The organism is Aquabacterium soli (assembly GCF_003933735.1).
GTDB classification, from domain to species: domain Bacteria; phylum Pseudomonadota; class Gammaproteobacteria; order Burkholderiales; family Burkholderiaceae_C; genus Aquabacterium; species Aquabacterium soli.
The window spans coordinates 1-113933 of the sequence record NZ_RSED01000003.1 but is presented as its reverse complement, the minus strand read 5'-3'; the positions used below and the strand labels follow the sequence as shown (position 1 = coordinate 113933).

101 protein-coding genes, 1 tRNA gene and 1 pseudogene (1 of these 103 running past the window's edge) are annotated in these 113933 nt (G+C 65.5%); 54 read left to right on the top strand and 49 right to left on the bottom strand.

The window, feature by feature from the left end; genetic code table 11:
- Both EIP75_RS04430 and EIP75_RS04425 read left to right on the top strand, forming a co-directional pair.
- A protein-coding gene (locus EIP75_RS04430; RefSeq protein ID WP_125242030.1) for a hybrid sensor histidine kinase/response regulator crosses the window boundary here: on the top strand, window positions 1-667 show its final stretch. The gene continues 1862 nt to the left of window position 1, outside the view; the window shows 667 of its 2529 coding nt (coding positions 1863-2529); its start codon lies beyond the left edge, outside the window; it ends in the stop codon at window positions 665-667.
- Window positions 664-2427 (top strand): GGDEF/EAL domain-containing response regulator, encoded by a 1764-nt coding sequence (locus EIP75_RS04425; protein ID WP_125242029.1) that lies wholly within the window; start codon window positions 664-666, stop codon window positions 2425-2427. Before EIP75_RS04430 ends, EIP75_RS04425 begins: the two co-directional genes overlap by 4 nt.
- Window positions 2428-2480: 53 nt before the next feature.
- Here EIP75_RS04425 and EIP75_RS04420 read toward each other — a convergent pair whose 3' ends face one another.
- On the bottom strand, window positions 2481-4739 hold the full coding sequence (locus tag EIP75_RS04420) for an arginine/lysine/ornithine decarboxylase (RefSeq protein WP_125242028.1): 2259 nt from the start codon (window positions 4737-4739) through the stop codon (window positions 2481-2483).
- 166 nt (window positions 4740-4905) lie between these two features.
- On the opposite strand from EIP75_RS04420, the gene EIP75_RS04415 reads away from it, so the two are divergent.
- The 5 genes from EIP75_RS04415 to EIP75_RS04395 all read left to right on the top strand — a co-directional run bounded on the left by EIP75_RS04415 (window position 4906) and on the right by EIP75_RS04395 (window position 11589).
- The gene (locus tag EIP75_RS04415) at window positions 4906-5331 is read left to right on the top strand and encodes an NfeD family protein (protein WP_125242027.1); all 426 of its coding nucleotides are present in this window, start codon (window positions 4906-4908) and stop codon (window positions 5329-5331) included.
- 1 nt (window position 5332) lies between these two features.
- The gene (locus EIP75_RS04410; protein WP_125242026.1) at window positions 5333-6259 is read left to right on the top strand and encodes an SPFH domain-containing protein; all 927 of its coding nucleotides are present in this window, start codon (window positions 5333-5335) and stop codon (window positions 6257-6259) included.
- Window positions 6260-6286: 27 nt separating this feature from the next.
- Window positions 6287-6694, top strand: a complete 408-nt coding sequence (locus EIP75_RS04405) for a DUF2237 family protein (RefSeq protein WP_125242025.1) — start codon at window positions 6287-6289, stop codon at window positions 6692-6694.
- Window positions 6695-6778: 84 nt separating this feature from the next.
- A complete protein-coding gene (locus EIP75_RS04400) occupies window positions 6779-8908 on the top strand; it encodes a sensor domain-containing diguanylate cyclase (RefSeq protein WP_125242024.1) in 2130 nt (709 codons plus the stop codon).
- Window positions 8908-11589 carry a GGDEF domain-containing protein gene (locus EIP75_RS04395; RefSeq protein WP_125242023.1) on the top strand — a complete coding sequence of 894 codons (2682 nt, stop codon included), beginning with the start codon at window positions 8908-8910 and terminating at the stop codon, window positions 11587-11589. Before EIP75_RS04400 ends, EIP75_RS04395 begins: the two co-directional genes overlap by 1 nt.
- Before the next feature lie 30 nt (window positions 11590-11619).
- Here EIP75_RS04395 and EIP75_RS04390 read toward each other — a convergent pair whose 3' ends face one another.
- The 5 genes from EIP75_RS04390 to smc form a co-directional block, all read right to left on the bottom strand.
- Window positions 11620-14247, bottom strand: coding sequence for a diguanylate cyclase (locus EIP75_RS04390; protein WP_158622738.1), 2628 nt, complete (start codon window positions 14245-14247; stop codon window positions 11620-11622).
- Window positions 14248-14536: 289 nt separating this feature from the next.
- Window positions 14537-15073: a peptide deformylase gene (gene def, locus EIP75_RS04385; RefSeq protein ID WP_125242021.1), complete on the bottom strand. Its 537-nt coding sequence runs from the start codon at window positions 15071-15073 to the stop codon at window positions 14537-14539.
- A gap of 27 nt (window positions 15074-15100) precedes the next feature.
- On the bottom strand, window positions 15101-17224 hold the full coding sequence (ligA, locus tag EIP75_RS04380; protein WP_125242020.1) for an NAD-dependent DNA ligase LigA: 2124 nt from the start codon (window positions 17222-17224) through the stop codon (window positions 15101-15103).
- A 65-nt stretch (window positions 17225-17289) separates the two neighbouring features.
- Complete coding sequence (locus EIP75_RS04375; RefSeq protein WP_125242019.1) at window positions 17290-18348, bottom strand: cell division protein FtsZ; 1059 nt, start codon at window positions 18346-18348, stop codon at window positions 17290-17292.
- 45 nt (window positions 18349-18393) lie between these two features.
- Window positions 18394-21909, bottom strand: a complete 3516-nt coding sequence (smc, locus tag EIP75_RS04370; RefSeq protein ID WP_125242018.1) for a chromosome segregation protein SMC — start codon at window positions 21907-21909, stop codon at window positions 18394-18396.
- 237 nt (window positions 21910-22146) lie between these two features.
- On the opposite strand from smc, the gene queF reads away from it, so the two are divergent.
- From queF to EIP75_RS04310, 12 genes are all read left to right on the top strand, one after another.
- Entirely contained in the window at window positions 22147-22599 is a 453-nt protein-coding gene (queF, locus tag EIP75_RS04365; protein WP_233584695.1) for a preQ(1) synthase, read from the top strand.
- Window positions 22600-22847: 248 nt separating this feature from the next.
- Window positions 22848-23519 (top strand): hypothetical protein, encoded by a 672-nt coding sequence (locus EIP75_RS04360; RefSeq protein WP_125242016.1) that lies wholly within the window; start codon window positions 22848-22850, stop codon window positions 23517-23519.
- A gap of 28 nt (window positions 23520-23547) precedes the next feature.
- Entirely contained in the window at window positions 23548-24795 is a 1248-nt protein-coding gene (gene dapC / locus EIP75_RS04355) for a succinyldiaminopimelate transaminase (RefSeq protein ID WP_125242015.1), read from the top strand.
- A gap of 43 nt (window positions 24796-24838) precedes the next feature.
- The gene (gene dapD, locus EIP75_RS04350; RefSeq protein ID WP_125242014.1) at window positions 24839-25666 is read left to right on the top strand and encodes a 2,3,4,5-tetrahydropyridine-2,6-dicarboxylate N-succinyltransferase; all 828 of its coding nucleotides are present in this window, start codon (window positions 24839-24841) and stop codon (window positions 25664-25666) included.
- 56 nt (window positions 25667-25722) lie between these two features.
- The gene (locus tag EIP75_RS04345) at window positions 25723-26910 is read left to right on the top strand and encodes a PilT/PilU family type 4a pilus ATPase (RefSeq protein ID WP_125242013.1); all 1188 of its coding nucleotides are present in this window, start codon (window positions 25723-25725) and stop codon (window positions 26908-26910) included.
- A gap of 51 nt (window positions 26911-26961) precedes the next feature.
- Window positions 26962-28116 (top strand): succinyl-diaminopimelate desuccinylase, encoded by a 1155-nt coding sequence (gene dapE / locus EIP75_RS04340; protein ID WP_125242012.1) that lies wholly within the window; start codon window positions 26962-26964, stop codon window positions 28114-28116.
- Between the two features lie 2 nt (window positions 28117-28118).
- A complete protein-coding gene (gene prmB, locus EIP75_RS04335; protein WP_125242237.1) occupies window positions 28119-29000 on the top strand; it encodes a 50S ribosomal protein L3 N(5)-glutamine methyltransferase in 882 nt (293 codons plus the stop codon).
- Between the two features lie 7 nt (window positions 29001-29007).
- A complete protein-coding gene (locus EIP75_RS04330) occupies window positions 29008-31005 on the top strand; it encodes an ABC-F family ATP-binding cassette domain-containing protein (RefSeq protein ID WP_125242011.1) in 1998 nt (665 codons plus the stop codon).
- Between the two features lie 96 nt (window positions 31006-31101).
- Complete coding sequence (locus tag EIP75_RS04325) at window positions 31102-31851, top strand: C40 family peptidase (RefSeq protein ID WP_338014900.1); 750 nt, start codon at window positions 31102-31104, stop codon at window positions 31849-31851.
- A gap of 135 nt (window positions 31852-31986) precedes the next feature.
- Window positions 31987-33156, top strand: a complete 1170-nt coding sequence (moaA, locus tag EIP75_RS04320) for a GTP 3',8-cyclase MoaA (RefSeq protein WP_125242010.1) — start codon at window positions 31987-31989, stop codon at window positions 33154-33156.
- Window positions 33157-33163: 7 nt separating this feature from the next.
- Window positions 33164-33766, top strand: coding sequence for a molybdenum cofactor guanylyltransferase MobA (gene mobA / locus EIP75_RS04315; RefSeq protein ID WP_125242009.1), 603 nt, complete (start codon window positions 33164-33166; stop codon window positions 33764-33766).
- Complete coding sequence (locus tag EIP75_RS04310; protein WP_125242008.1) at window positions 33747-34295, top strand: GNAT family N-acetyltransferase; 549 nt, start codon at window positions 33747-33749, stop codon at window positions 34293-34295. The genes mobA and EIP75_RS04310 overlap by 20 nt, the downstream gene beginning before the upstream one ends.
- A gap of 29 nt (window positions 34296-34324) precedes the next feature.
- Here EIP75_RS04310 and rnhA read toward each other — a convergent pair whose 3' ends face one another.
- Together rnhA and EIP75_RS04300 are read right to left on the bottom strand one after the other, a co-directional pair.
- Entirely contained in the window at window positions 34325-34777 is a 453-nt protein-coding gene (gene rnhA / locus EIP75_RS04305) for a ribonuclease HI (RefSeq protein ID WP_125242007.1), read from the bottom strand.
- On the bottom strand, window positions 34777-35658 hold the full coding sequence (locus EIP75_RS04300; protein ID WP_125242006.1) for a class I SAM-dependent methyltransferase: 882 nt from the start codon (window positions 35656-35658) through the stop codon (window positions 34777-34779). Before EIP75_RS04300 ends, rnhA begins: the two co-directional genes overlap by 1 nt.
- Between EIP75_RS04300 and gloB the strand changes: the two genes are divergently transcribed.
- Complete coding sequence (gene gloB, locus EIP75_RS04295) at window positions 35657-36442, top strand: hydroxyacylglutathione hydrolase (protein ID WP_125242005.1); 786 nt, start codon at window positions 35657-35659, stop codon at window positions 36440-36442. The genes EIP75_RS04300 and gloB overlap by 2 nt on opposite strands.
- On the top strand, window positions 36439-38301 hold the full coding sequence (locus tag EIP75_RS04290; RefSeq protein WP_125242004.1) for a transglycosylase SLT domain-containing protein: 1863 nt from the start codon (window positions 36439-36441) through the stop codon (window positions 38299-38301). Before gloB ends, EIP75_RS04290 begins: the two co-directional genes overlap by 4 nt.
- 26 nt (window positions 38302-38327) lie before the next feature.
- Here the strand turns inward: EIP75_RS04290 and recR are convergent, their stop codons facing one another.
- Genes recR through dnaX form a run of 3 tightly spaced genes read right to left on the bottom strand, consistent with a single transcriptional unit; the run spans window position 38328 to window position 41431 of the window.
- Entirely contained in the window at window positions 38328-38915 is a 588-nt protein-coding gene (recR, locus tag EIP75_RS04285) for a recombination mediator RecR (protein WP_125242003.1), read from the bottom strand.
- Window positions 38916-38937: 22 nt separating this feature from the next.
- A complete protein-coding gene (locus tag EIP75_RS04280; protein ID WP_125242002.1) occupies window positions 38938-39264 on the bottom strand; it encodes a YbaB/EbfC family nucleoid-associated protein in 327 nt (108 codons plus the stop codon).
- A gap of 58 nt (window positions 39265-39322) precedes the next feature.
- Complete coding sequence (gene dnaX, locus EIP75_RS04275) at window positions 39323-41431, bottom strand: DNA polymerase III subunit gamma/tau (protein WP_125242001.1); 2109 nt, start codon at window positions 41429-41431, stop codon at window positions 39323-39325.
- A gap of 359 nt (window positions 41432-41790) precedes the next feature.
- On the opposite strand from dnaX, the gene EIP75_RS04270 reads away from it, so the two are divergent.
- On the top strand, window positions 41791-43134 hold the full coding sequence (locus EIP75_RS04270) for a DEAD/DEAH box helicase (RefSeq protein ID WP_125242000.1): 1344 nt from the start codon (window positions 41791-41793) through the stop codon (window positions 43132-43134).
- 79 nt (window positions 43135-43213) lie between these two features.
- Here EIP75_RS04270 and EIP75_RS04265 read toward each other — a convergent pair whose 3' ends face one another.
- The 3 genes from EIP75_RS04265 to yaaA all read right to left on the bottom strand — a co-directional run bounded on the left by EIP75_RS04265 (window position 43214) and on the right by yaaA (window position 45213).
- Window positions 43214-43405: a hypothetical protein gene (locus tag EIP75_RS04265; RefSeq protein ID WP_125241999.1), complete on the bottom strand. Its 192-nt coding sequence runs from the start codon at window positions 43403-43405 to the stop codon at window positions 43214-43216.
- Between the two features lie 156 nt (window positions 43406-43561).
- Entirely contained in the window at window positions 43562-44437 is an 876-nt protein-coding gene (locus tag EIP75_RS04260; protein WP_125241998.1) for a 2OG-Fe(II) oxygenase, read from the bottom strand.
- Complete coding sequence (yaaA, locus tag EIP75_RS04255; RefSeq protein WP_125241997.1) at window positions 44434-45213, bottom strand: peroxide stress protein YaaA; 780 nt, start codon at window positions 45211-45213, stop codon at window positions 44434-44436. Before yaaA ends, EIP75_RS04260 begins: the two co-directional genes overlap by 4 nt.
- Window positions 45214-45345: 132 nt before the next feature.
- On the opposite strand from yaaA, the gene EIP75_RS04250 reads away from it, so the two are divergent.
- Window positions 45346-45870 (top strand): gamma carbonic anhydrase family protein, encoded by a 525-nt coding sequence (locus tag EIP75_RS04250; RefSeq protein WP_125241996.1) that lies wholly within the window; start codon window positions 45346-45348, stop codon window positions 45868-45870.
- Window positions 45871-45874: 4 nt separating this feature from the next.
- The gene (hslO, locus tag EIP75_RS04245) at window positions 45875-46858 is read left to right on the top strand and encodes an Hsp33 family molecular chaperone HslO (protein WP_125241995.1); all 984 of its coding nucleotides are present in this window, start codon (window positions 45875-45877) and stop codon (window positions 46856-46858) included.
- A gap of 28 nt (window positions 46859-46886) precedes the next feature.
- Here hslO and EIP75_RS04240 read toward each other — a convergent pair whose 3' ends face one another.
- The 10 genes from EIP75_RS04240 to pyrG form a co-directional block, all read right to left on the bottom strand.
- Window positions 46887-53198 carry a beta strand repeat-containing protein gene (locus EIP75_RS04240; RefSeq protein ID WP_125241994.1) on the bottom strand — a complete coding sequence of 2104 codons (6312 nt, stop codon included), beginning with the start codon at window positions 53196-53198 and terminating at the stop codon, window positions 46887-46889.
- A gap of 85 nt (window positions 53199-53283) precedes the next feature.
- Entirely contained in the window at window positions 53284-54102 is an 819-nt protein-coding gene (locus EIP75_RS04235) for a pseudouridine synthase (protein WP_233584673.1), read from the bottom strand.
- Window positions 54066-54722, bottom strand: coding sequence for an AAA family ATPase (locus tag EIP75_RS04230; protein WP_199758492.1), 657 nt, complete (start codon window positions 54720-54722; stop codon window positions 54066-54068). The genes EIP75_RS04235 and EIP75_RS04230 overlap by 37 nt, the downstream gene beginning before the upstream one ends.
- 5 nt (window positions 54723-54727) lie before the next feature.
- Window positions 54728-55414, bottom strand: coding sequence for a nicotinamide riboside transporter PnuC (gene pnuC, locus EIP75_RS04225; RefSeq protein ID WP_125241993.1), 687 nt, complete (start codon window positions 55412-55414; stop codon window positions 54728-54730).
- Window positions 55415-55461: 47 nt separating this feature from the next.
- Window positions 55462-55740, bottom strand: a complete 279-nt coding sequence (ftsB, locus tag EIP75_RS04220) for a cell division protein FtsB (protein ID WP_125241992.1) — start codon at window positions 55738-55740, stop codon at window positions 55462-55464.
- A gap of 22 nt (window positions 55741-55762) precedes the next feature.
- Window positions 55763-56719 (bottom strand): hypothetical protein, encoded by a 957-nt coding sequence (locus EIP75_RS04215; RefSeq protein ID WP_125241991.1) that lies wholly within the window; start codon window positions 56717-56719, stop codon window positions 55763-55765.
- A gap of 86 nt (window positions 56720-56805) precedes the next feature.
- Window positions 56806-57477: a hypothetical protein gene (locus tag EIP75_RS04210; RefSeq protein ID WP_199758491.1), complete on the bottom strand. Its 672-nt coding sequence runs from the start codon at window positions 57475-57477 to the stop codon at window positions 56806-56808.
- A gap of 213 nt (window positions 57478-57690) precedes the next feature.
- Entirely contained in the window at window positions 57691-58974 is a 1284-nt protein-coding gene (eno, locus tag EIP75_RS04205) for a phosphopyruvate hydratase (protein WP_125241990.1), read from the bottom strand.
- Between the two features lie 67 nt (window positions 58975-59041).
- The gene (gene kdsA / locus EIP75_RS04200) at window positions 59042-59899 is read right to left on the bottom strand and encodes a 3-deoxy-8-phosphooctulonate synthase (protein WP_125241989.1); all 858 of its coding nucleotides are present in this window, start codon (window positions 59897-59899) and stop codon (window positions 59042-59044) included.
- A 38-nt stretch (window positions 59900-59937) separates the two neighbouring features.
- On the bottom strand, window positions 59938-61596 hold the full coding sequence (pyrG, locus tag EIP75_RS04195; protein ID WP_125241988.1) for a CTP synthase: 1659 nt from the start codon (window positions 61594-61596) through the stop codon (window positions 59938-59940).
- A 188-nt stretch (window positions 61597-61784) separates the two neighbouring features.
- On the opposite strand from pyrG, the gene EIP75_RS04190 reads away from it, so the two are divergent.
- Window positions 61785-62402, top strand: a complete 618-nt coding sequence (locus tag EIP75_RS04190) for a hypothetical protein (protein WP_125241987.1) — start codon at window positions 61785-61787, stop codon at window positions 62400-62402.
- Window positions 62403-62408: 6 nt separating this feature from the next.
- On the opposite strand, the gene EIP75_RS04185 is transcribed toward EIP75_RS04190, so the two are convergent.
- Both EIP75_RS04185 and arsC read right to left on the bottom strand, forming a co-directional pair.
- Window positions 62409-62627, bottom strand: coding sequence for a DUF3606 domain-containing protein (locus EIP75_RS04185; RefSeq protein WP_125241986.1), 219 nt, complete (start codon window positions 62625-62627; stop codon window positions 62409-62411).
- Window positions 62628-62690: 63 nt separating this feature from the next.
- Window positions 62691-63131 carry an arsenate reductase (glutaredoxin) gene (gene arsC / locus EIP75_RS04180; RefSeq protein ID WP_125241985.1) on the bottom strand — a complete coding sequence of 147 codons (441 nt, stop codon included), beginning with the start codon at window positions 63129-63131 and terminating at the stop codon, window positions 62691-62693.
- A gap of 205 nt (window positions 63132-63336) precedes the next feature.
- On the opposite strand from arsC, the gene EIP75_RS04175 reads away from it, so the two are divergent.
- Window positions 63337-65142: a GGDEF domain-containing protein gene (locus EIP75_RS04175; protein ID WP_125241984.1), complete on the top strand. Its 1806-nt coding sequence runs from the start codon at window positions 63337-63339 to the stop codon at window positions 65140-65142.
- 53 nt (window positions 65143-65195) lie between these two features.
- A complete protein-coding gene (locus EIP75_RS04170) occupies window positions 65196-65660 on the top strand; it encodes an OsmC family protein (RefSeq protein ID WP_125241983.1) in 465 nt (154 codons plus the stop codon).
- On the opposite strand, the gene EIP75_RS04165 is transcribed toward EIP75_RS04170, so the two are convergent.
- Window positions 65629-66972, bottom strand: coding sequence for an alkaline phosphatase family protein (locus EIP75_RS04165; protein ID WP_158622737.1), 1344 nt, complete (start codon window positions 66970-66972; stop codon window positions 65629-65631). The genes EIP75_RS04170 and EIP75_RS04165 overlap by 32 nt on opposite strands.
- 173 nt (window positions 66973-67145) lie before the next feature.
- On the opposite strand from EIP75_RS04165, the gene EIP75_RS04160 reads away from it, so the two are divergent.
- Window positions 67146-67703 (top strand): hypothetical protein, encoded by a 558-nt coding sequence (locus EIP75_RS04160; RefSeq protein ID WP_125241981.1) that lies wholly within the window; start codon window positions 67146-67148, stop codon window positions 67701-67703.
- Between the two features lie 13 nt (window positions 67704-67716).
- Here the strand turns inward: EIP75_RS04160 and EIP75_RS04155 are convergent, their stop codons facing one another.
- The 4 genes from EIP75_RS04155 to EIP75_RS04140 all read right to left on the bottom strand — a co-directional run bounded on the left by EIP75_RS04155 (window position 67717) and on the right by EIP75_RS04140 (window position 72106).
- A complete protein-coding gene (locus tag EIP75_RS04155; protein WP_125241980.1) occupies window positions 67717-68937 on the bottom strand; it encodes an acetate/propionate family kinase in 1221 nt (406 codons plus the stop codon).
- Window positions 68934-69896: a phosphate acetyltransferase gene (locus EIP75_RS04150; RefSeq protein ID WP_233584672.1), complete on the bottom strand. Its 963-nt coding sequence runs from the start codon at window positions 69894-69896 to the stop codon at window positions 68934-68936. The genes EIP75_RS04155 and EIP75_RS04150 overlap by 4 nt, the downstream gene beginning before the upstream one ends.
- Before the next feature lie 144 nt (window positions 69897-70040).
- On the bottom strand, window positions 70041-71117 hold the full coding sequence (locus EIP75_RS04145; protein ID WP_125241978.1) for a flavodoxin family protein: 1077 nt from the start codon (window positions 71115-71117) through the stop codon (window positions 70041-70043).
- A gap of 134 nt (window positions 71118-71251) precedes the next feature.
- The gene (locus EIP75_RS04140) at window positions 71252-72106 is read right to left on the bottom strand and encodes a hypothetical protein (protein ID WP_233584671.1); all 855 of its coding nucleotides are present in this window, start codon (window positions 72104-72106) and stop codon (window positions 71252-71254) included.
- A 148-nt stretch (window positions 72107-72254) separates the two neighbouring features.
- On the opposite strand from EIP75_RS04140, the gene EIP75_RS04135 reads away from it, so the two are divergent.
- The gene (locus tag EIP75_RS04135; RefSeq protein WP_125241977.1) at window positions 72255-72533 is read left to right on the top strand and encodes a hypothetical protein; all 279 of its coding nucleotides are present in this window, start codon (window positions 72255-72257) and stop codon (window positions 72531-72533) included.
- Window positions 72534-72565: 32 nt separating this feature from the next.
- Complete coding sequence (locus tag EIP75_RS04130) at window positions 72566-73102, top strand: DUF924 family protein (RefSeq protein ID WP_125241976.1); 537 nt, start codon at window positions 72566-72568, stop codon at window positions 73100-73102.
- A gap of 30 nt (window positions 73103-73132) precedes the next feature.
- Here the strand turns inward: EIP75_RS04130 and EIP75_RS04125 are convergent, their stop codons facing one another.
- Window positions 73133-74368, bottom strand: coding sequence for a DAPG hydrolase family protein (locus EIP75_RS04125; protein WP_125241975.1), 1236 nt, complete (start codon window positions 74366-74368; stop codon window positions 73133-73135).
- A 103-nt stretch (window positions 74369-74471) separates the two neighbouring features.
- Here EIP75_RS04125 and EIP75_RS04120 point away from each other — a divergent pair, with 103 nt between their 5' ends.
- Window positions 74472-75038, top strand: a complete 567-nt coding sequence (locus EIP75_RS04120; RefSeq protein WP_125241974.1) for a TetR/AcrR family transcriptional regulator — start codon at window positions 74472-74474, stop codon at window positions 75036-75038.
- A gap of 51 nt (window positions 75039-75089) precedes the next feature.
- Here EIP75_RS04120 and EIP75_RS04115 read toward each other — a convergent pair whose 3' ends face one another.
- Window positions 75090-75569, bottom strand: coding sequence for a hypothetical protein (locus EIP75_RS04115; protein WP_125241973.1), 480 nt, complete (start codon window positions 75567-75569; stop codon window positions 75090-75092).
- Window positions 75570-75731: 162 nt separating this feature from the next.
- The gene (locus EIP75_RS04110; RefSeq protein WP_125241972.1) at window positions 75732-76160 is read right to left on the bottom strand and encodes a VOC family protein; all 429 of its coding nucleotides are present in this window, start codon (window positions 76158-76160) and stop codon (window positions 75732-75734) included.
- Window positions 76161-76397: 237 nt separating this feature from the next.
- Here EIP75_RS04110 and EIP75_RS04105 point away from each other — a divergent pair, with 237 nt between their 5' ends.
- Entirely contained in the window at window positions 76398-76898 is a 501-nt protein-coding gene (locus tag EIP75_RS04105; RefSeq protein ID WP_125241971.1) for a hypothetical protein, read from the top strand.
- A 30-nt stretch (window positions 76899-76928) separates the two neighbouring features.
- Here the strand turns inward: EIP75_RS04105 and EIP75_RS04100 are convergent, their stop codons facing one another.
- Window positions 76929-77714 (bottom strand): SDR family NAD(P)-dependent oxidoreductase, encoded by a 786-nt coding sequence (locus EIP75_RS04100; protein WP_125241970.1) that lies wholly within the window; start codon window positions 77712-77714, stop codon window positions 76929-76931.
- A gap of 115 nt (window positions 77715-77829) precedes the next feature.
- Here EIP75_RS04100 and EIP75_RS04095 point away from each other — a divergent pair, with 115 nt between their 5' ends.
- The 4 genes from EIP75_RS04095 (at window position 77830) to EIP75_RS04085 (ending at window position 80754) form a co-directional block, all read left to right on the top strand.
- A complete protein-coding gene (locus EIP75_RS04095; protein WP_125241969.1) occupies window positions 77830-78729 on the top strand; it encodes a LysR family transcriptional regulator in 900 nt (299 codons plus the stop codon).
- A 23-nt stretch (window positions 78730-78752) separates the two neighbouring features.
- A complete protein-coding gene (locus EIP75_RS24955; protein WP_338014898.1) occupies window positions 78753-78905 on the top strand; it encodes a hypothetical protein in 153 nt (50 codons plus the stop codon).
- Window positions 78896-79024: a hypothetical protein gene (locus EIP75_RS24950; protein ID WP_338014897.1), complete on the top strand. Its 129-nt coding sequence runs from the start codon at window positions 78896-78898 to the stop codon at window positions 79022-79024. Before EIP75_RS24955 ends, EIP75_RS24950 begins: the two co-directional genes overlap by 10 nt.
- 197 nt (window positions 79025-79221) lie before the next feature.
- On the top strand, window positions 79222-80754 hold the full coding sequence (locus EIP75_RS04085) for a methyl-accepting chemotaxis protein (RefSeq protein WP_125241968.1): 1533 nt from the start codon (window positions 79222-79224) through the stop codon (window positions 80752-80754).
- A 59-nt stretch (window positions 80755-80813) separates the two neighbouring features.
- On the opposite strand, the gene EIP75_RS04080 is transcribed toward EIP75_RS04085, so the two are convergent.
- Together EIP75_RS04080 and EIP75_RS04075 are read right to left on the bottom strand one after the other, a co-directional pair.
- On the bottom strand, window positions 80814-83390 hold the full coding sequence (locus EIP75_RS04080) for a GGDEF domain-containing protein (RefSeq protein WP_158622736.1): 2577 nt from the start codon (window positions 83388-83390) through the stop codon (window positions 80814-80816).
- Between the two features lie 263 nt (window positions 83391-83653).
- The gene (locus tag EIP75_RS04075) at window positions 83654-85216 is read right to left on the bottom strand and encodes an oleate hydratase (protein WP_125241966.1); all 1563 of its coding nucleotides are present in this window, start codon (window positions 85214-85216) and stop codon (window positions 83654-83656) included.
- A gap of 175 nt (window positions 85217-85391) precedes the next feature.
- Here EIP75_RS04075 and EIP75_RS04070 point away from each other — a divergent pair, with 175 nt between their 5' ends.
- Together EIP75_RS04070 and trxC are read left to right on the top strand one after the other, a co-directional pair.
- The gene (locus tag EIP75_RS04070) at window positions 85392-85862 is read left to right on the top strand and encodes a CreA family protein (protein WP_125241965.1); all 471 of its coding nucleotides are present in this window, start codon (window positions 85392-85394) and stop codon (window positions 85860-85862) included.
- Window positions 85863-85893: 31 nt separating this feature from the next.
- Window positions 85894-86316: a thioredoxin TrxC gene (gene trxC / locus EIP75_RS04065; protein ID WP_125241964.1), complete on the top strand. Its 423-nt coding sequence runs from the start codon at window positions 85894-85896 to the stop codon at window positions 86314-86316.
- Between the two features lie 21 nt (window positions 86317-86337).
- Here the strand turns inward: trxC and EIP75_RS04060 are convergent, their stop codons facing one another.
- Together EIP75_RS04060 and EIP75_RS04055 are read right to left on the bottom strand one after the other, a co-directional pair.
- Entirely contained in the window at window positions 86338-87432 is a 1095-nt protein-coding gene (locus EIP75_RS04060) for an MBL fold metallo-hydrolase (protein ID WP_233584670.1), read from the bottom strand.
- Window positions 87433-87456: 24 nt separating this feature from the next.
- A complete protein-coding gene (locus EIP75_RS04055; protein WP_199758490.1) occupies window positions 87457-88254 on the bottom strand; it encodes an SDR family oxidoreductase in 798 nt (265 codons plus the stop codon).
- Between the two features lie 90 nt (window positions 88255-88344).
- Between EIP75_RS04055 and EIP75_RS04050 the strand changes: the two genes are divergently transcribed.
- Window positions 88345-89442, top strand: a complete 1098-nt coding sequence (locus EIP75_RS04050; RefSeq protein WP_158622735.1) for an AraC family transcriptional regulator — start codon at window positions 88345-88347, stop codon at window positions 89440-89442.
- 53 nt (window positions 89443-89495) lie between these two features.
- Here the strand turns inward: EIP75_RS04050 and EIP75_RS04045 are convergent.
- From EIP75_RS04045 to cysS, 6 genes are all read right to left on the bottom strand, one after another.
- Window positions 89496-89588: transfer RNA gene (locus EIP75_RS04045), tRNA-Ser, on the bottom strand.
- 76 nt (window positions 89589-89664) lie between these two features.
- On the bottom strand, window positions 89665-90921 hold the full coding sequence (locus EIP75_RS04040; protein ID WP_125241961.1) for an aspartate kinase: 1257 nt from the start codon (window positions 90919-90921) through the stop codon (window positions 89665-89667).
- A gap of 67 nt (window positions 90922-90988) precedes the next feature.
- Window positions 90989-92488: a tRNA lysidine(34) synthetase TilS gene (gene tilS / locus EIP75_RS04035; protein ID WP_125241960.1), complete on the bottom strand. Its 1500-nt coding sequence runs from the start codon at window positions 92486-92488 to the stop codon at window positions 90989-90991.
- Window positions 92457-93428: an acetyl-CoA carboxylase carboxyltransferase subunit alpha gene (locus EIP75_RS04030; RefSeq protein ID WP_125241959.1), complete on the bottom strand. Its 972-nt coding sequence runs from the start codon at window positions 93426-93428 to the stop codon at window positions 92457-92459. Before EIP75_RS04030 ends, tilS begins: the two co-directional genes overlap by 32 nt.
- Before the next feature lie 19 nt (window positions 93429-93447).
- Window positions 93448-94032, bottom strand: a complete 585-nt coding sequence (locus tag EIP75_RS04025; protein ID WP_420797147.1) for a DNA-3-methyladenine glycosylase family protein — start codon at window positions 94030-94032, stop codon at window positions 93448-93450.
- Window positions 94033-94151: 119 nt separating this feature from the next.
- Window positions 94152-95555: a cysteine--tRNA ligase gene (cysS, locus tag EIP75_RS04020; RefSeq protein WP_125241957.1), complete on the bottom strand. Its 1404-nt coding sequence runs from the start codon at window positions 95553-95555 to the stop codon at window positions 94152-94154.
- Between the two features lie 316 nt (window positions 95556-95871).
- Between cysS and EIP75_RS04015 the strand changes: the two genes are divergently transcribed.
- From EIP75_RS04015 to EIP75_RS03985, 7 genes are read left to right on the top strand one after another with little or no spacing between them, the layout of a single operon-like run.
- Window positions 95872-96921, top strand: coding sequence for a nuclear transport factor 2 family protein (locus EIP75_RS04015; protein ID WP_125241956.1), 1050 nt, complete (start codon window positions 95872-95874; stop codon window positions 96919-96921).
- A gap of 1 nt (window position 96922) precedes the next feature.
- Entirely contained in the window at window positions 96923-98284 is a 1362-nt protein-coding gene (locus EIP75_RS04010; RefSeq protein ID WP_233584669.1) for a L,D-transpeptidase family protein, read from the top strand.
- Complete coding sequence (locus EIP75_RS04005; RefSeq protein ID WP_125241955.1) at window positions 98281-98853, top strand: peptidylprolyl isomerase; 573 nt, start codon at window positions 98281-98283, stop codon at window positions 98851-98853. The genes EIP75_RS04010 and EIP75_RS04005 overlap by 4 nt, the downstream gene beginning before the upstream one ends.
- 3 nt (window positions 98854-98856) lie before the next feature.
- On the top strand, window positions 98857-99357 hold the full coding sequence (locus EIP75_RS04000) for a peptidylprolyl isomerase (RefSeq protein ID WP_125241954.1): 501 nt from the start codon (window positions 98857-98859) through the stop codon (window positions 99355-99357).
- Complete coding sequence (locus tag EIP75_RS03995) at window positions 99357-100205, top strand: UDP-2,3-diacylglucosamine diphosphatase (RefSeq protein WP_233584668.1); 849 nt, start codon at window positions 99357-99359, stop codon at window positions 100203-100205. Before EIP75_RS04000 ends, EIP75_RS03995 begins: the two co-directional genes overlap by 1 nt.
- Window positions 100202-101059 carry a M90 family metallopeptidase gene (locus EIP75_RS03990; RefSeq protein WP_125241953.1) on the top strand — a complete coding sequence of 286 codons (858 nt, stop codon included), beginning with the start codon at window positions 100202-100204 and terminating at the stop codon, window positions 101057-101059. The genes EIP75_RS03995 and EIP75_RS03990 overlap by 4 nt, the downstream gene beginning before the upstream one ends.
- 58 nt (window positions 101060-101117) lie before the next feature.
- Entirely contained in the window at window positions 101118-101690 is a 573-nt protein-coding gene (locus tag EIP75_RS03985; protein ID WP_125241952.1) for a DUF642 domain-containing protein, read from the top strand.
- 74 nt (window positions 101691-101764) lie between these two features.
- Here the strand turns inward: EIP75_RS03985 and clpA are convergent, their stop codons facing one another.
- A complete protein-coding gene (clpA, locus tag EIP75_RS03980) occupies window positions 101765-104086 on the bottom strand; it encodes an ATP-dependent Clp protease ATP-binding subunit ClpA (protein WP_125241951.1) in 2322 nt (773 codons plus the stop codon).
- Window positions 104083-104439 carry an ATP-dependent Clp protease adapter ClpS gene (gene clpS, locus EIP75_RS03975; protein ID WP_125241950.1) on the bottom strand — a complete coding sequence of 119 codons (357 nt, stop codon included), beginning with the start codon at window positions 104437-104439 and terminating at the stop codon, window positions 104083-104085. Before clpS ends, clpA begins: the two co-directional genes overlap by 4 nt.
- A gap of 371 nt (window positions 104440-104810) precedes the next feature.
- On the opposite strand from clpS, the pseudogene EIP75_RS03970 reads away from it, so the two are divergent.
- The 8 genes and pseudogenes from EIP75_RS03970 to EIP75_RS03935 form a co-directional block, all read left to right on the top strand.
- Window positions 104811-105005, top strand: a pseudogene (locus tag EIP75_RS03970) (cold-shock protein); the annotation flags it as partial.
- Between the two features lie 286 nt (window positions 105006-105291).
- Window positions 105292-105711, top strand: a complete 420-nt coding sequence (locus tag EIP75_RS03965; protein WP_125241948.1) for an HIT family protein — start codon at window positions 105292-105294, stop codon at window positions 105709-105711.
- 31 nt (window positions 105712-105742) lie between these two features.
- Complete coding sequence (locus tag EIP75_RS03960; RefSeq protein ID WP_125242227.1) at window positions 105743-108673, top strand: monovalent cation/H+ antiporter subunit A; 2931 nt, start codon at window positions 105743-105745, stop codon at window positions 108671-108673.
- Window positions 108673-109017 carry a Na+/H+ antiporter subunit C gene (locus EIP75_RS03955; protein ID WP_125241947.1) on the top strand — a complete coding sequence of 115 codons (345 nt, stop codon included), beginning with the start codon at window positions 108673-108675 and terminating at the stop codon, window positions 109015-109017. The genes EIP75_RS03960 and EIP75_RS03955 overlap by 1 nt, the downstream gene beginning before the upstream one ends.
- Complete coding sequence (locus tag EIP75_RS03950; protein ID WP_199758489.1) at window positions 109014-110732, top strand: monovalent cation/H+ antiporter subunit D; 1719 nt, start codon at window positions 109014-109016, stop codon at window positions 110730-110732. The genes EIP75_RS03955 and EIP75_RS03950 overlap by 4 nt, the downstream gene beginning before the upstream one ends.
- Window positions 110729-111244, top strand: a complete 516-nt coding sequence (locus tag EIP75_RS03945) for a Na+/H+ antiporter subunit E (protein ID WP_233584667.1) — start codon at window positions 110729-110731, stop codon at window positions 111242-111244. The genes EIP75_RS03950 and EIP75_RS03945 overlap by 4 nt, the downstream gene beginning before the upstream one ends.
- Window positions 111241-111519, top strand: a complete 279-nt coding sequence (locus EIP75_RS03940; RefSeq protein WP_125241946.1) for a K+/H+ antiporter subunit F — start codon at window positions 111241-111243, stop codon at window positions 111517-111519. The genes EIP75_RS03945 and EIP75_RS03940 overlap by 4 nt, the downstream gene beginning before the upstream one ends.
- Complete coding sequence (locus EIP75_RS03935) at window positions 111516-111905, top strand: Na+/H+ antiporter subunit G (RefSeq protein WP_125241945.1); 390 nt, start codon at window positions 111516-111518, stop codon at window positions 111903-111905. Before EIP75_RS03940 ends, EIP75_RS03935 begins: the two co-directional genes overlap by 4 nt.
- A 41-nt stretch (window positions 111906-111946) precedes the next feature.
- On the opposite strand, the gene EIP75_RS03930 is transcribed toward EIP75_RS03935, so the two are convergent.
- Window positions 111947-113200 (bottom strand): spore maturation protein, encoded by a 1254-nt coding sequence (locus tag EIP75_RS03930; protein WP_125241944.1) that lies wholly within the window; start codon window positions 113198-113200, stop codon window positions 111947-111949.
- 77 nt (window positions 113201-113277) lie between these two features.
- The gene (locus EIP75_RS03925) at window positions 113278-113571 is read right to left on the bottom strand and encodes a TFIIB-type zinc ribbon-containing protein (protein ID WP_125241943.1); all 294 of its coding nucleotides are present in this window, start codon (window positions 113569-113571) and stop codon (window positions 113278-113280) included.
- Window positions 113572-113933 lie beyond the last annotated feature (362 nt).

The window sequence follows — 113933 nt, the reverse complement described above, 5'->3', positions numbered from 1 at the left end:
TGCCCTGCAGGCCGAGGCCTATGACCTGGTGCTGATGGACATGCAGATGCCTGTGATGGACGGGGTCACCGCGACGCGCATGATCCGCGAGCGCGGCCTGCAGATCCCCGTGCTGGCCCTGACGGCCAACGCGATGAAGGGGTTCGAAGCGCGCATCAACGAGGCCGGTTTCTCGGGCTTTCACATCAAGCCGCTGAACATCGACGGGCTGCTGCTGGACCTGGCCGACCGCCTGGGCGGCGAGCGTGTGGAAGGCCCGCCGCCCACCATCGCGTCGCCTGCAGCCCCAGCCGGCACGCAGCCCACCGGTCAGGACGCCGGCCCCGTCGTCTCCCGCCTGTCTCAGCACCCCAAGCTGCGCAAGGTGGTCGGCAAGTTCATCGACCAGTTCCCTGCCAAACAGGCCGCCATGGACGCGGCCCTGGCCGTGCAGGATCTGGACGAGTTGGCGCAACTGGCCCACTGGCTCAAGGGCGCCGGCGGCAGCGTCGGCTTTGACGATTACTTCGAACCCTCCCGCGAGCTGGAGACAGCCTGCAAGGACGGCGACCTCGCCCAGGCAGCGCATTGGCTGCTGGCCATCCGCGCCATCGCTGCGCGCATGGTGCTCGATGCACCGCCCGATGCCCATCAACCTTCCGACCATCCCACCGGAATCCACGCGTGAGCCCTCATTTCTCCCCAGACAGCGCCCCATGGGATGAAGCGCTGGTGATGATGGTCGATGACGAAGAACTCCTCACCGATGTCATCCAGACCCACCTCGAAGACGCGGGCTACACGCGCTTCGTGGCCTGCAACGAGCCCACGGCGGCGCTGGCCCTGATCAAGGCGCGACGTCCCGACGTGCTGCTGCTCGACCTGATGATGCCGAGGGTGTCGGGCTTCGAGATCCTGGCCGCCGTGCGGGGCGACCCGGATCTGCAGTACACACCGGTCGTGGTGCTGACCGCCGCAAGCGATCCGGCCACCAAGCTGCGCGCGCTGGAGCTGGGCGCCACCGAGTTCCTGGCCAAGCCGGTGGATGCCAGCGAGCTGGTGCTCCGCATGCGCAACACCCTGGCCTTCAAGCGCTACCAGGACAGGCTGGCCTATGTGGACCACGTCACCGGCCTGGCCAACCGCGACCGATTCACGCGCCGCCTCGAAGGCCTGCTACCGCATACCCTGGCCCGGCGCGATGGCGCCATGGGCCTGCTGCACCTGAGCTGCGACCAGGTCCGCCAGACCCGCGAAACCCTGGGGCCCCGAGCCGCCGACAGCCTGCTGCGCCAAGTGGCCCTGCGCCTGGCCGGGCTGCTCGCCTCTTTGCCTGGCATGGCGCGTTTGTCGACGGAGGCACTCGACCTGGCCCGTGTGGGCGACCACGATTTCGCCCTGCTGATCCCCGATCTGGCCCATGCCGAGAATGCCGCTGACCTGGCCAAGCAGTGCCTGCAGGCCCTGGCCGAACCGATCGAGGTCGATGGACACCCGATCTTCCTGAGCGCCAGCATCGGCATCGCGCTGGCCCCCGCTGATGGCCGCCATGCGGACAGCCTGCTCAAGAGCGCCGACATGGCCTGCTCCAAGGCCCTCGCCTCGAACGGCAAGACCCGCTACGAGTTCTTCTCTGAAGAGATGACCGCCCGCTCGCTGGAGCGCCTGACGCTGACACACCAGTTGCGCCGCGCCCTGGAGCGCGATGAGCTGCGGCTGCACTACCAGCCCAAGGTCTGCCTGCAGACCGGCACCATCAAGGGCGCGGAGGCCCTGGTGCGCTGGCAGCACCCCGAGCATGGGCTGCTGCTGCCTGGGCGCTTCATCACCGTTGCTGAAGAGTCAGGCCTGATCGGCGACATCGGCGCCTGGGTGCTCGACGAAGCCTGCCGCCAGGCCCGGGTGTGGCGCGAAGAAGGCCTGGAGCACCTCAAGATCGCGGTAAACGTGGCCCGCCCGCAATTTGAGGATGGCCAGCTCTGTACGCGCCTTCAGCACCTGCTCAAGAGCACGGGGCTGCCGCCCTCCTGGCTGATGATGGAGCTGACCGAGAGCATGCTGGTGCAAGACGCCGCCAAGGCCCTGCAGCAGATGCACGACCTGCGCGCCCTGGGCGTGGGTCTGTCCATCGACGACTTCGGCACCGGCTACTCGTCGCTGAGCTACCTCAAGCGCTTTCCGGCCAGCGAACTCAAGATCGACCGGTCCTTCATCATCGACCTGCCCAAGCACGACAAGGACCGCGCCATCGTGCAGACCGTGGTCACCCTGGGCCACAGCCTGGGCATGGATGTGGTGGCCGAAGGCATCGAGACCCCCGAGCAGCACCGCATCCTGCAGCACATCGGCTGCGACGTCTTCCAGGGCTTCCTGTTCAGCAAGGCCGTGCCGCCGGAGCAATTCGACGCCCTGGTGCGGCTCAACCGCGAACAGCCTCAGCCCGTGTAGAGCCGATGGGCAGCCGGGCGCACCGGACTGCCCCCGAAGGATCACTCGGCCGGCTAGGCCACGCAATCCACGTAGTAGCGCGTCACGCCACCCGGCAGCTCTTCGCCCACCAGGCCGTGGACGTCGGTCGCGAACCCCGGGAAGGCCCCGTTGAACTCGCGCACGAACTTCAGGAAGTCGCAGATCTTCTTGTTGAAGCGCTCGCCCGGCACCAGCAGCGGGATGCCCGGCGGGTACGGCGTCAGCAGCGACGTGGTGATGCGGCCTTCGAGCTGGTCGATGCTCACACGCTCGGTCTGGCGCCGAGCGATGTGCGCATAGGCGTCGCTCGGGGTCATCGCCGGGTGCAGGTCCGACAGGTACATCTCGGTGGTCAGCCGCGCGATGTCACCCTTGGCGTACATCTCATGGATGCTCTGGCACAGGTCGCGCAGTCCCATGCGCTCGTACTTTGGGTGCTTCTTGCAGAAGTCGGGCAGCACGCGCCACATCGGCGCGTTCTTGTCGTAGTCGTCCTTGAACTGCTGCAGCGCGGTCAGCATGGTGTTCCAGCGGCCCTTGGTGATGCCGATGGTGAACATGATGAAGAAGCTGTACAGGCCGGTCTTCTCGACCACCACGCCGTGCTCGGCCAGGTACTTGGTGACGATGGCCGCCGGGATGCCCGTCTTGGCGAACTTGCCGGACACGTCCAGGCCCGGGTTGATGATGGTGGACTTGATCGGGTCCAGCATGTTGAAGCCTTCGGCCAGGTTGCCGAAGCCATGCCACTTCTCGTTGGCTTCGAGCACCCAGTCTTCGGGCTTGATGTCCTCGTTGGCCAGCTTGTCCGGGCCCCAGACCTTGAACCACCAGTCCTTGCCGTACTCCTTGGTCACCTTGCGCATGGCACGGCGGAAGTCCAGCGCCTCCTTGATGCTCTCTTCGACCAGCGCGGTGCCCCCGGGGGGCTCCATCATGGCCGCCGCCACGTCGCACGACGCGATGATCGCGTATTGCGGGCTGGTGGAGGTGTGCATCAGGTAGGCCTCGTTGAAGAGGTTGCGGTCCAGCTTGCGCGTCTGCGAATCCTGCACCAGCACCTGCGAGGCCTGGCTGATGCCGGCCAGCAGCTTGTGGGTGGACTGCGTGGCGTAGACCAGTGCTTCCTTCGGGCGCACACGGCCCTTGCCCATGGCATGGTAGGTGCCATAGAACTTGTGGAAGGCAGCGTGCGGCAGCCAGGCTTCGTCGAAATGCAGCGTGTCGATCCAGCCGTCCAGCGTGTCCTTGATGGTCTCGGTGTTGTAGAGCACGCCGTCGTAGGTGCTCTGCGTGATGGTCAGGATGCGCGGCTTGACCTTTTTCGGATCCACACCCTTGAGCAGCGGGTTCTTGGCGATCTTCTTGCGGATGGTGGCCGGATCGAACTCGCTGCGCGGGATCGGGCCGATGATGCCGTAGTGGTTGCGCGTGGGCGTGAGGAACACCGGCACCGCACCCGTCATGATGATCGAGTGCAGGATGGACTTGTGGCAGTTGCGGTCCACCACCACCACGTCGCCCGGCGCCACGGTGTGGTGCCACACCATCTTGTTGGACGTGGACGTGCCGTTGGTGACGAAGAAACAGTGGTCGGCGTTGAAGATGCGCGCGGCGTTCTTCTCGCTCTCATAGACCGGACCGGTGTGGTCCAGCAGTTGGCCCAGCTCTTCCACCGCGTTGCACACATCGGCGCGCAGCATGTTCTCGCCAAAGAACTGGTGGAACATCTGGCCGACCGGGCTCTTCAGGAAGGCCACGCCGCCGGAGTGCCCCGGGCAGTGCCACGAGTAGGAGCCATCCTGGGCGTAGTCCATCAGCGCCTTGAAGAACGGCGGCGCCAGTGAATCCACGTACGAGCGAGCCTCGCGGATGATGTGGCGGGCCACGAACTCCGGGGTGTCCTCGAACATGTGGATGAAACCGTGCAGCTCGCGCAGGATCTCGTTCGGGATGTGCTCGGAGGTGCGTGTCTCGCCGTACAGGTAGATGGGGATCTCGGCGTTCTTGAAGCGGATCTCGCCCACGAAGGCGCGCAGTGCCTTGAGCGCCGAATCCACCTCGGCCTTGGAGCCGCTGCCGAATTCCTCGTCGTCGATGGACAGGATGAAGGCGCTGGCGCGGCTTTGCTGCTGGGCGAACTGCGACAGATCGCCGTAGCTGGTCACGCCCAGCACCTCGAAGCCCTCTTTCTGGATGGCATCGGCCAGGGCACGGATGCCCAGGCCCGAGGTGTTCTCGGAGCGGAAGTCCTCGTCGATGATGACGATGGGGAAGTGGAATCTCAGCATGGGCCCCCCTGCGGCAAGGCGGAAAAAAACACGAAGCGCGAAGTGTAGGGCTCTTGCATGACATTCGCAGCCACAAATTGAGCCCCCCTGCTGCGTGCGCGCATCGATGTGCGTACACTAGGATGTCGAAAAGCTCCTTCCGCCGTCGGGGCGGGCGCAAAAAACCATGGAAGATTCGACCCTGTGGTGGCTGGTGGCGGGCCTGCTCGTGGCGGCTGAACTGGTCACCGGTACCTTCTACCTGCTGATGCTGGCGCTCGGCGCAGCAGCCGGGGCCGTGGGGGCCCACTTGGGCCTGGCGCTGGCGCCGCAGATCGCATTGGCCGGTGTCGTGGGTGGCGGCGCTTCTGCGCTGTGGCACCTGTTCAGGCGCAAGCGCCAGGGCCACGCGACCGGCACCGACACCCTGCTCGATGTGGGCCAGACTGTGCAGGTCGCGGCCTGGCAACCCGATGGTTCCACCCAGGTGCATTACCGCGGCGCCCAATGGAGCGCCCGCCTGGCCGCCCACGCCATCGTCCCCCTGCCCCAACCTGGCACACACCGCATCACGGGCGTGCAAGGCACCCAACTGCTCCTGGAGAAGCTCTAGCATGCTCGAAACCGCGCTGATCATCCTTGTCATCGCCATTGTGTTCACGGTGCAGGCCGTCAAGGTGGTGCCGCAGCAAAGTGCCTGGGTGCTCGAGCGCCTGGGCAAGTACCACGGTACCCTGACGGCCGGCCTGAACATCGTGCTGCCCTTCATCGACAAGGTGGCCTACAAGCACTCCCTCAAGGAGGTGCCGCTGGACGTGCCCAGTCAGGTTTGCATCACCAAGGACAACACCCAGTTGCAGGTCGACGGCATCCTGTACTTCCAGGTGACCGACGCCATGCGCGCCAGTTACGGCACGTCCAACTACATCCAGGCCATCAGCCAGCTGGCCCAGACCACACTTCGCTCGGTGGTCGGCAAGATGGAGCTGGACAAGACCTTCGAAGAGCGGGACATGATCAACACCGCTGTCGTCGCTGCACTGGACGAGGCCGCGCCCAACTGGGGCGTCAAGGTGCTGCGCTACGAGATCAAGGACCTGACCCCGCCCGCCGAGATCCTGCGCGCCATGCAGCAGCAGATCACCGCCGAGCGTGACAAGCGCGCGCGCATCGCCGAATCCGAAGGCCGCAAGCAGGAGCAGATCAACCTGGCCACCGGTGAGCGCGAGGCCTACATCGCCAAGTCGGAGGGTGAGCGGCAGGCCCAGATCAACCAGGCCGAGGGCGAGGCCATCGCGATCACCTCGGTGGCGGACGCCACCGCCGATGCCATCCGCAAGATCGCGCAGGCCATCCAGTCCCCTGGCGGGCAGGATGCCGTCAACCTGAAGGTGGCCGAGCGGGCGGTCGATGCCTTCGCGCAGTTGGCCCAGAAGAACAACACGATGATTGTGCCGAGCAACATGAGCGAGGTGTCCTCCCTGATCGCCACCTCCATGGCCCTGATCAAGAACGCTCAGCCACAGCGCCCCGGCGGCTGAGGCCCTGTCACTGTCTGCACCGCGGCCATGTCCTCCATCGAGCTGACCAGCGCACGCAATGTACTCGGGGGGCCTCTGAGGGCCTGCTCGTACGCGCCACTGACGGGCTTCTTCCGCGATGGTTGCTGCCGCACTCGCAAGGACGACCCTGGCCTGCATGTGATCTGCGCCCGGATGACAGCCGATTTCCTGGCTTTTTCGGCCGCGCGGGGCAACGACCTGGCCACCCCCCAGCCCGAATGGCGTTTTGCCGGTCTGGTCCCCGGCGACCGCTGGTGCCTGTGCGCCCAACGTTGGCTGGACGCTTGCGAAGCGGGCGTCGCGCCGCCTGTGGTCCTGGAATCCACGCATGAGCAGGCGCTGGACCTCATCCCGCTCGACCTGCTCATGCAACATGCGCTGAGACCCGCCCCCGATCCCTCCCCGGACGGGTAAGACCCCGCCTGCGTTTGTCCCTTTGTCTCAAGTTGTCCATACCGGCATCCGATAAATAGACAATCGTTCCACGCGGAACACACGATGAACCCAGGCAGCAACCCCTTCGCAGGCATCACACGGCAGTCCATCAGCCTCGGCTTGTTCATGGTCGGCCTGGTGCTGGTGATCGCGGCCGTCAGCCACGATCAGCACCTTCAGCTGATGTGGTACGCCCTGCCGGCGGTGGCCTTGGCACTCGGGGCCACCGTGCTGTGGCACGAATGGCGCGCTTTTCGGGTCTGGCACGCAGGCCTGAACACCACGTTCCGCCAGCGCCGCCAGGAGCGCGAGGAAGCCCTGACCAAAGAAGCGCACGAACGCGCGTTGGCGATCATCGAGGGCAAGGGGCAAGGCCTGGATTACCGCGCCCGCGCCATCCGGGCCACACAGATCAGCATCTGGGTGGCAGACGTGCCCAGCCAGCAGATCATCTTCGAAGGCATCCACCACGGTGTGCGCGACTTCCTGCCTGACACGCGGATCTACCACGGCCGGGAATGGTATCAACGCCTCCATCCGCAGGAAACCGAGATGGTGGAGTACCGCTTCAAGGAGTTCCTCAAGCAACGTATCCCAGAGTTCGAGATGGAATACCGCGTGCCGGATGACCGTGGCAGCTGGCGATGGATCCTCTCGCGCGGGCTCGTCATCCAGCAGGATGAACACGGGCACACGGTCGTCGCGGCAGGCACCCACACCGACATCCACCAGCGCAAGCTGGCGCAGATCGCTCATGCGCAGGAGCGGGCCCTGTTCAACTCCGGCCCCATCGTGATCTTCCGCTTCGGGCTTGGCGGCGACCGCATCATCGACTTCATCAGCCAGAATGCCGGCCGCTTGTGGCGCTATGCGGATCCGGACTGGACCGCCGTGGGCAAGTCCACTTCGGAACTGGTCCACCCGGACGACCTCATGCAGGTTCGGGGCGCAATCAATGCTGCCTACTCCGAGGGGAAGCCCAACGTCGATGCGCAATTGCGCCTGCGGCGCGGCGATGGCACATACCACTGGCACAGCATGCGCCTTCTGTTCGAGATGGAAGACGGCAGGCCCCATGCGCGGGGCTACCTGATGGACGTGCAAGAGCGCAAGGCGCTGGAAGAACTCGCCAGCGAGCACAACCAGGCCCTGGAAGCCTTGGTGCAGCAATTGCACATGGCCCAGGCGGACAGCGTGGTGCTGCAGGAAACCTCAGACCTGCTCAATTCGGCCGAGGACGTCGACGAAGCGTTCGAGATCGTGCGGCGTGCCGCCGATGCCGTGTTCCCGGGCTGGAGCGGCTCACTGTCGGCCATCATGACCCACGGGGGCCTGAGCCTGGTCGGGCAATGGGGGGCCCCGCCGTGGCAGGACGCGGAGTTTCAGCTCAAGGATTGCTGGGGGCTGCGCCGAGGCAAACCCCATGGCTACGTCGACGAAGACCGCCAGCTGCGCTGCAACCACATCCACCCCGATGCCGACGGCCTGCTGATGCCCTATGTGTGCGTGCCCATGTCGGCCAACGGCGAGACCGTGGGCGCCCTGCACCTGTTCTCCAATGACAAGGCCACGCCCGAGCAGGTCAGCGACATCGAAGTGCGGGCAGAACGGTTTGCCGAAACGCTCAAGCTGGCCATGTCGAACCTGCGCCTGCGGGCATGGCTGCGGGACCAGGCCACACGGGACGGGCTGACAGGCCTGTACAACCGCCGCCTGCTCGATGAGCGCCTGCCCATCGAGATCAAGCGCAGCCACCGCGACAGACTGCCCGTGTCGCTGGCCATGGTGGATGTGGATCACTTCAAGCGCTTCAACGACGACTACGGCCACGATGCCGGCGATCTGGTGCTCAAGTCCATCAGCGAGCTGCTCATGGACCGTGTGCGTGTGTACGACCTGGCCTGCCGCTACGGTGGCGAAGAGCTGGTGCTCCTGATGCCCGGCTGCCAGATGGAGGACGCCATCGTCAAACTGGAGGCCATACGCATCGATGTGGCCGCCATGCAGATCAGCTACCAGGGCTTCATGCTGCCTCCGGTGACCATCTCCATCGGCTTGGCCGAAACCCACGGCGGCAGTGCCGAAGCCCTGCTCCGCCAAGCCGACGAAGCTCTCTACCGTGCCAAACGACAAGGGCGCAACCGCATGGTGGTCCAGGATGACGCCATGCCCCCCGTGGAGGAAATGCACTGATGGGCGGGCTCATCCCCATGGACGTTGGCCTGCTGCTGGCCGCCGGTGTGCTGTCCTTGCTGTGGGGGGTCACGCTGCGGGCCTGCTGGCAACACACGTACCAGCGCCTGCAGCGTGGGGAGGTGGTGTCCTGGGGCTGGCTGCTGGCGTGCGCCCTGGTGCTGGGTTTCGGGCTGTGGAGCGCGATGCTGGCCTGTCTGGGCGCCCTCCAGCTGGACAACATCCCCCTCGTGCTGCCGCCGGGCAGCCTCATCAAGAGCCTGCTGATCGTGGCCGGCCTTCACGCATTGGTGTTTGGCGTAGCGCCCTTCATGCCACCTGAGTCGAAACGCCGCTCCGCCATCGCGGTATTGCTGGCCATGGTCTCCACCATCGGTGCGGCCCTCAGCATGCAGTACATGATCGGCAGCCTGCACCTGGCCCCGCCAGGCCACCTGGGGTGGCCTGGCCGGATCGGCCTGCTCATCCTGTGCCTGTCGGCATCCGCCTTGAACTACCGCCAGATCGGCAACCGTTGGCGCGGCGGCCTTGTCTCCGGCGCGTTCTACGGCCTGGTGCTGGTGCTGTGCCTGCAGCTGACCTCATGGGCCAGGCCGATCTACTACATCGGTGGCCGCGATGCGCTGACCATCAGTTGGCTGGCCATCCCATTGGCCATGGCAGGCCTGATCTCCATGAGCACACTCCTGGGATCAACCTGGCTGCAACGACTCAAGATGCGCCTGTCATCGCGCCCCCTGCCCGTGGTGACCCCGGATACAGGCGAGGTCGAAGCCCTGGCAGAAGCCACGGCTCGGGAGATGGTCGAAGACCGAAAACGCCGCGATGCGCTCTATGACCGGGTCCTCCGCCATTCGGCTGTGCGGTTCTGGGGCTTCGACGTCCTGGGCCGGCAGTTCCAGTTCCGCGGCGACCTGTCGCTCAATGAACCGCTGTCGGCCACGGACGTGGTGATCAACACCGAAGAGTGGTTCGAAGCCCATCTGCACCCGGAAGAGGCCGAGCCTTTGCAGAAGCAGGTGTTGGCCCAGTTGGCCGCCAAAGGCAGCTTTGACTGCATGCACCGGCTGCGAGCCCGCGCGCAGGAAGACGTCTGGCGCTGGGTGATCGCCCGCGCGACCGTCGTCCGCCGCGACGCGATGGGCCAGCCCACCTATGTGGTCGGCACCCACATCGACGTCACTGAGCATGGCGAGCTGCAGGCGGCGCTTGACCGGGACAGCCGCCTGTTCTCCGATGGGCCGATCGTGATGATCCGCTGGCGTTTCGACATCGAGACGGTCAGGGCCACGGACCTGGGCTTCATTTCACCCAACATCGAAAAGCTCTGGGGCTACAACCTGGACGAGATGCACCAGTTCAGCAACTGGGAAAACATCATCGATGCCAGCGACATGCAGGGCATCGGCAAGAAGGTTCAGGACGCGCTGAGCAGCGGCTTGTCGGAGATCTCTCACGAGTTCCGGGTGCGCCTCAAGGATGGCCGGCTGCTGTGGCATTCCCTGTTTGCCCGCATCGAGGCCGATGACGATGGCGGCGCCATCAGCGGCTTCATCGTCGACATCGACTCGTTCAAACGGGTGGAGCAGCGCTCACAGGAGCAGGCCCGCCAACTCGAGGAACTCATCGAAGAGCTGCAACGCGCCAAGGAAGAAACCGTCATCCTTCGCGAAAGCAGCGAGTTCCTCAATTCAGCAGAGACGCTGGACGAAGCCTTCAACATCATCAGCCGGGCGGCCTACGCCATTTTTCCGAGCTGGAGCGGCGCGCTGGCGAGTTCGCAGGACAACGACCGCCTCAAGCTGGTCGGGCGCTGGGGCGAGGCCCAGGAGTTCAACACCGAGTTCTCGTCCGGTGACTGCTGGGCCCTGCGGCGTGGCCGGGCCCATCATTTCGTTGACGAACGGATCAGCCTGCGCTGCCGGCACGTGCACGCCGCCACCGGCGAACAGCCGCGCCCCTACTTGTGCATTCCCATGTCGGCCAATGGTGAAAACGTGGGGTCCTTGCATCTGATGGCTTCCCGCAGCCTGAACAAGGACCAGATGCTGCCGCTGGCACAACGCGCCAACCGGCTGGGCGAAACACTCAAGCTGGCCTTGTCGAACCTGCGCCTGCGGGCGGGTTTGCGCGAGCAGGCCACGCACGACGCGCTCACCGGCCTGTACAACCGCCGCTTCATGAACGATCGCCTGCCGGTCGAGATCAAGCGGTGCGCACGAGACGGTGAGCAACTGGCACTGGCCATGATCGACGTGGACAACTTCAAGCATTTCAATGACCAGCATGGTCACGACGCGGGCGATGCGGTCTTGCGCGCCCTGGGTGAGTTGCTGCGCCAACGTGTGCGGGTCTACGATCTGGCCTGCCGTTATGGCGGCGAAGAGCTTGCCCTGATCATGCCCGGCTGCGGCATGGAGCATGCCGAGATCAAGCTGGAGGCGATTCGCAGCGAGGTGGCGGCCATGACGCTGATGTTCAATGGCATGCCCCTGCCCCCGGTCACGATTTCCGTCGGGCTGGCCGAGACCCAGGGGGGTGAAGCCGAGGCGCTGCTGAAGACGGCTGATGAACGCCTGTACCACGCGAAGCGCACGGGGCGAAACCGCATTGTCACCCGCTTGGAGCACCGCCCGCCTGAGCCGGGGCCAAGCACCGAGGCAGGTGCGCTGAACGCCTGAGGCCTTGGCCCTAAACACCCCTTCAGGACATCATGACAGCACGCGCTCGCCGCCCATGGTGCTGCCTTCCTGCACGGCGGCCAGCGCAGACGCCTGCGAGACCACCACACGGTTGCGGCCGCCTCGCTTGGCCTCGTAAAGCGCCTCGTCGGCACGACGGATCAAGGTGGCGGCGCTGCCGCCCAGGGCGTGCGACACGCCCACCGAGATCGTGACCGTGGGCAGTTCCACGTGGCCATTCTGGACCCGCATGCGCTCGACGGCCATCCGCACCTGCTGCACACGCACCTCGGCATCGGTCACGTCGCAACCCGGCAGGATCAGGGCGAGTTCTTCGCCACCATAGCGGCACGCGATGTCATAGCCCCGGATGTTTTCCATCAGCACGCCGCCGATCGCCTTGAGGACGGCGTCACCCGCATCGTGCCCATACTGGTCATTGAAGCGCTTGAAGTGGTCCACATCGATCATGGCCAGCGACACGGGCCTCTGGTCACGCCGGGCGCGTTGCAGTTCATGCGCCAGGGCCTCATCCATGTAGCGCCGGTTGTACAGGCCAGTCAGGCCATCGCTCATGGCCTGGTCCTGCAGGGAGGTGCGCAGCTTCAGGTTGCTCAAGGCCAGTTTGAGGGTTTCGGCAAAACGGCTTGCGCGTGACTGCACATCCATCATCTGCTGCTGCGTGGGCACGTAGCCCTCGCAGAACAAGTGCAGCGCCCCGACCGTTTCACCATGGGCGGCCATGGGAACGCAGATGTAGGGACGCAGCTCGGCTGCCGGCACGCTGCGCATGTGCGGACAGCAAACGCTGCTGTGGATATCGAAGAAGGCGTGAGGTTTGCCGCGGCGCATGCCCCAGCAGTCGCGGCCATTGAACTGCATCTCCATCGAGGTGCTGATGGTGCCCCACTCGGCGCCCACGGTCAGGTCGTTGCTGCCATCCTTGGACGCCGCGATCCAGCCCGACCAGCCTGGGAACAGGCGCAAGGCTGCGAGCTTGATGATGTTGAAGGCCTCGGCCAGGTCTTCGGTGGCGTGGAGCATGTCGCCCGTGTCCTGCAGCACCCCGCCCTCGCCTTGCGCGGCTTCGAGCTGAAGCACGGTTTCCTGCAGGCGCTGGCGCTGCGTGGAAGCCTCCAGCTCGGCCTGCTTGCGCGCATCGATGTCGATGAAGTAGCCCTTGCGCTCACCCATCTGCCGATCGATCATGGAGTTGTAGCGGAACCAGCGGTAGGCGCCATCGGCCATGCGCAGGCGCACCTCGACCTCCAGCGAGCTTTCGCCCTTGCTTTCCATGGCTTTGATGAAATCGTTGCGCATGCGCTCGGCGTCTTCCGGGTGCACCAGGGACATCGACGAGGGCATGTTGATCAGCGTGCTCGGGTCATAGCCCCACAGCTTGATCACATTGGCCGACACATACACGAAGCGGGAATTGCCCTTCACCCACTTGACGCGCACCATCACCACCGGCCCGGTGGTCAGCATCTGGCGCTCTTCATCGAGGGCAATCTGGTTGAGCTTGTTCTGATGCACATCGATCAGGGTGCCATACAGCCGCACGGGGCGGCGGTTGGAAGTCCACTCCACCACGCGGGCGCGGGCCATCACCCAGCGCCAATCGTCCGCACCGACGGCGATGCGGTAATGCGCCTCGTAGCTGTTGGTCACGCCGGCGATGTAATCGTCCATCCCATGCTGGGCTTCGGCCACATCATCAGGGTGCAGGTGCCGCTTCCAGTCCATCCGGTCGAAGCTCTGCGAACTGAGGGGCAGGCGCCGCCCACCACCCAGGTACAGGAACTTGTCGACGAAGCTGATGGTGTTCGCGCGCACATCGACTTCGAAGAAGTTGACCTCGGCCGTTTCCATCATGGCGTCGCGGCGGGCCTCGGCCCTGCGCTGCTCGGCAACCATGGTGTCCGCCAGGGTGCGGGCGCGGCCTTCGAGTTCCGTGTTCGATTTTTCGAGATCCTGGATGCGCAGCATGTTCTGCTGCGCCATCCGGTGCTCGAACATGAAGGCCACGAAAGCCATCATCAGCAGCAACAGCGTGCCCCCCGCGACGGCCTGGGCCAGCAACACGGTGTTGATGGCGGCGCCACCGGTGATGCAGACGGTGTTGGGCGCGAAATGCGCGGCGGCCATGGCCACGTAGTGCATCGCGGCCACCGCCGTGCCCAGGGCCAGCGTGGCCAAGGTGGACTGCGTGGAACTGCGCGTCGGCCGGGTGGCCACCCACAAGGCGGACGTCGACAGCGCGAAAGCGCACAGCAGCGACAGCGACAGCGCCCCCAGGTGGTAGCTGATGCCGGGTTGGACCTGCATGGCGGCCATGCCACTGAAATGCATGGCGCCAATGCCCCCGGCCTGCATCGCACCGGCCGCCATCAGCCGCCAGCCTTTGACCTGTGGACCACCCGTCTGGTGCTTCTCCAGCATCCACAGCACACCGAAAGAGGCCAGCACGGCCGGCAGGATAGAGGCCAGGGTGATGCCCAGGTGGTAGGTGATCGCCACCGGCAACTGGAAAGCCAGCATGCCGATGAAATGCATCGCCCAGATGCCCATGCCCATGAGCACGCCGCCACCGACACGCCAACGGCGCCGCTGAACGGGCGAGAAATCGGGCATGGCCCGTGCGATATGCAGGAACACGGCCGCAGCCAGGGTTCCCACTGCCCAGGACAGGACAACCAACGACGGTTGAAACTCTCCGTTCACAAGGCCTCCGGACAGGTTTCTGAGTGAGGGCCACCCAGCCATCCTCAAAACCCCAGGACCTGTGCGGCGTGTACGGTAGTTTCCTTCAATCAAATGAAAAATGGAAATACCGACACGGCGATTGTGATCCGCAAAGTGTTTTTGTTCAAAAAACAATCGCGGGGCAAACAAGGGTTTTATGTGGCTTTACCCCGCCACCGTGACAGCCGTCACGAAAAAAAGCTCAGTCGTCGGATTTCGGATCCAGCCCGGGGAACAGCACGGAGGTGAAACCAAATTTTTCAAAATTCCGGATCCGCATCGGATACAGCTTCCCAAACAAATGATCACATTCGTGCTGCACCACCCGGGCATGAAACCCTTCGGCTTCACGGTCGATTTTCTGGCCCTGCTGGTCAAACCCGGTATATCGGATGCGTGAAAACCGCGGCACCATGCCTCTGAGGCCGGGCACCGAGAGGCAACCCTCCCAGCCCTCTTCTTCATCGGCCGACAAAGGTGTGATGACAGGATTGATCAGCACCGTGCGCGGCACCGCAGGCGCATCGGGGTAACGCTCGTTGCGATCGAAACCGAATATCACCACCGCCAGGTCCACGCCAATCTGTGGGGCGGCCAGGCCGGCCCCATTGGCTGCCGCCATGGTGTCGGACAGGTCCTTGATCAGGGCCTCGAGTTCGGGCGTGCCGAACTGCTGGACCTGCTGGGCGACCTTCAACAGGCGCGGATCGCCCATTTTCAGGATGTCTCGAACGGCCATGGGAGCTCCTTGCGGTGATCGAAATGTTCAGCCTGCCGCGGTAGCGCTGTCCGCCCGCGCACCGGGCTGGGCCGGCGGCCCTTCACGCAGCAGGGTCTGCAGCCCGTCTTCGTCCAGCACCGGCACACCAAGGCTCTGCGCCTTCTCCAGCTTGCTTCCAGCCTCGGCACCTGCCACCACGTAGTGCGTCTTCTTGGACACGGAGCCTGCCACCTTGCCGCCTGCGGCCTCGATCAAGGCCTTGGCATCTTCGCGGCCCAGCGTGGGCAGGGTGCCCGTGAGCACCAGGGTCAAACCCGCCAGCGGCAAGGCCTGCACGTTGGCCTCGTCTGGCTCATGCTCGGGCCAGTGCACACCGGCCGCGCGCAGTTGCTCTACCACCTCGCGGTTGTGCGGCTGGTCGAAGAAGGTGCGGATGCTCTGGGCCACGATGGGGCCAACATCGTTGACACGCAGCAGGTGATCCACGCTGGCGTCCATCAGGTGGTCCAGCATGCCGAAATGGCGCGCCAGGTCCTTGGCCGTGGCCTCGCCCACGTGGCGGATGCCCAGGCCGAACAAGAAGCGCGGCAAGGTCGTCTGCTTGCTCTTGTCCAGCGCGGCCACGATGTTCTGGGCGCTCTTGTCGGCCATCCGATCAAGCTCGGCCAACCTGGCGATGCCCAGCTTGTACAGGTCTGGCAAGGTGCGGACGATGTCGCCCTCCACCAGTTGGTCCACCAGTTTCTCACCCAGGCCTTCGATGTCCAGTGCGCGGCGCTGCGCGAAGTGCAGCAGTGCCTGCTTGCGCTGGGCCGCGCAGAACAGCCCGCCCGAGCAACGGTGGTTCATCTCGCCGGGTTCACGCACCACAGCGCTGCCACACACCGGGCATTGCAGGGGCATGCGGAAGTTGGGCACATAGTGGGCCCGCACCGCCGCGATGATGCCGACCACCTCGGGGATGACATCTCCAGCCCGGCGCACGATCACCTGGTCGCCCACGCGCACATGCTTGCGACGCAGCTCGAACAGGTTGTGCAAGGTGGCGTTGGTGACGGTGACGCCCCCCACGAACACGGGCTTGAGCCGCGCCACGGGCGTGAGCTTGCCGGTGCGGCCAACCTGGATGTCGATGCCCTCGATCAGCGTGGCCTGCTCCTGTGCAGGGTACTTGTGCGCCACGGCCCAGCGCGGCTCGCGCGAGACAAAGCCCAGACGCGCCTGCAACGCCCGGTCGTTCACCTTGTAGACCACGCCATCGATGTCGAAGGGCAACTGGTCGCGCTGTGCACCGATGGCCTGGTGGTAGGCGATCAGGCCGTCGGCACCCTGGGCCACCGTGCGCTGGTCAGACACGGGCAGGCCGGCCGCGGCCAGCGCATCGAGCATGCCGCTGTGGGTGGGAGGGATCTCCCAGCCCTGCACATCGCCAAGGCCATACGCGAAGAAGCTCAGAGGGCGCTTGGCGGAAATGCCCGGGTCCAGCTGGCGCACGGCCCCCGCGGCGGCGTTGCGCGGGTTCACGAAGGTCTTGTCGCCTTGCTCGCGCTGCTGCTCGTTGAGCTTTTCGAAATCATCGCGCCGCATGTAGACCTCGCCGCGCACCTCCAGCACCGCAGGCTTGAGGCCTTTCAGGCGCAGAGGGATCTGGCGGATGTTGCGGATGTTCTGCGTGACGTCCTCGCCCATTTCACCATCGCCACGCGTCGCCGCCTGCACCAGCGCGCCGTTCTCATAGCGCAGATTGATGGCCAGGCCGTCGAACTTCAGCTCGGCGCCATATTCCACCGGTGGGTCGGGTTCCACCAGGCCCAGCTCACGGCGCACCCGGGCATCGAAGGCCCGGGCGCCGGTGGCCTCTGTGTCCGTCTCGGTGCGGATGGACAGCATGGGCACGGCATGCCGCACGGGCGTGAAGCCCTCCAGCACCTGTCCCAGCACGCGCTGCGTGGGGGAATCGGGCGAGCGCAGTTCAGGGTGCGCCTCTTCCAGGGCCTGCAGGGCCTTGAACAGGCGGTCGTACTCGGCGTCGGGGATCTGAGGGTCGTCCAGCACGTAGTACTGGTGCGCATGGTGGTGCAGCACCTCGCGCAACTGGGCAACTTGCTGCGCGGGCGTGGCGTCGTCGACGGCGGTGGGCGCCTCGGCGCCGAACAGGGGATCTTGCATGCGCTGGTGGCCCGGGAACGACCGCGGTGGCCGCCCGCCAGACGGGAAACGGGGTCTCGAAACGATCAGCTGAACAGGCGGCGAGCAGCAGGCGAGCCCGCCGCCAGATCACGCTGGGCCAGGGCTTCGTACAGGCGCTGCAGTTCACCCTCGATGGCGGCGAACGCGGCCGGCGAGAAAGCATGGCCCTGATCATCGGCCATCACGGCGTCCAGTGCCAGCGACAGGGCTTCACCGGCAGCGCACCAGCTCTTGAAGGGCTCCAGCTCGGCGGCGGTCTGCGGCACGTCGAAGGCCAGTTGCAGCTCGCGCAGGCTGGCCTGGTCCGGGTCATCGGCGAAAGCGGCCTGGGCATCGAAATGCAGAGTCAGCACGGGCGGGGCACCCTCTTCCTGGGCAGGCATCACCAGGCGGCCTGGCAACGAGCCAGGCACGAAGCCGTGTCGGCCGGCCTGCTGCTGCAGGTAGCCCACCGACCAGGCACTGCCCCGCGCGTGCAGACGCATGGCCAGTTGCGCATCGTGCTCGCTGGCGAAGGTGTCCAGCTCCCTGGCGCGGGCGACGATGTCCAGCATGTCGGGAAATTCGACAGAAGCCCCCAGCGAATCGGTGAAGGCCTGCACCTTCTGCACGAACTCGGAGTACTCGATCTCGTTGAGGCCGCCCAGGCGATTGGCCAGCAGCACCCCAGCCTGCAGTTCGCTGTAGGTCACGCCGCTCTGCGGGGCTTCCCATTCACCGCAATCCACGCGCAGGCCTTCGATCATGAAGGGCTTGCTACCGGCACGGCGGGTGGACGGCAGGTGGGCCAGCACCTGGTCGCCTGTGAGCGGGTTGTCCACACTGACCACGGCGATGGCGTCGATCAGGGCGTCCAGGCGTGTGGGGCCCTTGCGCCATGCAGGTTGTGCTCCAGCACTGGTCAGGGCTGGCGGCTCGCTGTCGGCGCCGGGAATGCCACTGCCATCGGGCAGGTCGGCCAGGGTCGACAACGGATCGTGGGGCTCGGCACGGCGGGGGGCTCGGGCCGCGCTCTTGCGGGCGGTCCAGGCGCCATGGGCGACCACGGCGGCCAACACGAGGCCGCCGAGCAGCGCCAGTCCCAGGGTCAGTGAATTGCTCATGTGTGTCGGGTGTCCAAAACTTCTTGGTGTCTTTTTGGGTTTGCGTCAGGCGGCGTGCGCCATGCCGATGGCCGCTTCCATGTCCACGGCCACGATGCGCGAAACGCCCTGCTCCTGCATGGTCACGCCCACCAGCTGTTCGGCCATCTCCATCGCGATCTTGTTGTGCGAGATGAAGAGGAACTGCGTGCCGGCCGACATGGTTTTGACCAGGCGGGCATAGCGTTCGGTGTTGGCGTCGTCCAGCGGCGCATCGACCTCGTCGAGCAGACAAAAGGGCGCGGGATTGAGCTGGAAAATGGCGAACACCAGCGCAATGGCCGTGAGCGCCTTCTCGCCACCCGACAGCAGGTGGATGGTGCTGTTCTTCTTGCCCGGCGGGTGGGCCATCACCTGCACACCGGCGTCCAGGATCTCGTCGCCCGTCATCACCAGCTTGGCGCTGCCGCCGCCGAACAGGCTCGGGAACATGCGCCCGAAATGCTCGTTGACGGTGTTGAAGGTGGCCCCCAGCAGATCGCGGGTTTCCAGGTCGATCTTGTGGATCGCGTCTTCGAGCGTGGTGATGGCGTCCAGCAGATCGGCCGTCTGCGAATCGAGGAAGCCCTTGCGCTCGCGCGCGGCGGTCAGTTCATCGAGCGCGGCCAGGTTCACGGCGCCCAGGGCGTTGATGTCGCGCTGGATGCGGTCGATCTCGGTCTGCAGGCCGTGAAGCTTGACGCCGTCCTGCTCGATGCGGGCGGCCAGCGACTCCAGATCGACACCGGCTGCCGTCAACTGTTCCATGAACTGCGCGCCCCCCAGGCTGGCGGCCTGCTCTTCAAGCTGCAGCTTGGTGATCTGATCACGCAGGGGCTGCAGGCTGCGCTCGAAGGACAGGCGCTGCTCGTCGGCGCGGCGCAGTTGCGCGGACAGGTCCTCGTAGCGGTTGCGGGTCTCGGCGAGCAAACCTTCCTTCTGAAGGCGCACGGCCAGCGCGTCGTCCAGGCCGGTCTGCGCGGTGGCATCGCTCAGGCGCGCGTGCTCTTCGTGCAACTGCACGGCCGAGGCCTCGTTGGTCTGAATCTGCTGTTGGGCGGTTTCGATGCCGCGCTGCAGCTCGCCGCGGCGGGCGGCCAGCGAGCGGGCGCTGAACTGCGCCTCCTGCGCCTGGCGCTCCAGCGTGCGTGATTGCTCGCGGGATTGGGCCAGCTTGCGTTCGGCCTCGATCACGGCTTCCTCCAGCTGGGCGTGCTTCTCTTGCGCATCGGCCAGGCTCAGGTCCAGCTCTTCGAAACGCGCCTCGCCCGTGGCTCGGCGCTCCTGCAGATCGTCCAGTTGCGCATCGACCTCGGCCAGCTCGCCGGCGATCTGTTCGCGGCGGGTGTTGGCCTGTTCGGCCTGCTGGCTCAGGCGCAGCACCTCCACCTGCAAATTGTGTGTGCGCTGCTGGGATTCGCTGGCGTCGCGGCGCAGCACGGCCAGGCGCTGGGATGCGTCGGTGTAGGCCGCTTCGGCACGGATCAGCGCGGCGCGTGAATCGTCGGCCATCAGGGCCTGTGCACGCACCTGCTTTTCCAGGTTCTCGATCTCCTGCGCGCGGGCCAGCATGCCGGCCTGTTCCGAGTCGGGCGCATAGAAGCTCACGGCGAACTGACTGACCGTGTGGCCGGCCCGGGTCATGATGACCTCGCCATGCGTGAGCTTGCCGCGGCTCGCCAGGGCCTCGTCCAGGCTGGCGGCTGTGTAGACCCCCTCCAGCCAATCGTTCATCAAGGCCTTGAGGCCCGCATCGTTCAGGCGCAGCAGTTCGGAAAGGCGCGGCAGCGTCTGGTGCGTGTTCTGGATGGCGCCTGGCGGCAGGCTGTAGAAGGCCAGCTTGGCCGGCGGGGCGTCGTTCTCGAAGGCGCGCACGGTGTCGACCCGGCCCACTTCCAGCGCCGACAGGCGTTCACGCAGGGCCGATTCGAGCGCGTTCTCCCAGCCGGTCTCGATGTGCACGCGGCTCCACAGGCCTTGCAGGCCCTCCAGGCCGTGCTTGGCCAGCCAGGGCTTGAGCTTGCCTTCGGTCTGCACCTTCTCCTGCAGCGCACGCAGGGCGTCCAGGCGCGCAGCCAGCTCGGACTGGCGGCCCGATTGCCCGTTGGCCTCCTGCTGACGCGCCTTGCGGGCATCGTCCAGGGCCGGCACGGATTCGTTCAGCTCACCCAGTTGTGCTTCGAAGAGGGCCTGCTCTTCCTGGCCCACGGCGAGCTGCTGCTTCAGGTCGGCCAGGCGGGCTTCGTCCGGCGACGCCAGGCCCTGCTTTTCCAAGGCCAGGCGCTCACGGCGCAAGTTGAACTGGCGCGATTGCTCGTCGATGTTGCGCGATTCAGCGGCCAGCAGCTGGATCTGCTGCTGCACCTGGCCCGCCACGCCGCGCTGCTCGTTGGCGCGCTGGGCGGCCGCCCGCACGGTGTCTTCCAGTGCCGGCACGTGGGCGGCCAGCTCTTCCGCCTGGGCGGCCAGGATCTCGGCCTGCTCTTCGGCAGCGGCCATCTTGGCGGCCAGTTCTTCCAGTTCGGACTCGGCGGCCTCGCGGCGTTCGGTCCACTGGTCGTTCTGGCCTTTGAGTTCGGCCAGGCGCTGCTCAACCCGCTGGCGGCCTTCGACCACGTAGCGGATGCGTTCCTCCAGGCGGCTCACTTCCAGGCTGGCTTCGGCCAGGGCGCCCTGCGCAGTGTGCAACTCGTCACTGGCGGTGTAGTGGGCCTGGCGCACGTGCTCCAGTTCGGCCTCCACCTGGCGCAGCTCGGCCATGCGGGCCTCCAGCGCGTTGGTCGCCTCCAGGAAGGCCTGCTTGACGCGGGCCCCTTCGGTGGACGCATCGCGGTGCTTGAGGAACCACAGCTGGTGCAGCTTGAGCGTGCCCTGCTCCTGCAGGCCGCGGTACTGCGTGGCCACCTCGGCCTGGCGTTCCAGCTTCTCGAGGTTGCTGTTCAGCTCGCGCAGGATGTCGTCCACGCGGGTCAGGTTCTCTCGCGTGTCCTTCAGGCGGTTCTCGGTCTCGCGGCGACGCTCTTTGTACTTGGAGACACCCGCGGCCTCTTCCAGGAACAGGCGCAGTTCTTCCGGCTTGGATTCAATGATCCGGCTGATCGTGCCCTGGCCGATGATGGCGTAGGCACGTGGCCCCAAGCCGGTGCCCAGGAACACATCCTGCACATCGCGGCGGCGCACCGGCTGGTTGTTGATGAAATAGCTGGAGGTGCCATCGCGCGTGAGCACGCGCTTGACGGCGATCTCGGCGAACTGGTTCCACTGGCCACCGGCGCGCGCATCTTCGTTGCTGAAGACCAGCTCGACGCTGGATCGGCTGGCCGGCTTGCGGTTGCCCGAGCCGTTGAAGATCACATCCTGCATGGATTCGCCACGCAGCTCGGACGCCTTCGATTCGCCCAGCACCCAGCGCACCGCGTCCATGATGTTGGACTTGCCGCAGCCATTGGGGCCCACCACCCCCACGAGCTGCCCAGGCAGCTGGAAATGCGTGGGCTCGGCAAACGATTTGAAGCCGGACAGCTTGATCGAATTCAGGCGCATGCGGTGTGGGCTCGGCGGGCCGCCTTAAGTCGTTGATTTAATTGAAAAAACCCGCAAAAATGCCAGGCGGGTGGGTGCGGGGATGATAGCATCGCGCCTTCGGGCATCTGCTGCCCTTCCCTCTGTCAACCGCAAGTCGCACCCATGGCCAAGAAAGCCCCTGCCGGCGCCGCCGCCAGCCCCAAGAAGAACGTCCCCGCCCAGCCTGCCACCAAGGCCGTCAAGGCTGCCAAGGCCATTGAAGTGGGCAGCCGCGCCAAGCCTGTCAACCCGCCGTCGGTCCCGTCCAAGCACCTGGACGTGTTCCCCAACCCGGCGCCTGAGCGTGATTTCGTCATCCAGTTCCAGATCCCCGAGTTCACCTGCTTTTGCCCGCTCACCGGCCAGCCTGACTTCGCACACTTCACGATCGACTGCATCGCTGACAAGCAGTGCATCGAGCTCAAGAGCTTGAAGATGTACATGTGGAGCTACCGCAATGAAGGCGCCTTCCACGAGAAGGTCACCAACGACATCCTCACGGACATGGTCAAGGCCATCAACCCGCGTTTCCTGCGCATCACAGCCAAGTGGTACGTGCGCGGCGGCATCTACACCAATGTGGTGGTCGAGCATCGCAAGAAGGGCTGGAAGCCAGCCCCCAAGGTGGAGCTGCCCACCCACTCGCCAGAGACCGGTCTGCTGGGCTGACGCGCCCTGCGTTGACTTGATGCAAGGCCGCCTTCGGGCGGCCTTTTCATTTCCGAACCTGTCTGCCACTGTTTTAGTCGTCCCCCGGGGAGGGCCCCCCGATCCGGGGAAATCCCGTCCCTGAAATGGAGGAGGAATGCAGCGAACGAGTCACGTTCGGTTACAGATGCCTGGAAATCGACACACAATGCGTCAAAGGCTGTGCCGCCCGGCCAGCATACCCACGTCCCTATCGACAGCCCTGCCGCATGCTCCGTTTTGCTGACCGCCTTGCCGCACCGGCCCTGATATGGCTGGCCGCCGTGGCCTGCGCCGCCAGCGCCCACGCCCAGGCCTGCCAGGTCAGGCCTGCCTCGCCACAGGAGCTCAAGCTGCCGGTGGAGGGCCAGGTGGCGCAGTCGCTGGCCTGCAGGGATGCCGAGGGCGAGCACCTGTTCATCGAAAGCCGTGCGCAACCCGAGGCCGTGCGGGGCAAGCCGCAACCCCTCGTGCTGTCGTTCTACAAGTTCACCCTGGGCAGCGGTACGCCCCAGCGCCGCTGGCTGGCCCGGGATTTCATCCCCGTCGATGACAGCCGGGCCTCCACGGCCAGCAGCACCATCAAGGCCGAGCGCCTGGTCGTGCGAGACATCGACGGCGACGGCGTGCTCGAAGCTTTCATCTCCTACGCGCTGCCCGGCCGGGATGGCGCCGTCAGCGAAGGCAAGCTGCTGGTGTTCTACAAGGACCGCAAGTACGCCATCCGGGGCGCCGTGGCCCAGCGGCCCGACGATTTCGCCTCGCGCACGCTCGATCCGGCCTTCCCGTCCCTGCCCGTGTCGGTGCAGAGCTATGCCCTGTCGCTGTGGGACCAGGTGGCCATGCCGCGCGGGCCCGCTGGCCCCAGTGGCGTGGCTGTCACACAGGCATCGCTGCGCTGAGCCTGCGGGGCTGGGATAATCCGCCCCCATGAACCCGCTGCTGTCCTCCCTCCAGCCCTACCCCTTCGAGCGCCTGCGTGGCCTGACCAAGGGTGTCCAAGCCAATCCGGCCCTGCCTGCCATCAGCCTGGGCATTGGCGAACCCAAGCACCCCACGCCCGATTTCATCAAGCAGGCTCTGACCGATTCGCTGGATGGTCTGGCCAGCTATCCCGCCACCGCTGGCGAGCCCGCCTTGCGCGAGGCCTGCGCCGCCTGGATGCAACGCCGCTACGGTTTGGCGTTGGACCCGGCCACGCAGATCCTGCCCGTCAACGGCTCGCGCGAGGCGCTGTTCGCCCTGGCGCAGGTGGTAATTGACCCCACCCAGCACCGCGAAAGCGGCGGGCCCACGGTGGTCAGCCCCAATCCGTTCTATCAGATCTACGAAGGCGCGGCGCTGCTGTCCGGCGCCCGCGTGGTCTACGCCAACTCCGATCCGGCCCGCAACTTCGCGGCCGACTGGGGCGCCATCCCTGAATCCACCTGGGCCACCACGCAACTGCTGTTCGTGTGCTCGCCGGGCAACCCCACCGGCGCCGTGATGCCGCTGGAGGAGTGGCGCAAGCTGTTCGAGCTGAGCGACCGGCATGGCTTCGTGATCGCCTCGGACGAGTGCTACTCCGAGATCTACTTCCGCGAAGGCGATGGCGCCGCCCCCCTGGGCGGCCTGCAGGCCGCAGCGCAGCTGGGCCGCAGCGATTTCCGCAAGCTGATCATGCTGACCAGCCTGTCCAAGCGCTCCAACGTGCCGGGCATGCGTTCCGGCTTCGTGGCGGGCGATGCGGCATTGATCAAGGCTTTCCTGCTCTACCGCACTTACCACGGCAGCGCCATGGGCCCGGCCATCCAACGTGCCAGCGTGGCGGCCTGGAACGACGAGGCCCACGTGGTGGCCAACCGCGCCCTCTACCGCGAAAAGTTCGAACGCGTGACGCCCCTGCTGGCCGAGGTGATGGACGTGGCCCTGCCCGACGCCGGCTTCTACCTCTGGGCAGCGGTTCCTGAACGATTTGCCCCCCAGGCCGCGGCCGCCGGCCTGAGTCTGGACGAATGGTTCACCTGCGAGCTCCTGGCTCAATACAATGTCGCTGTTCTGCCCGGCAGCTACCTGGCGCGCGAAGCCCAGGGCGTCAACCCGGGCACCGGCCGCGTGCGCATGGCCCTGGTGGCGGGCGTCGACGAATGCGTCGAGGCCGCCCAGCGCATCCGCAGCTTCATCCAGGCCGCTGCCTGATCTCCCATCCTGACCCCCGCTCCTCTTTTAGGACGACAAGAACATGACCCAAGCCAACGCCCAAAGCATCATCGACAACGCCTGGGAACAGCGCGCCTCGCTGTCGCCCACCAGCGCGCCCACTGAAGTGCGCAATGCCGTCAACTGCATCATCAGCGATCTGGACACCGGCAAGCTGCGTGTGGCCGAGAAGATCGACGGCCAGTGGATCACCCACCAATGGATCAAGAAGGCTGTGCTGCTGAGCTTCCGCCTGAACGACAACGTCGAGATCCGCTCGGGCGAACTGGGCTTTTTCGACAAGGTGCCCACCAAGTACGGCACCATGACCGAAGCCGAGATCCGTGCCACGGGCGTGCGCGTGGTGCCCCCCGCCGTCGCGCGCAAGGGCAGCTACCAAGCCAAAAACGTGATCCTGATGCCCTCCTACGTGAACATCGGTGCCTACGTCGATGAAGGCACGATGGTCGACACCTGGGCCACCGTCGGCTCCTGCGCCCAGATCGGCAAGAACGTGCACCTGTCCGGCGGCGTCGGCATCGGCGGCGTGCTCGAGCCCCTGCAGGCCAACCCCACCATCATCGAAGACAACTGCTTCATCGGCGCCCGCTCCGAGGTGGTCGAAGGCGTGATCGTCGAAGAGAACTCGGTGATCTCCATGGGCGTGTACATCGGCCAGAGCACCAAGATCTATGACCGCGCCACCGGCGAAGTGACTTATGGCCGCATCCCGGCCGGTTCGGTGGTCGTAAGCGGGAATCTGCCCAGTGCCGATGGCAAGTATTCGCTGTACTGTGCCGTGATCGTCAAGCGCGTGGACGCCCAGACGCGCTCCAAGACGAGCATCAACGACCTGCTGCGCGGCGCCTGATCCGCGCACAGGCATCGTCCGAGCCACCGATAGACATCAGCTGAAGGGAGCACTTGATGAGCGATGGGAACCTGGAACGCGTGTTGCGCATCATGGCCGAGAAGAAGGCCTCCGACGTCTTTCTGTCGGCCAACACGCCCATCCTCATCAAGATCCACGGCCAGATCCTGCAGCTGACGGACCAGATCCTGACGCCATCGCAGCCGCGCCAACTGCTGTCCGAGATGCTCAGCCCGGCCCAGATGGAAGAGCTCGACGACACCGGCGAGCTGAACGTGGGCCTCACGCTGCGAGGCGTGGCCATTTTCCGCCTGAGCGCCTTCAAGCAGCGCGGCTCGGTGGCCGCGGTGTTCCGCTACATCCCGTCCGACATCCCGGCGCTCGATTCGCTGAACGTGCCCGAGGTGCTGTCGCAACTGGTGCTCGAAAAGCGCGGCCTGATCATCCTGGCCGGCGCCACCGGCACCGGCAAGAGCACCACGCTGGCCGCCATGCTGGAGCACCGCAACCAGCGCATGACGGGCCACATCCTCACCATCGAGGATCCGATGGAGTTCTTGTTCTCGAACAAGAAATCCATCGTCAACCAGCGCGAGATCGGCCGCGACACCCAGTCGCTTCAGATCGGCCTGCGCAACGCGCTGCGCCAGGCGCCTGATTGCATCCTGATCGGCGAAATCCGCGACCGCGAGACCATGACAGCCGCGATCTCGTACGCCCTGTCGGGCCACCTGGTGCTGTCCACCCTGCATGCCAACAACAGCTACCACGCGCTGGGCCGGATCCTGTCCTTCTACACCCCAGAGGCACGCCCCGCCCTGTTGAGCGACCTGGCCTCGGGCCTGAAGTCCATCGTCTCGCAACGCCTGCTGCGCAACACCTCCGGCGGGCGTGTGCCAGCCGTGGAAGTTCTGCTCAACACCCAGCACATCGGCGAGATGATCGAGCGCAGTGATTTCACGGGCATCAAGGAGGCCATGGAAAAATCCATGGCGCCGGGCTCGCAAACATTCGAGCAGGACATTGCCCGACTGATCAATGAAGGCCTGGTCACGCGCGACGAAGGCATGACCTACTCCGATTCGCCCACCAACCTGATGTGGCGCCTGCAGAACGACATGGGCAACCAGTCCAAGCTGGTGGCCAAGCAGGAAGAGGCCGACGACGGCCCCTCCTTCACCGAGATCACGCTGGACGTGCACGAAGAGCGAGAGCGTCGTGCTGGTGGCGGCGGTCTGTTCTGATGCTTCACACGGCGCTCGTCACCGAGCGCCGCGACCACGGTTTCTTTTGACATGTCCGATACCTTGCGCCTCGTCGAGGCGCTGATTGCACGGGATTCCGTCACCCCCCACGACGGCGGCTGCCAGGACCTGATGGCCGAGCGCCTCAAGGCCGCTGGCTTCGAATGCACCACCCTCAGCTACGGGCCGGCCGATGCGCCCGTCACCAACCTGTGGGCCATCAAGCGCGGCCATGGACACGCCACGGGCAGCCCCACCCTGGTCTTTGCCGGCCACACCGATGTCGTGCCCACCGGCCCGCTGGAACAATGGAGCAGCCCGCCCTTTGTGCCCACGCACCGGGAGGGCATGCTCTATGGCCGTGGCGCCGCCGACATGAAGACCTCGCTGGCGGCCATGGTGGTGGCCAGCGAAACCTTCGTGGCAGCCCACCCGAAACACGCTGGCAGCGTGGCCTTCCTGATCACCAGCGATGAAGAAGGCCCCTCGGTCGATGGCACCGTCAAGGTCTGCGAATGGCTGCAACAGCAGGGCGAGCGCATCGATTGCTGCATCGTCGGCGAGCCCACCTCGGTCAAGTCCCTGGGCGACATGATCAAGAATGGCCGCCGCGGCTCGCTCTCTGGCAAGCTGCGCATCCAGGGCGTACAGGGCCACATCGCCTACCCGCATCTGGCGCGCAACCCCATCCACCAGTCCGCGCCCGCGCTGGCCGAGCTGGTCACCATCGAGTGGGACCAGGGCAACGACCACTTCCCGCCCACCAGCTGGCAGATGTCCAACATCCACGCGGGCACCGGCGCCAACAACGTGATCCCGGGCGAACTGGTCATCGATTTCAATTTCCGCTTCTCGACTGAATCAACGCCCGATGCCCTGAAGGCCCGCGTGCACGAACTGCTCGGCCGCCACGGACTTGAGTACACGATCGACTGGGTGTTGGGCGGCCGCCCCTTCCTGACGCGCCCGGGCAGCCTGATCGAGGCGCTCTCTGGCGCCATTCAGCAGACCACGGGCCTCACCACCGAGCTGTCCACCACGGGCGGCACATCCGATGGCCGATTCATCGCGCAGATCTGCCCGCAGGTGGTTGAGTTTGGCCCCGTCAACGCCACCATCCACAAGATCGATGAGCACGTGGCCGTGGACGCCATCGAACCGCTCAAGGACATCTACCTGCGAACCCTTGAAAGACTGCTGACGTGACCATGCCCCACACGGTTCTTGAACTGATCGAATCCAGCGCCGCCCGCCTCACCGAGGCGGGTGTTGCTTTCGGGCATGGCACAGCCACCGCCTTTGACGAGGCCGCCTGGCTGGTGTTGTGGTCGCTCAGCCTGCCCCTGGACGATCTGGACAGCGCCGCACCACAGCCCCTCACGCCGGAGCAGTCCGACAAGGCCCGCGCCCTGATCGAACAGCGCATCGCCACCCGCCAGCCCGCCGCCTACCTCACCAAGGAAGCCTGGCTGCAGGGCGTGCCCTTCTATGTCGATGAGCGCGCCATCGTACCGCGCTCCTTCATCGCCGAGGTGCTGGCCGACGGCAGCATCGACGGGTGGCTCAGCGACCGCACCCACCGCGTGCTGGACCTGTGCACCGGCAACGGCAGCCTGGCCGTTCTGGCCGCGTTGGCCTTCCCCGAGGTGGTGGTCGATGCGATCGACCTGAGTGCCGATGCCCTGGCCGTGGCTCGCATCAATGTGGACAAGCACCAGCTTGCTGACCGCATCACCCTGATTGAAGGCGACGGCCTGCAACCCGCCCGCGGCCCCTACGACCTGATCCTGTGCAACCCGCCCTACGTCAATGCCCGCTCCATGGCGACACTGCCGGCCGAGTACCAGGCCGAGCCGGCCATGGCCCTCGGATCAGGCGACGACGGCATGGACTTTTGCCGCGCCCTGATCGCTGCCCTGCGTGCCGACCCGTCCCGCTACCTGAATGAAGACGGCGTGCTCGTGCTGGAAATCGGCAATGAGCGCGAGCACTTCGAAAACGCCTTTGCCGACCTGCCCGTGGTCTGGCTCGATACCTCGTCCGGCACCGATCAGCTGCTGCTGATCACCCGCGAAGCCCTGGAAGTTTGAAGACCTCATGATCACCCTGCGCAACATCACGCTCCGTCGCGGCACCAAGGTCGTGCTCGACGGCGCCAGCGCCACCCTGCACCCCGGAGAGAAGGTCGGCCTGATCGGCCGCAACGGTGCCGGCAAGTCCTCGCTGTTCTCGCTCATTGCCGGCCGCCTGCAACTCGATGCCGGCGACATGGAGATCCCTGCCGCGTGGATGGCGCCCGGCGGCTGGGCCGAAGTGGCCCAGGACATGCCCGAGACCGAAGAGTCCGCCACCGACTTCGTGCTGCAAGGCGACGCACGCCTGATGCTGGCACGCGCCGCCCTGGTCAAGGCCGAAGCAGACGATGATGGACACGCCATCGGCGATGCCTATGCCATGCTGGCCGATGCCGGCGATTTCGATGCCCCCGCACGCGCGCAAGCCCTGTTGATGGGCCTGGGTTTCAAGGGCGACCAGATCACCGCGCCGGTCAACAGCTTCTCCGGCGGCTGGCGCATGCGCCTGCAACTGGCGCGCGCGCTGATGTGTCCTTCGCAGCTGCTGCTGCTCGACGAACCCACCAACCACCTGGACCTGGACGCCCTGGTCTGGCTGGAGGCCTGGCTGCAGCGCTACGAAGGCACGATGATCGTCATCAGCCACGACCGCGAATTCCTCGACGCCATCACCAAGGTCACCCTGCACCTGGACGAGGCCAAGCTCACGCGCTACACCGGCGGCTACACGGCCTTCGAGTTCATGCGTGCCGAGCGGATGAGCCAGGCGGCAGCAGCCTATTCCAAACAGCAGGACCGCATCGCCCACCTGAACAAGTTCATCGCCCGCTTCAAGGCCAAGGCTTCCAAGGCCAAGCAGGCGCAAAGCCGCGTGAAGGCCCTGGAACGCATGGAAAAGCTCGGCCCCGTGCTCACGGCCAGCGATTTCCAGTTCGAGTTCAAGGAGCCCCTGAGCCTGCCCAATCCGATGATGGCGCTCAAGGATCTGCAGTGCGGCTACAAGAACCCAGAAGGCGATGTCGTCATCGTCCAGAACATCAACCGCTCGGTGATGCCCGGCCAGCGCATCGGCATCCTGGGTGCCAACGGCCAGGGCAAGTCCACGCTGGTCAAGACCCTGGCCCACATGCAGCCACTGATCTCCGGTGAGGTCACCGAAGGCAAGGGCCTGAGCATCGGCTACTTCGCCCAGCAGGAGCTGGACGTGCTGCAGCTGGACGACGGCCCCCTGATGCACATGGTGCGACTGGCGCGCGACGTGGGCCCGGCCGGGCGCGAGCAGGAGCTGCGCGACTTCCTGGGCAGCTTCCGCTTTGTGGGCGACATGGTCAACCAGCCCGTGGGCCTGATGAGCGGCGGAGAGAAAGCCCGCCTGGTGCTGGCCCTGCTGGTGTGGCAACGCCCCAACCTGCTGCTGCTCGATGAACCCACGAACCACCTGGACCTGACCACCCGCGAGGCCCTGAGCATGGCGCTCAACGGCTTCGAGGGCACACTGATGCTGGTCAGCCATGACCGCGCCTTGCTGCGCGAGGTCTGCGACGAATTCTGGCTGGTCACCAAGGGTGGGGTCAGCGAATTCGACGGTGACCTGGACGACTACCAGAAATGGCTGTTGGAGCAATCACGGCTGCAGGCGGCCGCCGCCAAGGCAGCATCGAAGCAATCTGCCTCGGCGCCCGCTCTCTTGCCGCAGATGGTGCAGGCCCCGACACCAGCTGCAGCGCCTTCACCAGCGAGCAACCGCAAGGACGAACGCAAGGCCCAGGCCGGTGCGGCCCGCGAACTCGCCGCCCAGGCCAAGCCCATCAAGGCCGAATTGACCCGCGTGGAGCAGCGCATGGAGGCCGCCACCGCCGAAAAAGACCAGATCAGCACCGATCTGGCCAGCCCCAAGCTGAGCGCCGCCGACCGCAGCGAACTGGGACGCAAAATGAAGCAGTTGGGCGAAGAAATCGACGAGTTGGAGGCCAAATGGCTGAACTTAAGCGAATCTCTGCAACTACTGCAACAAGGGTGATGGATCACCGAAATCTCAAGAAACGGGGTTAACCCCTTGATTTCGGCCACTTTTGCGGGTTGACGCCTTGTAGGATCTCCCCTACTCTTGCGCCCCATGCGTTTCATGTTCTGGAGTACGGGACGACGCCCCGGCCAAGAGGTGGCCTCTCGCGTCAAGTCCCTTTCGTTGGCAACCCTGCTGGCCGTTCTCGGTCTGGCAGCTGGTGCGCGCGACGTCCAGGCGCAGGCCAACCCCGCCCAGATCCTTGAAGCAGGTGCCGCCGCCACGACACCCAGCGGCACACCAGCCGCTCGCGAAGAGGCCGGCGACCCAGTGTCCCGCTTCCTGGCCGACAAGGGCCTGCTGAACACCCGCCCTGTTTCCGAGCTGGCCCAGCAGGTGCGCGACAAGGCCACGGACCTGGCCTCCGACCTCGTCATCTCCGCCATGGACTTCCTGGGCGTGCCCTACCGGCGCGGCGGAGACTCCAAGAGCGAAGGTTTCGACTGCAGCGGCTTCACCCGCCATGTGTTCGAACGCAGCATCGGCATGATCCTGCCGCGCCGCGCCGCCGAACAAGCGGCCATGCCCGGACTGGAGCAGGTCCGGCAGGCCGAACTCAAGCCAGGCGATCTGGTGTTCTTCAACACCCTGCGCCACACCTTCTCGCACGTCGGCATCTACATCGGCGACAACAAGTTCATCCATTCGCCCCGCGCGGGTGGTGCCGTGCGCATCGAAGACATGCGCATCGCCTACTGGCAGCAGCGTTTCGACGGCGCCCGCCGTGTACCCACACTGACGGCCAGCCAGGTGTCCGCCAGCACCCTGCTGCAACGCGCCAACGCAGACGCCGCGCCTTGACGGTGTCCGGGCTGCTTCAGCCCCCCGAACGCTTCTCGTACGCACGGCGCCCTTGACTGCCAACTGTTCACGCCAGTGCACAGGCAAAAACCTCCTGTGGATGCCCGCATGCCAAGTTGGGCGACAATTCCGCCCATGCGTGAGGCCCGTTTCATTCCTCTGAAACAAGAAAGCCCCCCGGCCCCTGCGTCCGGGGCGGTGCTGCCGCTGCCTTTGGCCATCGCCAGCCCCCTGCCTTCAGGCGTCCAGGCGCCACTCGATCTACTCCATCGTCCGCTGCGCGACCTGCGCATCTCTGTCACGGACCGATGCAACTTCCGCTGCGGCTACTGCATGCCGCGCTCCGTATACGGCCCCGGCCACCGCTTCCTGCCGCATCAGGCCCTGCTGAGCTTCGAAGAGATCGAGCGCGCCAGCCGCCTGATGGTGTCACTGGGCGTGCGCAAGCTTCGGCTCACCGGCGGCGAGCCGCTGATGCGCAAGCAACTCGACCAGTTGGTGGCTTCGCTTGCCCCGCTGCAGACACCCGAAGGCACCCCGGTCGAACTCACGCTCACCACCAACGCCTCGCTGCTGGCCGACAAGGCTGCCGCACTCAAGGCCGCCGGCCTGCACCGCGTCACCATCAGCCTGGACGCACTGGACGACACGATCTTCCAGCGCATGAACGATGCCGGCGTGTCGGTTCGCCAGGTGCTGCACGGCATCGAGGCGGCGCAGAAGGCCGGGCTGGGCCCCATCAAGGTCAACATGGTGGTGCAGCGCGGCGTCAACGAAGACCAGATCGTGCCCATGGCGCGCCACTTTCGGCACAGCAGCATCGAGCTGCGCTTCATCGAATACATGGATGTGGGCGCCAGCAACGGCTGGCAGATGGACCAGGTGCTGCCCTCCGAGCAGGTCCGTGAGCGCATTGCCGAGCATTTCCCGCTCCAGGCGCTGCCGGCCGCGCAGACTGGCGAAACGGCTAGGCGCGAGGCTTACTCGGACGGGGCGGGCACCATCGGCTTCATCTCCAGCGTCACGCAGGCCTTCTGCGGCGATTGCAACCGCCTGCGCCTGTCCACCGACGGGCGCCTGTACACCTGCCTGTTCGCCCACCAGGGCCACGATCTGCGCGCCGCCTTGCGGGCCGGCGATGACGACGACACCCTGCGCGCCCGGCTGCACGCCCTGTGGCAGCAGCGCCAAGACCGCTATTCGGCCCTGCGCGGCACCACCGCCTCGGCAGGCACCATGCACTCGCACGCCGAGCCACCAGCTGACGCTGCCCGACGCATCGAGATGAGCTACATCGGTGGCTGAAGGCGGCATGGATCTCCCGGTCGACGGCTGGCTCTTGTGCGGCGGTGAAGGCCGGCGCATGGGGGGCCAGGACAAGGGGCTGCTGGCCTGGCAGGCCCAGCCCCTGGCCCTGCATGCCGCGCGTGCCCTGGCACCCCAGGTTCGCCGCCTCACCCTCAATGCCAACCGGCACCTCGACCAGTACGCCGCATGGGGCTGGCCCGTGATGCCGGACGACGCCGATCTACCGTCCAAAGCCGGCCCGCTCTCGGGCATGCTGACCGGACTGCGCCACACCACCGCCGACTGGCTCCAGTTCAGCCCCTGTGACAGCCCGGCGCTGCCGGCCACCCTGGTGGCGCGTCTCTGGCAGGCGGCCCAGGCGGCCCAGGCGCTCATCGCTGTGCCTTGCAGCACCGATGCGGTCACCGGGGAGCCCCGCCATCACTGGACCACCGTGCTGGCCCACCGCGACACGCAACCCATCTTGCAGGACATGCTCCACCAAGGTGAGCGTCGCGTGGGTGAATGGGTACGCGCCTGCGCATGGATCGGCGTATGCTTCGAGCGCCCGGCAGATTTCATCAACATCAATACCCCGGAGACACTGCATGGAACGCCATGGCAATGAGGGGCTCCGCGTGGCGCGTGTCACGCCCGCAGAACTGAGTTCGTTCAAATCACTGCGCGATGAAGGCCTGCGCCTGCATCCCGAGGCCTTCGATGCCGACATCGAAGGCGAACAGGCCCGCCCGCCCGAAAGCTACATCGGCCGACTGGGCCTGTACGAGCCGCTTGGCGGCACCTTCCTGATCGGTGCCTGGCTGGGCCAGGAAATGGTCGGCATGATCGGCCTGGAGCGCCACAGCCTTCCCAAGCTGCGCCACAGCGCCGAGCTCAACAGCATGCTGGTCAAGCCGCGCCACTGCGGCAAGGGCATCGGCATGAGCTTGGTCAAGGAATGCCTGGCTCACGCCCGAAAGGCCGTGGGCCTGGAATTGATCACGCTGCGCGTGAGCACCGGCACCCCGGACGCCATCCGCCTCTACGAACGCGCGGGCTTCAAGGCCTGCGGCACCGTGCCGCACGCTGTGCGCCTGGTCGATGGCGCAGGCCAGGTCCGCTACAGCGACCGGCTCACGATGGCCCTGATCCTGTAAGGATCAAGCGCGGCCGGCTTCGATCCTCGTCAGGCCGACGCGTCGTGCACGCCGCGGTTGGCCAGCGCATCGGCCCGCTCGTTGCCCGGGTCTCCCGCATGGCCCTTCACCCAGCGCCAATCCACCTTGTGGCGTGACGCGGCTGCCTCCAGTTGCTGCCACAGCTCGGCGTTCTTTACGGGCTTGTTGTCGGCCGTCTTCCAGCCACGGCGCTTCCAGCCGTTGATCCATTCCGTGATGCCCTTGCGCACGTACTCGCTGTCCGTGTAGACGATGACATCGCACGGCTTCTTGAGCACACTCAGCGCCTGGATCACGGCTGTGAGTTCCATGCGGTTGTTGGTGGTGCCGTCTTCGCCGCCCCACATTTCCTTTTCGTGGGTGCCGCTCACCATCCACACGCCCCATCCACCCGGCCCCGGGTTGCCCTTGCAGGCCCCGTCCGTGTAGACCACCACCTTGGGCGATACCGCATCACTCATCACTTCGAATCCACTTGAGTGGCGGGTGCCTGCGCACCCACCGATTGAACATGGCGGTTGGCCACCACGGCCGGCGCCGCCTGCGGAGCCACCTTGGCCCGCTTGAGCTTGCCCACCAGGCGCATGCCACGCACGCGCTTGACCGCCACCACGAAATACACGGCACCCAGAACCGGCCACCAGCGCTCGCCGGCAGACTCCATCCACTGGAAGCGCGACCACCAGGTCTCGTTTCGCAGCATGGGCCGGTAGCAACCGAAGCTGCCGCCCTCCACCTCCAGGTCCAGCAGGCGCAACCAGTCGCGCAAGCGCCAGTAGGCGATGAACTCGCCCTGCGGCAGCACCATCGTGCGGCCCATGCCCCAATGCCCCATGCGCTGGCGCAGGCCCCACAGGCTGGCCGGATTGAATCCGGCGATCACCACACGGCCATCGGGCACCAGCACCCGCTCGACCTCGCGAAGCGTGTCGTGCGGGTCTCGAGCCAGCTCCAGTGCATGCGGCAGAACGACCAAATCCAGGCTGTTGCTCGGGAAAGGCAGCGATTCGAAATCGCAGCGCAGATGCACCCCGCTCATCGGCGGCAGCTCAGTGGGGTCTGGCACGATGATGTCCTGAGCGCGCTCCAGCACCAGCCCCGGGTCGGGCGCTTCAAGAGGAGGCGTCCAGCCCTGGTAGGCCGTGTCCAAGGCCAGCCAGCGATGCTGCATGCGGTTGGCACGCAGCGTCTCCATCTCCGGCAGCCCGAGCTGCAGGGCATGAAAGCCGAACACATCGGCCACCAATCGATCCATCTGAGCCTGCTCCCATTCGAGCAGGGCTCTGCCGGCCGGCAAAGCCAACCAGGGGTGCAACTCTATAATCGGATCGACTTTCGTCATGAAACTGCTTGCCCTGCCCGCCTTCACCGACAACTACATCTGGATGATCAGCGACGGCCGCCAGGCCCTCGTGGTCGACCCAGGTGACGCCACGCCTGTGCTGCAGGCCCTGCAAGACCATCAGCTGTCGCTGGCCGCCATTCTAGTGACCCATCGCCACCTCGATCACACGGGCGGCCTTGCTGCCTTGCGTCCGGTGTTGCAAGGCCCCGTCTACGGACCCCGGCACGAAGCGATCGACGGCCTCGACATCCCTGTCGGCGAGGGCGACCGCTTCGAAGCCCTGGACCTGCAGTTCGAGACATGGGACACGCCGGGCCACACCGCGGGCCATGTCAGTTACCTCGCGCTACCAGCCCAGGGTATGCCGTGGCCCCAGACACTGGTATTCTGTGGGGATACCTTGTTTTCTGCCGGATGCGGGCGCCTTTTCGATGGCACCGCAGCGCAGTTGCTGCACTCCCTGGATCGGCTGGCTGCTCTGCCAGCAGATACGTGGCTGTGCCCAACCCACGAATACACCGTGTCGAACCTGCGATTTGCCAGCGCTGCCGATCCCGGCAACCCGGATGTGGCCGAAGCTTTGAATCAAAGCCTGGCCCTGCGCGCGCGCGGCGAGTTCACGCTGCCCACCCAGGTGGGCCGTGAACGGCAGATCAACCCTTTCCTGCGCTACCGCCAGCCGACGGTGGTGGCGCAAGCCCTGAAGCAAGGCGCGCCCGACGCCTCCGCCCTGTCGGTCTTCACCACCTTGCGTCAGTGGAAGAACCATTACCCAGCATGAGCATCCTGCACACCCTCCCATCCCTGGGCCGAACGGCCTGCAACCTGCTCACTTTCTCCTCCTTCCTTCTCCTGACTGCCTGCAGTTCGATCGACCTGCCCTTCGCCCGGAACGATGCCGCCAGCACCCTGTCCGATGCACCGACCGCCAGCGGCAACGCCGAGCGCGCCTCCCGGCTGGCACTGGCCGGTACGGGCACGGACACCCCTCCAAGGGCCGTGGACGGCGCGCGCGCACCCAATGCCCCGTCTGTGATCACGCGCAGCCTGTCGCTTGATGCGATCAAGGGCAGCACCGCCGCGCAGGCCATCACTGATGAAGATGAGGCCAAAAACGCTGTTGGCCAGCCCACCGACGCGCTGCGCCCCGAGACCACCCTCAACCTCGACGACCGTGAGGCCGCCAAGGACCTGTGGGGCCGCGTGCGCCAGGGCTTCACCCTGCCCCCGCTCGAATCCGAACTGGTCGCCGACCATGAGCGCTGGTATGCCAGCCGCCCCGACTACGTCCAGCGCATGACCGACCGAGCCAACCGCTATCTCTTCCACGTGGTCGAAGAGGTCGAACGCCGGGGCATGCCCACCGAACTGGCCCTGCTGCCCTTCATCGAAAGTGCCTTCAACCCGCAGGCCCTGTCGTCTGCCCGCGCTTCGGGCATCTGGCAGTTCATGCCCGCAACAGGCAAGGATTTCGAACTCAAGCAGAACCTGTTCCGCGACGACCGTCGCGACGTGCTCGCGTCCACCCGCGCGGCGATGGACTACCTGCAGCGCCTGCACCGCATGTTCGGCGACTGGCACCTGGCCCTGGCCGCCTACAACTGGGGTGAAGGCAATGTGCAGCGCGCCATCGCGCGCAACACCAAGGCCGGCCTGCCCACGGATTACCTCAGCCTGAACATGCCGCCCGAAACGCGCAACTACGTGCCCAAGCTGCACGCGGTGCGCAACATCGTGGCCAACCCCGAAAGCCATGGCCTGGCGCTGAGCCCCATCGAGAACCACCCCTACTTCGTGAGTGTGCCCATCCAGCGCGACATGGACGTGACGCTGGCCGCCCGCCTGGCCCAGTTGACCCAGGCCGATTTCCAGGCCCTCAACCCCTCGATGAACAAGCCGGTGATCCTGGCGGCCGGCACGCCCCAGATCCTGCTGCCCTACGACAACGCCAGCAGTTTCATGCACAACCTGTCGCGCCACAAGGGAGCCCTGGCCACCTGGACGGCCTGGGTCGTGCCCAAGACCATGCGCCCTGGCGATGCCGCCAAGCGGCTGGGCATGAGCGAGAACGATCTGCGCGACATCAACCGCATCCCGCCGCGCATGCTGGTCAAGGCCGGCTCGACTTTGCTGGTGCCCCGCTCGCAGCACCGCGAGCAGGACGTCTCCGAAAGCGTGGCCGACAACGCCATGATGGCCCTGGCCCCTGATCTGCCCCCGATGCGCCGCATGACCGTCAAGGCCCGCAAGCGCGACACGGTGGCCAGCATCGCCCGCCGCTACAAGGTGAGCGAGGTCCAGGTGGCGCAGTGGAACAAGGTGCGTGTGGGTGCGAGCTTCAAGCGTGCTGAAGCCGTGGTCGTCTACGTGCCGGTCAAGGCCAAGGCGACACGTGCCACGGCAGCGCGTGACAGCGACGATGACCAGCCCAAGGGCAAGGCACGCGTGACCCTGGCATCCAAGGCTGGCGCCAAGGGCGTGCGTACACACAAGGGCACCAAGGTGGCATCGACCAAGTTGGCAGACAAGGGCAAGATCCGCCAGGTCGCCTCACGCAACAACCAGGGCAAGGCCCGTGTCGTGCCTGCGAGCCGCCAGCAACCCCGTGCGCGGGTGGTGGCTGCGAACCTCAACCCCTGAACCACGCGGGGCGCAGGCGGACCGCCTCAGCGGCGGTCCATCAATGCGTGGGCGATGGTGCCCAGATCCACGTATTCCAGCTCACTGCCCACCGGCACGCCACGCGCCAGGCGCGTCACGCGCACACCGCGCTGCCGGAGCTGCTCTGACAGCACATGGGCGGTCACCTCGCCTTCGGCTGTGAAGTTGGTGGCCAGTACCACCTCATCGACCACGCCATCGTTGGCACGCTCCAGCAAGCGCGTCACACCGATGTCGTGCATGCCCACGCCGTCCAGCGGACTCAAGGCCCCGGCCAACACGAAGTACAGGCCGCGGTAGCTACCGGTGCGCTCCAGCGCGGCCTGGTCGGCAGGCGTCTCGACCACGCACAGCATCCGCGCATCCCGGGTCGGGTCCAGGCAGGTGGCGCAAATGCGGTCGCGACTGAAGGTGTGGCAGCGCTCGCAATGCCCGATCTCATCGACAGCCTGCAGCAGCGACTGCGCCAGGCGCACGGCGCCATTGCGGTCATGCTGCAGCAGATGGAAAGCCATGCGCTGCGCCGATTTCTGGCCGATGCCAGGCAGCACGCGCAAGGCTTCGATCAACCGGTTGACGACGGGATCGGTCACAGCAATGCGGTTGTGGGCGCGATCAGAACGGGAACTTCATGCCGGGAGGCATGGGCATGCCTGCCGTCAGCTTTCCCATCTTCTCGGTCGACGTGGCTTCCGCCTTGCGAACGGCATCGTTGAAAGCCGCGGCCACCAGGTCTTCGAGCATGTCCTTGTCATCGGCCAGCAGGCTGGGGTCGATGGTCACGCGCTTAACATCGTTCTTGCAGGTCATCACGACCTTGACCAGGCCGGCACCGGATTGGCCTTCGACCTCGATCAGGGCCAGTTCATCCTGGGCCTTCTTGAGGTTGTCCTGCATTTGCTGGGCTTGTTTCATCAAGCCTGCCAATTGTCCTTTGAGCATGAAACGTCCTTTCGTTCTTCAGATGGCGTCATTGTCCGCCATGGCGGCGGCGGAGATGTCAGAGAGGGGCGATCGAACCGCTCACGATCCGGGCGCCGGGGTACTGGGCGAGCAGGGTGTTGACCAGCGGATCCTGCTGGATCAGGTGTTCTGCGGCGGCCTGCCGGCCTGCCCGGGCGGCCTGCTCGCGCAGCGCTGGCGTGTCCTTGGCCACACCAGCCTCCAGCTCAATGTTGGCCTCGTCGCCCAGCACCTTTCGCACGGCGGCGGTCAGGCGCTCACGCTGGGTGTCTCCGCGCAGGGTCTCGCGCTCGACGCGCAGGCGCCAGACCGACGCGCCGCCGCTTTCCTGCACGTCCACACACTCAGCCTGCATGGCGAGCTCGCGCACCAGGGCGGCCAGCAAGCCATCTTGCTGCATGCGCGCCACCAGGTCGGCCCAACGATCGCCCAGCGGCGTGGTCGGCACCACGGGCACCACCGTGCGTTGTCCTGCCTGCGGCGCGGCCGCCATGGCGGGTTCCGGTACTTCCGGAGCCAGCACAGGTTGGCGGGCGGGGGGCGCCTGCCTGGCGGCTGCAGCGATTGGTCGCGACTCTGCGGGGTGCTCAAAAGGCACTTCCCGCATGTAGGAGGGCTCGTCGTCAACCACAGGGATGTCGTCATCCCAGGGGGGCACCTGCTCCTGGCGCGGCGCCTGGGCCGCCGCCGGGGCGGGTGCGGGTGCGGGTGGCGACGATGGGGGAGGCGTGGCGGCGCGAGGCACCGTGGCCCTGTCGGGCGAGGTGACACCATCGGGAGTGGGCGCTCGAGGCGCTGCAGCCGGTGCCGGCGCCGATGTGGGCGCCTGGGCAGGCCTGGGCGCAGGCGCGACAGCCGCCTGGACAGGCGGCTGCTGCGGCGAGCTCCGCACGGCGGGCACCGTCGGCGCAACGGTGGCCACCGCTGCCTGGGCGCTCACGGCAACACCAGGCGCTTCACGCACCGCCACGGGCTGCACCGGGACTGAGGGCCCGGCCAGCTTTGCAGCCACCGGGCCTTCAGCTTTTGGGTGGTCGCGCTCCCTGTCACCGGCGGGCTTGAATGCCAGCCAGCGCAGCAACACCATCAACAGCCCGGCATGATCATCCGGCGCCAGGGCCAACTCAGCGCGGCCATGCAGGGCCAGGCTGTAGAACAGCTGGCATTCATCAGGTGCCAGCCGGCGTGACAGAGGCAGCCAGGGGGCCTTGTCAGGATCACTGTCGGCCAGCCCGGGCACGGTCTGCAGCACCGCGATGTTTTGCAGCGCTGCGGCCAGGTCGTCCAGCGTGCCCTGCGCCGACAGCCCCAGTCGCCTAAGGTTGTCTGCCGCGTCAATCAGCGCGGGGCCATCGCCATCGACCACGGCGTCCAGGATGGTGAACAGGTGCTGGCGATCCACGGACCCCAGCATCTGCCGCACCACGGCTTCGTCCAGACGACCGGCACCGTAGGCGATGGCCTGGTCGGTCAGCGACAGGCCATCGCGCATCGAGCCCCGCGCGGCACGCGCCAGCAGGTGCAGCGCGCCGGGCTCGAAAGGCACGGCCTCTTGCGTCAGCACCTGCTCGAGGTGCTCCTGCACGGTCTGCATCGCCATCGGGCGCAGGTTGAATTGCAGGCAGCGCGACAGGACGGTAACCGGCACCTTCTGAGGGTCGGTCGTGGCCAGCACGAACTTCAGGTAATCCGGCGGTTCTTCCAGCGTCTTGAGCATCGCGTTGAACGCAGTGTTCGAGAGCATGTGCACTTCGTCGATCATGTAGACCTTGAAGCGCCCCACCACCGGTTTGTAGACTGCCTGATCGAGCAGCTGCGAGATCTCTTCGACCCCGCGGTTGGACGCGGCGTCCATCTCGACATAGTCGACGAAGCGCCCGGAATCGATGTCGCGGCACGGCTGGCACTGCCCACAAGGCGTGGCGGTGATGCCGCCCTGCCCGTCCGGGCCCGTGCAATTGAGTGATTTGGCCAGGATGCGCGACACAGTCGTCTTGCCCACCCCACGTGTGCCGGTGAAGAGATAGGCGTGGTGCAGCCTTTGCTGGGTGAGTGCATTGGCCAGGGCCTGGACCACATGGCCCTGGCCCACCATGGCCTCGAAACTGAGAGGGCGGTACTTGCGCGCCAGAACCGTCGATGTCATGGGCGGATTGTAGAGGGGCTCAAGGGCTCTGAACCCTTCCCCATATTCATGGGACCGACCCACGACACTGACGGGTTTCAACCACGGAAATCACAAATTGCGATACAATTGGATACATTTGACCCTCAATCCAAGGACGAAGCATCGAAACCCGGTCTATGAATTGCCTCTGTGCGGACCTACAATCCGCCTGCGTCAAACACACGTTTAACATAAGTCAAACGCGCACCGAGACATGCTCTGAGGTGTGGTGGGCCAACAGCCAGACGCGCGAAGACCAGAATATTGTTCACACCCGAACCTATTCGTTAGCGTCGCCTTATTTTGCCCACCTTTGCTTTTAAAAAAGGCCAGCAGTCATGTCGTTCGATAGTTTGGGATTGGCCGAGCCAATTCTGAAAGCCATTTCGGAAGCGGGTTACGAAACCCCCACGCCCATTCAGTTGCAAGCCATTCCCCTCGTGCTCACCGGCACGGATTTGCTGGCCGGCGCACAAACCGGCACAGGCAAAACCGCGGGTTTTACCTTGCCTTTGCTGCACCTGATGTCCGGGACCGGCAAACCCCGCCCTCAAGAGCCACGTCGTGTGCGTGCCCTGATTCTGACCCCCACACGTGAACTGGCCGCCCAGGTTGAAGAAAGCGTGCGCACGTATTCCAAATACCTGCCGCTGCGATCCATGGTGATTTTCGGCGGCGTCGGCATGAATCCCCAGATCGACGCCTTGCGCCGTGGTGTGGATATTCTCGTGGCCACGCCAGGCCGCCTGCTCGACCACCATCAGCAAGGCACCCTGGATCTCAGCCATGTGGAATATTTCATCCTGGACGAAGCCGACCGCATGCTGGACATGGGCTTCATCCACGACATCCGCCGCGTGCTGGCCGTGTTGCCCCCCAAGAAGCAGAGCCTGCTGTTTTCGGCCACCTTCTCCGACGAGATCAAGGCCCTCGCCGAGCGGCTGCTCAACCAGCCCAAGACCATCGAGGTGGCCCGCCGCAACGCCACGGCCGACACGGTCGAACAAAGCGTGCACCCGGTTGACCGCGATCGCAAGAAGGAGCTCCTGGCCCACCTGATCACCTCGAACAGGTGGTCACAAGTGCTGGTGTTCACGCGCATGAAGCACGGCGCCAACCGCCTGGTCGAGTTCCTGCAGAAGCAGGACATCACCGCCATGGCCATCCACGGCAACAAGAGCCAGAGCGCACGCACGCGCGCCCTGTCCGAGTTCAAGACGGGTGAGCTTCAGGTGCTGGTGGCCACGGACATCGCCGCGCGCGGCATCGACATCGACCAACTGCCGCATGTCGTCAATTTCGAACTGCCCAATGTGCCCGAGGACTACGTGCACCGCATCGGCCGCACCGGCCGCGCCGGCTCCGAAGGCCGCGCCATCTCGCTGGTGTGCGTTGACGAAGAAGGCTTCCTGTCCGACATCGAGCGCCTGATCAAACGCCCCATTCCGCGCGAGATCGTGAAGGGCTTCGAGCCTGATCCCAACGCCAAGCCAGAACCCATCCAACTGGGCCGACGCGTGCTGCACGGCGGCTCGGGCAAGCCCGGTGGTGACCGGGCGGGTGCCTCTGGCGGTCAAGGGCAACCCCGCCAAGGCGGCCGGCCGGGCGGCAGCCGTGCACCGCAAGGCAGCGGTGGCGCACGCCGTGGCTCTGGCAACGGCGATCGGGGCCGTTTCCGCTGACAGAAGTAAACAAAACAAAACCCGGCCTAGGCCGGGTTTTTTACTGCAGGCGGACGCTCGATCCGCCAAGCCGCATCGATCAGTTCGAAGCTGCGGCGGATGCAGCTGATGCCGCCTTCTTGGCCTTCTTGGCAGCCTTCTTGGCCTTCTTGGCGTGAGCCGAAGCGGCTTCGGAAGCGGCTGGGGCGGCCGAAGGAGCGGTCGTGGCTTCAGCGGCGAAAGCGCCAACAGCGAACATGGAAGCAATCAGAGCGGCGGTCAGCTTTTTCATGGACAAGACTCCAGGGTGTTGAAGTGAAGGGTTGCTTGGTCAGGCTCGCTTATGCAGGCCTGTGCAATGACAACGCGGGCTGTTTTGCCATGGTTGACACACCGTCGGCACCTATTTTCAATATGACTGGAACCTGAATAGCGACCGCCCCGCGATTCAATCAAAACGGCCTTGCCGCATCCATTTGGTGGCCACCCACTTCTCACCCTGAACCACCGGCGCACCGCCATGCAGGGTCTTGGTGGCCGCCATGGGCTGGCTGTAGCTGAAGAACACGGCATGCCCCTCGATCGGATGCACCGTGAGGCCTGCGTCCGGGAACACGGTGGCACCGCCCTGCTCGGGTGTGTTGAGGTACATCACAACGGTACCCACACGCTGGCCGCCGCGCCGAAGCACCGCCGCCGTGCCAGGCTGGGCCGGATCGAAATAATCGAAATGGGGTTTGTACTCGGCCCCCGGGCCGTAGCGCAGCACCTGGAGCCCTTCACCGTTCTCGATCGGCCAGTTGAGCAAAGCCGCCAACCGGGCTTCGATGCGGGCCACCAGTTCGTTCTCGCCTCGGGTGAAAAACATGCCCTCGCTGGTGCGCGCGGCGTTGACTTCGCTGCCCCCCGTGGCATGCACCACGGTCTCGGATCGGGCCAGGCGATCACCGGCCAGGGCCCTCAGCTCAGCGCACTCCTGCGCCGACAGCAGATCGGCAAACACCACCAGCCCAGGGTGTTCCTGGCTGAGCACCACCCTGACGGTGCGGTCGACCGCCCAGATTTCGTGCCCTGCACCCGGCGCCAGCGCCGGCAAGGGGGTAATGCTCAGGTGAGCAGCCGCCTGGGCGGCTGCCTGCACGTCGGTGCCCGAAGGCTGCACACGGCCGCTCATCACCTCTTCCAGGGCGGCCAGCGCAATGCCCTCCTGCCAGCCACTGGCCTTCATGGCCTGCAGCACGGCATCAGCGCCATGGCCAGCATGGACCTGCGCTGCGATCCACTGGCGCAAGTCGTCGGTGATGACCTGGGCCGCCTCGCTCATGCGCCCTCCAGCTTGCGCCGGAACACCATGCGGTCTGGCTCGGAGGCCTCTGCCACGTGGGCATAGCCCTCGGATTTGAAGCTGCTCAGCGCCTTGAGTGTTGCCGCGCGCTTGAGGATGGCGTGGCGGGCCATGAGGCCCCTGGCACGCTTGGCGTGGAAACTGATCACCTTCCACTGGCCGTTCTTCCAATCCTCGAAAACGCAGTCGACCACCCGGGCGTTCAAGGCCTTGCGCTTGACAGCCTTGAAGTACTCCTGCGAAGCGAGGTTGACCACCAGATCATCCTTCTGCGCGGCCAGCACCTGGTTGAGGTGCTCGGCCAGCGTGTCCCCCCACCAGGCGTACAGATCCTTGCCTCTTGAATTTGGCAGCCTGGTGCCCATCTCCAGACGGTAAGGCTGCATGAGGTCCAGCGGACGCAGGATGCCGTACAGGCCGCTCAGGATGGCCACATGGTCCTGCGCCCAATCCAGGTCGGCCTGCTTGAGCGTGGCGGCCTGCAGGCCTTCGTAGACATCGCCATTGAAGGCCAGCACGGCCTGCTTGCTGTTGGCCCCGGTGAACTTGCGCGACCAGGCCCCATAACGCGCCACGTTGAGTTGCGACAGGGCCTCGCTGAGGTCCATCAACGAAGCGATCTGGGCTGGGGTGTAGGGCTTGAGCACCTCGATCAGCGCGGCCGATTGGTCCACGAACTGCGGAAGGGTGTGTCGATCGGTGACCGGCGGGGTTTCGTAGTCCAGGCTCTTGGCCGGGGAAAGCAGGATCAGCATGGGCCTTGGGGCGTCCCGCCACGCGGTGCGCCAGAAAAACGGAGAATCTTGGAAACCCCAAGCGTACCAGGGGTGCCCGGCCCTTCGGGCGCAAGCCTACAATCCGCACTCGCTTTCCTGGAGTATCCCCACATGGCTCTGTACCGCATCAAAGACAAGGCGCCCGAGGTGCACGCCAGCGCCTACGTGGCAGACTCCGCCGACGTGATCGGCCACGTGATATTGGAGGAAGGTGCCAGCGTGTGGTCGCACGTGGCCATCCGCGGCGACAACGAGACCATCCGCGTCGGCACGCGCTCGAACGTACAGGAAGGCTCGGTGCTGCACACCGATATCGGCTTTCCCCTGACGATCGGCCAGGACGTGACGATCGGCCATCAGGTGATGCTGCACGGGTGCACCATCGGCGATGGTGCCCTGGTCGGCATCCAGGCCGTGGTCCTCAACGGCGCCGTGATCGGCAAGGGCTGCCTGGTGGCGGCCGGCGCGCTGGTCACCGAGGGCAAGGTGTTCGAAGACGGCATGCTGATCATGGGCTCGCCTGCCAAGGCCGTGCGCCCTTTGACGGACGCTGACCGCATGCGCATGCAGATCGGCACGGCCCTTTACGTGCAGAAGGCCGCAGAGTACAAAACGGACATGGTCCGCGTGGATTGAGAACATGAGCGACGAACTGCATAAATTCCTGTTCGAAGGCCTGCCCGTGCGCGGCATGCTGGTGCGCCTGACCGACAGCTGGCGCGAAGTGCTTCGCCGCCGCGAAGGCGGCGAGCCCTTTGCGCCACCGGTGCGCCAGTTGCTGGGCGAGATGGCAGCGGCCGGCGTGCTGATGCAGGCCAACATCAAGTTCAATGGCGCGGTGATCCTGCAGATCATGGGCGATGGCCCCGTGAAGCTGGCGGTGGCCGAAGTGCAACCCAACCTGGGCTTTCGCACCACGGCCAAGGTGGTGGGCGAAGTACCGGCCACCGACAACGGCCACCTGCCCCTGGAGGTGCTGGTGAACGTGGGCGGCAAGGGCCGCTGCGCGATCACGCTGGACCCACTCGATCGCCAGCCCGGCCAGCAGCCCTACCAGGGCGTGGTGCCCCTGCACGGTGACCAGCGAGAGCCTCTGCAGGCACTCAGCCAGGTGCTGGAGCACTACATGCTGCAATCGGAACAGCTCGACACCAAGCTGATCCTGGCCGCAGATGATGACATCGCGGCCGGCCTGCTGATCCAGCGCTTGCCTATCCAGGGCGAAGGCAATCTGGGCGGCAGCCGCAACGAGGACGAGATCGGCCTGAGCGAGCACTACAACCGCATCGCGCACCTGGCCTCCACCCTCACCCGCGAAGAGCTGCTGAACCTGGATGTCGACACCATCCTGCGCCGACTGTTCTGGGAAGAAGACATCCGCCGCTTCGAGCCCCTGATCGGGCAGACGGGGCCGCATTTCTCCTGCACCTGCTCACGCGAGCGCGTCGCGGGCATGCTGCGCAACCTGGGCCGCGAAGAGATCGACTCCATCGTCGCCGAACAGGGCCAGGTGGACATCGGCTGCGAATTCTGCGGCCTGCATTACCACTTCGACCCGGTGGATGTGGGCGAGTTGTTCACCGACGACGCGGACCACGCCCCCGGCTCTACCCGGCTTCAGTAGGGCCTGACCCGTTCGCTCATTCGCCTGATCAGATCAGCGGGCCACCCAGGTTCTGCTGCTCGTCCAGCAGGCGAGTCGTGCTGGCATGCAGCACCGGGGCATCGTCCGTCGATGGCGTGGCGCCCTGGCCGCCAGGCCCTTCCCCATGCGCCTTGGAGCTTGCGGCAGCACCGGCCAGCGTGGCCTGCGCCGCATCTGGCGATGCGGCGAACAGATCGGTCGACGGGCCGGCCAGCACATCGGCCGTGTCCACCCGGTGCTTGCTGAACCACACGTCGGTCATCTCGTGCTGCTGGCCGTTGCTGGTCTCGTAGCTCGAGACCAGGCCCAGCAGGTTGCCGTTGTCCATCTCTGTACCACGCACGGCATCGAGGTTCAGCGCGGTGATGCCCAGTTCGTCCAGCGACTTGAGCTCTCCCGAGTCGGCGATGCCGTTCTGGTTCGCATCCACCCATACCTGCAGATCTTTCCAGTGCGCATCGGCCTGCGAGATCCGGCCATCGTGGTTCGCATCCAGCTCCGCCAGGGCATTGAAGCCATCACCGGCCCGTGCGCCCGAGGCCAGACGCGTGGCCGCCCCGAACAGCTCCGAGCCATCGTTGATCAGGCCGTCATGGTTGCGGTCCATCACCAGCAGGCCGTCCTGCGCCGAGGCCCAGCCCACCTGGCTGTTTCGCCCCGTGGCCGTGATGTCGAAGTGCACTCCATGGCTGGCCGCCACGGTCTGTACGCCGTCGAAGTTCAGGTCCAGCACGATGGGCGAGGTCGATTGCATCGCGTAGAACTGGTCGTTGCTCATGGCGTTGAGCTGGTCCATCGTGAACGCGCTGGACTGCGCCATGGACATGGCCGCCAGATCCGCCGTCTCGAAGGCCACGATCTGGGCCGTGGTGAAAGCCATGATCTGGTCGACAGTGAAGGCCTTGGCCTGCACCGCGGTCATGGCCACGATGTCTTCGGTGCTGATGGCGGCGATCTGATCCACCGTCAGGCCTTGCAGCGTGAAGTACTTCAACGACGAGAACTGGGCCGTGGACAGCGCCGCGATCACGTCGGTCGACAGCACTGCCACGCCTGCGGCGGAGAAGGCCGCGATGTCCCCCGTGTTCATGGCCGACACGTGATCGACCGTGAGCACCGCCATCTGCTCGGTGGTGAAGGCCGCCACCTGCGCCGTGCCCAGCGCCGCGATCTCGTGGCTGCCGAAGCCGCCGATCACGTCGGCGCTCAAACCCTTGATGCCCGAGGCCGACAGCGCGGTGAGCTGCGCGGTGTTCCACGCCGCCACCTGTTCCACGCCCAGGACATGCACCTGGCTGGAAGACAGCGCCTGCACATCGCGCGTCTCCATCGCAGCCAGTTGCTCAGCATTGAGCGTGGCCACCTGCGAGGTGCTGAGCCAGGCAAATTGTGCCGTGCTCAAGGCGATCACCTGGGCTGTGCCCAGCGAGGCGATGTCATCGAGCTCCAGCGCCGCGACCTGCCCTGAAGACAGCGCTGCGATCTGCGCCGTCCCGAAGGATGCGATCTGGTCAGCCCGCAGACCCGTGACCTGATCGGCTCCCAAAGCAGCGATCTGGGCCGTGCCCAGAACGCTGATCTGCTCGGCCGTCAGGCCCTCCAACTGGCTGACCGACAGCACCGCGATGGCCTGCGTACCGAGGACCGACAACTGACCTGAGCCCAGGTGAGCGATCTGGTCTTGAGTGAACGCGGCCACCTGCGCGGTGCCCAGCGCATGGATCTGGGCCGTGGTGAGGGCCTGTGTCTGCTCTACCCCCAGCACTGCGATCGCCGAGGTGCTCAAGGCGGCCAGCGCCGTGGTGTTGAGCGCGGCAAGGTCTTCCGTCTCGATCACCGTGATCTGCTCATTGGTGAACGCCTGCAACTGCGTACTGGAGAGCGACGCGAAATGCGTGGTGGTCAGCGCGATCACATCCTCGTACGACAGGGAGGCCACCTGCAGCGTGCTCAGGCCATTGATCTGTGCCGCGCTGAGCGACGCGATCTGTTCGGCATAGAGCGCATCGATCTGTTCAGTGCCCATGGCCCGCAGCATGCCCGTGCCCAGCACCGCCAGGTCTTCGGTCTGCAAGGCCATGATCTGATCAGGCGTGAGCGCGCGCACCTGATCGGAACTCAGTGCTGCGATCTGATCCGTGCTCAAGGCGATGATCTGATCGTGCGTGAGCGCGGCCACCTGGTCGGTGCCCAGGGCCCTCAGCGTGCTGGTGGTCAGCGCGGCCACATCCTGCGTCTCCATGACGGTGATCTGCTCGGTCGTCAATGCACGCGCCTGTGTGCTGCCCATGGCCGCGAACTGCGTGGTGTTCAAGGCCATCACGCTGTTGAACGACAGCGAGGCGATCTGGGCCGTGCTCAGGCCATTGACCTGCTCCGTGCCCAACGCCGCGATCTGGGCCGTGGTGAAGGCATCGAGCTGCTCAGCACTGAGCGTGCGCAACGTGGCCGTGCTCAAGGCGATCAGGTCGTCTGTTTCGATCGCGGCGATCTGCTCTGCCCGCAGGGCATGCACCTGGGTCGACCCCAGGGCGCCGATCTGCGCCGAGCCCAAGGCCACGATCTGCGCCTCGCTGAGCGCTGCGATCTGGTCACTGCCCAGCACGCGGATGGCCGCCGTGCTCAGTTGGGCCAGATCCTGGGTCTCAATGACGGCGACCTGTTCGGCCGTCAGGGCCTGGGCCTGGGTGCTGGACAGCGCCGCGAACTGCGCGGTGGTCATCGCCGCGATGCCATCGGCCGAGAGCACGGCCACCTGGGCACTGCCCAGGCCGTTCACCTGCACGGTGCTCAGCGCGGCGATCTGCGCCGTGCTCAGCGACACGATCTGCTCCAGGCTCATCTGCCGCAAGGTCGATGTGCTGAGCGCCCCCAGGTCCGCCGTCTCGATGGCGGCGACCTGCTCCAGCGTCAGCGACTTGACCTGGGTGGAAGTGAGCGCGCCAACCTGCGTCGAGGTCAGCGCGGCGATCTGTTCCAAGCTCATGCTGGAAAGCTGGCTCGTGCCCATCACGCGCAAGGCGGCCGTGGCCATGGCGGCCAGGTCTTCCGTTTCGATGGCCACCACCTGGTCTTCGCTCAGAGCGGCCACCTGGGTGGACGACAGACCAGCGAACTGCGCGGTGGTCAGTGCAGCAATGTCATCGGCGGCCAGCGCGGCCAGTTGCGCTGAGGTGAACGCATTGATCTGAGCCGTGGTCAGCGATGACAACTGGGCCGAACTGAGCGCATCGATCTGCTCCACGCTGAGTGCGCGCACGGTACCGGTGCTCAATACACGCAGGTCTTCGGTTTCGATGGCCGCGATCTGGGCCGAGCTGAGCGCCCCTACCTGGGTGCTGGACAGCGCAGAGAACTGGGTGGTGCTCAAGGCCACCACCTGGTCGGTGGTGAGCGACTGGACCTGGCTGGTGCTGAGTGAGCCGATCTGGCGGGTGGTCAGGGCATTGAACTGATCCGGTGTGAGGGCCGCGATCTGGGCCACGCTCAGCGCACGAACCGCGGCCGTCGACAGGGCCTGCAGATCCACGGTCTCCAGTGCCGTGAGTTGCGCCGTGCCGAGGGCCATCACCTGGTTGCTGGTGAGCGATGCGGCCTGCGCCGTGGTCAATGCCACCAACTGGGCATCATTCAACGCCTGGATGGCCTCGGTTCTCAGGGCCCGCACGACAGTGGTACCCAGCGCGGCCAGGTCCGTTGTCTCGATGGCCGAGATCTGGGTGGTGCTCAGGCCATTGAGCTGCGTGCTAGACAAGGCGGCCACCTGGGCGGTGCTGAGCGCGACGATGTCCGCTGTGCTCAGCGCGGCCAGTTGGGTGCTGCCCAGCGCCTTCAACTGGGTGGTGGTCAGGGCTGCCACCTGTTCGGTGCTCAGCGCCACGATCTGGGTGGTGCTCAGGCCCTTCAGGCTGCCCGTGGACCAGGCTGCCAGATCCGCCGTTTCCAGGTTGGCGATCTGCAGCATGCTCAGTGCCGCGATCTGGCTGCTGCCCAAAGCCGCCGCTTGCACGGTGCTCAAGGCATTGAGATCGGCCGTGGACCAGCCACCCACCTGGGTCGAGGTCAGTCCCACGATCTGACGCGTGCTCAGCGCGGCGATCTGCTCGCTGCTCAAGGCGTCGAGCTGCGCCACGCTCAGGCCACGGAGGGCAGCGCTGGACAGGGCCTGTACATCGCGTGTCTCGAAGGCGGCGATCTGGGCCGTGCTCAGGGCGGCCAACTGGTCGCTGCCCAGGGCGGCGGCCTGGGCCGTGCTCAAGGCCACGATCTGGTCCGTGCTCAGGGCCGCCATGGCCACCGTGCCCAGGCTGCGCAGCACCGCCGTGCCCATGGCATTGAAATCAGCCGCGTCCAGCACGGCGATCTGAGCCGAGGTCAAGGCATTGACCTGCACGCTCGACAGCGCAGCGAACTGCGCCGTCGTCATCGCCATCACGTCATCCGTGGCGATGGCCGCGATCTGGGCCGTGCCCATGGCCTTGATGTGCGCGGTGCTCAAGGCGGCCACCTGGCTGGTGGTCAAGGCCTCGATCTGGGCCGCTGTCAGGCCACGGAAGGCCGCGGTGTTGAGGGCACGCAGATCGACCGTTTCCAACTGCGCCACCTGCGCCGTGGTCAAGGCGCTCAGCTGTGTGCTGTCCAGCGAAGCGGCCTGCAAGGTGCTCAACGCGACGATGTCTTCGGTACTCAGGGCCGCCACCTGGACCGTGGTCAAAGCCTTGATCTGCACCGTGCCCATGGCCGCCACCTGCGACGAGGTCAACGCCTCGATCTGGGCCGTGCTCAGGCCGCGCAGTGTCGCAGTGCTGAGCGCGCGCACATCGGCCGTTTCCATCGCCGCGATCTGCGTTGTGCTCAGGCCCGAGGCCTGAGCGCTGGTCAGCGAGGCCACCTGCACGGTACTCAACGCCGCCACTTCGGCCGTGGTCAGCGCACGCAAGGCGTCACTGCCCCAACCCCGCAACGCGGCCGTCTGCAAGGCGGCCACATCCGCCGTCTCGAAGGCGGCGATCTGAGCCGTGCTGAAGGCGGCCAGTTGCGTGCTGGACAGCGCGACCACCTGCGAGGTCGTCAGTGCCGCGATGTCCTGCGTCTGCAGGGCTCGGATCTGCTCCGTGCTCAACGCCCGGATGTGGGCCGTGTTGAGCGCAGCCACCTGGGCTGTGCTCAAGGCCTCGATCTGGCTGGTGCTGAAGGCCTTCAGGGCGGTGGTGCCCAGCGAACGGATGTTGAGTGTCTCCAGTGCGGCCACCTGCTGGGTGACCAGGGCCGAGGCCTGGTTGCTGTTGAGTGTGGCCACCTGCTGCGAGGTCAGCGCGGCCACTTCCTGCGTGCCCAGCGCCGCCACCTGCTCCGTGGCCAGGCCCTTGACCTGCCCCGTCGTGAGTGCCGCCACCTGGCTGCTGCCCAGGGCGGCCACCTGCTGGGTGCCCAAGGCGCCCAAGGCCGTGCTGCTGACGCTGCGCAGATCGGCCGTTTCCAGCGCAGCGGCCTGTGTCGAACTCAGGCCCGACACCTGTGTGCTGCTCAAAGAGGCCGCCTGCGCGGTGGTCAAGGCCACGACGGCGCTGGTGCTCAAAGCCTGCACGCCCTCGGTGCCCAGCCCGCGCAAGGCGGATGTCTGCAGCGCGGCGACACTGTCCGTGCTCAAGGCGCTGACCTGAGAACTGGCCAGCGCCGCCACCTGCGTGCTGGTGAGTGCCGCCGCCTGGGTGGTGACCAGCGAGGCCACCTGCTCGGTCTTGAGCGCCTGCACCTGCACGGTCTCCAGGGCCTTGACCTGGGCGCTGCTCAGCGCCTGGATCTGCGTGGTGGCAAGCGCCTCGATCTGGGCCGTGCTCAGGCTCTTGAGAGAGGTGGTGTTGATCGCCCGTACATCGGCCGTTTCCATCTGCCCGATCTGCGCGGTGCTCAGCGCACCGACCTGGCTGGTGCTCAGCACCGCCACCTGGGTGGTGTTGAGCGCCCGCAGCTCTTCGCTCTCCAGCGAGGCGATCTGCGTGGATGTCAGCGCGCGGACCTGCGTGCTCGTGAGCACGTTGACCTGGCTGGTGGTCAGCGCCGCCAGTTGCGTTGCGCCCAGCGCCTGGATCTGCACGCTGTTGAACAGGCGGATGTCGGCGGTCTCGAAGGCCGCGAACTGGGCTGGTGTGAGCGACAGCAGCGCGGTGGTGCCGATCGATGTGATCTGGCTGGTCGACAAGGCGGCGATCTGCGCCGTGGAAAACACGGCCCAGTCGTCCGTCCCCAAAATGGAGATCGACTTCGCGGACAGCGAAGCGATCTGTGCGGTGGACAAACTGGTGATCAGCGACGCCATGGTTCTCGAAACCCTCAGGTGCCGTCAGACCAGTCGACGGCTTACCGTTCAGTATCGGCGGCGACTTGATGGGCTGAAACGAGGATTAGCAGGCCTTTGGCACGCTTATCGGTGATTCGATGCATGGGGTGTGAGATCCGCCCACCCCGGCCACCTCGTGTGCGTGCAAGGTATGCAGCAGGTGCTGCCAATGGGCATCGACCTGCCAGGGTGACTCGACCCGCAGGGTACCCCCATTGAAGGGATGCGTGAAGGCCAGTTCGAAAGCATGCAGCCACAGGCGCTGAAAGCCCAGCCGCTCGGCCCACCAGCGGTTGAGCGGCCCCTTGCCGTGCGTGGCATCGCCGATGATTGGGTGCGACAGGTGCTTGAGGTGGCGGCGGATCTGGTGACGCCTGCCGGTGAGCGGCCGCGCCTCCACCAGCGACACCCGCGTGGTCGCATGCCGTGGGTCCACCGCCTCAGGCAGCTCCAGCCTCATCAGGCAACGGAAGTCCGTCACGGCGGGCTGGGCCGGTGCATCGGCCGGTGCGTCATCGGGCTTGAGCGGGTGATCGACGCGCACCGCGTCAGGCACCCAGCCCCGCACCAAGGCAACGTAGCCCTTGTCCATCTGGCGCGCCTCGAAGGCCTGCGCCACCAGGCGTGCGGCCTCCGGATCCAGGGCCATCAGCAGCACCCCTGAGGTGCCCTTGTCCAGGCGATGCACCGGGTGCACACGCTGGCCCAGCTGATCACGCAGTGTCTGCACCACGAAGCGTGTTTCGTGGGCATCCAGGCCGGTGCGGTGTACGAGCCAGCCCGGTGGCTTGTGCACAGCGACTAGGCGATCGTCGCGCCACAGCACCGGCAGTTGCTCAGGCCCACTCACGGCGCGGCCCGTGGCAACCAGTGCTGTTCGCACTCACCGTCGTCGCAGTTTTCGCAAAACCACCGCCAGCGTGTACCCTGCCCCGCTTTGGCCTGCCTGGCCGGCGCGTCCAGCAGATGCTCCACCGCCTCCAGCGCCCGCTGCACCCGGGACACGCCCACGCCGGCCACCACGGCATAGGGCACACCCATGCGCTGCAAGGATTGGCGCACCAGGTTGTCGACGGGCAGCCGCACCTGTGGGCCATCGCGGATCAGGCCATCCTGCACCCAGGGCAGGTCCAGGGCCGTCAGCAAGGTCATGGCCGCCTGCGTGTGATCACGTTCGGCCTGGGCATACAGGCTGGTGTCCTGGAAGATCAGCTCACTGTAGACCGCGATCATCAAGGCCGTGGTGTCGGCCAACACCAGGCGATGGGACTGGGCGGCCTCGGCAATGCGCCTGGTCTGCTCCGCTGCGATGGCCGCCTGCTCATCGGCACGCGGCGTGCGGCCATGCAGGTCGCAGAAGTCCCGCAGTGCCTCGGTCACCACCGTGACCGACAGACCACGGGCTGACAGCACACGCATCAGTTCACGCACCAGCGTCGACTTGCCTGTGCTCTCGGCGCCCACGATGGCCACGATCTGGCCAGGGGATGACAAGCCTGCCATGCGCCTCACAGCCCCTGGGGCAAGGGGCCGCTGATGCCCTCTCCGTGGGCCTTGCGGTGCCACTGCCGCCAGCCCCAGAGCGCCAGCACGGCGAACACGCCATACAGGCCCACGGTGAGCCACAGCTCCTTGTGCGCGAACAGCATCATGCTGGCCAGGTTGACGGCCACCCAGCAGGGCCAGTTCTCCACCCACTTGCGCCCAAGCAGCCACTGACCTACCAGGCTGCCTGCGGTGGGCAGAGCATCCCAGTAAGGCACGTCCGAATCCGTGACATGGTCGAGCAGCAGGCCGATCAGGGGCCACAGCAGCAGGAACAGCAGCACCGCACGCCAGCGCCCCAGTGCTGGCAGGATGCGCACCCGCAGCCGGTGATCCTGCTCATCGGTGCCACGCACCCATTGCCACCAGCCCCAGGCTGCCAACGCCACGAAGACGAGTTGCAGCGAGGCTTCGCCATACAGCTTGCTGCGGGCGAAGAGCAGCCCATAGAGCACGGAGCTGATGATGGCCAGCGGCCAGCCCAGCGGGTTGACGCGCAGGTTGAAACCCACCATGGCCAGCGACAGCACGCAAGCCACGCCTTCAAGCCGACTCACGGGCACGCCCCAGGCAGTGAACCAGGTGGCAAGCCAAGGGTCCACCCAGGCCAAGGCATCGGCGATGGGCAAATCGGTGAACGGGATGCTCATGAAGCAGCAGCCATCAGGCTCAGGCAGTTGATCGGAGAAGACCCGGCTCAGCGGGCAGACGCGGTGATCTGCACGTAGATCTCGTCAGGCTTGACCATGCCCAGCTCGGTGCGGGCGATCTCTTCGGCCATGTCCAGGCCCTCCTGCAGATCGCGCACCTCGGCCGCCACCTGCTCGTTGCGGGCCTCGGCGGCCGCATTGCGCTCGTTCTGCTCCTGCAGGTGCGTGCGCAGGGACATGGCGCGCGGCACCCCGCCCTTGCCGAACCACAGTTCGGCATGGACCACGGCCAGAAGGGCCAGCAGAATCATGGTGACAGCGCGCATCCAGAAAGCTTAGCAGAGAACCTCAGGGCTGCACCGGCGCCTGCGCGGCCACCAGGCAGCTGTCCGCGGGCTCCAGCAAGGGAACGGACATCAGGTCACCGCGCAGGTTACGGATGAGAAGGCGTTCGCACGTCTGTGACAGCACCTCTGCGCGCTCCATCTTGCGCACACCGCCTTCAGGATAACGAACGGTTTTGTGCACCACGGCCTGGCCCACGGCCCCCGCCGCTTCCTGACGGGCCAGAGCCAGTGCGATATCCACAGACTCTGCCAACAGGCCCGCGCTTTCCCCCTTCAAGCGGGCCCCTTCAGCCTCGCCCCACCAGGCCGTGGGTGCGTCTGTCTTTGCCGGCAGGGAAACCACCTTGATGACGGCCTTGAAAGGCTCGGGGCGCCCGGGCGTCGCCACGGTCACTGCGTTCTCGAGCACAACGGCCCTGTGGTCTTGCGTCAACAGAAACTGGGGCGCACATTGGATCCACCGCCCGTGCCGGATCTCTGTCGGCATGGTTGCCAGCTTCTTGGGCCCGGGGGTACGGGCCTTGTTCAGGGCCTGCTGCATCAGGTCATGCTGCCTGAATCCGCCCAGGACGGACTCATAAGGCTGCAAGACACGGTTGGCGGCCTCCTGCAGTTGTGTCTTCTGGCTGTTCTTGGCGGATTCAACAAGGACACCGTGCGTCACGACCGCTGCGATGAGCCCGCCGATACCCCCCACGGCGGGATACAGCATGGCACCTGCGCCCAGCCCTGTCGTGTCGTGGTTGACGGCGCCTCGAAACGGAACAAGCGCGTTCTCTTCGGGCAGCACGAAACCCCACGACAGAGCTGCACTGGCCTGGGAGGCTTCGCTGGCAGCGGGCTCTGGCGCCAGTGCGGCCGGCGCCGCAGGCACCACGTCCTGCGCCCGGACTTGCCCGGACATCGCCAAACACACCCATGCCGCGCCAATGCCGGCCAGCAGCGAGTTCTTGTCCATGAGTTCCCCTGGATATGAATGGGGCACCCCACATGCCAGCGGGATGCCCGAAAACCGCCAGTGCTGCGGCGGCTTTGTTCCGTGCCTTACTTGAAAGGCGTCAGGAATGTTTCCTTGCCTTGTTCAAGCGCCTGGAAATAGGCATTGGTCACGCCAGGAAACTTGGGGGGCTCATCCCAATTGCCTTCTGCGCCTTTGATGACTGCCACAGGCAGGTACCACTCGTAGGTGTTGCTGCTGAGGTCCAGCAGATAGCCGGTGCCACGCAGCGCACCCTTGGGGTCGGTCGTCGGCACATAGGCCGAATACGCGCGTTCGACCCCCACATAGCTCACATTGATCACCAGCAGTTTGTCGATCTGGTATTTCTGCTTGAACGAAGAGTGATCCCTGGGAGCGGTGTTGGGCGCACTGCCAGAGGAGCGAGGAAGATCATCGACATTGATCTGCTCGGCGATCACCACGGCTGTGGCACCCTTCTTGGTGATGGCCTGGGCGATCTCCTGCTTCAGGGTGTCCAAGCCTTCTGGCGGCAATGTCCTGATGTGATCCGTCAACGAATTGTTCATCATGGACGCTGCGGCAAGGCACAGCAGGCATCCAGCGCCAGGAAAGCTCGTATCGACTTTGGGTACGGCTGTCATGGCCACCCCGATGCGCGTGCTGTTGCCGGAAAGGGTGGCGGGCTTGATGTCCACCGGCCCTTGTGGAACAGATGCACAACCCACAACCACAACTGTCGCCACCATCGTGGCCATTGCAAACACGAATCTCAAACCGACCTCCCAGCAGATTTCATTGAAACAGGACCACATTTTGGCTTACAAACTTAACAAAATGAAATGCTCATCCCCCTCACCTTCAGGATGTGGTGTCGACATGACGGATGCAGAGGGCCATGAAAAAGGCCCCGTCAAGGGGCCCTCATGCATTGCCAGCGCGCTGCTGCCGCAGCCCGCGACCAACGGAGATCAGCGCAGGTTGTAGAACGCGCTGCGGCCGGGGTACACGGCCACGTTGCCCAGATCTTCTTCGATGCGCAGTAGCTGGTTGTACTTGCTGATGCGGTCCGAGCGGCTCATGGAGCCGGTCTTGATCTGGCCGGCGTTGGTGCCCACGGCGATGTCGGCGATGGTGTTGTCTTCCGTCTCGCCCGAGCGGTGGCTGATCACGGCGGTGTAGCCCGCGCGCTTGGCCATTTCGATGGCGGCGAAGGTTTCCGACAGGGTGCCGATCTGGTTGATCTTGATCAGGATCGAGTTGGCGATACCCTTGTCGATGCCTTCCTTCAGGATCTTGGTGTTGGTGACGAACAGGTCGTCGCCCACCAACTGAACCTTCTTGCCCAGGCGCTCGGTCAGGTGCGCCCAGCCGGCCCAGTCGCCTTCGTGCATGCCGTCTTCGATGCTGATGATGGGGTACTTGTCGACCCAGGTGGCCAGCATGTCGGTCCACTGCTCACCGGTCAGGCTCAGGCCTTCGCCTTCGAGGTGGTACTTGCCGTCCTTGTAGAACTCGCTGGCGGCGCAGTCCAGGCCCAGGGCGATCTGCTCACCGGCGGTGAAGCCGGCCTTGTCGATGGCTTCCAGGATCAGCTGGATGGCCGCTTCATGGCTGGCCACGCTGGGGGCGAAACCACCCTCGTCGCCCACGGCGGTGCTCAGGCCCTTGTCGTGGATGATCTTCTTGAGGGCGTGGAACACCTCGGCGCCGTAGCGGATGGCCTCGCGGAAGGTGGGCGCGCCCACCGGCAGGATCATCAGCTCTTGCAGGTCGAGGTTGTTGTTGGCGTGCGCACCCCCGTTGATGACGTTCATCATCGGCACCGGCAGCTGCACGGCGCCCATGCCGCCGAAGTAGCGGTACAGGGGCAGGCCGGCTTCTTCAGCAGCAGCGCGGGCCACGGCCATGGACACGGCCAGCGTGGCGTTGGCGCCCAGGCGGCTCTTGTTCTCCGTGCCGTCCAGGTCGATCATCGTCTTGTCCAGGAAGGACTGCTCGGAAGCGTCCAGGCCCAGCACGGCTTCGGAGATCTCGGTGTTGATGTGCTCGACGGCCTTGAGCACGCCCTTGCCCAGGTAGCGGGACTTGTCGCCATCGCGCAGTTCGATCGCTTCGCGCGAGCCGGTGGAAGCGCCCGAGGGCACGGCAGCACGGCCCATGTGGCCGCTTTCCAGCAGCACGTCGCACTCGACGGTCGGGTTTCCGCGGCTGTCGATGATCTCGCGGCCGATGATGTCAACGATGGCGCTCATCTGTCTGAATCCTCAAGAAATGTTGAAAGTTATGGAGATGTGTGGAACTGCGGGAATCGTCAGGGCGTCAGGCCGAGAAGTTCGCTTCCAGGAAGCCGTTCTTCTTGGTGATGCGGTCCAGCTCGACCAGCGTTTCGAGCAGGGCCTTCATGTGCTTGAGCGGCACGGCATTGGGGCCGTCGCTCATGGCTTTGGAAGGATCAGGGTGCGTTTCCATGAACAGGCCCGAGATGCCCACGGCCACGGCCGCACGCGACAGCACGGGCACGAACTCGCGCTGCCCGCCCGAGCTGGTGCCCTGCCCGCCCGGCAGCTGCACCGAGTGCGTGGCGTCGAACACCACCGGGCCGGCCGTCTCGCGCATGATCGCCAGCGAGCGCATGTCCGATACCAGGTTGTTATAGCCGAAGCTGGCACCACGTTCGCAGGCCATGAACACGTCATCGGGCAGGCCCTTTTCGCGCGCGGCGGCACGGGCCTTGTCGATCACGTTCTTCATGTCGCCCGGGGCCAGGAATTGGCCCTTCTTGATGTTGGCGGGCTTGCCGGACTGGGCCACCGCACGGATGAAATCCGTCTGGCGGCACAGGAAGGCCGGCGTCTGCAGCACGTCAACCACCGAGGCCACCGTGGGGATCTCGGCCTCGGTGTGCACATCGGTCAGGATGGGCACGTTCAGCTCGCGCTTGACCTTGGCCAGGATCTCCAGCCCCTTGTCCATGCCGGGGCCACGGAACGAGGTGCCCGACGAGCGGTTGGCCTTGTCGTAGCTCGACTTGAAGATGAAGGGGATGCCCAGCGCGGAGGTGATCTCCTTGAGCGTGCCGGCCGTGTCCATCTGCAACTGCTCGGACTCGACCACGCAGGGGCCGGCGATCAGGAAGAAGGGCCGGTCCAGGCCGATGTCGAATCCGCAGAGTTTCATGGTGTGCTCCGGTCTCTGTGTGTCGGTCGTGCCGGGGCTCAGGCCTCGGCCTGGCCGGCGGCCTGGTGGTCCAGCGCGGCCTTGATGTAACCGATGAACAGCGGGTGGCCGTCCCAGGGGGTGGACTTGAACTCGGGGTGGAACTGAACGCCCACGTACCACGGATGCACCGTGCGCGGCAGCTCGACCATCTCGGTGAGCTTCTCGCGCTGGGTGATGGCCGAGATCACCAGGCCGGCCTGCTGCAGGCGGTCGAGGTAGTGCTCATTGGCCTCGTAGCGGTGGCGGTGGCGCTCGGTCACGACCGGGCCGTAGATCTCGTGGGCCAGCGTGCCGGCCTTGACGTCCGAGCTTTGCGCGCCCAGGCGCATGGTGCCACCCAGGTCGGAGCCTGCATCGCGCTTCTGCACGGTGCCGTCTGCATCGAGCCATTCGTCGATCAGGGCGATCACGGGGTGCGGCGTGGTGGCATCGAACTCAGTGCTGTTGGCACCGGCCAAGCCGGCCTTGTGGCGGGCGTACTCGATGGTGGCCACCTGCATGCCCAGGCAGATGCCCAGGTAGGGAATGCCGTGCTCGCGGGCGTACTGAGCCGCCACGATCTTGCCTTCCACGCCACGCTTGCCGAAGCCGCCGGGCACCAGGATGGCGTCGTACTGGCCGAGTTGCTCGGCCGTTTCGGGCGTGAGCGTTTCGGAGTCGACATACTCGATGTTGACGCGGGCATGGTTGTGGATGCCGGCGTGGCGCAGCGCCTCGTTGAGCGACTTGTACGAATCGGACAGGTCCGTGTACTTGCCGCACATGGCGATGGTGACGTCGCGCTTGGGGTTGGCCACCTCGTGCACCAGCGTGTCCCAGCGGCTCAGATCAGCCGGCTTGGTCTGCAGTTGCAGCTTGGTGCAGATCAGGTCATCGAGGTGTTGCTCGTGCAGCATGCGGGGCACCTTGTAGATGGTGTCCGCATCCCACACCGAGATCACGCCGGATTCGGCCACGTTGGTGAACAGCGAGATCTTCTCGCGTTCATCAGCGGGGATGGCACGGTCGGCCCGGCACAGCAGCGCGTCGGGCTGGATCCCGATCTCGCGCATCTTCTGCACCGTGTGCTGCGTGGGCTTGGTCTTGAGCTCGCCAGCGGCCGCGATGAAGGGCACGTAGGTCAGGTGCACGAAGGCCGTGCTGGCCGGCCCCGACTTCAGGCTCATCTGGCGCGCCGCTTCCAGGAAAGGCAGCGATTCGATGTCACCCACGGTACCGCCGATTTCGACGATGGCCACGTCGACGGCATCGGCCGTGCCGACACCGGCGCCACGACGCACGAAATCCTGGATCTCGTTGGTGATGTGGGGGATGACCTGAACGGTCTTGCCCAGGTAGTCGCCACGACGTTCCTTCTCAAGGACGCTCTTGTAGATCTGGCCGGTGGTGAAGTTGTTGGCCTTCTTCATCCGCGTGGTGATGAAGCGCTCGTAGTGGCCCAGGTCGAGGTCGGTTTCGGCGCCGTCGTCGGTGACGAACACCTCTCCGTGCTGGAACGGCGACATCGTGCCCGGATCCACGTTGATGTAGGGATCGAGCTTGATGAGGGTGACTTTGAGGCCACGCGATTCGAGAATAGCGGCCAGTGACGCGGCGGCGATGCCCTTGCCAAGCGAGGACACCACACCGCCCGTGACGAAGACAAACTTGGTCATTGCGCAAAAGCGCCCGCCGGAAATGCGGGCGCTGCGGTGGTAAAGCGGCATTATAGGCCTTCGGCACCCACCGGGTTGGCCGCGGCGGGCATGGAACGCGCGGGAAAACACGCTCCGCAGAAGTCTCTAGTGGTGGCGCCACTGCGGCTGATTAGACTTCTTTCATTATCCGACAACCGTTGTCGCCCATGAAAAAGCCACTGTCCCTGCGTGCCCTGCCCAAGATCGTTCCGTCTGCCGTGGTGGCGGGTTGGCTGCTGGCAGGCCTGGCATTGCCCAAGGGGGCCTGGGCGGTCACGCCCTCCAAAGTATCGCTGGATCAGTCAGTTCCGTCAGCCCAGGAGGCGCCAAGCACACGCGCAGACATGATGCGCACGTTCAAGGCACGATGCCCAGGTCGAGTAGAGCGCCTGCTCAGTGTGGCGCTGCCCAGCGAACGGCCGAATTTCAAAGCCATCGGCGACATCTGCACGTGTGCGGCCACGGCCATGGAGACATTGCCAGAAAGCGCAACTGCGGACTACACGGCGCAAGCCACCCAGGCCGCATTGGCTTGCAGCAAGCCCACCATCACCGCCCGCAATGAGCAACTTGCCCGCAAAGCGCTCGGCCCCTACCTGACAGCCCAGGGCCTTGACGCCAGCCAGGTCGGCCATTTCAGCCAATGCGCCGCCGACACGCATTGGCAACACACACTGGACAAGTCCCGGGAAGAGCAACGGCCCCCGGCACAGGCATGGTGGGCCACTTGCACCGAGCAAGTAGGCCGCAAGGGCCTGCCCCCGCCCGACAACCTGCGGGACTGAGCAGGCTCAGCCGCCCTGCTGGTGACCAGCCATCCCGGCGGTGAGGTAATCCTTGATCTTGTCAACGCGTGGGCCCACCTTGAGCACGGCGCTTTCCAGCGCTTCGGTGGTCAGGCCCAGGGCCGCGGCCCACTGCTTCAGCGAGGCCTTGTCATGGATGTCGACGGATTCCCTGGATTGGGCATCTTCGGCGGCATCCTGTATGGTTTGCGTGTCTGTGGACATGGCGGCACTCCTGTCAATGCGATAGCCACTGCACGGCAAGCAGCGTGCCCACAGGGCCAGGGCTCATCCCGCCCGCCGTTGCCCTGTCTCGTCGATCACCACCTCCCCATCTTCCTTGGTGAACGGACCTTGCTGGGCCGCAGGGAGGATGTCGAGCACCAGTTCTGAAGGACGGCACAGCCGGGTGCCCATCGGTGTCACCACCACGGGCCGGTTCATCAGGACGGGGTGCGCGGCCATGGCCTCGATCAGCACGGCATCCTGCACTGCAGGATCGTCCAGGCCAAGTTCAGCACAGAGAGGCTCCTTGGCTCGCAGCAGCTCACGGACCGAGGTGCCCATGGACGCCACCAAGGCACGCAAGGTCTCCTGGCTCGGCGGCGTCTGCAGGTACTCGATGACCTGGGGCTCGATCCCTGCATTGCGGATCATCGCCAAGGTGTTGCGCGACGTGCCGCAGCGGGGGTTGTGATAGATCGTGATGGTGGGGTCGAAAGTGGCCATGGTGGAACAGTTGAAGCGGCGATCAGTGCATCCAAAATCAAGGAGCGCGTGCCCATTCTTGCAGATGGCCTTTTGCCCCATCAAGCGTGACAACTTGATGTCAGAACAATGACCACCGCCATTTTTTTGCGAGTGGCTGTTGCAGCCCTCAAGCCGTCATCAAGGAGGCCGATGATGCCGGCGTCCCATCACAAGCAGTACCTCCATGTCCTTGCAAGCGCCCAAGGTCCACAGCACGCCCGACGTGGGCGACAGCGTGGCCAGCCTCCTGGCTCATCGATCGCTCCGCATGCATTTCCAGCCCATCGTGCGCCTGAGCGATGGCGCCCTGTTCGGCCATGAGGCCCTCGTGCGGGGCCCCGAGAACACACCCTTGCAATGGCCCGATGCGCTCTTTGCACAGGCTTACACGCAAGGCTTGAGCCTGCAACTCGAGGAAGCCTGTCTGCGCATCGCCGTTCGCAGCTGGACACCCACCCAATCACCGGGCAAGCTGTTCATCAACCTCAGTGCCGAGGCGTTGATGCACGTGCTGCGCTGCGAGTCGCTGCAGCGGCGCATCGCGGCACTGAGACGCTTCGGGCTGTCGCCCGCGGCCATCGCCATCGAGTTGACAGAGCATGAGCGCGTGGGGGATCTTCCCGCGCTGATCGAAGCGCTCAAGCCCCTGCGCGCGCACGGCGTACAGATCGCATTGGACGACTTCGGCGACGGCCGCTCCAGCCTGCGCCTGTGGTCCGAGCTGCAACCCGATTACGTCAAGATCGACAAGTACTTCGCGCGTGACGTGGCCCACCAGGCGGACAAAGTGCAGACCATGCGCGCCCTCACCCGCATCGCCGAAACCCTGGGCACCACCATGGTGGCCGAAGGGCTGGAAACGGCCGACGACGTCAAGGCCGTGCGGGATCTGGGCATCCAGCTGGGCCAGGGCTACTTCCTCGGACGGCCACAGGCGCTTCCCGCGCCCCAGGTGCTGGAGCAGGCCGGCGCCGTGTTCAGCCAGGGCGACATCGCCGTGCTGCCCCACCCTGCCCGCTCGACGCGCAGCGCCTTCACAGTCGAGCGCATCACGCTGCTGCAGGCCAGCCTGAGCGTCCACACGACGCATGATGAAGCCGAGCGCTGTTTCCGTGCCGACGAGAGTCTGCACAGCGTGGCCCTGCTGCAGGAGCAGCGGCCGGTCGGGCTGCTCAACCGCGACAAGTTCATGGACCGCTATGCCAAGCCTTTCTTCAAGGAGGTCTATGGGCGCCAGCCCTGTCTGCTGTTCGCCAACACCACACCCCTGGTGCTGGACAAGCACACCGGCATCGATGAGCTCACGGGGGTGCTCACCTCCGAAGACCAGCGCTACCTGACCGACGGATTCATCGTCACCGAGGCGGGGCACTACCTGGGCATTGGCACCGGCGAGAGCCTGGTCCGCTCGGTCACGGAGGTGCGCATCGAGGCCGCGCGCCACGCCAACCCGCTCACCTTCCTGCCGGGCAACATTCCCATCAGCGAGCACATTGCCCGCCTGTTGGCCAGCGGGCGTGATTTCGTGGCCTGCTACGGTGACCTGAACCACTTCAAGCCCTTCAACGACCACTACGGCTATTGGCGCGGCGACGAGGTCATCCGGCTGGCGGCGCGCACCTTCATTGGTTGCTGCGACGCACGCCGTGACTTCATCGGGCATGTAGGCGGCGACGACTTCGTCGTGCTGTTCCAGAGCGAAGACTGGTTCACGCGCTGCGAACGCACGGTGTGTGAGTTCAACGAGCGCGTGCGCGCCTTCTACGACCAGGTCGCCCTGGCGCGCGAAGGCATCGACAGCGAAGACCGCGAAGGCGTGCAGCGCTTCTTCCCGCTGACCACGCTGTCCATCGGCGCGCTGTGCGTGGCGCCGGGGCAGTTCAGCGAGCCTGACCAGGTGGCATCGGCCGCCGCGCAGGCCAAGCTGCGCGCCAAGCAAAAAGGGTGGGACGTGTACGTGCAAGGTGCCGCCCTGGTGGCGCCTGACTGAGCCTCGGCCGATAATGCCGCAAAGGGCTTTCAAGCCCACACGTCAGGAGCCCCATGCCACACCATCACACCGCCGAAGTGCTCTGGGAACGCGGCGACCAGCCCTTCACCGACAAGCGCTACAGCCGTGCCCATGTGCTGCGCTTCGATGGAGGCGTGGAGGTCGCTGGTTCGTCCTCGCCTCACGTGGTGGCACCGCCCATGTCCACCGAGGCCGCCGTGGACCCGGAAGAAATGTTCATCGCGGCCCTGTCGAGCTGCCACATGCTGTGGTTCCTCGCCATCGCCGCCAACCGCGGCTACCGGGTGGACCGCTACCACGACGCACCCACCGGCCTGCTGCGCGAGAACACCGAGGGCAAGATGGTGATGGCCACCGTCACGCTGCGCCCGGAGATCGCCTTCTCGGGCGAGCTTCAACCCGATGCCGATGCCTTGCATGATCTGCACCGGCTCGCGCATGAAGAATGCTTCCTGGCCAATTCGGTCAAGACCCTGGTGCTGGTCGAACCGCGCTGAACACTTCGGTCACAGGCTGCAGGTTCAACCACTCGCTCTCGGCCTCGGAGCCCGAGCCTTCGATCACGCCATGAAAGCGCCGGAAATCCGCCTTGAAGCGGTCCAGCGCCCCGTTGAGCCACAGCACGGTGGCCAGTACATTGAGGTGGTCCACCCGCTGCGCCACATCGCCCGGCTTCACGCCTGCGCCGTAGAACAAGGTGGGAATGCGGTGGGCCCCTGTCAGGTAGGGATCGCCCTGGCGGCGGTCGGTGCTGCCGTCTTCGTCGAACGTGACGATCAGCAGGCTGTTGTTTGCCCGGGCCCAGGCTGCATAGGGGCCGATGTGCTCGCGCAGCCAGTCATCAGCCACCTGCGCGGTGTTGCTGTGCGCATCGTGCTGCTCGTTGGGCACCACGATGGACACGTGGGGCAGGCTGTCGAACGCCAGAGGCTTGCCACCTGCATCCTGCGCAAAACCCCGGAAGGCCCGCTTGAGCACCGGATCGCGCGTCGGCGCGAAACCCAGGTTCACGCTCACCGGCATCACGTGATTCGCCAGATCGCCGTGGCGCCCGCGTGGGCTGGTGGGGGCGCGCTGGTCCGTCCAGTTGACGGCCGGGTTGTGCTTGCGGCGGTACAGGTCTGTGGCGGCATGGCTGTCGGCACAGGCGGCCACACGGTCGTCGGTGCCACAGTTCCAGCTGGGGTATGGCAGCGATTCGCTGAAGCTGGCAAAGCTGCGGCCGGACTGCATCAGCGCCGCGCCCAGATTGGGCGAGCACAGAGGCAGCCAATCCTCGGGCAGATTGGCATTGCCCACGCCGATCCGTGTCTGACGTGGGACCGGCAACCGCCCGCCATCGCGGTTGAACAGCGCCTGCCCGGTGTAGGGTGACCGGGCGTCTTCGAACCATGCCGGCAGCACACCCTGGTGATGGCCGGAAAACAGATACAGGTAATTGGGTTGGCTGGGCCGTGTGGGCCATTCGGAGCCGTAAGGCGTGCGTGTGAAATGCGCATTGGTGAACCGGGCCCCATCCTGGGCCAGTTGGTTCAGGAAACGCCAGTTGGCGATACCCGAGTACACCGGCGCATCACCACGCTTGAGCTGGGCCTCGGTGGCATCGAACGCCGACAGATTCTCAAGAATGACGATGACGATGTGGTCAGGGCGCCAGGAGGGCTGCCCCACGGGCGGATTCACCTTGGGTTTGCGCCGCGCGGCCAGGGCCGCCAGAGGCCCTGCGCCGAACAAGGTGGCGACCAGACGGGCGAGCAGCGAGCGCCGCGTCTGGCTGGCCGGTGTTGATCGGGGGGCGGGCTTGGGCATGGCGTCGCCAGCGTAGCAGGGCTTTCGCTTCCGGGGCTGAACCGAACGGTTCATGACGCCCCATGACCGCCTTATGGCAGCCAAGCCTGCAACAATTCCAAACCTTGCTTTCATTCAAAGCTCGCAGAATCAAGCCCTGAGGCGGCTGTATCAGCGCCCGCAGGAGACAAGCCTTGACGTGTATCAGCTGGCATTTCAGACGCCATCCCCCACTGGCCATCCTGGCCCTGTGTGCCCTGCTAGGCGCTTGCAGCACACCACCTGCCAGCAAACGCAGCGCCGAGTCCGAACAGTGCTATCGCCAGGGCGTGATGCGGACCTGCACCACCGCGCCGCCGTCTACCGCGGGCCAGATCGCCGCAGTGCACCGCCTGAGCCCCCCGCCGATGGACCGGGCACGCCTGCTCATCGTGCGCAACGACTGGACCGACGCCTCAGGCCATGCCACGCTTCGCCTGGACGGCAAGCTGTTGCAGGAGACCATCCCGTGCTCGGTGCTGGGGGTGGATGTCCGGCCCGGCCAACACCGCTTGCAGATAGACCCGGCCGGATCAAGCACGCCTGCATCGATTCAGATCGGCGCGGGCGAGCTCCAGGTGTGGCGTGCTCAGCGCACTCGAGAGGGAGAGCGCCGGCGCGGCTTCCTGCTCACGCCACTCGATGCAGGCGATGCACGCAGCCTGGTGCAGGAATGCCGCGTCCTGGGCCTGATCGATCGGTCAGTTCCTTGACGGCCGCGTTCCGTCACGCGGTGCGGGCCAACACGTCCAGCGCATGGCGCGCCAGCATGCCTTCTTCGTCCGTGGGCACCACCCATGCCGACGGTGTCTCCGCAGGATCACCCCGCGTGATGCAGGCGGCGCTGGCCGCGTTGCGTTCGGCATCGAGCTCCAAGCCCAGCCAGCGGCAGCCTTGCAGCACCTCGGCACGCGTGTCCACCCCATGCTCGCCGATGCCGGCCGTGAAGATGAGCGCATCGAGCCCACCGAGCACGGCGGCCATCGATCCGATCTCGCGCACGATGCGGTGCACGTAGATGTCGAGGGCCTGGCGCACCTGGGGCTCGGTGGCCCGGGCGCGCAGGGCACGCATGTCGTTCGAGACGCCCGACATGCCCAGCAGGCCGCTGTCGTGGTAGAGCATGTGCTCGACCTGCTCTGGCGACAGCCTCATCTCGCGCAGCAGGTGGAACACCACGCCCGGATCCAGCGCGCCACAGCGGGTGCCCATGGCCAGGCCATCCAGCGCCGAGAAGCCCATGGTCGAGGCCAGGCTGCGCCCGCCCTGCATGGCACACAGGCTGGCGCCATTGCCCAGGTGCGCCACGATCACCCGTGCGTTGGCGAGGCGCGGATGCACCTGCGGCAACACCGACGCGATGTACTCATAGGACAGGCCGTGAAAGCCGTAGCGGCGCACGCCGGCTTCGGTGATGGCCCGTGGCAGCGCAAACTGCTGCACCACCTCGCTCTGCCCCCGGTGGAAGGCCGTGTCGAAACAGGCGATCTGGGGCAGGTTCGGCAGCCGTGCGCGCATCGCTCGGATGGGTGCCAGGTTGTGGGGCTGGTGCAGTGGGGCCAGCGGACACAGCGCCTCCAGCTCGGTCAGGACAGCGTCATCGATCAACACAGGCGCTGCGTGTTTCAGCCCCCCGTGCACCACACGGTGGCTGCATGCCAGGAAGGCACGCCCCTGCAGGTGGGCATTCAACCAATCGTCGATCTGGTGCAAGGCCTGCTCGTGGTCTACGGTGACGCCTTCAGGCCATGCATGTTCGCCCACCGGTTCGCCATCGGATGACTTGACGGTGAAGCGCGCCGCACCGCCGATGCCTTCGACCTGCCCGCCGAAGCGCTCTTGCGGCGCCCCACCCGGCTCGACCTCGAACACCGAGAACTTGATGCTCGACGAGCCTGCATTGAGCACCAGCAGCAGGCCCTGCCGCGCATGGATCGAACCGCTCATCCGACCGCCTTGATCAGCTTGTCGCGCCCAGCCTGGGCCAGCATCGATGCCACCGCGCACGATGCCAGGCGAGCCGCCTCTGAATCTGCGCGGCTGGTCAGGATCACCGGCACCTTGGCCCCCAGCACGATGCCCGCCGAGTAGGCCCCTGCCAGGAAGGTCAGGCTCTTGGCCAGCATGTTGCCGGCATCCAGGTCAGGCACGATGAGCACATTGGCCTGCCCGGCGACCGTGGAGACGATGCCTTTGATGCGGGCGGCCTCCGGGTCGATGGCATTGTCCATGGCCAGCGGACCGTCAAGCTGCCCACCTGTGATCTGGCCCCGCTCAGCCATCTTGCACAGGGCTGCCGCGTCGATGGTGGAAGGCACCTTCGGGTTCACGATCTCCATCGACGACAGGATGGCCACGCGCACGGCGGGCAGGTGCAACGCGTGGGCCAGGTCGATCGCGTTCTGCACGATGTCGGCCTTTTCCTCCAGCGTGGGGGCGATGTTGATGGCCGCGTCCGAAATGATGAGCGGTTGGTCATGCCCCGGCACGTCCATCACGAAGCAGTGGCTGATGCGCCGCGAGGTGCGCAGGCCGCCTTCACGGCGAACCACGGCGCCCATCAGCTCATCGGTGTGCAGGCTGCCCTTCATCAGTGCATCGACCTCGCCCTTGAGCACCATGGCCACGGCGGCATCGGCGGCGGCATGGCTGTGAGGCGCGTCGATGATCAAGGTGCCCGCCAGGCTGCGACCGAGTTGTTCAGCAGCAGCTTCGATCTTCTGCCGGGGGCCGATCATCACCGGCGTGATCAGTCCCAGTTCGGCCGATTCAAGGGCAGCACCCAGGGAGACGTCGTTGCAGGGATGGACCACGGCCACACGCAGAGGCGGCAAGGTGCGGGCCCTGGCGATCAGGGCGTCGTAGTGCGGGTGCAGGGCGGGCACCGAGGGGGGTTGCTGCGTCAATATGGGCTCCAGGTTTGCGGACGCCGCGCGGCCTCGGCCGAGGCTCTGCGGTGCACGTCCCGTGAGGGGCAAATCATGCATGCCTCATCGCGGTGGATCAAGTATCTCGCATCGCGCCTTCAGGCATTCAAGACACCACCGGTCTCACTTCGGTCTCGGCTCCTTCAAGGCCTCGTCAGGCCTGACAAGTTGCCCCGCTCTCAACGCGAGCACCGCCCGGGCCACCGCCCTGGCGGCGTTGCGCACTTCTTCCTGAACATCAAGGTCGGCATCCAGCGTGTCATGGCTGGTGGCATACGGTTCGTAGTAGCCGATGAACCGGTCCAGGCGGCTGCGGTGTCCGGCATTCACCAGCCCCATCCACTCCAGCCAGTCCGACAATGAACGGCGCACACCTTCGATGCCCGCCACATCACCATGCACCACCACGCCGTAGGCACGGCCTGCCAGGTGCTTGGGGTAAGACCAGCCATCGAGCTCCATCGCCTTGGCCTCAAGGGCCTTCTTGCCATGGGTGCTGGTGGGGTCCGGATTGCCGCCATCGGCGCACACCAAACGATCGATCATGAGCTTGAGCGGGCTGGTGGCCTGGTACCAGTACACCGGTGTCAGCAACAGCACGCCGTGCGCTGACACCCACCGCTCATAGATCTCGTTCATCCAGTCGCCGGTCTGCCCCAGGCTGTGGTTGGGATAGCAGCTGCAGGGCCAATGGCACAAGGGCATCGCAGTCGATGCACAGCCTTTGCAGGGGTGGATGTGGCGGTCGTAATCGGAGGTCAGCAGGCTCAGGTCCAGCAGGTCGGTTTCGATGCCCGCCTGGTCCATCGCCTCCCGTGCGATCTTGGCAAGGCGGTAGGTCTTGGCGATCTCGCCGGGGCATGAACCATCGTTGCGGGCAGAGCAGGACACCAGCAGCACACGGGGCGGCGTATCGGGCCGTGCCCACCGCGCCTGCGCCGCCAACAGGCGCTGCCGTGCCTCGACCCACTCCACCGACAATTCGTAATCAGGGTCTGCGAACCCCTCCCCCGCCCGCTGCGTGATGGGGGCTTTGCGCCCCTCTTCGTAGGCTTGCCAGGCGATGGCTTCCAGCCGGTCCAGCGACGCCCGCTCGGCCTGAAAGGCCGGGTCGGTGAAACGCTGCATGAAGCGCTGGCGGAACACATCCCGGGAATGGTGGCCCGGTGCCTGGCCTTTGCGGGCGGTGGAGGGTGGCATGCGTTGATCAGAGGATCAGCGCGAGGATGATGATGATGGGCAGGGGTACACCCAGCAACCAGAGCAGCAGAGCAGGCATGGCGGTCTCCTTGGAAAATCAATGAATGAATGGATCGGTTGGCTCGACGAGGCGATCACAGATCGCGCCGGCGCCCACCGTAGGTCGCGAACCAGCTGGCCACGAAGGCGCCTGCCAGCAGCGAGATGAACATCCACAGCGAAGCGTGGGCCGTGGCCTGGGCGGCCTTGTCAGCGGCTTGCTTGGTGCGCTCGAAGGTATCGGTCACACGGCGCTCGGCCACCGGCTGGGTCAGGCCCGTGCGCTGCGCCACCACCTGGCCCAGGTAACGGACGTCCTCGTCCAGCAGCGCGCCTTCGCGCAAGCCTTTGGCGAAGATGCGGGCCGCTTCGGCATCAGGCGCCGGGGTGGCCACGATGACGGCGCCACGCGCAGGATCCGGGCGGAACAGGGTGTCGATGAAGTAGCCATCGGCCGCACGGCCTTGCGTGACCACAGGACGGTCTGCCGCCACCTGGGCGCCCTGGCCCAGGATCGCGCCGATGGTGCCCGTCAGCACGGCCGCGGTGGCCAGAGAAGCCACCGACCAGGCCAGGAAGCCATGGGCCGTGTCACGGAAGTAGGTTTCATCGGTGTGCAGCCCTGTCCACTTGGTGCGCAGCCGGCCGGCGAGATAGCCACCCAGGCCTGAGGCTGCCAATTGGGTCAGCGTCACCCACAGGATGGCCGTGACACCGAAGGTGGTGGCGGACACACCCGCCCCCGTCCACGGCGAAAACGCCGCCAGCCCAAGGCCGGTGCCCAGGATCAATAGGATCAGCGACAACGCTGCGGCGCCGGCGGCGCCGGCAAACACGGCGCCCCAGGACACGGCGCTCAGGGTAGCCAGGGACGTGGCCGGTGCCGTGGCATCGGTGGGCAGGACATGCGTGCTGTACGCTGGGTGGACGGGTGACGTCACGGTGCTCATGGGGCACTCCCGGTAAGTGGATGATTACGAGATGGTCAGCCAGCGCGCTCACCCCGTCTGTCAGCCAAGGCTGAGGGCCCTGTAGGGCAGTGCCTGTAGGTCTGCCCGCACTACACTGACGCATCTCGAGCCGCCACCTCCCCACCCCATGAGCATCGTCGTCTACTGGATGTCCCAAGGCCGCCCCTTCGTCGAGGCCTTCACCGATGAGCAGTTGTTGCCCGCCCTGGCCTTTGCCGAGGCGCGCCGCAAGGACAAGGACGCCAGTGGCCAAGCCCTGAACCACCATGTGGTGCTCAACTCAGAATTGGGTGACAACGTCGGCAAGCCCGGTGTGAGCGACGAGTTGCCCGTTGATTACAGCTGGACCAAGTCACACCGCGGCGGGCCGCCCGAATCGGGCAACCCGCCCAAGACGCTGGCTTGATCGTCGACAAGACTGTCCAGAAGGAAACACCCATGGCAGACCAGGCATCCGATGTCGTGCAGTTCTGGCGTGAGGCAGAACCTCACTGGTTCAGCCACGACGCGGGCTTCGACCGCCGGTTCAGTGAACGCTTCATGGCCTTGCACCAACGCGCCGCACAGGGCGAACTGGCCGACTGGGCCAGCACTGCAGAAGGGGCGCTCGCCTTGTTGATCCTGCTGGACCAGTTTCCGCGCAATGCCTTCCGGGGCAGTTCACGCATGTACGAGACCGATGCCAAGGCACGCGAGGTGGCGCGTGCCGCGCTGGCGGCCGGCCACCCCGACCGCATCGCGGCAGGCCTGCGCACCTTCTTCCACCTGCCCTTCTCACATTCGGAAGACCTGGCTGACCAGGATTTGGCCGTGAGCCTGCAAGCCCCGCTGGGCGGCGACGCGGCCCGGTTCGCACGCGGGCACCGCGACATCATCCAGCGCTTCGGCCGCTTCCCGCACCGCAACGCCCTGCTGGGCCGCACCACCACGCCAGACGAACAGGCCTTCCTGGATCAGGGCGGCTTCAGCGGTTGACCGCGGGCCGGCCATGCCCGGCCCGCCCGCTCACTCCCCCAGCTGCTCGCGCCGGTACAGGCGCGGCAGGAAGTACGGCAGCATCTGGAACTCGCGCAGCGCATGCGAGCCCAGGTCATTGAAGAAGTTGGTGTTGAGCACCAGCGCCAGGGCGGTGTTCACGAAGGTGCTGGTCAGCACCACCCCGTCGCCGCTGGGATTGGGCTTCCACTGGTGCACCAGCGAATTGCTCGGCAGCACGCTCTGCAGCAGCGAGAGGTTGGTGCGGGCGTAGAAGAAGCCCGGATCGGTGATGGCCACGGGCGGCAACGGCGCTGCATGCGGGTCTGCCCCCGCGATGGTGAGCGTCCAGGCGGACTTGCCCACGTACTCCTTGACCTTCTGCACCGCGCCGACGTCGTAGAGCATGTCCGGGCTGTTGGGCGGCACGGTCCACTCGAAATGCACGTGGTCCATCGGCTGCCACAGGCGGTACCGCTCGGTGTTGCCGATGTGGTCCCACCACCAGGACAGCATCTCGGGCGTGATGCCGCGGATCTCCTGCACGATGGTCAAAGTCACGTTGAGGTTCTTGTCCACCTTGCCGTAGCTGTAGTAGCCACGCGTCTTGAGCACACCGTTGAAGTAGCGCTCATTGAGTGCGTTCATCAGGTCGGGCTTCAAGCCACGCAGCGTGCGGCCCAGGTGGTTCACATAGGCCTGTGCCAGGGCTGGGTCGGCGGCGGCAGTGACATCGATGCGGAACTGGCTGTCGCCGTAGCCTTCGCCCACTGCGTTGTACTGCACCAGCACCGTGAAGGGCGGCTTGCCATCGATGGACACCTCCGCCGCCAGGAAGCTGTAGGGCTTGCTGCCCAGGAAGTTGTCGGAGGCCACGCGTCCCTGCTGCGTGGCCGGATCCAGGTAGCTGACAACCACCTTGTGCAGCGCACCGCCGAAGAAGGACGCGGCCTCATAACGGGCGCCTGCGGAGTAGCCCAGGTGCTGGGGTGTGGCTGGTGCCTGCAGCCAACGAAAACTGCGGTTCTCCAGATTGGCGCCCTTGAACAGCCGTTCGTCCGCGTTGTCCCAGAACCAGCTGTAGCCCTCGGGACGCACGTCCTTGACAGCGAAACTGCTTGAGGCAACCACCGACTGGGCCAGCGCAACGCCTGGCACGGCCACCCATGCAACCGCAAGCGGCAGCAGCCGGATCACCGTTGAAGCCAGAAGCTGGCACAGCCCGGTACGAGGCCGGGTGAGAGGATGATTGAACAGGAACGCCATGGCCGAGCCTTTCGCATGTTTATGATCTACGCCTGTAGAGTGGCGTGACTCTACATTTGTAGAGAATGCAAAAATACCTCGAAAACCCTTACCTGCGCCCTTCATGGAACAAGAACGCAAGACCCTCATCGCCGACGCGGCCATCTCCCTGCTGGGCAGCGTGGGCGCGCGCGGACTGACCCACCGGGCCGTGGATGCGCAGGCACGTATCCCCACAGGGTCGACATCGTTCTATTGCCGCTCGCGCCTGGACCTGCTTCGCCTGGCCCTGCAACGCCACGCTGAGCTGGATCTGGCGGATCTGGCACTCGATGCAGAGCGGATGCAAGATGCACAGTGGTCAACCCACCATCTGCTGGACCTGCTGGAGCACCGGATCGACGACTGGTTGTCAGCCCCCAAGCGCGGGCGGCTCGTGGCGCGTTTCGAGCTGTTCCTGCTGGCCTCACGAGAGCCGGAACTGGCCGCCATCCTCGACGCGCACAGGGCGCACTTCCTGCAGGTGGCGCTGGCTGCTTTACAGCGCGCCGGTGTGGCCCACGCAGAGGCGGTGGCGCCCCTGTTGGTGATGGCGATCGACGGGTTGCTGCTGGACCGGGTACGGGAGCACGGCCACGCGCGGCCGGCAACCCGACACCGAGACCTGCTTCAAAGGGTCATTGAGGGCTGAGCGAGGCGGGACGAAAGGCAAAGCCGCCGCGCTGTGGCGGGCTTCGCACACTCACTGATCCTGCATCGGCGCCGCCACGTCTGACCGTGGCTGGCGTGGCGTGCGGTAAAAGCGCGCGCCAATGTCCTCGCACAGGGCATCCAGCCCTGGGCCCCATCCCAGCACCTTGAGCAAGGCATAGCCCTCCAGCGAGGCATTCATCACCTCGCTGCCCACGGCCATCTCGGAATCCTCGGCCCGGCCCAGCAGACGGCGCAAGCGCGCCGTGCGCACGCGCAGTGCACCCAACTGCTCCAGACCGCGCTGGGCTTGCGCCACATCGAGCCCGGGCGGGACGATCTGCGGGTTTTGTGAGAGGACCGTCAAGGTGCGTCGACAGAAGTCTTCCGACTTCTCGGCCATCTTGGGCAGGGCACGGCGTTCCTGCAAGGACAGATGCGTCAACACGGCCAGTGAACTCTCCAACGCATCGAGGGCGGCGTCGACCTCTGCGTAGTCTTCATTGGAAAGTGAAATGCGGTTCTGTCCCATGGTGGCGCCCCTGAGCCTCAATCTGGTATTGCTGCGGGGTACCGTGATCACCGGCCCCCAAGGGCCACACCTTAACGGCGAATCCGCGCTCAGGCGCCCCCTCTGAAGGGGGAGAATCGTTTCGATTTGCTACCGTCGCTGGAGACGGAAGCGTCCGGGGCGTCAGAAAGTGATCTTCACAGAAGCGGCGCTCCGGTTTGCGGCCCCGTGGAACACGGCTTCGACGTTGTTGCCGTCCGGATCGAGCACGAAAGCGGCGTAATAGCCCGGGTGGTAGGGCCGCGGACCGGGGGCGCCGTTGTCCCGGCCGCCGTGGGCCAGCGCGGCCCGGTGGAACGCCTGCACCGTGGCTTCGTCACCAGCCTGGAATGCCAGATGGTGCCGCCCGGTCAGGTGACCTTGCGCCGCCACGCTGTCGGCAGTCGATACGAACAGCTCATCGGCCCAGAAGTAGCCATCGCCCGAACCACCGATCGGCACCCCAAGCACATCGAGGACAGCCCCGTAGAAGGCACGGCTGGCGTCAAGGTCACGCACCACCAGTTGAAGGTGGTCGATGAGGCGGCCTCGGTGCAGTTCCTGCGTTTCCATGCGGTGCTCCATTGGATGTCGATGTGAACATCGTAGGAAGCACAGGCAGACCATGGCAAGGCGATGGATAACCGGACAAAACCGCGGGGGACAGTCCAATTGGACCGTACCGATCCGCAGGCTGCGGCATCGTCAATACGCGCCTGCTTGGTGCAAGAATTTGTTCATCCGAGTGCCTGCCGTGAAGCCCGCGGCGGGCGCCCTCCCTCACTGCCCCAGCTGTCAAGGATGACTGCGATGAACCCCAAGGATGAAGACAGGATCAAGAGCGCGCTGTCAGGCGTCGACAACCTGCAGGACCAGCTCGGCAACATCGCCAAGCGGGGCCCCAACGCCGTCAAGGCCTGGGTGACACAGATCGCCGGTTCGACCGACAAGGATTTCAACAAGCGGCTCAAGGACGGCGTGGCCACGCCCCTGACCAAGCTGCTCAAGGATGTCAAATCCGTCACCAAGGACCTGGAGACGCTCTACAAGGAAGGCTCCGACGCAAAGAAGCTGTCCGCCTATGCCGATGCCAAGGCGTTTCGCACCAAGGCACTCGCCAAGCACCTGGCCTCCAGCAAGCAGTTCGAGCTGGACAGCCTGAAGATCACCATGAACCTGATGAATGTCATCCCCAAAGCCGGCGGCATGTACCCCGGCATGGGCGACACCAACGTGAAGGCCCTGGTGGGCTACATGGAGAACTTCTCGAAGTACTACAACGCCTTCAAGGTGGAACTGGGCAAGCTCTGAGGCAGCAACACCGCCCCCGCGTTGCCCGACTCAAAGCATCATCCCGCCCGACACTTCCACCCGCTGGCCGGTCATCCAGCCGTTGCCCTCGGACAGCAGCGCCGCCACGGCGCCCCCGATGTCGTCGGGCAGGCCCACCCGCCCCATGGCGGTGAGACCGGCGATCTGCGTGTTGAGCTGCTGGTTGTCACGCACCGCGCCGCCGCCGAAATCCGTTTCGATGGCGCCCGGGGCGATGGTGTTGACAGCGATGCGGCGCGCGCCCAGCTCCTTGGCCATGTAGCGCGTGAGCACCTCGATGCCACCCTTCATCGCAGCGTAGGCCGCATAGCCTGGCAGGCTGAAGCGCGCCAAACCACTGGAGGTGTTGACGATGCGGCCCCCATCGGCGATCAGGGGCAACAGCTTTTGCGTCAGGAAGAAAGTGCCCTTGAGGTGCACGTTGACGAGCTCGTCGAACTGCGCCTCGGTGGTGTCGGCAAAGGCCGCATGCACGCCCGTTCCGGCGTTGTTGACAAGGTAGTCGAAGTGCTCGCGTTGCCACTGGCTGGACAGCACGGCCTTGACGCGTTCGGCGAAGCCCTTGAAGCCAGCGCTGTCGCCCATGTCGAGCTGCAGGGCCACGCCCTGGCGGCCCAGCGCTTCGATCTCGCGCACGACAGCCAGGGCATCAGCCTCATGGCCCTTGTAGGTGAGGACCACGTCGGTGCCCTGTCGGGCCAGGTGCAGGGCCGTGTTGCGGCCGAGTCCGCGACTGCCGCCTGTGATCAAGGCGATGCGGGCAGGCGTGGTGACGGTGGCGTTGGAAGCGGTCATGGGGTTCTCCTGAAGGCTGAAGCCGTTGCGATGAAGAGACTGTAGGCAGCCATTGCCTTCGGATAAAGTGGCCTGAAACGGCCAGACTGTTCCTTTTCAAGGAACAATCAACCTCATGGACCTCGACACCCTGCGCATCTTCGTTCGCGTGGCAGAGCTGAGCAGCTTCACCCGCGCTGCCGAGCAACTGGGCATGGCCAAGGGCCGGGTGTCGGATGCGGTGACGCGGCTGGAGGCTGGCCTGGGCACGCGCCTGCTGCAGCGCACCACCCGCAGCGTGCGCCTGAGCCCTGACGGCGAACAGTTCATGGCGCGGGCCGCCGAGCTGCTGCGCGAAGCCGACGAGCTGCAGACGCTGTTCCAGCCTGCAGGCAGCGGCCTGAGGGGTCGCTTGCGCATCGACCTGCCCAACGGGCTGGCGCGCGATCTCGTCATTCCTCGTCTGCCTGAGTTCCTGGCCGCGCATCCTCAACTCGAGATCGGCATCAGCACGACAGATCGCCGCGTGGACCTGGTACGGGAGGGATTCGACTGCGTGCTGCGTATCGGCGCCCTGGTCGATTCGGACCTGGTGGTGCGCCGCCTGGGCGAACTGCCGCAAGTCAATGTGGCCAGCCCCGACTACCTGAAGCGGCACGGCACACCACGCTCCCTGGCCGATCTGGCCGCACACCGTGTGGTGCACTATGCTGACAAACTCGGCCTGCAGGGCGCGGCCTGGGACTACCTGGACAAGGGCGTGGCCAAACGCCTGCCGATGCGTTGCAACGTGGTCGTCAATGGCACCGATGCTTACCACGCCGCCTGCCTGGCCGGCCTGGGCATGATCCAGGCGCCCATGCTGGGCATGCAGCGGCACATCGATGCCGGTACGCTGCTGCAGGTGCTGCCCAAGCTGGCGGCGCCCCCGCTGCCAGTGTCATTGCTGTATGCCCATCGGCGCCATGTTCCCCTGCGCGTGCGGGCCATGCTGGACTGGGTCACCCAGGTGGTGTCGCCCCATGTGGCGCGCTGAACCCTTCTCCGAGGAGCAAAACCATGCACCCGACTTACGAGATGTTCGAGCAGGCCGCGCGGGCCGAAGGCTTCAGCGAGGTGGTCGAGCGGACATGGGCCCCTGGCCAGATCGTGGATTCGCATGGCCACCCCTTCGAAGCCCACGCGCTGGTCGTGAAGGCGAGATGTGGCTGACGGTCAACGGCGAGACACGCCATCTGGTGCCGGGCGACCGCTTCGTGCTGGCCGCCAACGAGCAGCACGAAGAACGGTATGGCCCGCAGGGCGCTGTCTACTGGGTCGCGCGCCGATGAGCAACCAGCCGCGCCGGGCGGTGAAGCGGGGTGCCTGAATGGGCAATCTACCGAGACCTACAACGAGGTGCAAGTTCTTTCAAGTTTTCCGGTTCTGAGCCGAAAAAACGTTGTGCTCCGCCGTCTCGGGCCATCGGACGGCAGGCAGGCCTGCGCGCCAAACACCCGGTGGCCCCAACCCCGGTGCTTGCACGCTCATGAAACTCCGCCTCAAACTCCCGCTCGCCTTTGCGGGCATGCTGCTGCTGGTCCTGGCCGCCGCGCTGTTCGGCATCCACCAGCTCAACCAATCGCTCCATTTGTACGGCACCGATGTTCAGACCCATGTCGCCCACGAGCGGGCCATGGCGAAGATCGAGAACCAGTTCAAGACCCAGGTGCAGGAGTGGAAAAACACCCTGATCCGTGGGCAGGACCCCGAACAGCTGAGCCGCTACTGGAAGGCCTTCCAGGACAGCGAGCGTGATGTGGCACAAAAGGCCACCACGCTCAACGGCCAATTGCCGCCCGGGCGCAGCAAGACCCTGATGGGCCAGTTCATCGAGGCGCACGCCAAGATGGGCCAATCCTACCGGGGGGCTTTCGAGCAGTTCAAGGCCAGCGGCTACCAGGCGTCGGTGGGCGACCAGGCCGTCAAGGGCATGGACCGTGAACCGAGCAAGTTCCTGGCGGAAGCAAGCCAGCGCATCGCGGCCGACAGCGCCGACATCGCAGAGCAAGCCACACGCGACGCCAGCCGTGCCACCGTGCTCAGCCTGGTGGTCATGCTGGTGGTGAGCGTGGTGGGCGTGGTCTTTGGCGTGGTGGTCAGCCGTGCCATCGTCAAGCCCATCGACCATGCGGTGGGCCTGTCTCGCGCCGTTGCTGAAGGCGACCTGACGCGCTCCATCCACGTGCAGGGGCGGGACGAGGTGGCAGAACTGCTGGGCGCTCTGCGCGAGATGCAGGGCAAGCTGTCCAGCATCGTGCGGGGCGTGCGCCAGAACGCCGAAAGCGTGGCCACGGCGAGTGTGGAGATCTCGCTGGGCAACAACGACCTGGCCAACCGCACCGAACAGCAGGCCAGCGCCCTGCAGGAAACGGCCGCCTCCATGGAAGAGATCAGCGCCACGGTCAAGCACAACGCCGAGAACGCCCGCGAAGCCGACACGCTGGCCAAAGGCGCCAGCGCCGTCGCGCTGAAGGGGGGTGAGGTGGTTGGCGAAGTGGTCGAAACCATGCGCGGCATCAATGACAGCTCGCGCCGCATCGTCGACATCATCAGCGTGATCGACGGCATCGCCTTTCAGACCAACATCCTGGCACTGAACGCCGCCGTGGAAGCTGCACGTGCAGGTGACCAGGGCCGCGGGTTTGCGGTGGTGGCCGGCGAGGTGCGCATCCTGGCGCAACGCAGTGCCACCGCAGCCCGTGAGATCAAGGCCCTGATCGGCACCAGCGTAGAGCGCGTGGAAGCCGGCAGCGCGCTGGTGGACCGTGCAGGGGCGACCATGAGCGAAGTGGTGACGGCCATCGAGCGCGTCACGCAGATCATGGGCGAGATCAGCAGCGCCAACACCGAACAAAGCACCGGCATGGCGCAGATCGGTGAGGCCGTGTCCCAGATGGACCGCACCACGCAGCAAAACGCCGCGCTGGTGGAAGAAGGGGCCGCGGCCGCAGAACAGCTCAAGAACCAGGCCCGCCAGTTGGTGGAGGCCGTGGCCGTGTTCAAGGTGGCCGCCGCCTGAGGCGGGCGACAGGCGCAGCGAGAACCAAGCGGTAGAAGCCTGAGGCCCGTTGCAGGCGCTCAGGCGCTGGCGGCAGAAGCCGCAGGCCCGCCCGTCAGGTCCCTGCTCGATACTGCCTGCCCCCGCTCCTCATCCACCACGGACACCCTGTCACGTCCGGCTGTCTTGGCCTTGTACAAGGCCTTGTCCGCCACCTTGAGCAGTTGATGGCGATCGGCAATCCGCCGAGGCCACAGGCTGGCGGCACCGATGCTCACGGTCACGTGCCTGGCCACGCGGGAATGCCGGTGCTCGACAGCGGCCTCGCGGACACGTTGGCACACGGCCTGCCCCAGGGCCTGCGCCTCTGCTGCCGTGCCTCCGGGCAGCAACAAGGCGAACTCCTCACCGCCCAGGCGGGCGACCAGGCAGGCGTGCCTTTTGGCCACCTCGCGCAGCACGCCGCCCAGACGCTGCAGGCAGCGGTCACCTTCGGGGTGGCCATAACCATCGTTGTAGAGCTTGAAAAAGTCCACGTCGACGATGAGCAACCCGACAGGGTGATGATCCTGGGCACCTTCGCGCCACAGTCGCAACAGATCGGTTTCGAACTGGCGGCGGTTGGGCAGACCGGTCAACGGGTCCTGCACCGACAGGCAACGCAGGCGCTCGGTGGTTTGGTGCAAGGCTTCGCTCTGCAGCCGGTCGATCTGCCCGAGCAGCCAGGTCCGCCTCGCGCCAAGCTCCAGCGAGTATGACAGGATCAGCGTGAACACCGTGATGTTGAAGATCTGCAGGACGCTTCGCGAATACACCATCTCCTGCATGGGCCCGACCGGCTTGAAGAACAGCACCACGGCCACCACCGTGATGACAGCTGGCACGCAGGTGTAGCGGAACGGCTGACGTGCGCCGACGCCCGAGAACATGGGCACCAGCACCAGGCAGATGATGTAGGCCAGGGTGGTCGTTTCCCGGCTTTGCGACAGGACGCAGGCAAACACGATGGCAACCAGCGACGTACCGCCACAGAACACCCCTTCGTACAACATCGGGGCCAGGCGCTTGCGTGAGTAGACGGGCCATGCCACCGCCACCAGGAAGGCGCTCAAACCGATCTGCGTCTGAAGCACCGTCGCGCTGATGTCGGGAAACATGTCCTGGCTGATGAACAGGTACAGGTTGTAGAGCACCATGCCGACCATGACCGTCAGGCCGAGCAGCTTGCGGCGATCATCGAGATCGTGCTTGCGGTAGCGGCGCTCCAGGTCACCATCGAAGCGCAGCCCCCACAAGCCTTTGTCGATGGCACGCAGGTAGGGGCTCTCGGCGGGCTCAGCAGGAGCACCTGCATCGACACCCACAGCGTCATCCGCGGGCTGCTCCAGCCGGGGCCGAGCTTCTGCGTCCACCGGCATCAGGACGATGCGGTCACGTCCTTCGTCCTTGGCCTGGTACAGGGCACGGTCTGCGGTGCCGAGCAAGGCCTGCGGCTGTGCGCCACCTGCCCCCGTGGCCAGCGCCACCCCGACACTGACCGTCACGTGGGGACCTGTGGCCGAGGCACCGTGCTCGATCGCCTCGGCTCGCACGGCTTCGCACAAGGCCTGCGCGACGGCACGGGCCCCGGGACCATGGCGGCCATGCAGCACCAGTGCGAACTCTTCCCCACCCAGCCTGGCTGCGGTGCCGCCATGGGCCTCCGCCACGCGGGCCAGCACATGGGCCACACGCACCAGGCAGGCATCACCCGCCGGGTGGCCGTAGGCATCGTTGTACCGCTTGAAGTGGTCTACATCCAGCATCAGCAGCGCCAGGGGCTCACCAGAGGCCGCGGCAGCCTGGCAGGCGGCCATCAGGTCGCCATCGAACTGCCGACGGTTGTACAGGCCGGTCAGTGGGTCGCGCACCGAAAGGTGGCGCAGACGCTCGGAGGCCGCCTGGAGGGCCCCCCGGTGCTGCTCCTGGAGCTTGCGCAGCACCCAGTTGCGACGCTCACGGTACTCCAGCGTGTAGCTGGCCACCACGGCATAGGCGTAGCTCAGCACCTGCAGCTTGATGATGCTGTCGATCACGGTTTGCTGCGCAGGTGTGTGGCCGCGCATGGCCAGCATGTAGCCCAGCAAGGTCACCAGCGCACACACCAGCGACCACGCGAAGCGAAGGCGGGCCGCGATGCACACGAACATCACCGGCCCGATCACCATGGCGCTTTGCGTGTAGGCGCCATCTGCCCGGCTGTTGCTGGCAGCCCAGATCATGATCAGGTTCAAACCCGTGGCGCACAGAAACACCACGCTTTCGAAATGCCAGACCCGGCGCCAGGCACGTGGCGTGATCATCACGGCAGCAACGCAAGCGACGAGCACACCCAGATAGGTGTCGACCAGGTGGAGCGAGCGCGAGGTGATGTCCGGCATGGCCAGGCGAGCCTGCGTCGTCCCGAACCAGATGCCCAGCATCCCCAACAGGCAGCAGATCAGCAGGAAACGCCGGCGCACCGCCAGGGTTTCCTCGTTGAACTGGGCCTCCAGGGCACGAGGAAACCACAGCCAGGGGTGGCCACGCACCGCAAGGTCTTCCAGTGAGCCTCGCACGGGCGGATGCGCCGCACCCTTGCGGGTCGGCAAAGGCGCATCGATCGAAGGCGGCAGCACAGAGCTGCCGCCTTCGCGGCGGGAGGGGGCATCCCGGTGGCGGCGATGGCCGGGATGGTCGACGGGTGCCGTCGAAAGCCTGGTTTGGTTCACAAAACGGTTTTCAGGACAAGGAACCGTGGTGCCGCTGACGCACATGCGTCACAGCTGCTGGATCGCCGCAGGTTCCAACAGGGTTATCGGCCAACGGTTGCAAATCAATAGGCCCCCGACGCTCATGCGCCGAGGGCCTGCAGATCTGGAACGAGGATGCCGTCAGTTCATCAGGCGAACGACTTGAGCACCGAATCGAGGATCACCTTGAGAGCGTGGTCGTGCCGTGTGATCGCGGGGATCGGCCGGTCCACCTTCAGCAACTGGTAAACGGCTGTTTGAGCCGCCCGCACCGAGTACTCGACGGTGAACACCACATCGCCGGGGATCTCGACGAACTGGCTGATGAAGGCCAGGTTTTTGGAGCTGGCAGGCACCGGCAAAGGGCGATCGCTTTCAGCGCGGGGCATGAACATGCTGGTGATGTAAGGCATGCGACAGGGGATGCACACGGCTCCGTCGAACACCTGGCGGTCGAAGTTCAGGTGGCCGCACAGCTCTTGCAGGATCTCGCCCCCGTCGCAGTCCGAGAGCGACTTGGCCACGAAGTCACCGATGCGGTCGGGTCGCAGGCCGTAACCCCAGAACACGAACTCACCTGGCGCCTGGCCGATGAAGTGCGGCTGGTGGTACAGCACCACCGACATCAGCCAGTTCGAATCCTTGAAGGTGACCAAGCCGCCGGTGCCCGCCTTGTTGCCAGAGAACGCTTCCATCGCATCGAAGAAGTCGGGCGTGTGGCAGGTGACGGTGAAGGAGGCCCAATAGCTTTCAGGGATGCTGGTGTTGAAGGCCGCCGGATTGCCGAAATCCGGGCGCAACCGGGCCAGCTTTTCCCAGAGCGCCCAGCCGCCGCTGTCTGCCTTGGTGTGGTGTGCCGGCGGCGTACTCATCGAGCCCGTGGTGGACGCATCGGTCATCGAGCCGTTCTGCAGAAAAACCAGGTCATCCTCGGCGATGGCCACCGTGCGGAGCGCCCCACCCTGCCGGAGATGCAGCGCCGTGACGCAGAGTTTCCCGCCAGCGTCGTCGCGTGTGTCGACATCGGTGACCTGGGTGCCATGCACGAAGTTCACGCCATGGCCTTCCAGCCAGCGCACCAGGGGCCGAACGATAGAGTCGTACTGGTTGTAGACCGTGCGCTTGACCCCGGCCAGGGTCTCGATGCGAGGGTACTCGTTCATGAAACGGTGCAGGTAACGCTTGAGCTCCACCGCGCTGTGCCAGGGCTGGAAGGCGAACGTGGTCTGCCACATGAACCAGAAGTTGCTCTGGAAGAACGGCGGCGACAACCAGTCGGTGATGCGGCTGGTGCCCAGCGTCTCTTCGCTGGCTTCGGACAGCTTGAGCAGCTCCAGGCGGTCGGCCATGCTGAAGCCCATGGTGCTCACATCCAGCTTGAACCGGTTGTGATCGACCAGGCGTGCACGTGAGTGGGCCACGTTCTTTTCGTTGAACTGCACGGTCTCGTCGTACACCGTCTGGCCCGCGTGCTCGATGGACGGTATGGTCTTGAGCAGATCCCACAGGCACTCATAGTGGTCGGTGGTGAGCATGCGGCCACCGCGCAGCGAATACCCACCGTCGGTCTTGGCCACCGCGTCCAGGCTGCCGCCCAGCAAGGGCAACTGCTCGTAGATGGTGATGTCACTGCCGGGCACACCGGCATCACGCACCATGAAGGCTGCGCCGGCCAGTGATCCGATACCGCCGCCCACGAAATACGCTTTCATTGTTCGCTCCTTGAGTGGGCCCGGTCAGGCCCTGACCGAGCATCTTCTGCCCGCGGGCCGGCTTGTCAACGCCCTGCGCATCCATGAAGGATTAGCCGGGACCTATTTCAAGACAGGCGTGCAGTGGCTTTTTCCCTGGGACACAATGGCTTCGACACCCCCAACGGAGCCCTGGATGAAGAAACTGCTGCCTTCGATTTGTTTGATCTGCGTCATGTCGATGAGCGCGCATGCACAGAAGGTCGGTGAGGTCGACACGGTGTTCAAGCTGCTGGGCCCGGACCACAAGATCGTGGTCGAGGCCTACGACGACCCCAAGGTCAAGGGCGTGTCCTGCTATGTGGCGCGCGCCCGCACGGGCGGCATCAAGGGCGCCATCGGCCTGGCCGAAGACAAGGCCGATGCCTCCATCGCCTGCAGGCAGGTGGGACCGATCAGCTTCAACGGCCCCATGAAGCAGCAGGAAGAGGTGTTCACCGAGCGCCTGTCCATCCTGTTCAAGCGACTGCGGGTGGTGCGCATGGTGGACCCGGCGCGCAATGTGCTGATCTACCTCAGCTACTCGGACAAGCTGATCGAAGGCTCGCCCAAGAACAGCGTGACCGTGGTGCCGGTTGACAAAGCCACGGCCATCCCCATCAAGTGAATCAGGACCACCTGAACTGAAGGGCATCACCATGAACCTCGTCTGTCCCGCCTGCCAGGCAACCAACCGAGTGCCGGACGAACGTCTGGGCGACGGGCCCGTGTGTGGGCGCTGCGGAGCGGACCTGACCCCATCCCATCCGGTGACCCTGACCGATGACAGCTTCCAGGCCTACATCAGCAAGACGGAGCAGCCCGTTCTGGTGGATTTCTGGGCCGAGTGGTGCGGCCCGTGCAAGATGATGGCGCCACACTTTGAACAGGCCGCCGGGCAGGAGCCGGGTGTGCGCTTCGCCAAGCTGGACACCGAGTCGGCGCCCCGAACGGCCGGCGCGCATGGCATCCGCAGCATCCCTACCCTGATCCTGTTCAAGGGGGGGCGTGAGGTGGCGCGCCAGAGTGGCGCCATGGGTGCGGCCGATCTTCGGCGCTGGCTGCAGACCGCCAACCGCTGAGCAAACGCCCCCGTGGTCGCATCAACCGCTGATGCGCGGCCTCACCTGGCCAAAATGCGCCTCGCCGAACAGGTGGCTGGCCACATCGCCTGGGAAGGCCCAGAACGGCGTGCGCTCGCTCGATGTGGCGCAGTTGGGGTAATCAGCATTGGCCGATGGCCCGGCCAGCGTCTTTTCGAGCACCATCGAGATGTACTGCTCGTTGCTGCCCTCCAGCGTGTTGCCATTGAGGATCACCTCGACACCCGTGGCATGTGCATACCGGCGCACGGCATTGATGCGTGAACTGAGCGGCGCGTACGAATCCACGCCCACGCCGTTCTCGCTGGTGACCCGGATTCCATCGGGCACACGCGCGGCCATCGAGTGGTTGCCCTCGGTGTGGCCCGGGGTGTGGATCAAGGCCAGGCCCGGGCCGAGGCTCAGGCTGCCATCAAAACACAGCACGCGGTCAGAAGCGATGCCGGCGATGCCTTGAGGGCAGTACCAGTCGGCCTGCACGGGCAGCAGGGCCTGGGTGGAGGCCCACTCTTGCCGGTGCACCAGCAGGCGGGCGTTCGGGAAGAAACCACGGCCGCCCTGCCCGCCCAGCCAGCGCCGCACGTCCTGCGTGTGGAGGTGGTCGTAGCTGATGTAATCGACCTGCTCCGGAGCGATGCCGCACTGGGCCAAGGCGCCCTCCACCGTGTTGTACTGCGGCGCCACGACACGGTTGAGGGCCGGCGGGATGCCACGCGCCAGTCGCTTGAAGAACGGCGTCTCGCGGTTGGCATCGTGGTCGGTGGGGGAGAGCATCAGCGTGCGCAACTCACCATCGTGATCCAGGTACTGCACCACGAACAGCCGGTTGAGCAGGTGCACCAGCGGGAACTTGAACACATGCTGTGCGAACACGCCCGTGAACGCGTAGTACGTGGGATACGGCGCGCGGATCAGGTCGAAGCTCCGGTAGAACAGCACCTCGGGCTCGGCCAGCATGCGCTCACGCAGGGCCTGGGCGCGGAGGCGCACCTCGCGCAGACGGTCTTGCGGACTGGCGGCATCGCGCGCACGATCAAAATCCGGCAGGGGACGCATGCCTGCCGGCAGCAGAGTCTGGGTGGTCGTGTGCATCATGTTCATCGTTCTTGTCGAGATCTTTCAGAAACCGGCCATGCGGGCCGTGACAAAGCGGTTGACGGCATCGGGCGACCACTTGCCCATCTGGTAGAACAGGCGTGTCTGCCAGCCCACAGGCGAATGCACGGGCATGCGCTGCGGGGCCCGGCAGGCCAAGCGCCACACGGTCCGGGCCACATCGTCCGCGCTCAGGCGCACGCCCAGGGTCTGCACCGTCTTCATCTTGCTGACCTCATCGGCCACCATCGCCGTGTTGACGAACAGGGGCAGCACATCGACCACGCGGATGCCATGGCGCTGCCATTCGATGTCCAGCGCCTCGGTGAAGCTGCGCACGGCCGCCTTGGTGGCCGAGTAGCTTGACAGCAAGGGCTGGCCATACAGGGCCGAGGCCGAACACATGTTGATCACCCGCGCACCCGGCGTGCGGCGCAGCCAGGGCAAGGCGGCATGGCAGCCGTTGAGCACGCCCTTGAGGTTGATGTCGATCAGGCGATGATGGCGCGTCAACTCCGCCTCCTCGAAAGGCGAGGTGACCGCCACGCCCGCGTTGTTGAAGAGCACATCCAGCCGCTCGCCCGCCGCATGCCAGAAGGCTTCGAGCGGCTTCGCCCAGTCTTCGCTGCGCGACACGTCCAGGCGTCCTGCCTGGCAGCGGGTTGGGCCCAGGTCCTGCGCCAAGGCCTGCACGGCGGCTTCATCCACGTCATACAGGCCAACGAACCAGCCGGCCATTGCAAAGCGATGAGCCACCGCACGCCCGATGCCGGCGGCTGCGCCCGTGATGAAGATGCTGCGCGTCAGAGGGCTGGGCGGCATGCCGGATCCTGTGGTGATGAGGACCGAAGCGTAAGCCGGCAGGGTCATCCCGTCTTGACCCGAGCATCCGAGGATTTGACAATTTCGTCCATGCCCGGCCTGCCCTCGTATTCGTCCACTGCATCACTGCCCCAACACGTGACCGAGCGCCTCCAAGCGCGCGACACGGTGCACGGCATGGTGCCGCTGACCCTGGTGCACGTGCTGGCCTTGCACCTGGAATCGCGTGGCGTGGCACCGGTTGAGGTGCTGGGCGCACCGCTGGCCAAACGCCTGGTCAGCCGCGATGAGCAACACTTCAGCCGCCTGCCGGCCGAGGACTACTGCCGCCTGTTGTTGCAGGCCGCAGAACGCCTGCAGGATCCCCTGCTCGGTCTGCACCTGGGGCAGGCCATCCAGCCGGCCCACCTGGGTGCCCTGGGCTATGTGCTGCTGGCCTGCGAGAACCTGGGCGCCGCACTGGCCCGCATCCATCGTTACCACCGGCTGGTCAATGACATCAACCCGATCGAGCCTCGTGTGATCGGCGAGCAACTGGAGCTGCGCTGGGGCGCGGCACACGGCCGCACTGGTGCGCTGTACGACGAATCCGGCATCACCGGCATCGTGCAGATCGGGCGTGACCTGTGCGGCCAGCGCCTGCAGGTCAGCGCACTTGACTTCATCAACCCGCCACCGCGGGATGCGCGGCCTTACGAGCGCTACTTCGGCTGCAAGGTGCGCTTCGGCCAGCCCGTCACGCGCCTGGTGCTGCCGCTGCACAGCCTGGCTGCGCCGCTGCGGCAGGCCGACCCCACCCTGCTGCGGCTGATGGAGCAGCAGGTGGACACTGCCATGGCCCAACTGCCCCAGGCCGGAGACCTGGGTGAGATGACGCGGCGTGTGATCGCTCACCTGGCCCCTCAAGGCCTGCCTGAGCTGGATCGCGTGGCGCAAGAGCTGCGCCTGTCACCCCGCGTGTTCTACCGGCGGCTGGCGGCACAGGGCCTGAACTTTCGGGATCTGCGGGAAGCCGCACTGAGGCAGGTGGCCGAGATGCACCTGCGTGATGAGCGCCTGACGCTGGCAGAGGTGGGTACGCTGCTGGGTTATTCGGAGCAGAGCGCGTTCTCGCGCGCGTTCCGGCGTTGGGCGGGCATGTCGCCGCTGGCGTGGCGTCAGCAGCAATCGCCATCGCCGCACGCCTGAAAAAGCCATCCCGGAAAGCAGAAACGGACCCCGAAGGGTCCGTTTTGCATATTTGGCGGAGTCGGAGGGATTCGAACCCTCGATGCAGGTTTTGCCCACATACTCCCTTAGCAGGGGAGCACCTTCGGCCTCTCGGTCACGACTCCAGCAACAGCTCAGGATTCTAGCCGAGAAATGATCTCTGGCCGTTGAGCTGTGCTCAAAACAACGCCTGAAAAGCGATCAGGCCTTCTGCTCGTCCAGGCCGAAGGCCTTGTGCAGTGCACGCACAGCCAGCTCCATGTACTTCTCGTCGATCACGACCGAGGTCTTGATCTCGCTGGTGGTGATCATCTGGATGTTGATGCCTTCATCAGACAGGGTCTTGAACATCGTGCTGGCGATGCCAGCGTGGCTGCGCATGCCGATGCCCACGATGCTGACCTTGCAGATCTTGGGGTCGCCCACGATCTCCTTGGCGCCCAGCGTAGGCTGCACATCCTTTTGCAGCAGATCCATCGTGCGCTGGAAATCATTGCGATGCACGGTGAACGAGAAGTCCGTCTTGCCATCGTGCGAGACGTTCTGGATGATCACGTCCACGTCGATGTTGGCATCGGCGACCTTGCCCACGATCTGGTAGGCAATGCCAGGGGTGTCGGGCACGCCGACCACGGTGATCTTGGCTTCGTCGCGGTTGAACGCGATGCCGGAAACAACGGCTTGTTCCATGTTTTCGTCTTCCTCAAAACTGATCAGGGTGCCCGACTTGGCTTCTTCGTCGAGATCGATGTCCCAGGGGGTGAAGCTCGACAGCACGCGCAGGGGCACGCGGTACTTGCCGGCGAACTCGACCGAGCGGATCTGCAGCACCTTCGAACCCAGGCTGGCCATCTCCAGCATCTCTTCGAAGCTGACGGTGTTCAGGCGGCGGGCTTCGGGCACCACGCGCGGGTCGGTGGTGTAGACACCATCGACGTCGGTGTAGATCAGGCACTCGTCGGCCTTCATGGCGGCTGCCACGGCCACGGCCGAGGTGTCGGAACCGCCACGGCCCAGCGTGGTGATGTGGCCTTCAGGGCTCACGCCCTGGAAGCCCGTGATCACCACCACCTTGCCGGCGGCCAGGTCGGCGCGCACGCGGACATCGTCGATGCTCTCAATGCGGGCCTTGGTGAAGGACGAATCCGTCTTGATGGGCACCTGCCAGCCGGCGTAGCTCACCGACTCCAGGCCTTCGGCCTGCAGGGCGATGGCCAGCAGGCCGGACGACACCTGCTCGCCGGTGGCGGCAATCATGTCGAGTTCGCGTGCGCTGGGGGTGCCGGAAAGCTCCTTGGCCAAGCCCAGCAGGCGGTTGGTCTCGCCGCTCATGGCCGAGGGAACGACCACGAGTTGATGACCCGCCCGCACCCACTTGGCCACGCGCTTGGCCACGTTGCGGATGCGCTCGGTAGAGCCCATCGACGTGCCGCCGTATTTGTGAACAATCAGTGCCATGTCAGAGACGTTGCTATGTTGGAAATGCTGCCGGCCGCGCAGTGCCTGCATGGCCAAACCTTAGATTTTAACCGGCAACCGCCCTGCCGACAGGCGGGATACCCGCGTGTTCAGATGGGTCGGGGATGATCGCGGGGCGCCAGGTCAACCGAACCTGGGTTTCACCCGGGCGCCCCCAGGCTCGCGCATCCATGCCCAGGCCGGGCACAAAGATCAATTGGCCCTGCGCCCAGAGCAGCGGCCCCTCTCGTGCCCAGGCAGGCACGGCCAGCATCTGGAACTGTTTCTTGAGCGATCGGGCAGGCCTGCCGGCGGCCATCTGGAAGCGCTCGCCTCCGCGACGCGGCGCCAGTTCGCAATCGTTCAGCCAGGACAGAGGCACACCTTCTGCAGCCACAGGCTCCACCATCAATTGACCCCAGCCTGCGGGCAACATCACCCGCCCGGCCGTCTCGATGTGCAGGCTGAGCGAATCGGGCTGATCAGCCCATGGTGAGAAAACCGACGGCACCGCGGCCCAAGGCCGCCAGGTCAGCAACCCGCGGTACAGCACCACCTCACCCTCCAGCCCAGGTTGGTTCGGGGCCAGGGCCCGCAGGCTCATGGGCCAGCGGCGTGCTGCGGCAGCACCCAGCGCCTCCACGTGCAGGCGCTGCACCCAGGAAGCGGGCAGCACGCGCCCCGTGGCCTGCCGGAACCAGCCGCGCAGCAGCTCGCGTCGCGGCCCCTCACCCCAGATCGACCAGGCCTGGACATCCAGGGCCAACCTGGCCGCCCCCGCCTCATCGCCCTGCCCTGCGGCCACGGCCCGGCTCACCTCTGGCAAGCGGATGGCCAGCCAGTCGTCCATGCAGGCCAGCACATCCGATTGGTGGGCGGCGGCCTGGGCCAGGGCCTGTTCGGCATCACCAAAGGCCTGCTGCAAGGCCGGCCAGACGGCGAGCCGCAAGCGGTTGCGGGCAAAGCGGTGGTCAACGTTGCTGTCGTCGTCCACGAAAGGCACGGCATGCAGCGCCACGTAGGCTTCGATGCGCTCGCGCGGCTGCCCCAGCCAGGGCCTGAGCCACGTGACACCATGGCGCTGCATGGCCCCTGCCATGCACGCCAGGCCGGCCACACCTGCGCCGCGCAGTGCCTGCAACACGAAGGTCTCTGCCTGGTCGCGGCGGTGGTGCGCCAGCAGCACGGCATCGCAACCGGCCTCTTGACACATCTGTGCCAAGGCCTGGTAGCGAGCTCCACGTGCCAGGGCTTCCACACTCTCGCCCACCCCCGGCGACAAGGCCAGGCGCCGTGATTGAAACGACACGGGCAAGCCTTCAAAGGCCCAGCGGGCGCACTGCTCGCGCACATGGTCCAGCCATGTGTCGGCCTGGGCGCTCAGGCCGTGGTGCACGTGCAGCGCCACCACCTCTGCCCCCAATGACGCGCCCTCGCGCACAGCGGCATGCAGCAACGCCATGGAATCACGCCCACCGCTGCAGGCCACGGCCAGGCGGCGGCCAGCGCTGCTCGAGGGCAGCGCCGCGGGCAGCTCAATGCTCGGTGGTGTCGTTGTAGCGGCCATAGGCCTGCAGGCGCTCGTAACGCTGTTGCAGCAGGTCCTTGACCTTCAGGTCACTGACCTGGCGCACGGCATCGTTCAAGGCGCGCTTGAGGTTGGCGCAGGCCTGCTTGTGGTCACGGTGGGCGCCACCCACGGGCTCGGAAATGATCTTGTCGATCAGGCCCAGCGCCTTCAGGCGGTGCGCCGTGATGCCCAGCGCCTCCGCGGCGTCGGGGGCCTTGTCGGATGTCTTCCACAAAATGGACGCGCAGCCTTCAGGCGAGATCACCGAATACACCGAGTACTGCAGCATCAGCACCTGGTCGGCCACGCTGATGGCCAGCGCGCCGCCCGAGCCACCTTCACCGATGATGGTGGTGATGATGGGCACCTCCAGCCGCGCCATCTCGAAGATGTTGCGACCAATGGCTTCGGATTGGTTGCGCTCTTCCGCGCCAATGCCGGGGTAGGCGCCAGGCGTGTCCACGAAGGTGAACACCGGCAGGCCGAACTTCTCGGCGGTCTGCATCAGGCGCAGGGCCTTGCGGTAGCCCTCGGGGCGCGACATGCCGAAGTTGCGCATGGCGCGCTCCTTGGTGTCGCGACCCTTCTGATGGCCCAGCACCATGCAGGGCTGGCCGTTGTAACGCGCCAGGCCCCCGACGATGGACAGGTCATCGGAGAAATGGCGGTCGCCATGCATCTCCTGGAAATCCGTGAACAGCTCGTTCACGTAGTCCAGCGTGTACGGGCGTTGTGGATGGCGGGCGATCTGCGTCACCTGCCATGGCGACAGGCTGGCGTAGATGTCCTTCGTGAGCTGTGTGCTCTTCTTGCTCAAGCGGTCGATTTCTTCAGAAATGTCGACAGCCGACTCGCTCTGCACGTAGCGCAGTTCTTCGATCTTGGTTTCCAGCTCGGCAATGGGTTGCTCGAACTCAAGAAAATGACGTTTGCTCATGGTGAATCATCCTGGCAGATCAGGCACCCGTGGGCAGCGGGTCGAGGCTGCGCCAAAGATACCAGGTGCCGACAGTGCGGTAAGGGGCCCAGGCGTCGGCGATCTCTCTCGCTTCGGCCCGCGACACCGGCTCGCCGCTGAAGTAGTTGATGCTGATGCCTTTGATCAAACCCAGGTCGTCCAGGGGCAATACATTGGCGCGCATCAGGTGAAAAATCAAGAACATTTCGGCGGTCCAGCGGCTGATGCCCCGGATCGCGACCAGTTCGTCGATGATGGCCTCGTCACCCATGTCCACCCATTGGTCGACGTGAACGCGCCCGTCAACGAAATGGCGGGCCAGATCCGACAGGTATTCCACCTTGCGGGCCGACAGCCCAACGCCACGCAGCTTGTCCGCCGGCACGGACACCAGGCTGGAGGCGGGCAGCAGGACGCTCACGCCATCGTTGGGCAGTTCCAGCAAGGCCAGCAGCTTGATCCATGCGGTCTGCGCGGCCTTGACAGACACCTGCTGCCCGACGATGGAACGCGCCAGCGTGGTGAAGGCATCCCGGCGGCTGTGCAGCCGGGCCAGGCCGAAGTCGGCGATCAGCTTGCGCATCACACGGTCGCGCTTGGACAGGTGCTTGCAGGCATCGTCCCAGAACGGCGGGGTGACCAGTGGCGCCGACACTGGGGTCGCCGCGCTGTCGGCGGCGGTTGATCGAGGGGCGGCGCTCATCAGGCTTTGACCCAGGTGGTGCCCTGAGGCGAGTCTTTCAGCACGATGCCCTTGGCGACCAGTTCATCGCGGATGCGATCGGCCTCGGCAAAATTGCGGGCCTTCTTGGCTTCGGCGCGTGCCACGATGGCAGCTTCGATGGCCTCAGCCTCGTCACCCGCTGCCATGCCGCCTTGCAGATAGGCCTTCGGCGACAACTGCAGCAAGCCCAGCACACCGCCCAGGGCCTTGAGCAAGGCGGCCGTTGCCGGCGAGCGGTCACGGTTGAGTTCTGCGGCCAGGTCGAACAGCACCGACACAGCGATCGGCGTGTTGATGTCCTCGTCCATCGCGGCCTTGAAGCGCGCGGCCTGCGGGTGGCTCCAGTCGATCTGATAGGGCCCATCTGGCGGGTTGACCGCATCGAGGGCCGTGTACAGGCGGCGCAGGCCCAGGCGGGCGTCGTCCAGCCCGGCATCGCTGTAGTTGAACGGGCCGCGGTACTGCACGCGCAGCATGAAGAAGCGCACCGTCTCGCCGTCGTAGCTCTTGAGCACGTCGCGGATGGTGAAGAAGTTGCCCAGCGACTTGGACATCTTCTCGTTGTCCACGTTCAGGAAGCCGTTGTGCATCCAGTAGTTCACAAAGCGCTTGCCGGTGGCGCCTTCGCTCTGGGCGATCTCGTTCTCGTGGTGCGGGAACTGCAGATCCAGGCCCCCACCATGGATGTCGAATTGCTCGCCCAGCAGCGAGCAGGCCATGGCCGAGCACTCGATGTGCCAGCCAGGGCGGCCTGCGCCGTAGTCGGAGTCGTACTTGGCATCCTGCGGCTCTTCGGGCTTGGCCGCCTTCCAGAGCACGAAGTCCAGCGGATCCTGCTTGCCATCGGCCGCGCGGGCGCCAGCCCCGTTGAGTTCGCGCTCGCCGGCGCGCAGCTGGTCCAGCGACTTGCCGGACAGCTTGCCGTAGCCCTCGAACTTGCGCACGGCATAGTTCACGTCGCCATTGCTCGCGCGGTAGGCCAGGCCCTTGGCTTCCAGCTGGCTGATCATGCCCAGCATCTGGGGCACGTACTGCGTGGCACGGGGCTCGTGCGTAGGCGGCTCGATGCCCAGGGCGCCGATGTCATCGTGCATGGCCTGGGTCATCTCGTCCGTCAACTGGCGGATGGTGATGCCGCGCTCGACCGCACGCTTGATGATCTTGTCATCGATGTCGGTGATGTTGCGCACGTACGTGACCTGAAGGCCTGAGGCGCGCAGCCAGCGCTGCACCACATCGAAGGCCATCATCATGCGGGCATGCCCCACGTGGCAGTAATCGTAGATCGTCATGCCGCACACGTACATCCGCACGTGACCGGGCTCCATCGGAGAAAACGACTCTAGCTGCCTGGACAGGCTGTTGAAAATGCGCAGACTCATGGGAAAAGCGGAAACCTCAGGCCGTGGATGCGCCGACGCAACGGTCAGGGCGATCCTGCGGGCCTTCTCAGGCTGAAAGCCAGGGAGCCCCCGGACCTGTATCTCTCAGTCGGGATTCAGGTCAGGACAGGCGCTCGGATACAATCGGGCGAGTATAGCCGGGGGACCTCGAACGAGGTGTGTGCGTCAGGGTGTTCATCAACCACAAAGACCACTTTGCGCTGGTATTCTCCGGGGCTACCTCTGATCCACCACCTTGAGATAAACAAGACCCATGCGAGTTGTTGCGCCCCATTTCGGAGCCCGCCTGACAGCGATGGCTGCCCAGTGCGTTGCCATCGCGATGCTGAGCCTGTCGAGCCAGGTCGTGCGTGCGGATGACGTGGCCGATGTCCAGAAGCTCCTGGCCGCCGGCAAGAACGCCGAAGCGCTGCAGAAGGCGGATCAGTTCCTGACCACGAAGCCCCGCGATCCGATGATGCGCTTCCTGCGCGGCATCAGCCTGTCGCAGGCCGGCCGCACCCCTGAAGCCATCACGACCTTCCAGAAGCTCACCGAAGACTTCCCCGAACTGCCCGAACCCTTCAACAACCTGGCCGTGCTCTACGCCCAGCAGGGCCAGTACGACAAGTCGCGCACGGCGCTTGAGATGGCCATCCGCACCAACCCCAGCTACGCCACCGCCTACGAGAACCTGGGCGATGTCTACGCCAAGCTGGCCAGCCAGGCCTACTCCAAGGCCCTGCAGATCGACACGCGCTCGGCCGTGGCTCCCAAGCTGGCCATGATCCGCGACCTGTTCCCGAAAGACCGTGGCTCTGCCGCCGTGGCCGCGCTGACCAACAACGCGCCGACCAAGCCCTCTGCCCCGGCCCCTGTCGCCGTACCCGCATCGCCCACGCCGGCCCCGGCCCCTGCTCCGGTGCCCGCACCCGCGCCAGCCCCCGTGCCGGCCCCGGCACCCGTTCCAGCGGCCAAACCCGCTCCGACGCCCGCCCCGGCACCTGCCGCAGAGGCCCGTGTCGATGCGCAAGAGCGTGATGTCGAAGCCGCCGTGCGCGACTGGGCTTCCGCCTGGAGCCGCAAGGACATGGACGATTACCTCGCGGCCTATGCCAAGGACTTCAACGGCGGCGGCAAGAACCGCAAGGCCTGGGAACAAGAGCGCCGCGACCGCATCGTCGGCAAGCGCAACATTTCCGTGAAGATTTCCGACCTGGATGTCAAGGTCACCGGCAACAAGGCCACGGCCAAGTTCCGTCAGGACTACAAGGCCGACAGCCTGAACATTTCCAGCGGAAAGCGTCTTGAACTGGTCCGCAATGGCGGCAACTGGGTCATCGTGAAGGAATCGTCGGGTTCGTGAGATGAAACGTTCGAGCAACCGCCGGCCGTTCAAGTTGTCGGCCGGGCGGGCTTTTGCACTGGTGGTTGGCGTGAGCGCGCCTCTCGCCATCTGGGCCGTGTCTTCGTTGATGTCGGCGGACTGGGCACAGGCCTACGCCGGCCGCAAACCGACGACCGAAGAGGCTCCGGTCACCGTGGCCCTCGCACACCAGGCCAGCCCCGAGACGGCCAAGCATGCGATCAGCCTCAAGCAGCTGGCACAGCACACGAACGATCCGTCCGCAGAAGGCCGCCTGCTGGAGATCTACCGCCTGGTGGGCTCTGGCGACGCCGCGCAGGCGCTCGAAAAAGCCCGCCTGCTGGTTCAAGATGTTCCCAATTTCCAGCTGGCCCAACTGGTCTACGGTGATCTGCTTACCGCCCGTGCGGGCCCGCTGCAGCAGATGGGCAACGCACCACAGGCCCTGGTGGGCAAGGCCCCCGAGCGCCTGGAGCAACTGCGCGTCGAGGCCAACCGCCGACTGCTGGCGCTGCAAGAGCGCCCGCCCGTGGGCGCCATCCCCACGCAGTTCGTCGACCTGCCGCCCACCACCAAGCACGCCATTGCGGTCGATGCCAGCCGCTCGCGGCTGTACGTGTTCGAAAACGGCCCCAACGGCCTGCAACTGGTGGCTGATCACTATGCCTCCATCGGCAAGCTGGGCCCCGAAAAAAGCACGCAGGGCGATCAGCGCACGCCCATTGGCGTGTACTACATCACCAGCCGCCTGGATGCCGCCCAGCTGACCGATTTCTACGGCGTGGGCGCCCTGCCCCTGAACTACCCCAACGAGTACGACCGCCGCATGGGCCGAACCGGCAGTGGCATCTGGCTGCACGGCGTGCCCAGCGAGAGCTACGCCCGCAGCCCGCAGAGCACCGATGGCTGCGTCGCCCTGGCCAACCCCGAGCTCAAGAGCATCATGGAACGGGTGCAGCCCCGCACCACGCCGGTGGTGATCGCCCGGTCGCTCGAATGGGTAGAGCCGCAGGCCCAGGAAACCCCGCGCCGCGACCTGCACAATCTGCTCGAAGGCTGGCGTGTGGCCCGGGCCAGCGGCGACATCAACCGCCTGATGGCCTTCTATTCGCCCCAGTTCGCCAGCGGCAACCGTGATCAGGCCCAATGGCGACAGCTGATGGAGCGCGAGGCCAGCAGCCAGAAGGGCCGCCAACTGCAGCTCAAGGACATGTCCATCCTGGCATGGCGTGACCGCAGCGATGTACTGGTCGTCACCTTCGGCGAGCTGAACGAGGGCGAGCGCACGGGCGCCATCAAGCGCCAGTACTGGGGCAAGGAAGGCGGCCTGTGGAAAATATTCTATGAAGGAGTGATCGGATGAAGAACACCACCACCCTGCTGAGCCGTGCCGCCATCGTGCTGGGCGGCCTGGTCCTGAGCGTTGCCGCCCAGGCCCAGAACGTGCGCCTGAGCACCAACCAGGGCGACATCGTTCTGCAGCTGGACGCCGCCAAGGCCCCCAAGACGGTCGAGAACTTCCTGGCCTACGTGAAGGCTGGTCACTACAACGGCACCATCTTCCACCGCGTGATCAGCGGCTTCATGGTGCAGGGCGGCGGCATGACCCCCGACATGAAGGAAAAGCCCACGCGTGCACCGATCCCGCTTGAAAGCCGCAACGGCCTGAACAACGTGCGCGGCACCGTGGCCATGGCCCGCACCATGGACCCCAATTCCGCCACGGCGCAGTTCTTCATCAACGTGACGGACAATGGCTTCCTGGATGCCGCCCGCTCGCAGGATGGCAACGGCTACGCCGTGTTCGGCAAGGTCGTCCAGGGCATGGACGTGGTCGAGAAGATCCGCAAGGTGCCCACGGGCCAGAAAGGCATGCACGGCGATGTGCCGCTGCAGCCCGTCATCATCAAACAAGCCACGCTGGAGAAATGAACCATGGCCAAGAACGTTGAACTGCACACCACTGCTGGCGTGATCCGCATCGAACTCGATGACGAGAAGGCCCCCGCCACCGTCGAGAACTTCCTGACCTACGTGCGTGACGGCCACTACGACGGCACCGTGTTCCACCGCGTGATCAAGGGCTTCATGATCCAGGGCGGCGGCTTCGAGCCGGGCCTCAAGCAAAAGCCCACCCGCGACCCGATCCAGAACGAAGCCAACAACGGCCTGAAGAACGACCGCTACACCCTGGCGATGGCCCGCACCAGCGCGCCCCATTCGGCCAGCGCCCAGTTCTTCATCAACGGCACCGACAACGACTTCCTGAACTTCAAGTCCGAGAGCCCCAGCGGCTGGGGCTATGCCGTGTTCGGCAAGGTCACTGAAGGCACCGAGGTGGTGGACCAGATCGAAAAGGTCAAGACCGGCAACCGCGGCGGCCACGGTGACGTGCCCCTGGAAGACGTGGTCATCACCAAGGCCGTCGAAGTCTGATGACACCAGGCGCCGGCGGCGTTCAGGCCTCCGGCGACGTGGCCATGAGCCCCGACACCGCACTGCCCTCCCTTCATGCACCGCCCTCGTGGCGGTGCATTGATTTCATCTCCGACCTGCACCTGCACGAGAGCCACCCTCGCACGTTCGAGGCGTTTCAGCGCTTTCTGCGGGGCACGCGGGCCGATGCCGTGTTCATCCTGGGCGATCTGTTCGAAGCCTGGGTGGGCGACGACATGCGGCACCAGCCGTTTGAGGCGGCCTGCACCGCCGAGCTGGCAGCGGCCGGCGCCCGGCTGGACCTGCACCTGATGGTGGGCAACCGCGATTTCCTGCTCGGCGCCGAGATGGCCCGCGCCTGCAACGCCAGTTTGCTGAGCGACCCGACCGTGCTGCAGGCCTTCGACCAACGCCATGTGTTGTCGCACGGCGATGCCTGGTGTCTGGACGACACCGCGTACCAGGCCTTCAGAGCCCAATCCCGCAGCGACGCCTGGCAAGCCCGCTTCCTGGCCCAGCCCCTGCCGGCACGCCTGGCCGCAGCCAAGGCCATGCGCGAGGCGAGCGAATCGCAAAAGCATGGCATGCGGCAGGAAGACTGGGCCGATCTGGCCCCCCAGGCCGTGGCCGATGCCCTGGTCGCAGCCGCAGCCGCCGTGCTGGTGCACGGGCACACCCATCGCCCGGCCAGCGAGCCGTTCGCGCGGCCCGGGGCGCAACGCCATGTGCTGTCCGACTGGGACCTGGACCACGCACCCTACCGTGCCCAGGTCATGCGCCTGAGCGCCAGCGGCTACCACCGCCTGTCCATCGACGAGGCGCTGGCGGCACCGACGGGGCAGGCATGAGCCTGCTCGACCACCTGGCCAGACACCTGCCGCTGAGCTGGCGCTCTGAATCAAGCATCCTGCGCCACCGCGCCATCCCCGATGCGCTGTGGGCACAGACCCTGGCGCACTACCCCTTCCTGGCCTGGCGCAGCCTTGAGCAGCAGCAACGCCTGCGCGCCCTCAGCACCCTGTTCCTGGCCCGCAAGCGGTTCGTGCCGGCCGGCGGCCTGGAGATCAGCGACGAGATGGCCGTGGCCATCGCCGCGCAGGCCTGCCTGCCCGTCCTGCGCCTGGGCCTGGGCGCCTATGCCCACATGGGCCACATCGTCGTGCACCCGGACCAGGTCGTCGCGCACCGCGAGGTGATGGACGAGGCCGGCGTGGTGCACCAGTACGACGAGGTCCTGGCCGGCGAGGCCATGCCCGATGGCCCCGTGATGCTGTCCTGGCACGACGTGCAGCAGGCGCGCAACCTGGAGCACGGCTACAACGTGGTCGTGCACGAGTTCGCCCACGCGCTGGACATGATCGGCGGCGAGCTCAATGGCACACCTCCACTGCCGGCAGACATCAGCAAGGCGCAATGGCAGGATGTGATGTGGCAAGGCTTCGACCGCCACAGCGAGGCCCTGGCCCGTGGCGAAGACACCTGGCTGGACCCCTACGCGGCCGAAGCCGGACTGGTCGAGTTCTTCCCGGTGGTCACCGAAGCCTTTTTCGTAGCCCCCTGGGCCTTGCGCGCAGATTTCGCCGACGTCTACGCCCTGCTTGCACGGTTCTTCGGCGAAGACCCGGCCGCGTTGATCGCCTCCGGAGGGACCACCCCCGAGCACCTAGATCGCAGGATATCGCCCGGCGCACTCAAGGCCTAGGATCCGTTGAACCGCCTGGGCGCCCGCTCAGGCACGATCATTCAAACGGAGCCTGCCCATGAAACACCTGCTGTCCATCGCCGCCCTGTCACTGGCCTTGTCGAGCGCGCATGCCGCCGTCTTCACCGACAACTTCGACGCCAACCCACTGGGCACCAACATCACACCCGCCGGCTGGGCCGTGAGCGCGGGCACGGTCGATGTCATCGGCCCCGGCTTCTACGACCTCATCCCGGGCAACGGCCGCTACATCGACCTGGATGGGTCGTCGTCGGCCGCTGGCGTGCTGAGCACCGCCCTTGCACTCACAGCCGGCACTCAGTACATCGCGAGTTTCGATCTGGGTGGCAACCATCGCAACGGCAACAGCGATGTGGTCCATGTGAGCTTCGGCAGCACCTTCGCCACGTACACCATCACCCCGTCCAGCGGGTTCACGACCTATTCGGTGCTGTTCACGGCGGCCACGACGGGCAATTACACCCTCAGCTTCGACGACCAGGGCGGCGATCAGATGGGCGCCCTGCTGGACAACGTCTCGGTGGCCGCGGTGCCTGAGCCTGCCAGCCTGGCACTGTTGCTGGGTGGCTTGGCAGCCGTGTCGTTGATGGCCCGTCGCCGCGCACGTTGACACATCCATTGCCCATGAAAAAGGCAGGCTCAAGGCCTGCCTTTTCGCTTGGGGACATCATCCCCCCGGCATGCTTACTCCGCGGTTGCGGCCTCGGCCTTGGGCTTGTCGCTGCGACGCGCCTGGATGTCCAGCTTGACCTCTTCTTCGCCCTTGGCGTTGGGGACCACGTCCACCGTGAGGCGGCCACCGTCGACCAGATCGCCGAAGAGCAGTTCGTCGGCCAAGGCACGACGGATCGTGTCCTGGATCAGGCGCTGCATCGGGCGGGCACCCATCAGCGGATCGAAGCCACGCTTGGCCAGGTAACGGCGCAGCGCATCGGTGAACGTGACATCCACCTTCTTCTCTGCCAGTTGGCCTTCGAGCTGCAGCAGGAACTTGTCGACCACGCGCAGGATGACTTCCTCGTCCAGCGGCTTGAAGCCCACGATGGCATCGAGACGGTTGCGGAACTCAGGCGTGAACATGCGCTTGATGTCACCCATCTCGTCACCCTGCTCTCGCGAGTTGGTGAAGCCGATGGTGGACTTCTGCAGTGTCTCGGCACCCGCGTTGGTCGTCATGATGATCATGACGTTGCGGAAATCAGCCTTGCGCCCGTTGTTGTCCGTCAAGGTGCCATGGTCCATCACCTGCAGCAGGATGTTGAACACATCCGGGTGCGCCTTTTCGATTTCATCGAGCAGCAGCACGGCGTGCGGCTTCTTGGTGATGGCCTCGGTCAACAGGCCGCCTTGGTCAAAGCCCACGTAGCCCGGAGGCGCACCGATCAGGCGGCTGACCGCATGGCGCTCCATGTACTCGGACATGTCGAAGCGGATCAGGTCGATGCCCAGCACATAGGCCAGTTGCTTGGCGACCTCGGTCTTGCCGACGCCGGTGGGACCGCTGAACAGGAAGGCGCCGATCGGCTTGTCTGGCTTGCCCAGGCCCGAGCGGGCCATCTTGATGGCGGCCGACAGGGCGTCGATGGCGTTGTCCTGGCCGAACACCACGCTCTTCAAATCACGATCGAGCGTCTTGAGCTTGCTACGGTCGTCACTGGACACGCTGGTGGCCGGCACGCGGGCGATCTTGGACACGATGTCCTCGACCTCGGCACGGGTGATGGTCTTCTTCTGCTTGCTCTTGGGCAGGATGCGCTGCGCGGCACCGGCTTCATCGATCACGTCGATGGCCTTGTCGGGCAGGTGGCGGTCATTGATGTACTTGGCCGACAGCTCAGCCGCCGCCTGCAGGGCGCCCAGCGCGTACTTCACGCTGTGGTGCTCTTCAAAGCGTGACTTGAGCCCCTTGAGGATCTCGATGGTCTGCTCGACGGACGGCTCGACCACCTCGACCTTCTGGAAACGCCGCGACAGGGCCGCGTCCTTCTCGAAGATGCCGCGGTACTCGGTGAAGGTGGTGGCGCCGATGCACTTGAGCTGGCCCGAGCTGAGCGCGGGCTTGAGCAGGTTGGATGCATCGAGCGTGCCGCCCGAAGCCGCGCCAGCGCCGATCAGGGTGTGGATCTCGTCGATGAACAGCACGGCATTGGGCTGCTCCTTCAACTGCTTGATCACAGCCTTCAGGCGCTGCTCAAAATCACCGCGGTATTTGGTACCGGCCAGCAGTGCGCCCATGTCGAGGGAATACACCTCGGCATCGGCCAGCACTTCGGGCACGTCGTTCTGCGTGATGCGCCAGGCCAGGCCCTCGGCGATGGCGGTCTTGCCCACGCCGGCCTCACCGACCAGCAGCGGGTTGTTCTTGCGACGGCGGCACAGCACCTGGATCACGCGCTCGACCTCGTGGTCACGGCCGATCAAGGGATCGATCTTGCCTTCGCGGGCGGCGACGTTGAGGTTCTGGGTGTAGAGCTCCAGCGGCGAGGCCTTGCTCTCGCCTTCGTCCTTCTCGCCCTCAGGCTGGTTGGACTCGGACGAAGACGCCTTGCCGGGCCCCTCAGGCGGATCGACCTTGCGGATGCCGTGGGCGATGAAGTTCACCACGTCCAGGCGAGTCACACCCTGCTGATGCAGGTAGTACACCGCGTGCGAATCCTTCTCGCCGAAGATGGCCACCAGCACGTTGGCGCCGGTGACTTCCTTCTTGCCGCTGCCGGAGGACTGCACATGCATGATGGCGCGCTGGATCACCCGCTGGAAACCCAGCGTGGGTTGCGTGTCCACCTCATCGGTGCCGCCCACCGTGGGCGTGTTGTCGCGAACGAACTGATCAAGGCTCTTGCGCAGTTCGTCAAGGTTGGCTGCGCAAGCCTTCAATACTTCCGACGCAGATGGATTGTCGATCAAGGCCAGCAGCAGGTGCTCCACGGTGATGAACTCGTGGCGCTGCTGTCGGGCCTCGACGAAGGCCATGTGCAAACTCACTTCCAACTCTTGCGCGATCATGCTGTCTCCAGAATGCACTGCAGGGGGTGCCCGGCTCGCCGGGCGGCGGCAAGAACGAGTTCGACCTTGGTGGCCGCGACGTCCTTGGTATAGACACCGCACACACCACGACCCTCGTGGTGGATTTTGAGCATGATCTGCGTGGCCGCCTCAATATCGTGACGGAACAGGTCTTGCAAGACGTAGACCACAAACTCCATCGGGGTGAAGTCGTCATTGAGCATCACGACCTGAAAGAGCTTGGGGGGTTCGAGTTGCAGCGCCTCTTTCTCAACCACAACCGAGTCGGCATTGTCATTGTCCGGAACCGCGGGCGGTTCGGACGAAGCATAGGGATGTAACGACCAGGTCATGAAATGATTCTAAGAGAGCATTCTGCGTCCTGCCCACTCATGTTGGAGTGACCTACCCGAAAACAAGGGGGTAAATTTCCCGGATCCGGCGTCCCTTTTCCATGGTTCAACGCGCTGGGATGAAGGGCCGTTTACGCAGCGGCGAAAAAACACCCCGGAAAGTGCCTCGCGAGGCTGCCGGGAAGTGGCCCGCCAACGAAGCGCACAGCTTTGCCGTCACTGCCGTGACGAATGCCCCATGCATGCGCCTAAACAGTTGATTTGTCACCCCCTAGAAACGACCTGCGCTCAGACAAGTTCTGTCACAACTGCGCCTTGACACCACTGTCCGCGATGCACAGAATTGGCTGAAATTCACAGGAGGACAGGTGATGGCCACAGGCACTGTCAAATGGTTCAACGACGCCAAAGGGTTTGGCTTCATCGAACCTGATGTAGGCGGGGGCGACGTGTTCGCCCACTTCTCCGCTATCCAGATGGATGGCTTTCGAACCTTGAAGCAAGGCTCCAAGGTCAGGTACGACCTGACCGTCGGTCCGAAGGGATCCTTGGCGCAAAACATTCAGCCGGTCTCGGTTGAGGATGCGCTCAATGAAACCGGCGACGCCATGGAAGACCTGCATTTCAGGGACGCCCACAGCGGTGCCGGAGGTCGTCCTCTGTCCCACTGACCTATCGTTCCACTCGTTGCACGGCGGAAGTTGCTCCAAAAGCCCGGCTTGTCCGGGCTTTTCTGCTTTCTGCAGCACGCTCAGGGCATTTCCGGCCAGCTTCAGCGAAGACCCTGCTTCTGTAGCGATTATCATCGTACAAATTCATTCCGCTTCCAGCAACCCACACGTCTGCTTTGCCATGGCTTACGACAGCACCAACATCTTCGCCAAAATCCTGCGCGGCGAGTTGCCTTGCATCTCCGTGTACGAAGACGAGGCCACGCTGGCCTTCATGGACATCATGCCGCAGGCCGATGGCCACGTGCTGGTGATCCCCAAGGAGGCTGGCGAGACCTTGATGGACCTGTCACCCGAGGCCGCATCGGCCGTGGTGCGCACCACCCAGAAGCTGGCCAGGGCGGTCAAGCAGGCCCTGAACGCCGAAGGCATCTTCGTGTGCCAGCTCAATGGCGCGGCCGCCGGGCAGACCGTGCCCCACTGCCATTTCCACATCATTCCGCGTTCGGGCGGGGATCCGATGCGCATCCACGCCAGCGCGCGTGCCGATGACGCCAAATTGCGCGGCTTTGCCGACGCCATCAAGCAGGCCCTGGCCTGATCTGGACTTCCCATGACCACCGCCCATGCACCTGCCTTTACTGACGCTTGTCGCCCTGCCCTTCCTGGGTAGCCTGATTGCAGCGTTGCTGCCTGCCAATGCCCGCAACGCCGAATCCAGCCTGGCGGGGGTGATCGCGCTGGTCTGCGCGGTGCAGGCAGCCTTGTATTTCCCTGAAATCGCCGCCGGCGGCGTGATCCGCCAGGAACTGGAGTGGCTGCCCTCGCTCGGGCTGAACTTCACGCTGCGCATGGACGGCTTCGCGTGGATGTTCTCCATGCTGGTGCTGGGCATCGGCGCGCTGGTGGTGCTGTACGCGCGCTACTACATGTCACCGGCCGATCCGGTGCCGCGCTTCTTTGCCTTCCTGCTGGCCTTCATGGGGGCCATGAGCGGCGTGGTGCTGTCGGGCAATCTGATCCAGATCGCGCTGTTCTGGGAACTGACCAGCCTGTTCTCGTTCCTGCTGATCGGCTACTGGCACCACCGCCGTGATGCCCGCCGCGGCGCGCGCATGGCGCTCACGGTGACGGGAGCCGGCGGCCTGTGCCTGATGGCGGGCCTGCTGGTGCTGGGCCACATCGTGGGCAGCTACGACCTGGACACCGTGCTGGCCGCAGGCGCGCAGGTGCGCTCGCACCCACTGTATGCCACGGCGCTGGTGCTGATCCTTCTGGGCGCCTTCAGCAAGAGCGCGCAGTTTCCATTTCACTTCTGGCTGCCGCATGCTATGGCCGCACCCACGCCGGTGTCGGCCTACCTGCACTCGGCCACCATGGTCAAGGCCGGGGTGTTTTTGCTGGCCCGACTGTGGCCGGTGCTGTCGGGCACGGACGAGTGGTTCTGGATCGTCACCGGCACCGGCTTGATCACACTGCTGCTGGGCGGATTCTGCGCCATCTTCCAGAACGACCTCAAAGGGGTGCTGGCCTATTCCACCATCTCGCACCTGGGGTTGATCACCACGCTGCTGGGGCTCAACAGCCCGATGGCCGCGGTGGCCGCCGTGTTCCACATCATCAACCACGCCACGTTCAAGGCCTCGCTGTTCATGGCGGTGGGCATCGTGGACCACGAGACCGGCACGCGTGACATGCAGCGCCTGAGCGGGCTACGGCGCTACATGCCGGTGACGGCCACACTCACCATGGTGGCGGGTGCCGCCATGGCGGGGGTGCCACTGCTCAATGGCTTCATCTCGAAGGAGATGTTCTTCTCCGAGGCCGTGTTCCTGACGGCGGAGCCCTGGTTCGACCAGTTGCTGCCCGCCGCCGCCGTGATCGCGGGGGTTTTCAGCGTGGCCTACTCGCTTCGCTTTACGGTGGATGTGTTCTTCGGCCCGAACACCTGCAGCGAATTACCGCGCCAGCCGCACGAGCCTCCCCATTGGATGCGGGTGCCGGTGGAGCTGCTGGTGCTGGCCTGCCTGGTGGTGGGCACGGTGCCGCAGTGGTCCATCAGCGCTGTTCTCAACAGCGCAGCCGCGCCGGTGGTAGGGGGCACACTGCCCGCCTTCGACCTGGCCGTGTGGCACGGCTTCAACGTGCCGCTGCAGATGAGCCTGGTGGCCATGCTGGGCGGCATCGCGCTGTACTGGGTGCTGCGCAAGCCGATCGCCAGCGGACGCATCCGGCAGACGCCGCTGTTCGGGCACCTCAATGGCAAGCGGCTGTTCCGAACCTTGATGGCCTTGTGCTCTGCAGGGGCGCGGCACGCGGTGCGCCTGCTGGGCACGCAACGCATGCAGCCCCAGATGGCCCTGCTGATGCTGGTGACCGTGCTCGCGGCCGTCCTGCCTTTCTGGCTGCGCGTGAACCCGCCCGGCGCCTGGTGGGTGGGCGATCGGCAGCCGCTGACCTTCTCGCCCACGTTCGCCCTGCTGTGGGCGGTCGGCATTGCCGCGGCGTTTGGGGCAGCGTGGCAGGCCAAGTACCACCGGCTCACCGCGCTGGCGCTGATGAGCGTGGCTGGCTTGGTCACCGTCATCACCTTCGCGTGGTTTTCTGCGCCCGATCTGGCGCTGACGCAGCTGTCGGTGGAGGCGGTCACCACCGTGCTGTTCATGCTGGGCCTGCGCTGGCTGCCCAAGCGGCTTGAAGAGCACGTGGACCGGCAGAGCCTGGCCAAACGGATCAAGGCGCGCGCGCGCCGCAGCCGCGATCTGCTGGTGGCCCTGGCGGCCGGCAGCGGCATGGCGGTGCTGTCCTACGCGATGATGACGCGGCCATTTCCGCAGAGCATCTCGCCCTTCTTCCTGGAGCGGGCGATCCCTGAGGGCGGTGGCGCCAATGTGGTGAACGTGATGCTGGTGGATTTCCGGGGCTTCGACACGCTGGGCGAGATCACCGTGCTGGGCACCGTGGCGCTCACGGTGTATGCGCTGCTGCGGCGCTTCCGGCCTGCGCCTGAAAGCGTGATCCTGCCGTCGCAGCAACAGGCGGTACCTGCCGACCTGAAGACCGACCTGGTCAACGCCCAGACGGCCGCGGACACGGCCCATGGCTACCTGCTGGTGCCGGCGGTGCTGATGCGCCTGCTGCTGCCCATCGCCGCGGTGATCGCGGTGTACTTCTTCATGCGCGGCCACAACGAGCCGGGTGGCGGCTTCGTGGCCGGACTGGTGCTGTCCACCGCCTTCATCGTGCAGTACATCGTGTCGGGCACGCAGTGGGTGGAGGCGCACATGCACCTGGCGCCGCAGCGCTGGATCGCGGCGGGCCTGCTGGTGGCATCTGCCACGGGGCTGGGCTCGCTGTGGTTTGGGTACCCCTTCCTCACCACGCACATGTTCCACCTGGATCTGCCCGTGCTGGGCAAGATCCACGTGGCCAGTGCGCTTTTCTATGACATCGGCGTGTTCACGCTGGTCGTGGGCTCGACCTTGCTGATCCTGACCGCGCTGGGCCACCAGTCGGTGCGGGGCCGCCGCCAGCCCGCCCGAGACACGGAAGGAGACCACTGATGGAGATCGTGCTGGCCGTTGCCATCGGCGCGCTCACCAGCTGCGGCGTCTGGCTGCTGCTGCGCCCGCGTACCTACCAGGTCATCATGGGCCTGTCGCTGCTGAGCTACGGCGTGAACCTGTTCATCTTCAGCATGGGCCGCCTGGCGGTCGACAGTGAACCGATGGTGTCGCCGGGCGTGCCCGCCACGCTGCTGCGTTATGCCGACCCGATGCCGCAGGCCCTGGTGCTGACGGCCATCGTGATCGGCTTTGCCATGACGGCGCTGTTCCTGGTGCTGCTGCTGGCGCAGCGGGGCTTCTTCGGCAACGACCATGTGGATGGCGTGGGGGACGCTGAATGAACGCATTGATCCACGCGTTCACGCAGGGGCTGATGCCTCACCTGCTGCTCGCGCCGATCCTGCTGCCCTTGCTCACGGCCTGCCTGCTGCTGCTGCTGGGTGACCGCCGCTACCGGCGCAAGGCCGGCCTGGGTGTGCTGGCCACGGTGGCCAACCTGGCCGTGGCCTGGCTGCTGCTGCGCTGGGTGCGCCAGGGTGATCAGCCCAGCGCCTACGGTGTGTACCTGCCATCGAACTGGGAAGTACCGTTCGGTATCGTGCTGGTGCTGGACCGCCTGTCGGCGCTGATGCTGCTGGTGACGGCCGTGGTGGCGCTGGCCGCCATGCTGTTCTCGATCGCCCGCTGGCACAAGGCCGGCGCGCACTTCCATGTGCTGGTGCAGATCCAGATCATGGGGATCAACGGCGCCTTCCTCACAGGCGATCTGTTCAACCTGTTCGTGTTCTTCGAGGTGATGCTGGCCGCGTCCTACGGCCTGCTGTTGCACGGATCAGGGCCATCGCGCGTGAAGTCAGGGCTTCATTACCTGGCGATCAACCTGGCCGCATCGTCGCTGTTCCTGGTAGGGGCCGCGCTGATCTATGGGGTGACTGGCACGCTGAACATGGCCGATCTGGCCGCCAAGATCCCGCAGGTGTACGCCAGCGACCGCCCCCTGCTGCATGCGGGCTGCGCCATCCTGGCCGTGGCCTTCCTGACCAAGGCGGCCATGTGGCCCTTGAACTTCTGGCTGGTGCCGGCTTACTCCGGCGCCGGCGCGCCATCGGCCGCCATGTTCGCCTTGCTGACCAAGGTGGGCATCTATGTGCTGCTGCGTCTGTCCACCCTGCTGTTCTCGCCAGCGGCGGGTGTGTCGGCGGGCTTTGGCAACAGCTGGCTGCTGTGGGGGGGCATCGGCACGCTGGTGTTCGGCGCGCTGGGCATGATGGCCTCGCAGAAGCCCACGCGCCTGATCGGCTTCGCAGTGATCGTGTCATCAGGCACCTTGATGGCGATGATCGGGCTGGCCCGCCCCGAGGTGACAGCCGGCGCGCTGTACTACCTGCCTGCATCGACCTTTGCCGTGGCCTGCTTCTTCTTGCTGGGCGAGCTGATGGACCGCTCTCGCAACCCCGAGCCCGAGGCGCAGCGTGCGCCCGAGGACGAAGAAGACCACCTGCCTTTTGCGCTGGCGGATCAGGAACTGCTGGACGAAGACACCAACCTTGACGAAGACGAAGAGGCCCTGATCGGGCGCCCCATCCCCGCGGCCACGGCCATGCTGGGCCTGGGCTTCATCACTTGCACGCTGCTGGTGGCGGGGCTGCCCCCCTTGTCGGGCTTCATCGGCAAGTTCGCGATGCTGTCGGCCTTGCTGGGCGATGGCGGGCGGGCCGTGCCCTGGCCCAACTGGGTGCTGATGGGCGTGGTGATCGCCTCGGGCCTGCTGGCCCTGGTGGCGCTGTCGCGTGTGGGCATCCGCTTTTTCTGGACACCGGTGGAGCGGGCCGCGCCCGTGGTGCGCGCCGTGGAGGCCCTGCCCATCGTGATCCTGATCACCATCTGCCTGGCGTTCACCGTGCGCGCCGAAGCACTGATGAACTACGCGCGCGCCACCGTGGCTTCGCTGTACAAGCCGGCGGCCTACATCAGTGCCGTGCTGTCTGCCCGGCCCCTGCCCACGCCCACCAATGCCGACCGCCTGCGGCAAAACGCACCGAGGGTCACGCCATGATGCTCGTCAAGCGCCTGTTCCCTGCCCCGCTGCTGTCCATTGCGTTGGCTGCGCTGTGGCTGGTGCTCAACCGCTCCTACACGCCGGGGGACTGGCTGCTGGCCATCGTGCTTGGGCTGGCCGCGCCCGCCCTGACCCGCAGCCTGCGGCCCACCCCGGTGGTCTTCCGCAAACCCTGGGTGGCCATCAAGCTGTTCTTCACCGTGGGCAGCGATGTGATCGGATCCAACGTGCGGGTGTTGCGCGGCACGCTGGCCAGTGGCGAAAAGCTGCCCACCGGCACGTTCATCGTGGTGCCGCTGGATCTGCACGATCCCAATGGCCTGGCCGTGCTGGCCGCGATCATGTGCGTCATCCCAGGCACGATCTGGTCAGAGATGGCACTGGACCGCAGCGCCCTGCTGGTACACGTGTTCGACCTTGAAGATGAAAAAGCAGAGATCGCGATGATCAAGTCGCGGTATGAGCGCCCCCTGATCGAGATTTTCCAGGCAGGAAGGAGCACCCCATGAGCGCCCTGCTCTTCAGCGCCATCGTGTTCACGATGGCCTGCTACATCCTGGCGATGTCACTGGCGCTGGTGCGCATGGTGCGTGGCCCTTCGGCCCAGGACCGCGTGCTGGCCATGGACCTGATCTGGACCATCGGCATGCTGGCCTTGCTGGTGCTGGCCATCCGCTACCGCAACGCGGTGTACTTCGAGGCGGCGCTGCTGATCGCGCTGTTCGGATTCGTCAGCTCGGCATCGATGGCGAAGTTCTTGCTGCGTGGCGAGGTGATCGAATGAACGGCACCGGCGTATCGTTGTGGATCGAGATCCCGGTGGCGGTGCTGCTGATGCTCAGCGGCGTGTTCACGCTGTCGGCCGCGATCGGGCTGGTGCGGTTCCGCACCTTCTTCCAGCGCATGCACCCGCCGGCACTGGCCTTCAGCTTTTCGGCCTGGTGCGTGACGCTGGCCTCGATCCTGTACTTCTCCGCCCAGGATCAGAAGCTGTCGCTGCATGCGTGGCTGATCATCATCTTTCTGTCGATCACGGTGCCCGTGACCACCATCCTGTTGGCGCGCACCGAGCTGTTCCGCAAGCGCACAGGGGGGCAGCGGGATCTGGTGCCGCCGGCCTTGAGCCGCATGATCGAATCGCCGAAAACAGAGCCAGAGGCCGAGCAATGATCTGAGTGTCGAGGCTTGGGCCTCGCGATGATGGGCGTGCCTCAGCGCAGCATCGCATAGCCCACCGTGATCGCCGCGACCAGGCCCACGGCATCGGCAAACAAGGCGCAGGCCAGTGCATGCCGCGCCTGCTTCACACCCACGCTGCCGAAGTACACGGCCATCACGTAGAACGTGGTTTCGGCCGAGCCCTGGATGACCGCAGACAGGCGCCCCGGGAACGAATCCACCCCATGCGTCTGCATGACGTCGATCATCAGCCCCCGCGCGCCGGCCCCCGACAGCACCCGCATCAGCCCCACCGGCAAGGCCGGCAGGAAATCGGTGTCCAGCCCGGCCCACGACACCGCTGCACCAATGCCGGACATCAAGGCATCCATGCAGCCCGCCGCGCGGAACACGCCGATGGCCACGAGGATGGCAATCAGGTAGGGCACGATCTGCACGGCCACGCCAAAGCCCTCCTTGGCGCCATCGATGAAGGCCTCGTAGACATTGATGCGTTTGATGGCCCCGGTCAGCAGGAAGAGCATCACGATCCCCATGATCACGGCCGCGCCCACGACCCCGGCGACGTGAGAGGCCTGATCGGCCGGCAAGCGGGCCATGGCCGTCACGACACCGGCCAGCAGCCCCCCGATGGCCAGCACTGGCAACAGAAAGCGCGCACGCCACAGCGGCAGGCGCTGGCACATGGCCACGGCCAGCACACCCGCCAGCAGCGAGATGAAGGTGACCAGCAAGGTGGGGATGAAGATGTCGGCCGCGTTGAAGCTGGCGCCCAGGCCCTGCTTGAGCGCCACGCTCTGGCGGATGGCGATCACGGACGTGGGGATCAGCGTGAGCCCGGCCGTGTTCATCACCACGAACATGATCTGGGCGTTGCTGGCCACCTCGGGCTGGCGCGTGTTGAGCGTCTGCAACTCGCGCATGGCTGTGAGGCCCAGAGGCGTGGCAGCGTTGTCCAGCCCCAGCAGGTTCGCCGAGATGTTCATCGTCATGGCGCCCTGGGCGGGATGCCCGGCCGGCACATCGGGGAACAGGCGCCGAAGCAGCGGCCCGCCCAGTCGCGCCAGCATCTCGATGACGCCAGCACGTTCGCCCACGCGCATCAGGCCAAGCCACAAGGCCATGACGCCGGCCAGGCCCAAGGAGATCTCAAAACCGGAGCGGGCGCCATCGAACAGCGCTGTCAGCAGCGCCTGGAACAGGCCTTCGGCCCCCAGCAGGGAGCGCACGAGCACGGTGACGAATGCCACCGTGAAAAAACCGATCCAGACCCAGTTCAACGCCATGGAAGACGATGGTAGAGGGTCTGTCGCCGGGGATGACGCGCCTCAGCAACGCCAACCCCTGATGCGGCGGTTATGGATCAGTCAAAGATGTCGCTGAGCCAGGACTTGCGGCGGTGGTTGCTGCCGTAGTGCTTCTTGTTGAAATCGGAATCTTCGAACTGGGGGCGGCCGCGGTAATCGGGGGGCGGCGCATGGCGTGCGGGCTGGGCGACCTGCTGCACGGGTGCTTCTGAGCGGGCGCCGAGCTGGATGAGCTTGTCGAGCTCACCACGGTCGAGCCAGACGCCGCGGCAACTGGGGCAGTAGTCGATCTCGACGCCCTGCCTGTCGGACATCAAGAGGGTGGCATCGGGGCAGACGGGACATTTCATGTTGGGTCTCCATACAGGTGGTGATCTCGGGAAGCATGATTCCTGAATGACGTGTGAACAGATTCCGAACAAGGAGTTCCGTTCGCGGGAAGGACGTCGGAAGAAAACGGGCAGGGCTAAACGCTGCGGCTATAGTGGTGTAACAGCATGTCTTGAAAATCTGTGAGGTTGGATGCAGGCTTTGAGGGTCATGGATGGACGCTCGTTGTCAGTTTTTGAGGCCTCTGCGAGTTCCAAAAAGTGGATACATATGGATTTCGCATCTATCCACAAATGGCTACATGCAGCCATTTCTTCCCAGATGTGGCAACGTGCCGTTGTCGTCTAAATTGCGTTAGGCTTTTCGAGAACACCAGCCATTA

What these genes read in the sequence shown, in the direction of transcription:
- EIP75_RS04420 (WP_125242028.1), bottom strand. Translation starts at nt 4,739, where the DNA reads ATGCTGAGATTCCACTTCCCCATCGTCATCATCGACGAGGACTTCCGC.
- EIP75_RS04415 (WP_125242027.1), top strand. Translation starts at nt 4,906, where the DNA reads ATGGAAGATTCGACCCTGTGGTGGCTGGTGGCGGGCCTGCTCGTGGCG.
- EIP75_RS04410 (WP_125242026.1), top strand. Translation starts at nt 5,333, where the DNA reads ATGCTCGAAACCGCGCTGATCATCCTTGTCATCGCCATTGTGTTCACG.
- EIP75_RS04405 (WP_125242025.1), top strand. Translation starts at nt 6,287, where the DNA reads ATGTCCTCCATCGAGCTGACCAGCGCACGCAATGTACTCGGGGGGCCT.
- EIP75_RS04400 (WP_125242024.1), top strand. Translation starts at nt 6,779, where the DNA reads ATGAACCCAGGCAGCAACCCCTTCGCAGGCATCACACGGCAGTCCATC.
- EIP75_RS04395 (WP_125242023.1), top strand. Translation starts at nt 8,908, where the DNA reads ATGGGCGGGCTCATCCCCATGGACGTTGGCCTGCTGCTGGCCGCCGGT.
- def (WP_125242021.1), bottom strand. Translation starts at nt 15,073, where the DNA reads ATGGCCGTTCGAGACATCCTGAAAATGGGCGATCCGCGCCTGTTGAAG.
- ligA (WP_125242020.1), bottom strand. Translation starts at nt 17,224, where the DNA reads ATGCAAGATCCCCTGTTCGGCGCCGAGGCGCCCACCGCCGTCGACGAC.
- EIP75_RS04375 (WP_125242019.1), bottom strand. Translation starts at nt 18,348, where the DNA reads ATGAGCAATTCACTGACCCTGGGACTGGCGCTGCTCGGCGGCCTCGTG.
- smc (WP_125242018.1), bottom strand. Translation starts at nt 21,909, where the DNA reads ATGCGCCTGAATTCGATCAAGCTGTCCGGCTTCAAATCGTTTGCCGAG.
- EIP75_RS04360 (WP_125242016.1), top strand. Translation starts at nt 22,848, where the DNA reads ATGCTCCGTTTTGCTGACCGCCTTGCCGCACCGGCCCTGATATGGCTG.
- dapC (WP_125242015.1), top strand. Translation starts at nt 23,548, where the DNA reads ATGAACCCGCTGCTGTCCTCCCTCCAGCCCTACCCCTTCGAGCGCCTG.
- dapD (WP_125242014.1), top strand. Translation starts at nt 24,839, where the DNA reads ATGACCCAAGCCAACGCCCAAAGCATCATCGACAACGCCTGGGAACAG.
- EIP75_RS04345 (WP_125242013.1), top strand. Translation starts at nt 25,723, where the DNA reads ATGAGCGATGGGAACCTGGAACGCGTGTTGCGCATCATGGCCGAGAAG.
- dapE (WP_125242012.1), top strand. Translation starts at nt 26,962, where the DNA reads ATGTCCGATACCTTGCGCCTCGTCGAGGCGCTGATTGCACGGGATTCC.
- prmB (WP_125242237.1), top strand. Translation starts at nt 28,119, where the DNA reads ATGCCCCACACGGTTCTTGAACTGATCGAATCCAGCGCCGCCCGCCTC.
- EIP75_RS04330 (WP_125242011.1), top strand. Translation starts at nt 29,008, where the DNA reads ATGATCACCCTGCGCAACATCACGCTCCGTCGCGGCACCAAGGTCGTG.
- EIP75_RS04325 (WP_338014900.1), top strand. Translation starts at nt 31,102, where the DNA reads ATGCGTTTCATGTTCTGGAGTACGGGACGACGCCCCGGCCAAGAGGTG.
- moaA (WP_125242010.1), top strand. Translation starts at nt 31,987, where the DNA reads ATGCGTGAGGCCCGTTTCATTCCTCTGAAACAAGAAAGCCCCCCGGCC.
- mobA (WP_125242009.1), top strand. Translation starts at nt 33,164, where the DNA reads ATGGATCTCCCGGTCGACGGCTGGCTCTTGTGCGGCGGTGAAGGCCGG.
- EIP75_RS04310 (WP_125242008.1), top strand. Translation starts at nt 33,747, where the DNA reads ATGGAACGCCATGGCAATGAGGGGCTCCGCGTGGCGCGTGTCACGCCC.
- rnhA (WP_125242007.1), bottom strand. Translation starts at nt 34,777, where the DNA reads ATGAGTGATGCGGTATCGCCCAAGGTGGTGGTCTACACGGACGGGGCC.
- gloB (WP_125242005.1), top strand. Translation starts at nt 35,657, where the DNA reads ATGAAACTGCTTGCCCTGCCCGCCTTCACCGACAACTACATCTGGATG.
- EIP75_RS04300 (WP_125242006.1), bottom strand. Translation starts at nt 35,658, where the DNA reads ATGACGAAAGTCGATCCGATTATAGAGTTGCACCCCTGGTTGGCTTTG.
- EIP75_RS04290 (WP_125242004.1), top strand. Translation starts at nt 36,439, where the DNA reads ATGAGCATCCTGCACACCCTCCCATCCCTGGGCCGAACGGCCTGCAAC.
- EIP75_RS04280 (WP_125242002.1), bottom strand. Translation starts at nt 39,264, where the DNA reads ATGCTCAAAGGACAATTGGCAGGCTTGATGAAACAAGCCCAGCAAATG.
- dnaX (WP_125242001.1), bottom strand. Translation starts at nt 41,431, where the DNA reads ATGACATCGACGGTTCTGGCGCGCAAGTACCGCCCTCTCAGTTTCGAG.
- EIP75_RS04270 (WP_125242000.1), top strand. Translation starts at nt 41,791, where the DNA reads ATGTCGTTCGATAGTTTGGGATTGGCCGAGCCAATTCTGAAAGCCATT.
- EIP75_RS04265 (WP_125241999.1), bottom strand. Translation starts at nt 43,405, where the DNA reads ATGAAAAAGCTGACCGCCGCTCTGATTGCTTCCATGTTCGCTGTTGGC.
- EIP75_RS04260 (WP_125241998.1), bottom strand. Translation starts at nt 44,437, where the DNA reads ATGAGCGAGGCGGCCCAGGTCATCACCGACGACTTGCGCCAGTGGATC.
- yaaA (WP_125241997.1), bottom strand. Translation starts at nt 45,213, where the DNA reads ATGCTGATCCTGCTTTCCCCGGCCAAGAGCCTGGACTACGAAACCCCG.
- EIP75_RS04250 (WP_125241996.1), top strand. Translation starts at nt 45,346, where the DNA reads ATGGCTCTGTACCGCATCAAAGACAAGGCGCCCGAGGTGCACGCCAGC.
- hslO (WP_125241995.1), top strand. Translation starts at nt 45,875, where the DNA reads ATGAGCGACGAACTGCATAAATTCCTGTTCGAAGGCCTGCCCGTGCGC.
- EIP75_RS04240 (WP_125241994.1), bottom strand. Translation starts at nt 53,198, where the DNA reads ATGGCGTCGCTGATCACCAGTTTGTCCACCGCACAGATCGCTTCGCTG.
- EIP75_RS04230 (WP_199758492.1), bottom strand. Translation starts at nt 54,722, where the DNA reads ATGGCAGGCTTGTCATCCCCTGGCCAGATCGTGGCCATCGTGGGCGCC.
- pnuC (WP_125241993.1), bottom strand. Translation starts at nt 55,414, where the DNA reads ATGAGCATCCCGTTCACCGATTTGCCCATCGCCGATGCCTTGGCCTGG.
- ftsB (WP_125241992.1), bottom strand. Translation starts at nt 55,740, where the DNA reads ATGCGCGCTGTCACCATGATTCTGCTGGCCCTTCTGGCCGTGGTCCAT.
- EIP75_RS04215 (WP_125241991.1), bottom strand. Translation starts at nt 56,719, where the DNA reads ATGGACAAGAACTCGCTGCTGGCCGGCATTGGCGCGGCATGGGTGTGT.
- EIP75_RS04210 (WP_199758491.1), bottom strand. Translation starts at nt 57,477, where the DNA reads ATGGCCACGATGGTGGCGACAGTTGTGGTTGTGGGTTGTGCATCTGTT.
- eno (WP_125241990.1), bottom strand. Translation starts at nt 58,974, where the DNA reads ATGAGCGCCATCGTTGACATCATCGGCCGCGAGATCATCGACAGCCGC.
- kdsA (WP_125241989.1), bottom strand. Translation starts at nt 59,899, where the DNA reads ATGAAACTCTGCGGATTCGACATCGGCCTGGACCGGCCCTTCTTCCTG.
- pyrG (WP_125241988.1), bottom strand. Translation starts at nt 61,596, where the DNA reads ATGACCAAGTTTGTCTTCGTCACGGGCGGTGTGGTGTCCTCGCTTGGC.
- EIP75_RS04190 (WP_125241987.1), top strand. Translation starts at nt 61,785, where the DNA reads ATGAAAAAGCCACTGTCCCTGCGTGCCCTGCCCAAGATCGTTCCGTCT.
- EIP75_RS04185 (WP_125241986.1), bottom strand. Translation starts at nt 62,627, where the DNA reads ATGTCCACAGACACGCAAACCATACAGGATGCCGCCGAAGATGCCCAA.
- arsC (WP_125241985.1), bottom strand. Translation starts at nt 63,131, where the DNA reads ATGGCCACTTTCGACCCCACCATCACGATCTATCACAACCCCCGCTGC.
- EIP75_RS04175 (WP_125241984.1), top strand. Translation starts at nt 63,337, where the DNA reads ATGTCCTTGCAAGCGCCCAAGGTCCACAGCACGCCCGACGTGGGCGAC.
- EIP75_RS04170 (WP_125241983.1), top strand. Translation starts at nt 65,196, where the DNA reads ATGCCACACCATCACACCGCCGAAGTGCTCTGGGAACGCGGCGACCAG.
- EIP75_RS04165 (WP_158622737.1), bottom strand. Translation starts at nt 66,972, where the DNA reads ATGCCCAAGCCCGCCCCCCGATCAACACCGGCCAGCCAGACGCGGCGC.
- EIP75_RS04155 (WP_125241980.1), bottom strand. Translation starts at nt 68,937, where the DNA reads ATGAGCGGTTCGATCCATGCGCGGCAGGGCCTGCTGCTGGTGCTCAAT.
- EIP75_RS04145 (WP_125241978.1), bottom strand. Translation starts at nt 71,117, where the DNA reads ATGCCACCCTCCACCGCCCGCAAAGGCCAGGCACCGGGCCACCATTCC.
- EIP75_RS04140 (WP_233584671.1), bottom strand. Translation starts at nt 72,106, where the DNA reads ATGAGCACCGTGACGTCACCCGTCCACCCAGCGTACAGCACGCATGTC.
- EIP75_RS04135 (WP_125241977.1), top strand. Translation starts at nt 72,255, where the DNA reads ATGAGCATCGTCGTCTACTGGATGTCCCAAGGCCGCCCCTTCGTCGAG.
- EIP75_RS04130 (WP_125241976.1), top strand. Translation starts at nt 72,566, where the DNA reads ATGGCAGACCAGGCATCCGATGTCGTGCAGTTCTGGCGTGAGGCAGAA.
- EIP75_RS04125 (WP_125241975.1), bottom strand. Translation starts at nt 74,368, where the DNA reads ATGGCGTTCCTGTTCAATCATCCTCTCACCCGGCCTCGTACCGGGCTG.
- EIP75_RS04120 (WP_125241974.1), top strand. Translation starts at nt 74,472, where the DNA reads ATGGAACAAGAACGCAAGACCCTCATCGCCGACGCGGCCATCTCCCTG.
- EIP75_RS04115 (WP_125241973.1), bottom strand. Translation starts at nt 75,569, where the DNA reads ATGGGACAGAACCGCATTTCACTTTCCAATGAAGACTACGCAGAGGTC.
- EIP75_RS04110 (WP_125241972.1), bottom strand. Translation starts at nt 76,160, where the DNA reads ATGGAAACGCAGGAACTGCACCGAGGCCGCCTCATCGACCACCTTCAA.
- EIP75_RS04105 (WP_125241971.1), top strand. Translation starts at nt 76,398, where the DNA reads ATGAACCCCAAGGATGAAGACAGGATCAAGAGCGCGCTGTCAGGCGTC.
- EIP75_RS04100 (WP_125241970.1), bottom strand. Translation starts at nt 77,714, where the DNA reads ATGACCGCTTCCAACGCCACCGTCACCACGCCTGCCCGCATCGCCTTG.
- EIP75_RS04095 (WP_125241969.1), top strand. Translation starts at nt 77,830, where the DNA reads ATGGACCTCGACACCCTGCGCATCTTCGTTCGCGTGGCAGAGCTGAGC.
- EIP75_RS24955 (WP_338014898.1), top strand. Translation starts at nt 78,753, where the DNA reads ATGCACCCGACTTACGAGATGTTCGAGCAGGCCGCGCGGGCCGAAGGC.
- EIP75_RS24950 (WP_338014897.1), top strand. Translation starts at nt 78,896, where the DNA reads ATGTGGCTGACGGTCAACGGCGAGACACGCCATCTGGTGCCGGGCGAC.
- EIP75_RS04085 (WP_125241968.1), top strand. Translation starts at nt 79,222, where the DNA reads ATGAAACTCCGCCTCAAACTCCCGCTCGCCTTTGCGGGCATGCTGCTG.
- EIP75_RS04075 (WP_125241966.1), bottom strand. Translation starts at nt 85,216, where the DNA reads ATGAAAGCGTATTTCGTGGGCGGCGGTATCGGATCACTGGCCGGCGCA.
- EIP75_RS04070 (WP_125241965.1), top strand. Translation starts at nt 85,392, where the DNA reads ATGAAGAAACTGCTGCCTTCGATTTGTTTGATCTGCGTCATGTCGATG.
- trxC (WP_125241964.1), top strand. Translation starts at nt 85,894, where the DNA reads ATGAACCTCGTCTGTCCCGCCTGCCAGGCAACCAACCGAGTGCCGGAC.
- EIP75_RS04060 (WP_233584670.1), bottom strand. Translation starts at nt 87,432, where the DNA reads ATGATGCACACGACCACCCAGACTCTGCTGCCGGCAGGCATGCGTCCC.
- EIP75_RS04055 (WP_199758490.1), bottom strand. Translation starts at nt 88,254, where the DNA reads ATGCCGCCCAGCCCTCTGACGCGCAGCATCTTCATCACGGGCGCAGCC.
- EIP75_RS04050 (WP_158622735.1), top strand. Translation starts at nt 88,345, where the DNA reads ATGCCCGGCCTGCCCTCGTATTCGTCCACTGCATCACTGCCCCAACAC.
- EIP75_RS04040 (WP_125241961.1), bottom strand. Translation starts at nt 90,921, where the DNA reads ATGGCACTGATTGTTCACAAATACGGCGGCACGTCGATGGGCTCTACC.
- tilS (WP_125241960.1), bottom strand. Translation starts at nt 92,488, where the DNA reads ATGGCCGCTACAACGACACCACCGAGCATTGAGCTGCCCGCGGCGCTG.
- EIP75_RS04030 (WP_125241959.1), bottom strand. Translation starts at nt 93,428, where the DNA reads ATGAGCAAACGTCATTTTCTTGAGTTCGAGCAACCCATTGCCGAGCTG.
- EIP75_RS04025 (WP_420797147.1), bottom strand. Translation starts at nt 94,032, where the DNA reads ATGCGCAAGCTGATCGCCGACTTCGGCCTGGCCCGGCTGCACAGCCGC.
- cysS (WP_125241957.1), bottom strand. Translation starts at nt 95,555, where the DNA reads ATGAGTCTGCGCATTTTCAACAGCCTGTCCAGGCAGCTAGAGTCGTTT.
- EIP75_RS04015 (WP_125241956.1), top strand. Translation starts at nt 95,872, where the DNA reads ATGGCTGCCCAGTGCGTTGCCATCGCGATGCTGAGCCTGTCGAGCCAG.
- EIP75_RS04010 (WP_233584669.1), top strand. Translation starts at nt 96,923, where the DNA reads ATGAAACGTTCGAGCAACCGCCGGCCGTTCAAGTTGTCGGCCGGGCGG.
- EIP75_RS04005 (WP_125241955.1), top strand. Translation starts at nt 98,281, where the DNA reads ATGAAGAACACCACCACCCTGCTGAGCCGTGCCGCCATCGTGCTGGGC.
- EIP75_RS04000 (WP_125241954.1), top strand. Translation starts at nt 98,857, where the DNA reads ATGGCCAAGAACGTTGAACTGCACACCACTGCTGGCGTGATCCGCATC.
- EIP75_RS03995 (WP_233584668.1), top strand. Translation starts at nt 99,357, where the DNA reads ATGACACCAGGCGCCGGCGGCGTTCAGGCCTCCGGCGACGTGGCCATG.
- EIP75_RS03990 (WP_125241953.1), top strand. Translation starts at nt 100,202, where the DNA reads ATGAGCCTGCTCGACCACCTGGCCAGACACCTGCCGCTGAGCTGGCGC.
- EIP75_RS03985 (WP_125241952.1), top strand. Translation starts at nt 101,118, where the DNA reads ATGAAACACCTGCTGTCCATCGCCGCCCTGTCACTGGCCTTGTCGAGC.
- clpA (WP_125241951.1), bottom strand. Translation starts at nt 104,086, where the DNA reads ATGATCGCGCAAGAGTTGGAAGTGAGTTTGCACATGGCCTTCGTCGAG.
- clpS (WP_125241950.1), bottom strand. Translation starts at nt 104,439, where the DNA reads ATGACCTGGTCGTTACATCCCTATGCTTCGTCCGAACCGCCCGCGGTT.
- EIP75_RS03965 (WP_125241948.1), top strand. Translation starts at nt 105,292, where the DNA reads ATGGCTTACGACAGCACCAACATCTTCGCCAAAATCCTGCGCGGCGAG.
- EIP75_RS03955 (WP_125241947.1), top strand. Translation starts at nt 108,673, where the DNA reads ATGGAGATCGTGCTGGCCGTTGCCATCGGCGCGCTCACCAGCTGCGGC.
- EIP75_RS03950 (WP_199758489.1), top strand. Translation starts at nt 109,014, where the DNA reads ATGAACGCATTGATCCACGCGTTCACGCAGGGGCTGATGCCTCACCTG.
- EIP75_RS03945 (WP_233584667.1), top strand. Translation starts at nt 110,729, where the DNA reads ATGATGCTCGTCAAGCGCCTGTTCCCTGCCCCGCTGCTGTCCATTGCG.
- EIP75_RS03940 (WP_125241946.1), top strand. Translation starts at nt 111,241, where the DNA reads ATGAGCGCCCTGCTCTTCAGCGCCATCGTGTTCACGATGGCCTGCTAC.
- EIP75_RS03935 (WP_125241945.1), top strand. Translation starts at nt 111,516, where the DNA reads ATGAACGGCACCGGCGTATCGTTGTGGATCGAGATCCCGGTGGCGGTG.
- EIP75_RS03930 (WP_125241944.1), bottom strand. Translation starts at nt 113,200, where the DNA reads ATGGCGTTGAACTGGGTCTGGATCGGTTTTTTCACGGTGGCATTCGTC.
- EIP75_RS03925 (WP_125241943.1), bottom strand. Translation starts at nt 113,571, where the DNA reads ATGAAATGTCCCGTCTGCCCCGATGCCACCCTCTTGATGTCCGACAGG.